Annotated in this window: 116 protein-coding genes, 2 tRNA genes and 1 pseudogene (1 of these 119 running past the window's edge); 20 read left to right on the top strand and 99 right to left on the bottom strand. The window is 69.6% G+C overall.

Annotated elements, in window-relative coordinates; all coding sequences use genetic code 11:
• Positions 1-246: 246 nt before the first annotated feature.
• The 27 genes from VFW66_05835 to gmd all read right to left on the bottom strand — a co-directional run bounded on the left by VFW66_05835 (position 247) and on the right by gmd (position 32,246).
• The gene (locus VFW66_05835; GenBank protein ID HEX5386196.1) at positions 247-1,401 is read right to left on the bottom strand and encodes a LysM peptidoglycan-binding domain-containing protein; all 1,155 of its coding nucleotides are present in this window, start codon (positions 1,399-1,401) and stop codon (positions 247-249) included.
• Positions 1,402-1,622: 221 nt separating this feature from the next.
• The gene (locus tag VFW66_05840; GenBank protein HEX5386197.1) at positions 1,623-2,111 is read right to left on the bottom strand and encodes a single-stranded DNA-binding protein; all 489 of its coding nucleotides are present in this window, start codon (positions 2,109-2,111) and stop codon (positions 1,623-1,625) included.
• A 90-nt stretch (positions 2,112-2,201) separates the two neighbouring features.
• Positions 2,202-2,702, bottom strand: coding sequence for a ribosomal protein S18-alanine N-acetyltransferase (gene rimI / locus VFW66_05845; protein ID HEX5386198.1), 501 nt, complete (start codon positions 2,700-2,702; stop codon positions 2,202-2,204).
• A complete protein-coding gene (gene tsaB / locus VFW66_05850) occupies positions 2,620-3,342 on the bottom strand; it encodes a tRNA (adenosine(37)-N6)-threonylcarbamoyltransferase complex dimerization subunit type 1 TsaB (protein ID HEX5386199.1) in 723 nt (240 codons plus the stop codon). Before tsaB ends, rimI begins: the two co-directional genes overlap by 83 nt.
• Positions 3,339-3,749: a tRNA (adenosine(37)-N6)-threonylcarbamoyltransferase complex ATPase subunit type 1 TsaE gene (gene tsaE / locus VFW66_05855; protein ID HEX5386200.1), complete on the bottom strand. Its 411-nt coding sequence runs from the start codon at positions 3,747-3,749 to the stop codon at positions 3,339-3,341. The genes tsaB and tsaE overlap by 4 nt, the downstream gene beginning before the upstream one ends.
• A gap of 30 nt (positions 3,750-3,779) precedes the next feature.
• The gene (uvrB, locus tag VFW66_05860; GenBank protein HEX5386201.1) at positions 3,780-5,813 is read right to left on the bottom strand and encodes an excinuclease ABC subunit UvrB; all 2,034 of its coding nucleotides are present in this window, start codon (positions 5,811-5,813) and stop codon (positions 3,780-3,782) included.
• Positions 5,814-5,894: 81 nt separating this feature from the next.
• Entirely contained in the window at positions 5,895-6,308 is a 414-nt protein-coding gene (locus VFW66_05865; protein HEX5386202.1) for an EVE domain-containing protein, read from the bottom strand.
• A gap of 13 nt (positions 6,309-6,321) precedes the next feature.
• Positions 6,322-7,752 carry a hypothetical protein gene (locus tag VFW66_05870; protein ID HEX5386203.1) on the bottom strand — a complete coding sequence of 477 codons (1,431 nt, stop codon included), beginning with the start codon at positions 7,750-7,752 and terminating at the stop codon, positions 6,322-6,324.
• A complete protein-coding gene (locus VFW66_05875) occupies positions 7,749-9,920 on the bottom strand; it encodes a bifunctional (p)ppGpp synthetase/guanosine-3',5'-bis(diphosphate) 3'-pyrophosphohydrolase (protein ID HEX5386204.1) in 2,172 nt (723 codons plus the stop codon). The genes VFW66_05870 and VFW66_05875 overlap by 4 nt, the downstream gene beginning before the upstream one ends.
• A gap of 73 nt (positions 9,921-9,993) precedes the next feature.
• Entirely contained in the window at positions 9,994-10,677 is a 684-nt protein-coding gene (gene radC, locus VFW66_05880) for a DNA repair protein RadC (protein ID HEX5386205.1), read from the bottom strand.
• A 93-nt stretch (positions 10,678-10,770) separates the two neighbouring features.
• Positions 10,771-12,594: a hypothetical protein gene (locus VFW66_05885; protein HEX5386206.1), complete on the bottom strand. Its 1,824-nt coding sequence runs from the start codon at positions 12,592-12,594 to the stop codon at positions 10,771-10,773.
• Positions 12,573-15,725, bottom strand: coding sequence for a preprotein translocase subunit SecA (gene secA / locus VFW66_05890; GenBank protein HEX5386207.1), 3,153 nt, complete (start codon positions 15,723-15,725; stop codon positions 12,573-12,575). Before secA ends, VFW66_05885 begins: the two co-directional genes overlap by 22 nt.
• Positions 15,725-16,294, bottom strand: a complete 570-nt coding sequence (gene nadD, locus VFW66_05895; protein HEX5386208.1) for a nicotinate-nucleotide adenylyltransferase — start codon at positions 16,292-16,294, stop codon at positions 15,725-15,727. The genes secA and nadD overlap by 1 nt, the downstream gene beginning before the upstream one ends.
• 7 nt (positions 16,295-16,301) lie before the next feature.
• Positions 16,302-17,087, bottom strand: a complete 786-nt coding sequence (gene bamD / locus VFW66_05900; GenBank protein ID HEX5386209.1) for an outer membrane protein assembly factor BamD — start codon at positions 17,085-17,087, stop codon at positions 16,302-16,304.
• On the bottom strand, positions 17,084-18,052 hold the full coding sequence (locus VFW66_05905; GenBank protein ID HEX5386210.1) for a hypothetical protein: 969 nt from the start codon (positions 18,050-18,052) through the stop codon (positions 17,084-17,086). Before VFW66_05905 ends, bamD begins: the two co-directional genes overlap by 4 nt.
• On the bottom strand, positions 18,049-18,774 hold the full coding sequence (locus tag VFW66_05910) for a tetratricopeptide repeat protein (GenBank protein HEX5386211.1): 726 nt from the start codon (positions 18,772-18,774) through the stop codon (positions 18,049-18,051). The genes VFW66_05905 and VFW66_05910 overlap by 4 nt, the downstream gene beginning before the upstream one ends.
• 28 nt (positions 18,775-18,802) lie before the next feature.
• Positions 18,803-19,804 (bottom strand): NAD-dependent epimerase/dehydratase family protein, encoded by a 1,002-nt coding sequence (locus VFW66_05915; protein HEX5386212.1) that lies wholly within the window; start codon positions 19,802-19,804, stop codon positions 18,803-18,805.
• Entirely contained in the window at positions 19,801-20,733 is a 933-nt protein-coding gene (locus VFW66_05920; protein ID HEX5386213.1) for a UDP-glucuronic acid decarboxylase family protein, read from the bottom strand. The genes VFW66_05915 and VFW66_05920 overlap by 4 nt, the downstream gene beginning before the upstream one ends.
• The gene (locus VFW66_05925; protein ID HEX5386214.1) at positions 20,730-22,037 is read right to left on the bottom strand and encodes a UDP-glucose/GDP-mannose dehydrogenase family protein; all 1,308 of its coding nucleotides are present in this window, start codon (positions 22,035-22,037) and stop codon (positions 20,730-20,732) included. The genes VFW66_05920 and VFW66_05925 overlap by 4 nt, the downstream gene beginning before the upstream one ends.
• 2 nt (positions 22,038-22,039) lie before the next feature.
• Entirely contained in the window at positions 22,040-23,320 is a 1,281-nt protein-coding gene (locus VFW66_05930; GenBank protein HEX5386215.1) for a nucleotide sugar dehydrogenase, read from the bottom strand.
• On the bottom strand, positions 23,317-24,333 hold the full coding sequence (locus tag VFW66_05935; GenBank protein ID HEX5386216.1) for a Gfo/Idh/MocA family oxidoreductase: 1,017 nt from the start codon (positions 24,331-24,333) through the stop codon (positions 23,317-23,319). Before VFW66_05935 ends, VFW66_05930 begins: the two co-directional genes overlap by 4 nt.
• Positions 24,330-25,445 carry a DegT/DnrJ/EryC1/StrS family aminotransferase gene (locus tag VFW66_05940; GenBank protein HEX5386217.1) on the bottom strand — a complete coding sequence of 372 codons (1,116 nt, stop codon included), beginning with the start codon at positions 25,443-25,445 and terminating at the stop codon, positions 24,330-24,332. Before VFW66_05940 ends, VFW66_05935 begins: the two co-directional genes overlap by 4 nt.
• A gap of 60 nt (positions 25,446-25,505) precedes the next feature.
• On the bottom strand, positions 25,506-26,099 hold the full coding sequence (locus VFW66_05945; GenBank protein ID HEX5386218.1) for an acyltransferase: 594 nt from the start codon (positions 26,097-26,099) through the stop codon (positions 25,506-25,508).
• A 13-nt stretch (positions 26,100-26,112) separates the two neighbouring features.
• The gene (murB, locus tag VFW66_05950) at positions 26,113-27,072 is read right to left on the bottom strand and encodes a UDP-N-acetylmuramate dehydrogenase (GenBank protein ID HEX5386219.1); all 960 of its coding nucleotides are present in this window, start codon (positions 27,070-27,072) and stop codon (positions 26,113-26,115) included.
• The gene (gene carB, locus VFW66_05955; protein ID HEX5386220.1) at positions 27,060-30,335 is read right to left on the bottom strand and encodes a carbamoyl-phosphate synthase large subunit; all 3,276 of its coding nucleotides are present in this window, start codon (positions 30,333-30,335) and stop codon (positions 27,060-27,062) included. Before carB ends, murB begins: the two co-directional genes overlap by 13 nt.
• Complete coding sequence (locus tag VFW66_05960; GenBank protein HEX5386221.1) at positions 30,319-31,275, bottom strand: NAD-dependent epimerase/dehydratase family protein; 957 nt, start codon at positions 31,273-31,275, stop codon at positions 30,319-30,321. Before VFW66_05960 ends, carB begins: the two co-directional genes overlap by 17 nt.
• Positions 31,272-32,246, bottom strand: a complete 975-nt coding sequence (gmd, locus tag VFW66_05965) for a GDP-mannose 4,6-dehydratase (protein HEX5386222.1) — start codon at positions 32,244-32,246, stop codon at positions 31,272-31,274. The genes VFW66_05960 and gmd overlap by 4 nt, the downstream gene beginning before the upstream one ends.
• A 112-nt stretch (positions 32,247-32,358) precedes the next feature.
• On the opposite strand from gmd, the gene rpmB reads away from it, so the two are divergent.
• On the top strand, positions 32,359-32,550 hold the full coding sequence (gene rpmB, locus VFW66_05970) for a 50S ribosomal protein L28 (protein ID HEX5386223.1): 192 nt from the start codon (positions 32,359-32,361) through the stop codon (positions 32,548-32,550).
• Positions 32,551-32,629: 79 nt separating this feature from the next.
• On the opposite strand, the gene rplQ is transcribed toward rpmB, so the two are convergent.
• The 10 genes from rplQ to smpB all read right to left on the bottom strand — a co-directional run bounded on the left by rplQ (position 32,630) and on the right by smpB (position 38,824).
• Positions 32,630-32,986, bottom strand: a complete 357-nt coding sequence (gene rplQ / locus VFW66_05975; GenBank protein ID HEX5386224.1) for a 50S ribosomal protein L17 — start codon at positions 32,984-32,986, stop codon at positions 32,630-32,632.
• Positions 32,987-34,036, bottom strand: coding sequence for a DNA-directed RNA polymerase subunit alpha (locus VFW66_05980; GenBank protein ID HEX5386225.1), 1,050 nt, complete (start codon positions 34,034-34,036; stop codon positions 32,987-32,989).
• A 2-nt stretch (positions 34,037-34,038) separates the two neighbouring features.
• A complete protein-coding gene (gene rpsD, locus VFW66_05985) occupies positions 34,039-34,674 on the bottom strand; it encodes a 30S ribosomal protein S4 (protein ID HEX5386226.1) in 636 nt (211 codons plus the stop codon).
• A gap of 3 nt (positions 34,675-34,677) precedes the next feature.
• Positions 34,678-35,088, bottom strand: coding sequence for a 30S ribosomal protein S11 (rpsK, locus tag VFW66_05990; GenBank protein HEX5386227.1), 411 nt, complete (start codon positions 35,086-35,088; stop codon positions 34,678-34,680).
• A 1-nt stretch (position 35,089) separates the two neighbouring features.
• Positions 35,090-35,470 carry a 30S ribosomal protein S13 gene (rpsM, locus tag VFW66_05995; GenBank protein HEX5386228.1) on the bottom strand — a complete coding sequence of 127 codons (381 nt, stop codon included), beginning with the start codon at positions 35,468-35,470 and terminating at the stop codon, positions 35,090-35,092.
• 2 nt (positions 35,471-35,472) lie between these two features.
• Complete coding sequence (gene rpmJ / locus VFW66_06000; protein HEX5386229.1) at positions 35,473-35,589, bottom strand: 50S ribosomal protein L36; 117 nt, start codon at positions 35,587-35,589, stop codon at positions 35,473-35,475.
• 98 nt (positions 35,590-35,687) lie between these two features.
• The gene (locus tag VFW66_06005; protein ID HEX5386230.1) at positions 35,688-36,104 is read right to left on the bottom strand and encodes a hypothetical protein; all 417 of its coding nucleotides are present in this window, start codon (positions 36,102-36,104) and stop codon (positions 35,688-35,690) included.
• A gap of 145 nt (positions 36,105-36,249) precedes the next feature.
• Positions 36,250-37,125, bottom strand: coding sequence for a dihydroorotate dehydrogenase (locus VFW66_06010; GenBank protein HEX5386231.1), 876 nt, complete (start codon positions 37,123-37,125; stop codon positions 36,250-36,252).
• A complete protein-coding gene (locus tag VFW66_06015; GenBank protein ID HEX5386232.1) occupies positions 37,125-38,246 on the bottom strand; it encodes an N-acetylmuramoyl-L-alanine amidase in 1,122 nt (373 codons plus the stop codon). Before VFW66_06015 ends, VFW66_06010 begins: the two co-directional genes overlap by 1 nt.
• Before the next feature lie 92 nt (positions 38,247-38,338).
• Positions 38,339-38,824 carry an SsrA-binding protein SmpB gene (gene smpB / locus VFW66_06020; protein HEX5386233.1) on the bottom strand — a complete coding sequence of 162 codons (486 nt, stop codon included), beginning with the start codon at positions 38,822-38,824 and terminating at the stop codon, positions 38,339-38,341.
• A 97-nt stretch (positions 38,825-38,921) separates the two neighbouring features.
• Here smpB and VFW66_06025 point away from each other — a divergent pair.
• Positions 38,922-39,005 (top strand) — tRNA-Leu (locus VFW66_06025).
• A gap of 94 nt (positions 39,006-39,099) precedes the next feature.
• Here the strand turns inward: VFW66_06025 and moeB are convergent.
• From moeB to VFW66_06040, 3 genes are all read right to left on the bottom strand, one after another.
• Positions 39,100-40,245, bottom strand: coding sequence for a molybdopterin-synthase adenylyltransferase MoeB (moeB, locus tag VFW66_06030; GenBank protein ID HEX5386234.1), 1,146 nt, complete (start codon positions 40,243-40,245; stop codon positions 39,100-39,102).
• Positions 40,246-40,255: 10 nt separating this feature from the next.
• Positions 40,256-40,714, bottom strand: coding sequence for an Rrf2 family transcriptional regulator (locus tag VFW66_06035; protein ID HEX5386235.1), 459 nt, complete (start codon positions 40,712-40,714; stop codon positions 40,256-40,258).
• A 64-nt stretch (positions 40,715-40,778) separates the two neighbouring features.
• On the bottom strand, positions 40,779-41,585 hold the full coding sequence (locus VFW66_06040; protein HEX5386236.1) for a hypothetical protein: 807 nt from the start codon (positions 41,583-41,585) through the stop codon (positions 40,779-40,781).
• Positions 41,586-41,686: 101 nt separating this feature from the next.
• Here VFW66_06040 and VFW66_06045 point away from each other — a divergent pair, with 101 nt between their 5' ends.
• Positions 41,687-42,460 (top strand): metallophosphoesterase, encoded by a 774-nt coding sequence (locus VFW66_06045; GenBank protein ID HEX5386237.1) that lies wholly within the window; start codon positions 41,687-41,689, stop codon positions 42,458-42,460.
• Positions 42,461-42,486: 26 nt separating this feature from the next.
• Here VFW66_06045 and VFW66_06050 read toward each other — a convergent pair whose 3' ends face one another.
• A complete protein-coding gene (locus VFW66_06050; GenBank protein HEX5386238.1) occupies positions 42,487-43,908 on the bottom strand; it encodes an aspartate ammonia-lyase in 1,422 nt (473 codons plus the stop codon).
• 27 nt (positions 43,909-43,935) lie between these two features.
• Between VFW66_06050 and VFW66_06055 the strand changes: the two genes are divergently transcribed.
• On the top strand, positions 43,936-44,259 hold the full coding sequence (locus VFW66_06055) for a cupin domain-containing protein (protein HEX5386239.1): 324 nt from the start codon (positions 43,936-43,938) through the stop codon (positions 44,257-44,259).
• Here the strand turns inward: VFW66_06055 and VFW66_06060 are convergent, their stop codons facing one another.
• The 16 genes from VFW66_06060 to VFW66_06135 all read right to left on the bottom strand — a co-directional run bounded on the left by VFW66_06060 (position 44,260) and on the right by VFW66_06135 (position 60,225).
• The gene (locus VFW66_06060) at positions 44,260-45,702 is read right to left on the bottom strand and encodes a carboxypeptidase regulatory-like domain-containing protein (GenBank protein HEX5386240.1); all 1,443 of its coding nucleotides are present in this window, start codon (positions 45,700-45,702) and stop codon (positions 44,260-44,262) included.
• The gene (locus tag VFW66_06065; protein ID HEX5386241.1) at positions 45,699-46,331 is read right to left on the bottom strand and encodes an MBL fold metallo-hydrolase; all 633 of its coding nucleotides are present in this window, start codon (positions 46,329-46,331) and stop codon (positions 45,699-45,701) included. Before VFW66_06065 ends, VFW66_06060 begins: the two co-directional genes overlap by 4 nt.
• A 5-nt stretch (positions 46,332-46,336) precedes the next feature.
• Entirely contained in the window at positions 46,337-47,305 is a 969-nt protein-coding gene (trxB, locus tag VFW66_06070; GenBank protein ID HEX5386242.1) for a thioredoxin-disulfide reductase, read from the bottom strand.
• A 186-nt stretch (positions 47,306-47,491) separates the two neighbouring features.
• Positions 47,492-48,223 (bottom strand): SDR family oxidoreductase, encoded by a 732-nt coding sequence (locus VFW66_06075; GenBank protein ID HEX5386243.1) that lies wholly within the window; start codon positions 48,221-48,223, stop codon positions 47,492-47,494.
• 2 nt (positions 48,224-48,225) lie between these two features.
• A complete protein-coding gene (locus VFW66_06080; protein HEX5386244.1) occupies positions 48,226-48,954 on the bottom strand; it encodes an SDR family oxidoreductase in 729 nt (242 codons plus the stop codon).
• The gene (locus tag VFW66_06085; GenBank protein ID HEX5386245.1) at positions 48,951-49,808 is read right to left on the bottom strand and encodes a PHP domain-containing protein; all 858 of its coding nucleotides are present in this window, start codon (positions 49,806-49,808) and stop codon (positions 48,951-48,953) included. The genes VFW66_06080 and VFW66_06085 overlap by 4 nt, the downstream gene beginning before the upstream one ends.
• Positions 49,805-50,071 (bottom strand): hypothetical protein, encoded by a 267-nt coding sequence (locus VFW66_06090; protein HEX5386246.1) that lies wholly within the window; start codon positions 50,069-50,071, stop codon positions 49,805-49,807. Before VFW66_06090 ends, VFW66_06085 begins: the two co-directional genes overlap by 4 nt.
• 1 nt (position 50,072) lies before the next feature.
• Complete coding sequence (locus VFW66_06095; protein ID HEX5386247.1) at positions 50,073-50,369, bottom strand: hypothetical protein; 297 nt, start codon at positions 50,367-50,369, stop codon at positions 50,073-50,075.
• Position 50,370: 1 nt separating this feature from the next.
• A complete protein-coding gene (locus VFW66_06100; GenBank protein HEX5386248.1) occupies positions 50,371-51,849 on the bottom strand; it encodes a dihydrolipoamide acetyltransferase family protein in 1,479 nt (492 codons plus the stop codon).
• A 15-nt stretch (positions 51,850-51,864) separates the two neighbouring features.
• Positions 51,865-52,842 (bottom strand): alpha-ketoacid dehydrogenase subunit beta, encoded by a 978-nt coding sequence (locus VFW66_06105; protein ID HEX5386249.1) that lies wholly within the window; start codon positions 52,840-52,842, stop codon positions 51,865-51,867.
• Positions 52,835-53,938, bottom strand: coding sequence for a thiamine pyrophosphate-dependent dehydrogenase E1 component subunit alpha (locus tag VFW66_06110; GenBank protein HEX5386250.1), 1,104 nt, complete (start codon positions 53,936-53,938; stop codon positions 52,835-52,837). The genes VFW66_06105 and VFW66_06110 overlap by 8 nt, the downstream gene beginning before the upstream one ends.
• Before the next feature lie 147 nt (positions 53,939-54,085).
• Positions 54,086-56,524 carry a sodium-translocating pyrophosphatase gene (locus VFW66_06115; protein HEX5386251.1) on the bottom strand — a complete coding sequence of 813 codons (2,439 nt, stop codon included), beginning with the start codon at positions 56,522-56,524 and terminating at the stop codon, positions 54,086-54,088.
• A 21-nt stretch (positions 56,525-56,545) separates the two neighbouring features.
• Positions 56,546-56,836: a hypothetical protein gene (locus tag VFW66_06120; protein ID HEX5386252.1), complete on the bottom strand. Its 291-nt coding sequence runs from the start codon at positions 56,834-56,836 to the stop codon at positions 56,546-56,548.
• The gene (locus tag VFW66_06125) at positions 56,833-58,161 is read right to left on the bottom strand and encodes an inositol-3-phosphate synthase (GenBank protein ID HEX5386253.1); all 1,329 of its coding nucleotides are present in this window, start codon (positions 58,159-58,161) and stop codon (positions 56,833-56,835) included. Before VFW66_06125 ends, VFW66_06120 begins: the two co-directional genes overlap by 4 nt.
• Positions 58,162-58,164: 3 nt before the next feature.
• The gene (locus VFW66_06130) at positions 58,165-58,932 is read right to left on the bottom strand and encodes a CDP-alcohol phosphatidyltransferase family protein (GenBank protein ID HEX5386254.1); all 768 of its coding nucleotides are present in this window, start codon (positions 58,930-58,932) and stop codon (positions 58,165-58,167) included.
• A gap of 54 nt (positions 58,933-58,986) precedes the next feature.
• The gene (locus VFW66_06135) at positions 58,987-60,225 is read right to left on the bottom strand and encodes a DUF1343 domain-containing protein (protein ID HEX5386255.1); all 1,239 of its coding nucleotides are present in this window, start codon (positions 60,223-60,225) and stop codon (positions 58,987-58,989) included.
• A gap of 39 nt (positions 60,226-60,264) precedes the next feature.
• On the opposite strand from VFW66_06135, the gene VFW66_06140 reads away from it, so the two are divergent.
• The 5 genes from VFW66_06140 to VFW66_06160 all read left to right on the top strand — a co-directional run bounded on the left by VFW66_06140 (position 60,265) and on the right by VFW66_06160 (position 66,738).
• Complete coding sequence (locus tag VFW66_06140) at positions 60,265-62,046, top strand: glycoside hydrolase family 3 N-terminal domain-containing protein (protein ID HEX5386256.1); 1,782 nt, start codon at positions 60,265-60,267, stop codon at positions 62,044-62,046.
• The gene (locus VFW66_06145) at positions 62,043-63,821 is read left to right on the top strand and encodes a sodium:solute symporter family protein (protein ID HEX5386257.1); all 1,779 of its coding nucleotides are present in this window, start codon (positions 62,043-62,045) and stop codon (positions 63,819-63,821) included. The genes VFW66_06140 and VFW66_06145 overlap by 4 nt, the downstream gene beginning before the upstream one ends.
• 32 nt (positions 63,822-63,853) lie before the next feature.
• Positions 63,854-64,222 carry an iron-sulfur cluster assembly accessory protein gene (locus tag VFW66_06150; GenBank protein HEX5386258.1) on the top strand — a complete coding sequence of 123 codons (369 nt, stop codon included), beginning with the start codon at positions 63,854-63,856 and terminating at the stop codon, positions 64,220-64,222.
• 105 nt (positions 64,223-64,327) lie between these two features.
• Positions 64,328-65,827, top strand: a complete 1,500-nt coding sequence (locus tag VFW66_06155) for a sodium:solute symporter (protein ID HEX5386259.1) — start codon at positions 64,328-64,330, stop codon at positions 65,825-65,827.
• A complete protein-coding gene (locus VFW66_06160) occupies positions 65,812-66,738 on the top strand; it encodes a BadF/BadG/BcrA/BcrD ATPase family protein (GenBank protein HEX5386260.1) in 927 nt (308 codons plus the stop codon). Before VFW66_06155 ends, VFW66_06160 begins: the two co-directional genes overlap by 16 nt.
• Positions 66,739-66,922: 184 nt before the next feature.
• Here the strand turns inward: VFW66_06160 and VFW66_06165 are convergent, their stop codons facing one another.
• From VFW66_06165 to VFW66_06195, 7 genes are all read right to left on the bottom strand, one after another.
• On the bottom strand, positions 66,923-68,416 hold the full coding sequence (locus tag VFW66_06165; protein HEX5386261.1) for an amino acid permease: 1,494 nt from the start codon (positions 68,414-68,416) through the stop codon (positions 66,923-66,925).
• Positions 68,416-68,649, bottom strand: a complete 234-nt coding sequence (locus VFW66_06170; protein ID HEX5386262.1) for an energy transducer TonB — start codon at positions 68,647-68,649, stop codon at positions 68,416-68,418. The genes VFW66_06165 and VFW66_06170 overlap by 1 nt, the downstream gene beginning before the upstream one ends.
• A gap of 632 nt (positions 68,650-69,281) precedes the next feature.
• Entirely contained in the window at positions 69,282-69,695 is a 414-nt protein-coding gene (locus tag VFW66_06175) for a biopolymer transporter ExbD (GenBank protein HEX5386263.1), read from the bottom strand.
• A 1-nt stretch (position 69,696) separates the two neighbouring features.
• Positions 69,697-70,164: a biopolymer transporter ExbD gene (locus tag VFW66_06180; GenBank protein ID HEX5386264.1), complete on the bottom strand. Its 468-nt coding sequence runs from the start codon at positions 70,162-70,164 to the stop codon at positions 69,697-69,699.
• Positions 70,145-70,894 (bottom strand): MotA/TolQ/ExbB proton channel family protein, encoded by a 750-nt coding sequence (locus VFW66_06185; protein ID HEX5386265.1) that lies wholly within the window; start codon positions 70,892-70,894, stop codon positions 70,145-70,147. Before VFW66_06185 ends, VFW66_06180 begins: the two co-directional genes overlap by 20 nt.
• A gap of 57 nt (positions 70,895-70,951) precedes the next feature.
• On the bottom strand, positions 70,952-71,659 hold the full coding sequence (locus VFW66_06190; protein HEX5386266.1) for a TonB family protein: 708 nt from the start codon (positions 71,657-71,659) through the stop codon (positions 70,952-70,954).
• 96 nt (positions 71,660-71,755) lie between these two features.
• On the bottom strand, positions 71,756-72,265 hold the full coding sequence (locus VFW66_06195; protein ID HEX5386267.1) for a MarR family transcriptional regulator: 510 nt from the start codon (positions 72,263-72,265) through the stop codon (positions 71,756-71,758).
• 54 nt (positions 72,266-72,319) lie between these two features.
• Between VFW66_06195 and VFW66_06200 the strand changes: the two genes are divergently transcribed.
• Positions 72,320-72,706, top strand: coding sequence for a VOC family protein (locus tag VFW66_06200; protein HEX5386268.1), 387 nt, complete (start codon positions 72,320-72,322; stop codon positions 72,704-72,706).
• On the opposite strand, the gene VFW66_06205 is transcribed toward VFW66_06200, so the two are convergent.
• The 7 genes from VFW66_06205 to VFW66_06235 form a co-directional block, all read right to left on the bottom strand.
• Positions 72,684-74,228 (bottom strand): ATP-binding protein, encoded by a 1,545-nt coding sequence (locus VFW66_06205; protein HEX5386269.1) that lies wholly within the window; start codon positions 74,226-74,228, stop codon positions 72,684-72,686. The genes VFW66_06200 and VFW66_06205 overlap by 23 nt on opposite strands.
• Before the next feature lies 1 nt (position 74,229).
• A complete protein-coding gene (locus VFW66_06210; GenBank protein HEX5386270.1) occupies positions 74,230-74,898 on the bottom strand; it encodes a response regulator transcription factor in 669 nt (222 codons plus the stop codon).
• Complete coding sequence (locus tag VFW66_06215) at positions 74,895-76,418, bottom strand: ATP-binding protein (protein HEX5386271.1); 1,524 nt, start codon at positions 76,416-76,418, stop codon at positions 74,895-74,897. Before VFW66_06215 ends, VFW66_06210 begins: the two co-directional genes overlap by 4 nt.
• A 13-nt stretch (positions 76,419-76,431) precedes the next feature.
• Complete coding sequence (locus tag VFW66_06220; GenBank protein HEX5386272.1) at positions 76,432-76,920, bottom strand: nuclear transport factor 2 family protein; 489 nt, start codon at positions 76,918-76,920, stop codon at positions 76,432-76,434.
• A gap of 108 nt (positions 76,921-77,028) precedes the next feature.
• Positions 77,029-77,502 carry a redoxin domain-containing protein gene (locus tag VFW66_06225; protein HEX5386273.1) on the bottom strand — a complete coding sequence of 158 codons (474 nt, stop codon included), beginning with the start codon at positions 77,500-77,502 and terminating at the stop codon, positions 77,029-77,031.
• Positions 77,499-78,113, bottom strand: a complete 615-nt coding sequence (locus VFW66_06230; protein ID HEX5386274.1) for a superoxide dismutase — start codon at positions 78,111-78,113, stop codon at positions 77,499-77,501. Before VFW66_06230 ends, VFW66_06225 begins: the two co-directional genes overlap by 4 nt.
• An 85-nt stretch (positions 78,114-78,198) precedes the next feature.
• A complete protein-coding gene (locus VFW66_06235) occupies positions 78,199-79,323 on the bottom strand; it encodes a hypothetical protein (GenBank protein HEX5386275.1) in 1,125 nt (374 codons plus the stop codon).
• 299 nt (positions 79,324-79,622) lie between these two features.
• On the opposite strand from VFW66_06235, the gene VFW66_06240 reads away from it, so the two are divergent.
• The gene (locus VFW66_06240; GenBank protein ID HEX5386276.1) at positions 79,623-80,675 is read left to right on the top strand and encodes a rod shape-determining protein; all 1,053 of its coding nucleotides are present in this window, start codon (positions 79,623-79,625) and stop codon (positions 80,673-80,675) included.
• Here the strand turns inward: VFW66_06240 and VFW66_06245 are convergent.
• From VFW66_06245 to hemB, 14 genes and pseudogenes are all read right to left on the bottom strand, one after another.
• On the bottom strand, positions 80,665-81,513 hold the full coding sequence (locus VFW66_06245; protein HEX5386277.1) for a glycosyltransferase: 849 nt from the start codon (positions 81,511-81,513) through the stop codon (positions 80,665-80,667). The genes VFW66_06240 and VFW66_06245 overlap by 11 nt on opposite strands.
• A gap of 12 nt (positions 81,514-81,525) precedes the next feature.
• Positions 81,526-81,882, bottom strand: coding sequence for a hypothetical protein (locus VFW66_06250; GenBank protein HEX5386278.1), 357 nt, complete (start codon positions 81,880-81,882; stop codon positions 81,526-81,528).
• Positions 81,883-81,923: 41 nt separating this feature from the next.
• Positions 81,924-82,214 carry a hypothetical protein gene (locus VFW66_06255; GenBank protein ID HEX5386279.1) on the bottom strand — a complete coding sequence of 97 codons (291 nt, stop codon included), beginning with the start codon at positions 82,212-82,214 and terminating at the stop codon, positions 81,924-81,926.
• 34 nt (positions 82,215-82,248) lie between these two features.
• Entirely contained in the window at positions 82,249-82,929 is a 681-nt protein-coding gene (locus VFW66_06260) for a response regulator (protein ID HEX5386280.1), read from the bottom strand.
• 104 nt (positions 82,930-83,033) lie between these two features.
• On the bottom strand, positions 83,034-83,312 hold the full coding sequence (locus tag VFW66_06265; protein ID HEX5386281.1) for a hypothetical protein: 279 nt from the start codon (positions 83,310-83,312) through the stop codon (positions 83,034-83,036).
• A gap of 70 nt (positions 83,313-83,382) precedes the next feature.
• Positions 83,383-83,455: transfer RNA gene (locus VFW66_06270), tRNA-Ala, on the bottom strand.
• A 50-nt stretch (positions 83,456-83,505) separates the two neighbouring features.
• Positions 83,506-83,841, bottom strand: coding sequence for a hypothetical protein (locus VFW66_06275; protein HEX5386282.1), 336 nt, complete (start codon positions 83,839-83,841; stop codon positions 83,506-83,508).
• Positions 83,842-83,888: 47 nt separating this feature from the next.
• Positions 83,889-84,845 (bottom strand): oxygen-dependent coproporphyrinogen oxidase, encoded by a 957-nt coding sequence (hemF, locus tag VFW66_06280; GenBank protein HEX5386283.1) that lies wholly within the window; start codon positions 84,843-84,845, stop codon positions 83,889-83,891.
• Positions 84,833-85,882: a uroporphyrinogen decarboxylase gene (hemE, locus tag VFW66_06285; protein ID HEX5386284.1), complete on the bottom strand. Its 1,050-nt coding sequence runs from the start codon at positions 85,880-85,882 to the stop codon at positions 84,833-84,835. Before hemE ends, hemF begins: the two co-directional genes overlap by 13 nt.
• Entirely contained in the window at positions 85,879-86,649 is a 771-nt protein-coding gene (locus VFW66_06290; GenBank protein HEX5386285.1) for a uroporphyrinogen-III synthase, read from the bottom strand. Before VFW66_06290 ends, hemE begins: the two co-directional genes overlap by 4 nt.
• Positions 86,649-87,617: a hydroxymethylbilane synthase gene (gene hemC / locus VFW66_06295; GenBank protein ID HEX5386286.1), complete on the bottom strand. Its 969-nt coding sequence runs from the start codon at positions 87,615-87,617 to the stop codon at positions 86,649-86,651. Before hemC ends, VFW66_06290 begins: the two co-directional genes overlap by 1 nt.
• Before the next feature lie 94 nt (positions 87,618-87,711).
• A pseudogene (gene hemG, locus VFW66_06300) lies at positions 87,712-89,094 on the bottom strand (protoporphyrinogen oxidase).
• The gene (gene hemL, locus VFW66_06305; protein ID HEX5386287.1) at positions 89,064-90,383 is read right to left on the bottom strand and encodes a glutamate-1-semialdehyde 2,1-aminomutase; all 1,320 of its coding nucleotides are present in this window, start codon (positions 90,381-90,383) and stop codon (positions 89,064-89,066) included. The pseudogene hemG and the gene hemL overlap by 31 nt, the downstream one beginning before the upstream one ends.
• Positions 90,380-91,372, bottom strand: a complete 993-nt coding sequence (gene hemB, locus VFW66_06310) for a porphobilinogen synthase (protein ID HEX5386288.1) — start codon at positions 91,370-91,372, stop codon at positions 90,380-90,382. Before hemB ends, hemL begins: the two co-directional genes overlap by 4 nt.
• A gap of 241 nt (positions 91,373-91,613) precedes the next feature.
• Here hemB and VFW66_06315 point away from each other — a divergent pair, with 241 nt between their 5' ends.
• Positions 91,614-93,086, top strand: coding sequence for an amidohydrolase family protein (locus VFW66_06315; GenBank protein ID HEX5386289.1), 1,473 nt, complete (start codon positions 91,614-91,616; stop codon positions 93,084-93,086).
• A gap of 41 nt (positions 93,087-93,127) precedes the next feature.
• Here VFW66_06315 and VFW66_06320 read toward each other — a convergent pair whose 3' ends face one another.
• The 4 genes from VFW66_06320 to VFW66_06335 form a co-directional block, all read right to left on the bottom strand.
• Complete coding sequence (locus tag VFW66_06320) at positions 93,128-94,063, bottom strand: sulfurtransferase (GenBank protein ID HEX5386290.1); 936 nt, start codon at positions 94,061-94,063, stop codon at positions 93,128-93,130.
• Positions 94,064-94,179: 116 nt separating this feature from the next.
• Positions 94,180-95,235, bottom strand: coding sequence for an MBL fold metallo-hydrolase (locus VFW66_06325; protein ID HEX5386291.1), 1,056 nt, complete (start codon positions 95,233-95,235; stop codon positions 94,180-94,182).
• The gene (gene soxZ / locus VFW66_06330) at positions 95,172-95,513 is read right to left on the bottom strand and encodes a thiosulfate oxidation carrier complex protein SoxZ (GenBank protein ID HEX5386292.1); all 342 of its coding nucleotides are present in this window, start codon (positions 95,511-95,513) and stop codon (positions 95,172-95,174) included. The genes VFW66_06325 and soxZ overlap by 64 nt, the downstream gene beginning before the upstream one ends.
• The gene (locus VFW66_06335) at positions 95,510-96,064 is read right to left on the bottom strand and encodes a thiosulfate oxidation carrier protein SoxY (GenBank protein ID HEX5386293.1); all 555 of its coding nucleotides are present in this window, start codon (positions 96,062-96,064) and stop codon (positions 95,510-95,512) included. Before VFW66_06335 ends, soxZ begins: the two co-directional genes overlap by 4 nt.
• A 39-nt stretch (positions 96,065-96,103) precedes the next feature.
• On the opposite strand from VFW66_06335, the gene VFW66_06340 reads away from it, so the two are divergent.
• The 5 genes from VFW66_06340 (at position 96,104) to VFW66_06360 (ending at position 100,780) form a co-directional block, all read left to right on the top strand.
• Entirely contained in the window at positions 96,104-96,451 is a 348-nt protein-coding gene (locus tag VFW66_06340) for a metalloregulator ArsR/SmtB family transcription factor (GenBank protein ID HEX5386294.1), read from the top strand.
• Positions 96,452-96,619: 168 nt separating this feature from the next.
• A complete protein-coding gene (locus tag VFW66_06345; GenBank protein HEX5386295.1) occupies positions 96,620-97,825 on the top strand; it encodes a pyridoxal phosphate-dependent aminotransferase family protein in 1,206 nt (401 codons plus the stop codon).
• A gap of 116 nt (positions 97,826-97,941) precedes the next feature.
• Positions 97,942-98,952 (top strand): hypothetical protein, encoded by a 1,011-nt coding sequence (locus VFW66_06350; GenBank protein ID HEX5386296.1) that lies wholly within the window; start codon positions 97,942-97,944, stop codon positions 98,950-98,952.
• On the top strand, positions 98,949-99,911 hold the full coding sequence (locus VFW66_06355; protein ID HEX5386297.1) for an NAD(P)-dependent oxidoreductase: 963 nt from the start codon (positions 98,949-98,951) through the stop codon (positions 99,909-99,911). The genes VFW66_06350 and VFW66_06355 overlap by 4 nt, the downstream gene beginning before the upstream one ends.
• Positions 99,902-100,780: a phosphatase PAP2 family protein gene (locus tag VFW66_06360; GenBank protein HEX5386298.1), complete on the top strand. Its 879-nt coding sequence runs from the start codon at positions 99,902-99,904 to the stop codon at positions 100,778-100,780. Before VFW66_06355 ends, VFW66_06360 begins: the two co-directional genes overlap by 10 nt.
• Before the next feature lie 73 nt (positions 100,781-100,853).
• Here the strand turns inward: VFW66_06360 and VFW66_06365 are convergent, their stop codons facing one another.
• Positions 100,854-101,357, bottom strand: coding sequence for a plastocyanin/azurin family copper-binding protein (locus VFW66_06365; protein ID HEX5386299.1), 504 nt, complete (start codon positions 101,355-101,357; stop codon positions 100,854-100,856).
• A 114-nt stretch (positions 101,358-101,471) separates the two neighbouring features.
• Here VFW66_06365 and VFW66_06370 point away from each other — a divergent pair, with 114 nt between their 5' ends.
• The 3 genes from VFW66_06370 (at position 101,472) to VFW66_06380 (ending at position 104,011) form a co-directional block, all read left to right on the top strand.
• Complete coding sequence (locus VFW66_06370) at positions 101,472-102,296, top strand: hypothetical protein (protein HEX5386300.1); 825 nt, start codon at positions 101,472-101,474, stop codon at positions 102,294-102,296.
• 115 nt (positions 102,297-102,411) lie between these two features.
• On the top strand, positions 102,412-102,924 hold the full coding sequence (locus VFW66_06375) for a sigma-70 family RNA polymerase sigma factor (protein HEX5386301.1): 513 nt from the start codon (positions 102,412-102,414) through the stop codon (positions 102,922-102,924).
• Positions 102,908-104,011 (top strand): zf-HC2 domain-containing protein, encoded by a 1,104-nt coding sequence (locus VFW66_06380; protein HEX5386302.1) that lies wholly within the window; start codon positions 102,908-102,910, stop codon positions 104,009-104,011. Before VFW66_06375 ends, VFW66_06380 begins: the two co-directional genes overlap by 17 nt.
• Positions 104,012-104,054: 43 nt before the next feature.
• Here the strand turns inward: VFW66_06380 and VFW66_06385 are convergent, their stop codons facing one another.
• From VFW66_06385 to VFW66_06425, 9 genes are all read right to left on the bottom strand, one after another.
• Positions 104,055-105,395, bottom strand: coding sequence for a hypothetical protein (locus VFW66_06385; GenBank protein ID HEX5386303.1), 1,341 nt, complete (start codon positions 105,393-105,395; stop codon positions 104,055-104,057).
• Positions 105,395-106,063, bottom strand: a complete 669-nt coding sequence (locus VFW66_06390; protein HEX5386304.1) for a cytochrome c — start codon at positions 106,061-106,063, stop codon at positions 105,395-105,397. The genes VFW66_06385 and VFW66_06390 overlap by 1 nt, the downstream gene beginning before the upstream one ends.
• The gene (locus VFW66_06395; GenBank protein HEX5386305.1) at positions 106,050-106,616 is read right to left on the bottom strand and encodes a DUF3341 domain-containing protein; all 567 of its coding nucleotides are present in this window, start codon (positions 106,614-106,616) and stop codon (positions 106,050-106,052) included. The genes VFW66_06390 and VFW66_06395 overlap by 14 nt, the downstream gene beginning before the upstream one ends.
• On the bottom strand, positions 106,616-107,962 hold the full coding sequence (gene nrfD, locus VFW66_06400) for an NrfD/PsrC family molybdoenzyme membrane anchor subunit (protein ID HEX5386306.1): 1,347 nt from the start codon (positions 107,960-107,962) through the stop codon (positions 106,616-106,618). The genes VFW66_06395 and nrfD overlap by 1 nt, the downstream gene beginning before the upstream one ends.
• Before the next feature lie 4 nt (positions 107,963-107,966).
• Positions 107,967-110,984, bottom strand: coding sequence for a molybdopterin-dependent oxidoreductase (locus tag VFW66_06405; protein HEX5386307.1), 3,018 nt, complete (start codon positions 110,982-110,984; stop codon positions 107,967-107,969).
• 27 nt (positions 110,985-111,011) lie between these two features.
• A complete protein-coding gene (locus VFW66_06410; GenBank protein HEX5386308.1) occupies positions 111,012-111,614 on the bottom strand; it encodes a cytochrome c3 family protein in 603 nt (200 codons plus the stop codon).
• 174 nt (positions 111,615-111,788) lie between these two features.
• Complete coding sequence (locus VFW66_06415; protein HEX5386309.1) at positions 111,789-112,274, bottom strand: hypothetical protein; 486 nt, start codon at positions 112,272-112,274, stop codon at positions 111,789-111,791.
• A 3-nt stretch (positions 112,275-112,277) separates the two neighbouring features.
• Positions 112,278-113,048: a TrmH family RNA methyltransferase gene (locus VFW66_06420; GenBank protein ID HEX5386310.1), complete on the bottom strand. Its 771-nt coding sequence runs from the start codon at positions 113,046-113,048 to the stop codon at positions 112,278-112,280.
• Positions 113,049-113,057: 9 nt separating this feature from the next.
• Positions 113,058-113,345, bottom strand: the final stretch of a protein-coding gene (locus VFW66_06425; GenBank protein HEX5386311.1) for a type IV pilus twitching motility protein PilT. It continues 1,152 nt past the right edge of the window; 288 of the gene's 1,440 nt are visible here — the last part of the coding sequence; its start codon lies off the right edge, out of view; it ends in the stop codon at positions 113,058-113,060.

Consider the following 113,345-nt stretch of genomic DNA (forward strand, 5'->3'; position numbering starts at 1 on the left):
ATGTGCGATCCGATGAACCCGGCACCGCCGGTGACGAGAACCCTTCCGCTCATGCTTGCGCATTTCCTCCGGCACGCCGCGCGCGGGGCCGCGCGACTCGAGGCTTTCTAGGGGGCGAACGACCCCGCAATATAGACAGCGTCCCCCGGGAGGGAACCGCGCAAGGGAAGGCGGGACCGCGGAAGACGGCGCGGCGCCGGACCCGATGGTCCGGCGCCGCGCCGATCGCCAATCGAAGCCTTCGGCTCAGCTCGGCAGCTTGGCTACCTGCCAAGCCTGCATGCCCACATCGATCGCGGGCGCAGTCACGTGAACGATGCGCGTCGTCGCCGTCCGGTCGCGCACGTGCACGACCTGGAGAGTCGCCAGCACTTCCGCGACGCGCACCGAGCCATCGCGATCGACGTGCGGCACTCGGCGAATCTCGAAGACGTCTCCGGGCGCGACGCCATCGCGCCGGCCCCGATTGAGGAAGAGGACGTTGCCGGTGCCCTTGAGCTCCTGACGGCCGGGCCATCCAACGACGGCCGCCTCGACGCCCTCAGTCACCGGCACCGGCTGCACCATGCCCGGGCTGGTAAACGCCTCGGCCGGAAGCACGGCGAGCCCGTGCAGCACTTCGCCGAACACGGACGTGAGCGCGAGGATTGGATACTTGCCGGAGATTTCGACGACGCGGCCGAGCGCCCGCGGCGCGACCACGTTGCCATAGCCCTCGATGCGCTTGCTCACGTCGGCCACGAGCAAGGTGTCGCCGACCTGATAGGCGGCGCCGGCGGCCGGCTCGATGGCGATGCGCGTGTACAGCGTCGTCTCGCCGTGCCCCATCTCGGATGCGATCTGGAGCGGTGCGACCGATCCGATCACGCGGCCGAACGGCAGGTTCTGTCCCTCGGTGAGCCAGCCCGACGCGTAGAAGTCGCCGCGGCGCAGCGCCGGCGGCTGGGTGACCTGACCCGCGACGAGTCTGATGTCGATGCTGCCGCGCGAGGGCGGAAAGAGACGCGAATCAGCCGGATCGGCGGGCGCGTTGTCGGGCACCGATATCGCCACGACGCGCGGTGCGGCAGCCGAGGAATCGGGCGGCGGCGTATCGGTGGCGGGCACGGCCGCCGCCGCGTCCGACGGCGCGATCCGCAGAACCTCGCCCGGATAGATCCAGTGCGGGTCCTCCACCACCGCGGTGTTGAGCCGGTAGATGTCGGGCCAGAGGAAGGGATCGCCGAGGTACTGATGGGCAAGATCCCAGAGGGTGTCGCCGGTGCGCACGGTGTGCGAAGCCGGCAACTCCTGCTGCGCGCTGAGCACGGCCGGCGCGCCAAAGGCGAGCACGGCCACGAGCCCCAGGCGGCGCGGGCTGGCCGACCGGGCGATCACGTACGTCCGAGGCGTTCGCGGCATCGAGATCTCCACCGACGTGGGAGGCGCTGGTGTGACGGTCAGAAACCGGCGGACGACGAGCACGATTGCCGGGGCAGCGAGCAAGATCAACGCCAGCCGCCGCCGACCCCCGTTCGGAGGTGCAAGCTCATTCTCAGCTTGCGCTTGCGCAAAGGGCGGGACGCCCGGTTCGGGGCCCCGCCCTAGCGTTCGGCGGGAGCTTTCGCGCTATTGCGGGCCGCTCAGAACGGCAGGTCGTCGTCCTCGCTGTCGAGCGCCTCGGGAAATTCCTCGAGCGACTCGCCCTTGCCCTTGGCCCCGCCGCTCGCGGCAGCCACTTTGGCCGCAGGCGCATAGGCGTCGCTGCCCTCGCCCTTGCCCGAGAGCAGAATCAACTCTTTGCCATTGATCTCGGTGGTGTACCGGGTCTGGCCTTCGCGATCCTGCCACGAGCGGTACTCGATGCTGCCCTCGACGTACACCTTGTCGCCTTTCTTGCAGTACCGCTCGGCGACGTCGGCGAGGTTGCTGAATTTCGTGTTCCACAGCACCACCCGGTGCCATTCGGTCTTTTCCTGCTTTTCACCCGCCTGGTTCTTCCACTGGCGGCTGGTGGCGATGGAAAGGGTCGCCACGCGGGAACCGTTGGACGTGCTCCGCACTTCGGGATCAGCCCCGAGGTTCCCGATCAAGACTGCTCTGTTCAAGCTCCGACTCACACACACCTCCACGGTTCACGGAGTCTCACGGATGGTGGACCCGAGTAGAATATAGACCTTGCAAGTGATTCGACAAAGCAAATTTATGCCGTCCGTACCGAATCAACGAGGAGGCCCGAGCGCGAGCCTCAGAACGAGCGCATCCTCCAGCGGGCTGCGGTAGTAATCGGTCCGCCGCGCCACCTCCGCGAATCCGCAGCCACCGTAAAGCGACTGGCCGGCCGCATTGGACGCGCGCACCTCGAGGAACACCTCGCCCGCGCCTCGACGGCGCAGTGTGTCGAGCCCCGCATCGAGCAGCGCGCGCGCGACGCCGCGCCGGCGGAACGGCGGGTCGACCGCGAGGTTGAGCACTTCGCCGCTCCCCGCGACCTCGCGCGCGATGAGATAGCCGACGATCGACTCGTCCGATTCCAGCACCAATCCGAAGCTCCACGACGCGCGCATGGCCTCGCGAAAGCTCGCCTCGCTCCACGGGTCGTTGAACGAGCGACGCTCGATCGCCGCGATGGCGGGCGCGTCAGCCGGTGCCGCCGCCCTGATCCGCCAGGGCGCGTCCGTGAGCGCGCTCCCATCGTGCCTGCGCTTCCGCGGGTCTGCCATATTCGGGCTCCCAGAGTTCCACGTCGGCCACGCGCCGCGCGCCGCCAGGGCGCGTGACGAGATCGAGCAGCATCGCCGCATGGGGCCCGCCATCCGGGCGGCCGATGCGCCCGGACCAGGCGGCAAGGCGCTCGACTATATCGGGCGGCGCGTCGCCCACGAGCAGGTCGGGGCGCGGTGCGGCCTCGGCCAGCGCGCGGGGCTGCCAGACGGACGGCGCGAGCACCGTGACGACGTCCGCCGGGGTGAAGCGGTACGCCGCCGCGTAAACCTCGCCCCTAAGCGCGTTGGCGAACGCGAGCACGAGAGAATCCCCCGCGTGCCCGTGCGCCGCGCCCGCCGCGCGGACCATGAGCGACGGTGCCGTGAAGAGCGGGATCGCCAGCGCTTTCGCCAACGCCTTTGCCACGCTCGCACCGATGCGCAGTCCGGTGAAGCTGCCCGGACCGTCGCTCACCGCAAGGCCCGTGAGCGCGGAGAGCTTGAGCCCGCGCGCGGCGAGGAGGCCCACCGCCGCCGGGAGCAGCTCGGCCGCGTGGCGGCGGGCGCCGCGCACGGTGGCCTCCGCCGCGTCGGGGAGTGAGTCGCCCACAGCGACCGAGAGCCGATCGGTGGCGGTGTCGAGCGCGAGCCAGGTCACAGCGCTTCGAGCCCGCGTCGATCCGGGTCGGGCAGGTGGTGCAGCCGGAATCGGCAGGTTGGCCGCGGAAGCCACGCGCCCACTCGCTCGGGCCACTCGATCAACACCGCGTCGCCCTCGCGAAGCAGTCCCTCCCAGTCCAGATCCGCCGCTTCGTCCGGCGTGCGGAGCCGATAGCAATCCAGGTGATACACCGGCCCCCGCCGCCCCTCGTAGTGGTGCACCAGTGCGTACGTCGGACTGGTAGCGCGGGCCCCAACGCCGAGCCCGCGGGCAATGGCCTGAATGAAGGTGGTCTTGCCCGCGCCGAGCTCGCCCTCGAGCGCGACGATCGTTCGGGGCGGGAGCGACCGGCCGAAATTTTCGCCCTCGGTGAGAAGCTCGCTGCGCGTGAGGCTACGAATCACGAGAGGGCACCGGGTACCCGTGCGGTCGACCTATGCGCGACGGCGCAGTGGCTCCCGCCGCACGTCGGGAGCCTCCATGGCGCGCAGCTCGGTGAGCTGGTCGCGCAGCATGGCGGCCAGCTCGAATTCCAGGTTGGCCGCGGCCTCGCGCATCTGCCGCTCGAGCGCGGCGATGAGCGCCGCTCGCTTGGCCGGGTCGTGCACGTCCACCTTTTTCTGCACGGCGAGCTTCGCCGCCGGCCGCTCGGTTCGCGCGTCGGCCACGTGGGTCGAGAGCCGGACCTCCTCGAGCGATTTCACCACCGACACCGGCGTGATGCCGTGCTCCGCGTTGTATTCCTGCTGGATGGCGCGACGCCGGTCCATCTCGGCGAGCGCGCGCTCCATGGAGCCGGTCACGCGGTCGGCGTACAGAATTGCGCGGCCGTTCACGTTGCGGGCCGCCCGGCCGATCGTCTGCACCAGGGAGCGGTCGCTGCGGAGGAATCCCTCCTGATCGGCATCGAGAATGGCCACGAGCGACACCTCGGGCAGATCGAGTCCCTCCCGGAGCAGGTTGATCCCGACCAGCACGTCGAAGTCGCCGAGCCGGAGCCCGCGGATGATCTCCATCCGCTCGATCGCGTCGATGTCGCTATGGAGATAGCGCACCCGCACGCCGGCCTGCTGGAGGTAGTCGGTGAGGTCTTCGGCCATGCGCTTGGTGAGCGTCGTGACCAGCACCCGCTCGCGCCGCGCGGCCCGAGCGCGGATCTCATGCAGCAGATCGTCCACCTGCCCGCGCACCGGACGGATGTCCACCTCGGGATCGATGAGTCCGGTGGGGCGGATGATCTGCTCGACCACGGCGCCCTCGGAGAGCTTGAGCTCCAGATCGCCTGGCGTGGCGGAGAGGTTGATCATTTGCGGCACGAGGCCCATGAACTCGTCGAACTGGAGCGGGCGGTTGTCGAGCGCCGACGGCAGCCGGAATCCGTATTCGACCAGCGTGAGTTTGCGGGCCCGGTCGCCGTTGTACATCCCGCCGATCTGCGGCAGCGAAACGTGCGACTCGTCCACCACCACCAGGAAGTCGGACGGGAAATAGTCGAGCAGGCAGGCGGGGCGCTCGCCGGCGCGCCGGCCCGAGATGGGCCGCGAGTAGTTCTCGATGCCCGCGCACGTGCCTACCTCGAGCATCATCTCGATGTCGAACGTCGTGCGCGACTCGAGCCGCTGGGCCTCGAGCAGCTTGCCCGCCGCCCTCAACTCCGCGAGCCGCTCGGCCAGCTCGGCGCGGATGGTCTTCACGGCGCGCTCGATGGTGTGGCGCTGGGTGACGAAATGCTTGGCCGGATAGATGGCGAGCTGGTCGAGCTGGGCGATGGTGTCGCCCGTGAGCGGATTGATCTTGCTGATTCGCTCGACCTCGTCGCCCCACAGCTCCACGCGGACAGCCTGCTCGGCGTATGCCGGATAGATCTCGATCGAGTCGCCGCGGACGCGGAAGGTGCCCGGCTCGAAGGCGACGTCGTTTCGGCCATACTGGATCCGCACCAATTCGCCCAGAATGGCGTCGCGGCCGCGGGTCTCCCCGCGGTGGACGTTGACCATGAGCTTGCGGTACTCGGCCGGATCGCCGAGACCGTAGATGGCGCTCACCGTGGCGACGATGACGACGTCCTCACGCTCCATGAGGCTCGAGGTGGCGCGGAGCCTGAGGCTCTCGATGTCCTGATTGATCGAGGCGTCCTTCTCGATGTAGACGTCGGTCGCCGGGACGTACGCCTCGGGCTGGTAGTAGTCGTAGTAGGAGACGAAATACTCGACGGCATTCCGTGGGAGGAACTGACGCAGCTCGCCGTAGAGCTGGGCGGCGAGCGTCTTGTTGTGGGAGAGGACCAGCGTGGGCTTGCCGTAGTTGGCGATCGTGTGGGCCAGCGTCATCGTCTTGCCGGACCCGGTGACGCCCAGCAGCGTCTGGTACCGGTCGCCGCGACGGAGGCCGGCGGTCAGCTCCTCGATGGCCTTGGGCTGATCGCCGGCGGGGGCGAATGGGGCGATGACCTCGAAGCGGGCGGCCATGCGCGAAATATAGCGTGGGTTCGGGATTTATTCAGGGCGCAGAACTGGCGGATGGAAGCAGCGCAGGAGCGCCGACGGACTCTACGACTTGAGCCCGGCCATCGCGAGCAGCCGCTTCCAGTGCGCGGGCGAGACCGGGATCACCGACAGACGGGAGTTGCGCACGAGGTCGAGATCGGCGAACGCGGGATCGGCCTTGATCGCGGCGAGCGGCACAGGCGTCGGGAGCCGGCGGCCCGCCTCGATCTCCACCACCACGAGCTTCGGATCGTGCCGCTGGGGATCCGGATATGCCGGGGCGACCACGCGCGCGAGCCCGACCAGCGCCTTGTCCGCCCCCGAGTGATAGATGAGCGCCCGGTCGCCCGCCGCCATGGCGCGAAGGTGGATCAAGGCGAGCGGATTGGTGATGCCGTCCCAGACCGAACGCCGCTCCCGCTCGAGCTGATCGAACGCGTACGTCTCGGCGTCGGTCTTGAGGATCCAGAATGCCATCGCTGTCCGGCGCTCAGCCCGGCGAAGCGGACGGCACAGCCGCCTCCGCATGCGTGCCGAGCTCGCTCCGCACGCATCGCCGCTTGCCCGACCGACCCGCCGGAATGCTGCTCACGAACGCGAGCCGCACGTCAATTTCGGGCCCGAGGTGCTGCTTGAAATTGCTCACCACATAGTCCAGGCGCCGCTCGTCGTAGCCGGGCTCCAGCACGAGATTCACGTCGAACCGGTCGTGCGCCCGCTGCACGATCTCGAATTGGCGCACGCCTTCGACCGGCTCCTCGATGTCCTCGTTCCACCCCTGGGCCGGCGCGCGGTACATGAGGTAGAGCATGAAGCAGGGATGGACGACCCGCCCATCGCGAAGGACGATGCGGTCGTTCACCCGGCCCTCGACGCTCTTGAGCAAGGGGAACGGCCGCCCGCACGCGCAGGGGAGATACGTCGCCGTGCCGATGTCGTTGATGCGATATCGGATGAAGGGCATCGCCAGATTGTTGAAGTCGGTGACGAGCAGGTGTCCGCTCTCGCCTTCCCCGACCCAGCGGCCGTTCTCGTCCACCACCTCGACGATCGCGGTATCGCTCGAGATGTGCAGCCCCTGGTGCTGTTCACATTCGTGCACCTCGAGGGCGGTCTCCCGGCTCGCGTATCGATTGAAGACCCGGCACTGGAACGCCCGCTCGATCGCCGCGCGGTGGTGTGGGTGCAGCGTCTCCGCCGTCGTGATGACCGCGCGCACGGACGGCACCGTGGTCCCCCGGGCCAGCATGTGGACCGCGATGGCGTGCATCGCCTGCGCGTACCCATGGATCACCTGCGGCTTGAACCGCGCCAACCGTGCGGCGTGGCTCTCCAGCGTCGCCGGGTCGAGCGTGAACGCGTTGAGGAGCAGCTGCCGTCCGATCCAGCGCTCGAGCCGCGCCGAGAGCCGCTGCAAGCGCTGCACGTCGAAGGTGGAGCCCCAGACCAGCGCGTGTCGCATCCCGAGCTCGAGCCCCGCGTAGCGCCAGAAGCGCAGCTTGGCCGCGTTGTGCCATGCCTTGACGTCGGGCATGATGAGGAACTTGAGCGGCTCCCCGGTGCTGCCCGAGGTGGCGGCCTGCCGTACGCCTTCGACCGGGGCGCGCGCCCGGAGCGCATCGAAGTGCTCGCGGACCAGCTCCTTCGTGAGTGGTGGGATCAGTTGCAGGTCCGCGCTCGTCGCGATCCGGTCGGGCGAGAGTCCCAGGCGGTCGAAGAGCGCGGTGTAGTGCGGAACGTTGCGATAGGCGTACTGGACGATATGCCGGAGCCGGGCGTCGGAAATGGCCTGCAGCTCCTCGCGTGTGCAGCGCTCGTGCTCCATCAGCACGTCGAAGTGCTCGAGGGTGCTGCGGCGTCGGAGCTTGAAGTAGAGCCGCGCGAGGGGCGGCAGGCCGCGCCGCGCGGATTCCACCCTCAAGCGTTGGCCGGCGCCTCGCGGCGCTCGATTCCGGTGACGCCCTTCACCCGTCGTACCGCCTTCAGCACCTTGGCGAGGTGCGGCAGGTTGTCCACTTCGACGAAGATGGTCCCGAACACCGAGCCGTCCTTGGTGTGCAGGTCGGCGCCCTTGATGTTGGTGCCGGTGCCGCTCACCGCTTCCATCAGGTCGGCGTAGAGGCCGCGGCGGTCGTCGGCCGTGACGGCGAGTCGCACGCGGAACGCCTCGCCCTCGGTCTCCTGCCAGTCGATGTCCACCCGGCGCTCGTCGGCCGAGAGCGTGAGCAGGTTGGGGCAATCGGCGCGATGGATCGAGATGCCGCGGCCCTGGGTCACATAGCCCACCACCGAATCACCGGGTACCGGCTGGCAGCACTGCGCGTAGCGCACCATGAGACCGTCGACGCCCTGGATCTTGATGCCGCGCCCGAGCCGGATGCGGTCGATCACGCGGCCGAAGACGTTCGGCTTGGGCTCCTGCAACTCATCCTGCGGCCGGTCGGGGTAGAGCGCGCGGATCACTTGTCCGATCGCGACGTCGCCGCGGCCCACGGCGACTTCGAGCCCGCGCCCGTCGGCGAGGGAGAGCGTGGCCGCGGCGCGCTCCAGCCGCGCATCGTCGGGGAGGTCGAGCCGGCGGCGGCGGAGCTCGCGCGCCAGGATGTCGCGCCCGAGCGCAAGGCTCACCGTTTCTTCCTCGTGCCGCACCCATTGCTTGATCTTGTGGCGCGCCCGCGCGGTACGCACGTGATTCAACCAGTCGCGGCTCGGCTTGGCGCTCGGGCTGGTGAGGACCTCGACCGTCTCGCCGTTCTTGAGCTCGCGGTGGAGCGGCGCGATCCTGCCGTTGATCCGCGCGCCCTGGCACTTGAGCCCCACGTCGGTGTGGACATGGAACGCGAAGTCGATGGGCGTCGAGCCTTTGGGGAGCCGCTTCACGTCCCCCTTCGGCGTGAAGACGAAGATCTCGTCCTGGTAGAGGTCGATCTTGAGGAACTCGAGGAACTCCTCGGGGCTGTGGGTGTCCTGCTGCAGCTCGATCAACTGCCGGAACCAGCCCAGGTGCTGGTCCAGCTCGTCGCGGGTGCCGTCCTTCTTGTAGAGCCAGTGCGCCGCGATGCCGAACTCAGCGGTGCGGTGCATCTCCTGGGTGCGGATCTGCACCTCGAAGAGCTGCCCGCCCGGGCCGAAAATGGTCGTATGGAGCGACTGGTATGCGTTCGACTTGGGGCTGGCGATGTAGTCCTTGATCCGCTCCTGGATGGGCGTCCAATTGTGGTGGATGATGCCGAGCACGTGGTAGCACTCGGGCACCGAGCGGACGATGACCCGCACCGCCATGAGGTCGTAGATCTCGTCGAAGTTCTTGCCCCGCTTCCGCATCTTCTGGTAAATCGACCAGAGGTGCTTGGGCCGGCCGGTCACGTCGGCGCCGTCGATGCCCGCGCGGTGCAGCTCGTGCTCGAGCGGCCCCTTGAGCTTCTGGATCATCTGCTCGCGCACGGCGCGCTTGGCGGCCACCTGGTGCACCAGGTCGCGATACTCGTCCGCCTCGAGGAACTTGAAGGCGAGGTCCTCCAGCTCGGCTTTCATCCCGGCCATGCCGAACCGGTGGGCAAGCGGCGCGTAGATCTCGCGGGTCTCGAGCGCGATGCGCTGGCGGCGCTCGGGCGGCAGGTGCTCGAGCGTCCGCATGTTGTGGAGCCGGTCGCCGAGCTTGATGATGATGACCCGCGCGTCCCGCGCGATCGAGAGCAGCAGCTTGCGGTAGTTCTCGACCTGCTCCTCGGCCGAAGAGCGGAAGGTGAGGCTGGAGATCTTGGTGAGGCCGTCGACGATGCCCGCGACCTCGGGCCCGAACTCGACGGCAATATCCTCGGAGCGGACGTCCGAATCCTCCACCACGTCGTGGAGCAGCGCGGCCGCGATGGAGGTGGTGTCCAGCAGTTGCTCGGCCAGGATGAGCGCGACGGCGATACTGTGCGAGATGAAATCCTCGCCGCTCATTCGCTTCTGGCCGCGGTGGGCGGACGCGCTGAAGCGGAGCGCGCGGTCGATCAGCTCGAGGTCGAGCCGGTCGGCGTGGCGCTCGAGCACCGCCCGGAACTCGGGGGTGGCGTCGGCCAGGAGCGGCGGGCCGACCGTCATGCGGCAGTCCGTTGTGGCGAGCCCATGCTCGTACAATGTGGGTGGCGGCGGGCGGGGTCAACGGGACGGCCGCTCAGAGCAAGCCGGCGGTCGCAAAGCTGGTGAACCGGTCGCCGGCGATGATGACGTGGTCGTAGAGTGGAAGGTCGAGCAGTTGCCCTGCCGCGACGAGCTGACGGGTCACCGCCCGATCCTCCGCGGAAGGCGTCGGATCGCCGCTCGGGTGGTTGTGCACCACGATCACACCGGCCGCGGCCTCGGCGATGGCGGGCCGGAAGACCTCGCGCGGGTGGACCAGCGAGCTATTAAGCAGCCCCCGCGTGACGAGCACCTCGCGCAGCACCTGGCTCTGCGTGTCGAGCGCGAGAAGATGGAACTCTTCGACCGGCAGATCGCGCAAGCGGGATTGGAAGAGGCGGACGACGTCGTCGGGCTCGCGGATGCGCGGGAGCGCGGGGCGCCCTTCGCGCGCGAAGCGGCCCGCCAGCTCGAACGCGGCGAGAAGCCTGGCGGCCTTGCCGCGGCCAAGTCCCGGCACGCGCAGCAGCTCGGCGGCGGGACGTGCGGCAAGGCGGCGGAGGGAGCCGTCGCCGGCTCCGAGGAGGCGGGTTGCGAGCGCGAGCACGTCACCCGTGCCGGTGCCGCTCCCGAGCACCAGCGCGAGCAGCTCGACGACGGTGAGCGCCGAGGGGCCCAGCGTCCAAAGGCGCTCCCGGGGGCGGTCGTCGGGCGGGAGACTCGCGAGGGTGGTGCGCACTCCGGCAAGCTACGGTAGCCGCGGGGGCCGGCGGTATTCTTCCGACGCAAGGCGGCGCTCCGCGCCGCACGTGGAGTGGGGCGAAACCCGGCCTCAGCGGCCGGTGATCTCGAGCTCGCGCGCGGTGCACACCGGCGCCCAACCCGGAACGGACACCGCCACCGTGAGCGTGTACCAGCGGGCCGGGAGGCTCTTCAGGTCGAGCACCACGGACCGGCCGGGCGTGCGCGCGTCGGGCGGTGCCTCCGCCATCCATCGGATGCGCATCGACGACGCACCCTCCCCGGCGCAGCCATGTGTCCCGAGCGCCGCCGGAACATCGCCGTGCGATTTCGCCCGCCGTGCGCGCACTTCGATCGCAAGGGAGTCGGTGGATGCCGCGCCATATACCTCCCAGTAGACGCCGACCAGACCGCCCTCGGGCACCGACGCCGATGCGAGCGGCGCAGGGAGCACAGCGGCGCCATTCCGTGACGCTCCAGCGGAATCCGGGCGGAAGAGCAACAGGTCGGAGAGGGCGAAGGCGCTGCGGGCGCCGGCTCTGGACGCGGAAGCTGCTGCCGTGCCCGGCGATTCGCCGGCCGCTGTGTCGAGGTCGCCCTCCGACGCGAGCGCCCGGGCACGCGCGGCGCGACGATCGCCTGTGTCGCGCGCCTCGAGGCTCACGAGCACGGGCACCCACGGCGAGCGCACCGCGACAGCGCCTGCGGACGCCTCGGAGGGTGCGCCGACCGCGGCGGGCGTTCCGGCGTCGCGCGCGACGGCCAATGCGACGCGCACCGGGCCGGCGCCCACCGTGGTATCCCCGGTGAGGTCGTAGCCGGCCACGGTCAACGCGCCGTCCGCCCTGCGGAACCGTGCGATCTGTGCCCGCCGGATTTCACCGAACGCCCGCGCGTAAGGCGGCGCGTATCGCGCCCGGGGCCGCTCCCGCTCAAGTTCCCAGTGCACCGGCTCGGCCGCCCCCCCGCGCTCCGGCGCGAGCACCGGCGCCGCGAAGAACCAGAAGCTCGGACTTGGCTCCTGGCCCGAGACCGGCGGATCGTCGGTATGGCCGGGCGCCGGAAACGCGCGCGTCCACGACGTTGGCCAACCGTAGCGGACGATCAGCTCGCGCATATCGGGGCCCCAGCCGAGGTCATGCGGCGTATCGGCGTGCTCGAGGGCGCGTGACACGGTCAGGCGGGCGAAGTGCTCGGCGCGGAGATCGTTGCCGGGCAGCGTGAGGAGCGGGCGGGAGAGCCACCAGAGTCGCGCATTGGCCGCCCCACGTTCCGCGCAGGAGAGGCGGCGGTATCGGCCGGCGCCCTCGTCGAGCAGCACCGAGAGGTCGGTCCAGCGGCAGCGTTCATCCTCGGGCATCGCGGCGAGCGCCACGTCATCGACACTGTCGGCCGCCGCATCGTTTCCCGCAGCGTGGAAGGCGTAGCCCGCGAGGAGGCCACACCACCAGCGCGATGCGGCGCAGCCCTGCGCGGCGGATTCCGCCCGGCCGTACTCGCCCTGCTCGACCAGATAGCGAACCCGCTGGCCCGCGATCCAGCCGTCGCCCGGCAGCTTGGCGGCCGCGGCACCGAGCGCGTCGAGCAGCCGCGCCCGCGCCGCGTGGATCGCCGCCGGCTCCGGCGGCGGATCGCCGAACGGCGGCAGGTACCAGTAGCAGAACCGGCCGATGCGCGCGTCGCAGTCGGCCGGGAGGTCGTCGTCGGGGGGGCGCGGAAGATTCGCCAGCCGCGCGCGCTCGAAATCGCGCTGGGCGCGGCGTGCGGCATCGCGCGAACGTACGGAGTCGGCCGCGAGATTGGAATCGGCCGCGCGCGCCCGGACGATGCGTTGGGCATGGGCGGCCGCCGCCACGAAAAGGAAAGTCGTGAGCGCGAGGAACGCCGGCCTGCCTAGTGCCCCGCCCCGTGGCATTTCTTGTACTTCTTGCCCGACCCGCACGGGCAGGGATCGTTGCGCCCCACTTCCGGCACCCCACTCATCTGCCGGCTGACCGGCCCGAGCGACGTGCTCACCGCGGCCGCGGCGGGCGCCACCGCCGCCCCCGCGGGCCCGCGCGCTCGCGGCGCCGGGCCCATGAACAGATCGTCGGCACCGGCCGGGACCGGCGCCGGCGGTGGAGGCGGCGAGGGCTCGCGGGGCGGCTCCGCGCTCACCTGGATCTTGAGGAAGCGCTCGGTGAACGTGGACTCGATGTCCGCCATCAAGTCCTCGAACATGTCGTACGCTTCCTTTTTGTACTCGATCAGCGGGTCCCGCTGACCCCAGCCCCGGTAGTGGATCGCGTTCCGCAGCAGGTCGAGGTCGTAGAGGTGATCCTTCCACTTCTCGTCCAGCACCGAGAGCATGACCTGCGAGAGCACCTGCGCGTCGACGTCGGGAATCGCGATGGCGCGTCCGAAGTCCTCGAGGTACTCGATCTTGCGTGTGAAGGCCCGCTCCCCTTCGGCGATGACCGCCTCCACCAGCTTGTCGAGGTCGGGCGTGGCCTGGGCGTCAAGCACCGGCTCCGCGGTGACGAGGTACTGCAGAGTGAGCAGCTCGCGCAGGCCGCCGCGGTCGTACTCCATCGGGCTCGGCGCATCGGCGAGATACTGCCGCGTGGCCCGCTCCAGCGCCTCCGAGATCATCCGCCGGGCCTCCGCCTTGATCTGCTCGCCGCGCTCGAGCGCGAACAGCCGGAGCGAGTAGATCACCTCGCGCTGCTGATTCATCACGTCGTCGTACTCGAGCAGCCGCTTGCGGGCCTGGAAGTTCTGCAGCTCGACGCGCTGCTGCGCCTGCCCGATGGCGCGGGTTACGAGGCCGCCCGTGATCACCTCGCCCTCCTCGGCCCCGCTCTTGTCCATCCACTTGGCGATGCGGTCCGACCCGAAGAGCCGCATCAGGTCGTCTTCGAGGGAGAGGAAGAAGATTGTCTGGCCGGGGTCGCCCTGGCGGCCGCTGCGGCCCCGGAGCTGGCGGTCGATGCGGCGCGACTCGTGACGCTCGGTGCCAATGATCTGGAGACCCGCCTCCTCGAGTGTGAGCTCGAGCGCCGGATCGAGCTTGATGTCGGTGCCGCGGCCGGCCATGTTCGTCGCGATCGTGACCGAGCCTTGGCGCCCCGCCGCCGCGACGATTTCCGCCTCGCGCTGGTGGTACTTGGCGTTCAGCACCTCGTGCTTGATCCCCCGCCGCTTGAGCATCTTGCTCAGCGTTTCGGAGACATCGACGTTCACCGTCCCGATGAGGATCGGCCACCCCAGCTCGTGCAGCCGCTCCACCTCGTCGAGCACGGCGTTGTACTTCTCACGCCGCGTCTTGTAGATCCGGTCCTGCCGGTCGGCGCGGCACACCGGCCGGTTGGTCGGGATGACGCTCACGTCGAGCCCGTAGATCTGGAAGAACTCGGTCTCCTCGGTCTCGGCCGTGCCGGTCATGCCGGCCAGCTTGTCGTACATGCGGAAGTAGTTCTGGATGGTGATCGTGGCGAAGGTCTGCGTCTCGCCCTTCACCTGCACGCCTTCCTTGGCCTCCACCGCCTGGTGCAGCCCGTCCGACCAGCGCCGGCCGTGCATCACGCGGCCGGTGAACTCATCCACGATCAGCACCTGGCCATCCTGCACCAGGTAGTCCACGTCCTTCTCGTACAGCGAGTGGGCCTGCAGGAGCTTGTGAATGAGGTGCAGCTTCTCGCTCTTGATGGCGTACGCCCCCTCGATCTCGCGGCGTCGCGCCAGCTGCTCCGCCGGCGTGAGGTCGGGGTCCTTCTCGACCTGATGAATTTCTTCCGAGATATCGGGGACGATGAAGAGCCCCGGATCGTTGGGCGACATCGCCGCGGCGCCCCGGTCGGTGAGATGCACCGCGTGCCCCTTCTCGTCGAGGACGAAGAAAAGCGCCTCCTCGAGATCGCGCATCCGCTGCTGCTTCATCGGCAGCTTGCGGTCACCGATCGCGTCGAGCTCCATCCGCTGCACCAGTTGCTTGATGCCGGTCTCGTTCAGGAACTTGAGCAGACGCTTGTTCTTCGGCATGCCCAACTGGGCCTGGTAGAGCTTGAGCGCCGCGTCCTGCCGGGTCTTGGGGTCCTCCAGCAGCTTTTCGATGTCGGCCAGGAGCGCATTCACGACCGCCGTCTGCTGCCGCACCACCTCGGCCACCTGGCGGTTGTACTGGGCGTAGTTGTCGTTCTCGGCGTTGCCGACCGGACCGGAGATGATGAGCGGCGTGCGCGCCTCATCGATGAGGATCGAGTCGACTTCGTCGATGATGGCGTAGACGTGCTCCCGCTGCACCCGTTGGTCCAGTGAGAACACCATGTTGTCGCGCAGGTAGTCGAAGCCGAACTCGTTGTTGGTGCCGTAGGTGATATCCGCGAGATACGCGGCGCGCCGCTCCGGGCTCGACGGCTCGGTGTCGTCCAGGCAGGCGACGCCCACGCCGAGGTAGTTGAACAGGTAGCCCATCCACTGCGAGTCGCGGCGGGCCAGATAGTTGTTGACGGTGACGAGGTGCGCGCCGCGCCCGGTGAGCGCGTTGAGGTAAAGCGGCAGGGTGGCGACCAGCGTCTTGCCTTCGCCCGTCGCCATCTCGGCGATGCGGCCGCGATGGAGCATGAGCCCGCCGACGAGCTGGACGTCGTAGGGTACCATGTCCCAGGTGAGATCGTGGCCGGTCACGGTGAGGGTCGTGCCGACCAGACGGCGGCAGGCCTCGCGCACGGTGGCGAAGGCCTCCGGAAGCATCTCGTCGAGGACGTCGGCCAGGGCCTGCTTCCATCGGGTTTCGAGGTCGTGAAAGCGGTCCTCGAGCCGCTCGCGCTCCTCCGGATCGGCGCAGCCGTGCTTGGCAGCCCGCACCTCCTCGAGCTCCGCGCGCAGCGCGCCGGTCCGCTCCTCGATGCGGGCGCGGAATTTGGCCGTCTGCCCCTTGAGCTCGTCCTCGGTGAGGTCCTTCAGGGCCTCCTCATGGCGCTTGATCTCCGCCACGATCGGCCGGACCTTCTTCATTTCCCGTTCGAACCGGGTGCCGAACACCCCGGTCACCAGTTGCTTTATCATCACGCCCCTAAGTATAGCCGCTCAGCCGCGATATAGTCCGCGACGGCATCGGGAACCCAGTAGCGAACCGGGAGCCCGCCACGCACCCGCGCGCGTACCACGGTGGCCGAGATGTCGATCGCGGGGACCGCGACGGTGCGCCAGATATGCCGGCCCGGCGCTACCTGGGCCCCCGGGCGGGTGAACGCCACGACCCGGGCGAGCGCCGGGATTTCCGCGCCCTCCCGCCACGTTGGCAGCTCGGCCGCCGCATCCGCGCCGACGAGCAGCGCCAGCTCGATATCCGGCTCGCGCGACGCCAGATGTCGAAGGGTATCCACGGTGTACGAGGGCCCCGGCCGGTCGAGCTCGATGCGCTCGAGTTTGAACCGGGGGTCGCCCGCGATGGCGAGCGCAACCATGGCCGCCCGCTGCTCGGCCGTCGCGGCGTGCGCCCCATGCTTGAACGGCTGCTCGCGCGCCGGGACGAATCGGAGTGACTCGAGCCCGAGCGCTTCGAGCACCGCCTGCGCGACGAGCAGATGTCCGTGGTGAATCGGATCGAAGCTTCCGCCGAACAGCCCGACCATGCCCGCGTCAGGAGCTGGCGGTGGAGTCGCCCGGACACGCCTCGCGGATGCCTGGCGCATCGGGGTGGAACCGCCGGATGTAGCCGCAGGTCTCCTTGATGTCTTCCTGGTACCCGAGCTTCCGGTACGCGCCCACGAGCCTGATGAGCGCCTCCGGTGCCACCGCCGCGCGCGGATAGGTGGCGACGAGATCCTTGAGGTAGAGAATGGCCGAGTCGTATGCCTTGTAGCGCAGATAGTAGAGCGCGGCCTTGTACTCCTTCACCGCAAACATCTCCTGCAAGTCCTTGATTCGCTCATCGGCCCGCGTCGCGGCCGGCGTGCCCGGGTAGCGGCTCACCAATTCCTGATACGCGGCGAGCGCCGTCTGGCCATACGTCGGGTCGAGCTCGGGCCCCTTCCAGAGGTCGGCGTAAGCGTCGCCCACTCTGAGCAAGGCGTCGGGGGCGAGCGGGTCGTTGGGGCTCTCGTCCGAGACGCGCCGGAACTCGCGTACGGCATCGAGATTTTCGCTCCGCGCGAGCAGTGCGTTGCCGAGAAAGAAATGCGCCTTCGCGACGCGCGGATCGCCGGGTGGCAGCTCGCGTTGGACGTGCTGGAAGAGCTTGGTCGCGTCGTTCCACTTTCCGTTGCGGAAGGCGGCGACGGCCTGTTCCCAGCGCGCGTCGAGCACCTGCGGAGTCACCGCCTCGCGTGGGGCGGGCGCAAGATCGCCGTGCTCCCGATTGCCGCCGGGTCCGCACGCGAAGGCGAGCGCGGCGAGCGCACCCACGAGAAGGGCGGAGCGCCTCACGGCATCCTCCTGCGCGCGGTGTCGATCGGCGCGCTCGGCGCGAGGAGCGGCTGCGGGGCGCCGAGCGCTCTCAAGCGCGTCGCGGCCAGGCGCGTGAGCGAATCCGTGGGGAGACGCAAGTCGAGGACGGTCTGGAACGCGATGGCCGCGCCCAGAATGTCGCCTTGGCCCACCCGCGCGTCGCCCAGGGCTACGAGCGCGCGCCGTCCGACCCAGCTCGTCGAGTCCACCCGCGCCGCTTGGGAAAGCCAATCGGCGGCCACGCCCATCTGCCCGGCACCGAGTGCCGTGAGCCCGAGCCTGAGCGCGCAGCCGGCGAGGCCGCTGCCGGCGCGCGCCCGCACCGCCGGCTCGCGGGCCCGGCGCAACGCGGCCCGGAATGCGGGGGCCGCCTGGTCGCAGCCGGCCGATTCCTGCAACGCGGCGGCGTATGTGGTGAGCAGCGAATCGAAAATTGCGGCGTCCGGCGCGGCGGCGAGCGCGGCCGGGAGCAGCGAGAGCGCTTCCGTCCCGGGAGCAGAGGCGCCCGCGCTACGCACGAGCACCAGGGCGTAGCGCGCAATCGAGCGCTCGGGCGCGATGGCGCGGAGGCCGAGCACCGCATCGCGAAGCGCCGGCACGTCGCGACGTTGCCCGGCGGCGCGGGCGACAGCGTCGAGACCCTCGGCCGCTTCCTGCGCGCGCGTCGGGTCCTCCGCGGCGAGCCGGCGGTAGGCGTCGCTCGCGGCGCGGAGATCGCGCGCGTGCAGCGCCGCCGCAGCGAGCTTGGCCCAGAGACGGCCGCCGGACGCGTGGGTGGACGCAGCGCGGTAGTCGCGCAGGGCTTCGGCAAAGTGCCGCGTGCCGTACGCGTGATCGCCGGCGAGCTCGGCGTTGTCGGGCGTGCCGCACGCGAGCGCGAGCGGCGTCGCAGCGGCGAGGGCCGCGGCGGCCATCGCCGACCAGCGGGCGCAGATCCGACTCACCGCGGCACCCGCTCCACCATGGCGAGATAGGCATCGATGCGCGGATCGTCGGCGCTGAGCTCACGACAGGCGTGCCACACCGCCTCCGCGCCGGCGACGTCGCCCGAGAGATAGCGGGCGAGGCCCAGCGCCGCGCGCGCATCGAGCATGGCAGGGCAGGCCTCGACCACCTGCTCGAGCTCCTCACGCGCCTCGAGCGGACGCCCCGCATGCAGCAGCGCGCGGCCGAGGCGGTGGCGCAGATCGTGGTAGTCGGGACCGAGCTCGAGCGCGCCCCGGTACTGCTCAACCGCACGATCCGGCGCCCCCGCCGCAGCGTACGCTTCGGCCAGCTCGACGTGCATGGCGGCGAGATGTCCGCGCACTGGGCGCGGCATCGGAGCGTCGCCGCCCTCCGTCTCTTCCGCGGCCGCACGCCGGAAGTCGTCGGCCGCCTCCTCGGTCCGGCCCAGGTCCCCGAGCACGAGCCCGCGGTGCAAAAGCGCCTCGACGTAGTGCGGATTGAGCGCCAGGGCCGCGTCGAAGGCGGCGAGCGCCTGCGTGGGCTGCCCCAGAAGCGCGAGCGCCACGCCGCGCAGCTGGTGGGCGTCGGCGTAGGCGCAGCCGGCCGCGATCAGGTCGTCCAGCAGCAAGACGGCCCCATGGTGATCGCCCACCGCGAAGCGACGGCGGGCCTGCGCCAGCCGCTGGTTGCCGTCGAATCTGCCGTTGGCGTCCATCATCGCATTCCTGCTCGATCGATTCCGTCCATCATCGCTTCCGCCCACCATCGGGCACACCGCGTCGCTCCTCCGCATCCACCATCCGGAACCACGCCGCGAACCGCCGGATGCCGTCGCCGAACTCAGTGCGCGCTTCGAAGCCTAGCGCGGCTCGCGCCTTGGAGGGATCGGCGCACGTGCGCTGGACGTCGCCCGGCTGCATGGGTGCCCACCCCACTTCGGGACGCATCCCCAGCGCCTCCGACAGCTCGGCCACGAGCGTGCCGAGCGGCATCGGCCGGCTGCCACCCAGGTTGAAGACGTCCATGCCGACCCGGGCGGTCGCGGTCCAGTCGACCGCGGCCACGACCCCGTCCACGATGTCGTCGCAGTACGTGTAATCACGCGCCTGCGTGCCGTCGCCGAAAAGCGTGAGCGGCTGGCCGGCCGCCATGCGCCGGGCAAAGGCGTGGATCGCGAGGTCGGGGCGCTGCCGCGGCCCATACACCGTGAAGAAGCGGAGCGCGGCCACGCGAAACCCGTGGATCGGCGCCAGCGCGCTCACCAGCAGCTCGCCCGCCCGCTTGGTCGCCGCGTACGGCGAGACCGGGTCGATAGCGGTGGCATCCTCGCGGAACGGGACCGGCGTGCTGTCGCCATACACCGAGGACGACGAGCCGAATACGATGCGCTCGGTGCCGGCCCGGCGGGCGGCCTCGAGCACCGCGGCGGTGCCCGCGACGTTGGTCCGCGCGTACCCCACCGGATCGGCCAGCGAGGGCCGGACGCCCGCCTTGGCGGCCAGGTGCACGAGCACGGTGTCGGGCGTGAGGTGCGCCGCGACCGCATCGACGTCGAGCATGTCGATCTCGTGCAGGCAGAGCCCCGGCCGGTGTCCCACCTCACGCAGGTTCCGCTCCTTCATCGCGCGGGGGTAGAAAGGATCGAAGTTGTCGATTCCCACAACTTCGTCGCCCCGTGTGGCGAGCGCCGCGATGAGGTGCGAGCCGATGAACCCTGCGGCGCCGGTGACGAGCACCCGTGCGGTCACGCCAGCCGCTCCCGAAAGAACTCGATCGAGCGGCAGAGCCCCTCGTCGAGCTGGATGGAGGGCTCCCAGCCGAGCACCTGGCGCGCGATCGTGATGTCGGGGCGGCGGACCTTGGGATCGTCCGCCGGCAGCGGGCGCGTCTCGATGGGCGAATGGGAGCCGGTGAGACGCAGCACCGCGTCTGCCAGCTCGCGCACCGTGAACTCGTTCGGGTTGCCGATATTGGTCGGCTCGATCCGGTCGCTGTGGAACAGCCGGTAGATGCCCTCGATCAGGTCGGTCGCGTAGCAGAACGAGCGGGTCTGGGACCCGTCGCCGTAGATCGTGAGCGGCTCGCCCTTCAGTGCCTGGACGATGAAATTCGACACCACGCGACCGTCGCGCGCCCGCATGCGCGGGCCGTACGTATTGAAGATGCGCACGATGCGCGTAGGCACCGCATGATATCGGTGGTAGGCCATCGTCATCGCCTCGGCGAAGCGCTTGGCCTCGTCGTAGACGCCGCGCGGACCGACCGGATTCACGTGGCCCCAGTAGCTCTCGGGCTGCGGATGCACCTGCGGATCGCCGTAGACCTCGGACGTCGACGCCAGCAGGAAGCGCGCACCCTTGGCCTTGGCGAGCCCCAGCGCCTTGTGCGTGCCGAGCGACCCCACCTTGAGCGTCTGGATGGGAAGCTCGAGATAGTCGATGGGACTCGCGGGCGAGGCGAAGTGCAGCACGCCGTCGAGCGGCCCCTCGACGTAGATGAAGTTGGTGACGTCGTGCTGAATGAACCGGAACCGCGGATTCCCGAGCAGATGCGCGACGTTGTCGGGCCTCCCGGTCACGAAGTTGTCGACGCCGATCACCTCGTGCCCGTCGCGCAGGAAGCGGTCGGTGAGATGCGAGCCCAGGAACCCGCCGGCCCCGGTGATCAGCACCTTCACGGCGTCCTCCGCCCGATCCCGTGGTACTCGAAGCCGAGCGCGGCCATGCGCTCCGGCTCGTAGAGGTTGCGGCCATCGATGACGAGCGGGCGGCGAAGCAACGCCTTGATCCGGCCGAGATCGGGAGTGCGGTACACCAGCCATTCGGTCACGATGATGAGCCCGTCCGCACCGTCCACGGCGTCGTAGGGGTCGCGCGCGAACGCCACGGCGTCGCCGAAGCAGGCGTGGGCGCCGTCCATGGCCTTCGGATCGTGCGCCTTGACCGCGGCTCCCGCGGCGAGCAGCGACTGGATGACCGGAATCGCCGGGCTCTCGCGCATGTCGTCGGTCTCGGCCTTGAACGCGAGCCCCCAGACGGCGAGCCGGCGGCCACGCAACTCGCCGCCGAATGCGCCCAGCGCCTTCCGGTAGAGCACCAGCTTCTGCCGCTCGTTCACCGACTCGACCGATTCGAGCAGGTCGAACTGCATCCCGGCGCTCTGCGCCGAATGGATGAGCGCCTTCACGTCCTTGGGAAAGCAGGAGCCGCCGTAGCCAGGTCCCGGAAAGAGGAACGCAGGCCCGATCCGCCGGTCGGTGCCGATGCCCTTCCGCACCATGCTCACGTCGGCGCCGACCCGCTCGCAGAACTCGGCCACCTGGTTCATGAACGAGATGCGGGTGGCGAGCATGGCGTTGGCCGCGTACTTGGTGACCTCGGCCGATGCGATATCCATGAAGATGATGGGATTGCCGGTGCGCACGAACGGCGCGTACAGCTCGCCCATGATCGCGCGCGCCTCGTCGGAGTCGACGCCGATCACGACCCGGTCGGGCTTCATGAAGTCGTCGATCGCCGCGCCTTCCTTCAGGAACTCGGGATTGGAGCAGACCGAGAACGGGACGCGGGTTTCGGCCTCGATCGCGGCGCGCACCTTTGCGGCGGTCCCGACCGGCACGGTGCTCTTGGTGACGATGACCTTGGGACCGTTCATGTGCTTGCCGATGGCGTGTGCCACCGCCAGGACGTGCTGCAAATCCGCCGAGCCGTCCTCGCCGGGCGGCGTGCCGACCGCGATGAAGAGGACGCGCGCGCGGCGCACGGCCGCGGCGACGTCGGTGCTGAAGCCGAGCCGGCCCTCCTCCTGGTTGCGGCGCACCATGGGCTCGAGGCCGGGCTCGTAGATCGGGATGTCGCACCGCTGCAAGCGCTCGATCTTGCGCGCGTCCACGTCCACGCAGACGACGTCGTTGCCCGCCTCCGCGAGACAGGCGCCGGCCACGAGGCCCACGTAGCCGCTGCCCACCACCGTCACATGCATGTTCAGTCTCCCCGGGGTAGCGCGTGGCGGGTGTCCACCGCCAGACGCGCGTGCCGTTTGACCATGTTGAAATCGATGGCGGAATGGTCGGTGACCACGACGACGCAGTCGGCCGCTTCGACGGCGGCGGGCGTGAGCGGCACCGAGCGGAAGTGGTGGCCGTCCTCGCTGAACTCGGGCACGTGCGGGTCGTGGTAGCTCACCCGCGCGCCCTGGGCCTCGAGCAGACGGATGATGTCGAGCGCGGGGCTCTCGCGCAGGTCGTCGATGTCGCGCTTGTAGGCGACACCCAGAACGAGCACGCTGGCGCCGCGAAGCGCGCGCCCCTGGCTGTTGAGCGACTCGGCCACCTTGCGCACCCAGAAGAGCGGCATCTCGGTGTTGAGCTCGCCGGCCAGATCGATGAAGCGGGTCTTGTAGTTGAGCCCGCGCATCTTCCAGGCGAGGTAGTGCGGATCGATCGGAATGCAGTGGCCGCCGAGCCCCGGCCCCGGAAGGAATTTCATGAAGCCGAACGGCTTGGTGGCCGCCGCCTCGATCACCTCCCAGACATCCACGCCCAACTTGTCGCAGACGATGGCCATCTCGTTCACGAGGCCGATGTTCACGCTGCGGAAGGTGTTCTCCAGCAGTTTGACCAGTTCGGCCGCTTCGGTGGTGGAGACCGGTACCAGCGTGTCGATCACGCCCTGATAGAGCGCCACCGCCACCCGGCGGCAGTCGGGCGTGATGCCACCCACCACCTTGGGCGTGTTCCGGGTGCCGTACGTCGGGTTGCCAGGATCCACCCGCTCGGGACTGAACGCCAGGAAGAAGTCCTCGCCCACCCGGAGTCCGGTGCTTTCGAGCGCCGGCAGGAGAATCTCGCGGGTGGTGCCCGGATACGTCGTGCTCTCGAGGATGATCGCGTGACCCCGCCGAAGCGTATGCTTCACCGCCTCGGTGGCGGCGACGATGTAGCTCACGTCGGGGTCCTTGAACTTGGAGAGCGGCGTCGGCACGCAGATGGAGATGGCGTCGGCCTCGGCCAGCCGGGCACCATCGGTGGTGGCGCTGAAGCGGTCGCGCACCTCGGCCAGCGCGGTGTCGCTCACGTCCTTGATGTGCGATCGCCCGGCGTTGAGCCCGTCCACCACGCGCTGGTTCACGTCGTAGCCCAGCACACGATAGCCTGCGCGCGCCAGCTCAACCGCGAGCGGCAGTCCAACGTAACCCAGCCCGACAATTCCGAAGATCGCCTCGCGCCGCTCGGCCTTGGCGATCAGCTCTTGAGCGACCGTCATGCTCGGTCCTCGAGCGAAATGGGGGCGCCGCCGCGCGCGAGCGAGCGGCTCGCCGCGTCGAGCACGCGGACTACCCGCACGCCGTCCGCCGCATCGGCCCGCGGCGCCGCCTCGCCCCGCACCACCGCGATGAAATGCCGGAGCTGCTGTGCCAGCGGCTCCGCGTTGGAGATGCGGGGGATGAAGATGTCGCCCTCGCGCACTGCGAGGCTCTCCCCGTACGAGCGATACTCGGGCGGGCGGTCCACGCCCTTGTCGTAGATGCGGAGCTTCTCCCGCGGTTGCATGTCGTCGAACACCGCCATCTGGCGCGAGCCCACGACCGTGAGCCGGCGCTCCTTGTGCGGATCGAGCCACGACATCTGCGCGTGGGCCACCACGCCCGTGGCAAACGTCATCGTGACGAACACCACGTCCTCGATGCCGGGCTGCAAGTACGAGTGGCCCTGCGCGGTCACGGTGCGCGGCGCGGTGCCCAGCAGGAAAAGCGCCACGGAGACGTCGTGCGGACCGAAGCTCCAGAGCGCGTTCTCGTCGGGCCGAACCTGGCCCAGGTTGACCCGCTGGGAGTAGAGGTAGTACACCTCCCCGAGCGTGCCGCCGGCCACGAGACCGCGCAGGTACTCGACGACCGGGTGGTACTCCAGCAGGTGGCCCGCGAGCAGCGGCACGCCCCGCCGCGCCGCCGCCGCCGCCAGCGCCTCGGCGTCGGGCACGGTGAGCGCGAACGGCTTTTCGATCAGCGCCGGCACGCCCGCCTCGATCGCGGCGCAGCCGAGCGCGGCGTGGGTGCGTGCGGTGGACGCGATCACCACCGCCTCCACCTGACCGAGCAGCGCCGGCGCCGAGTCGGTCACGAGCGCGGAGGGATACTGGCGCGAGAGCCGCTCGCGCACTGCTGGATCGAGGTCGCAGACCGCGACCAGCTCCGCCTCGGGCATGCCCGCCAGCGTGCGCACGTGGTTCTGTCCCCACGCGCCGGCGCCGATCACGCCGACCCTGAGCCGGCTCATGCGTAGAAGCCCAGGACGGCCTCGATCACCGCATCCTGCTGCGCGTCGCTCAGCTCCGGGTAGATCGGCAATGAAATCACGCGTGCCGTCGCCGCCTCGGTGGCCGGGAGGCTGCCCGGTCCGTAGCCGAGGTGCGCAAAGCACGGCTGCGCGGGCAGCGCGGTCGGATAGTAGATCGCGTGGCCGATACCATGTGACTTGAGGTGTGCCGCCAGTGCGTCTCGCCGCTCGACCCGCACCGTGTACTGGTGAAAGATGTGCTCGTTGGCCGGATCCACCCGCGGTGGGCACACGGCCGCATGCCCGGTGAACGCCGCGGTGTACCGCGCGGCGCGGCGGCGGCGCGCGTCGCTCCAGTCTGCCAGATGGCGGAGCTTCACCAGGAGGACGGCCGCCTGCAAGGTGTCGAGACGGCTGTTGATGCCGACCTCTTCGTGGTGGTACTGCTTGGCGCCGCCGTGGAGCCTGAGCTTGCGGAGCCGGGCGGCGAGCGCGTCGTCGCTCGTGAGCATCATCCCGCCGTCGCCCCAGGCACCCAGATTCTTGCTGGGGAAGAACGACAGCCCGCCCGCCCGACCGAGGCCGCCGGCCGCATGCCAGACCCCGTCGATCCGGCGGCGCGCGCCGATCGCCTGCGCTGCATCTTCGAGGACCGGGATGCCGTGCCGCCGGCCGATTTCGAGCAGCTGCTCCATCGCCGCCATCTGCCCGTAGAGGTGCACCGCCACGACGGCGCGGGTCCGGGGTGTCACTGCCGCCGCCACCGCGTCGGGCGACAGGTTGAACGTGGCGGGATCGATGTCGACGAACACCGGCGTGCCGCCGGCGTTATGCACCGCGCCCGCGGTTGCGAAGAAGGTGAATGCGGGGACAATCACCTCGTCGCCCGGCCGGAGGCCCAGCGCGCGCAGCGGGAGCAGGAGCGCATCGGTTCCGCTGGCGCATGCGACGCCGTGTGCGGCCCCGCTCAACCGCGCCACCTCGGCTTCGAGCCGGGCCACCTCGGGCCCCATGATGAATTGCTGCCGCTCGATCACCGATTGCATGGCCGGCAGCACCTCGTCCGATATGGTCCGGTACTGCGCCACGAGATCGAGAAGGGGGACGTTCAAGGTCTCACCTGCAGGAAGTCACCAGCGAATGAGAGGGCAAACCCCCGGAAACCGAACAACTTAGCCATGCTGTTGGGGTGGGTCAATCAACCGGAGTCGGCCCGCCTCCTCTCGGTATGCGGCCCCGCAGCGCGCGCAGCGTGCATCGCCGCCGGCGCCCGGCCGAAGCCGCTCGCCACACTGGCACATCCAACCGACCCGCCGGGCCGGAACGCCCACCATGAGCGCAAACGGCGCCACGTCGGACGCAACGACCGCGCCGGCCCCGATGAAGCAGTACTCGCCCAGCGTGACGCCGCAGACGATCGTGGCATTTGCCCCGATCGAGGCGCCCCGCCGCACCAGCGTCGGGCGGTACTCCGCCTTGCGGGAGACGTGGCTCCGCGGATTCGTCACGTTGGTGAAAACGCAGCTTGGCCCGCAGAACACGTCGTCCTCGAGCGTCACGCCTTCGTAGATCGACACGTTGTTCTGCACTTTCACGTTGTCGCCCAGCCGCGTACCCGGCATCACGACCACGTTCTGGCCGAGGTTGCACCGCGCGCCGATCACGGCACCGGGCATGATGTGGCAGAAGTGCCAGATCTTCGTGCCGGCCCCGATCACCGCGCCGGCGTCGACGTAGGCCGACTCGTGGACGAAGTAGTCGCTCATGCGAGCCCGTTGCTCATGCGAGAGACTCTCCCCAGCGGCCGATGAGCTTCACCTCGCGCTCGAGCGTTACGCCGAACCGCTCGGCGACAGCATCCCGCACCCGGGCGATGAGCGCGCGCACGTCGGCCGCGGTGGCACCACCCGTGTTCACGATGTAGTTGGCGTGCATCGGCGACACCTCGGCGCCACCGACGCGGCATCCCTTGAGCCCCGCCGCCTCGATGAGCTGACCCGCCGTGCGCGGACCGCGCTCGCGGCCCCAGCTCGCGCCATGCGGATTCTGAAACACGCTGCCGCAACACGGCTGGTTGAACGGCGTGCCCTGCTGCCGCCAGCGGAACAGCTCGCTCACCTCCTCCGCCAGTCGGGCCGGGTCCTCGGGGCGGAGCTCCACGACCGTCTCCACCACGACGCGCCCGTCGAGTCCGCTGCGGCGGTACGTGAACGGAATCTCGCCCCGTCCGAGCACGCGCGCGCTGCCGTCCGGCTCGACGACGCTTACCCATTCGACCACATTCGCCCACTCGTCGCCGTGGCAGCCGGCGTTCATGTACACGCCACCGCCCACCGAGCCCGGCACGCCCACGAATCGGTGCAGTCCGGCAAAACCCGCCTCCGCCGTGCGGCGCGCTGCGAGTGGCGCCGGCAGCCCCGCCCCAATGCGCCAGCGGGTGCCCTCCCGGACCAGGGCGTCGAGCCCGCGCCCGATCCGGATGACCAGCGCGTCGAGCCCTTCGTCCGGCAACAGCAGGTTGGAGCCGAGGCCGAGCACGAACCATGGCACGCCCGCCCCTGTCGCAAAGCCGAGTGCCGCGGCGACGTCTTCAGGCGCGGCCGGCAGGAGCACCGTCGCGGGGCCGCCGATCCGGTAGGTGGAGGCGCGTGCAAGACTGTCGCCCTCGCGCACCTCGCCGCGGACCCGGCTGCGGAGCCCCGCCGCGAAGCCGGGGTCGCGCGCGCTCAGCCGGTCCACTCGGCTGACATTTCCCGCGCGAGGGCATGCCACTCCTGGAGCGCGCGCACCTCGCCCGCCCGGCTCCGGAGCGCGATGATCGCGTCGCACGCCGCGGAGGCGGCCGAGAGCGTGGTCGTGTACGGTACCCGGTGTTGGAGCGCAGCGCGCCGGATGGCGTAATCGTCCTGCTGGGTCAGCTTACCGAGCGGGGTGTTGATGAGCAGCTGCATTCCGCCGGACACGATGAGGTCGATCGCGTTCGGCCGGCCCTCATACACTTTGAGCACCCGCTCGACGGGAATGCCGCGGGCGCGCAGATGCCGCGCGGTGCCCTCGGTGCCCAGGATGCGAAACCCGAGCGCGTGGAACCGCCGCACGATCGGCACCACGTTGTTCTTGTCGTGGTCGTTCACGGTGACGAACACCGTGCCCGAGAGCGGCAGCGCCCCGTCGGCCGAGATCTGCGCCTTGGCGAACGCCATGCCGAACGAATCGGCGATGCCCATCACCTCGCCGGTCGACCGCATCTCAGGCCCCAGCACCGAGTCCACGCCCGGCAGCTTGGTGAACGGAAAGACGGCCTCCTTCACGGCGACGTAGGGCTGCAGGAGATCGTCGTGGAGCCCCAGCTCCTCGAGCGTCTTGCCTGTCATGACCGAGGCGGCGAGGCTCGCGAGCGGCACGCCGGTGGCCTTGGAGACGAACGGCACCGTCCGCGAGCCGCGCGGGTTCACTTCCAGCACAAACACGACGCCGTTCTTGATGGCGTACTGCACGTTGATGAGCCCCACGACCCCGAGCCGCTCGGCAAAGGCGCGGGTGTGGCGGCGCATCTCCTCGACCTGTTGGTCGGTGATGAGATAGGGCGGCAGCACGCAGGCGGAATCGCCGGAATGGATGCCCGCGTCCTCGATGTGCTGCATCACGCCGCCGATCACGCAGCGCGTGCCGTCCGCGATCGCGTCCACGTCCGCCTCGAACGCATCCTCCAGGAAGCGGTCGATCAGCACCGGGTGCTCGGGCGCGACGCGGGCCGCACGGGTGAAATACGCGCGGAGCGACGGCTCGTCGTACACGATTTCCATCGCGCGGCCGCCCAGCACGTAGGATGGCCGCACCAGCACCGGATACCCCACGCCTGCGGCAACGGCCGCGGCCTCGTCGGCGGACGTGGCCGTGCCGCTCGGCGGCTGCGCTACGCCCAACTCGCGCGCCAGCGCCTCGAAGCGCCGCCGGTCCTCGGCCGCGTCGATCGCGTCCGGTGAGGTGCCGAGGATGGGCACGCCTTCGCGCTCCAGCGCCTTCGCCAGGCGGAGCGGCGTCTGCCCGCCGAGCTGGACGACGACGCCCACCGGCCGCTCGAGCTGCACGATCTCGAGCACGTCTTCCAGGGTGAGCGGCTCGAAGTAGAGCGCGTCCGAAATGTCGAAGTCGGTCGAGACGGTTTCGGGATTGGAGTTCACCATCACCGTTCGGTAGCCCAGCTCACGAAAGGCGAGCGCGGCGCGCACGCAGCAATAGTCGAACTCGACGCCCTGTCCGATCCGGTTGGGGCCGCTGCCGAGGATGACGACCGTGCGGTCGCCGACCGGCGCCGCTTCGTTCTCGTCGTCGTACGACGAGTAGAGATACGGGGTCGAGGAGGGAAATTCGCCGGCGCAGGTGTCAACGGTCTTGTACGCGGGGCGAATCCCGAGCCGGTGCCGCTCGGCTCGAATTTCGCCTTCTTTGATGCCGGCGAGCTCCGCGAGCTGCCGATCGGAAAAGCCGAGCCGCTTCATCCTGCGGAGGCCGGGCGCCCTCGCCCCGTCGCTCGCCGCCTCGCCGCCCAGGCACCCGGCCGCCCACTCCCGCTCCGCCTCCAGCAGCTCCGCCATCTGATGCAGGAACCAGGGGTCGATCCCGCTCCGCTCCGCGATGGCCGCGACGCCGATACCGGCGGCGAGCGCATGCTTGATCTGGAAGATCCGCTCCGGTGTCGGCGTGCGCAGCGCCGCCAGCAGCGACTCGCGATCGGTGCTCTCCACCCGATCGTCAGCGAGCACCGGCGACACCGCCCACCCGGCGCGGTCGGTCTCGAGCCCGCGCAGCCCCTTCTGCAGCGCCTCCTTGAAGGTCCGCCCGATTGCCATCACCTCGCCGACCGACTTCATCTGGGTGGTGAGCCCGGGATCCGCGCTGGGAAACTTCTCGAAGGCGAATCGGGGGATCTTCACGACGACGTAGTCGAGCACCGGCTCGAACGAGGCCGGCGTGACCTTGGTGATGTCGTTGGGCAGCTCGTCGAGCCGGTACCCCACGGCCACTTTGGTGCCGATGCGGGCGATAGGAAAGCCGGTGGCCTTGGAGGCGAGCGCCGACGAGCGCGATACCCGCGGGTTCATCTCGATGACGAGCTGCTCCCCGGTGGTCGGGTTCACCGCGAACTGGATGTTGCACCCGCCGGCCGCGACGCCGACCTCGCGGATCACCGCGATCGCTGCATCCCGCATCCGCTGGTACTCGCGGTCGGTGAGCGTCATGATAGGCGCCACCGTGATCGAATCGCCGGTGTGCACCCCCATCGCGTCGAGGTTTTCGATCGAGCAGACGATCACGACGTTGTCGGCGCCGTCGCGCATCACCTCCAGCTCGAACTCCTTCCAGCCGATGATGCTCCGCTCCACCAGCACCGAGCCCACCGGCGACAGCTCGAGCCCGCGCCGGATCAACTCCTCGAACTCCTCGCGATTGTACGCGATCCCGCCGCCGGTCCCGCCCAGCGTGAACGAGGGGCGGCAGATGGCCGGGTAGCCGGTGTCGGCCACCGCCTCACGCGCCTCCTCCACGCTCCGCACCACGCGCCCCTCCGGCGTGGCCAGGCCGATCCGCCGCATCGCCGTGGCGAACTCCTGCCGGTCCTCCGCGATCCGGATGGCGCGCTCGTTCGCGCCGATCAGCTCGACGCCGTGGCGCGCGAGCGTGCCGTCTCGGCAGAGCGCCATGGCGACGTTGAGCGCGGTCTGGCCGCCCATGGTCGGCAGCAATGCGTCGGGCTCCTCCCGCTCGATCACTTTGGCCACCCACTCCGGCGTCACCGGCTCGATGTAGGTCCGGTCGGCGAGCTCGGGATCGGTCATGATCGTCGCTGGATTCGAGTTCACCAGGACGACGCGGTAACCCTCTTCCTTGAGCGCGCGCACCGCCTGGGTGCCCGAATAGTCGAATTCGGCGCCCTGCCCGATGATGATGGGGCCGGAGCCGATGAGGAGAATCGTCTGGAGGTCAGTCCGCTTGGGCATCCACCACTCCGCGGAGCGTCTGGTCGAGCGTGAAGCGAGGCATCCAGCCGGTGGCCGCCCGGAGCCGCGCGGGGTCGCCGACGAGATGTTGGATGTCGCCGGCGCGCACAAGCGCCGGGTCGGGCTCGGGTACCACGCTCGCGCCGACGAGCTCGGCGAGCCGTGCGAACACGTCGCCGAGGCGCACGCCGATACCGCTCGCGACGTTGTACGCGGCGCCCGGCTCGCCGCGCGCGAGTAGCGCGACGTACGCCGAGACCACGTCGCGCACGTCGAGCAGATCGCGCACCGGCTCGAGATTCCCGGTGCGGACCGTGCGCGCGCCGCTCGTCCGCGCCGCCTTGAGCCGCGTGACGAAGGCCGGCACCACGAACTGCGCCGATTGCCCGGGTCCGGTGTGCTGGAAGGCGCGGGCGATTACCACCCGGAGCGCGCCGGCGCGCCACGACTCCAGCGCGGCCAGCTCGGCGGCCGCCTTGCTCGCCGCATAGTCCGACACGGGAGCCACCGGATCGCTCTCGCGGCGAGGCTGGGGGTCGCCTGCACCCGTACCGTACACCTCACCGGTGGACACGATGAGCACCAGCGGATCGGATCCCGCGCGTCCCGGCGCATCGCGTCCCGCGCTCACCGCGCGCAGCACACGAACGGTGCCGACCGCGTTGACGATCCAGGCACACGCCGGATTGCGCCGGGCATCGGCCCCCGAACTGACCGCCGCGAGGTGCACCACCGCGTCGAGCGGCCGCGCGACCGCCGCCCGCACCGACGCATCATCGCCCAACTCGAGCGGGATGCCGGTGGCGCGGATTGCCGTCCACTCTTCAGGCGCCCGGCCGTCGGCCCGGTGACACGCGGTGACCTCGTTCCCCTCGCCGGCCAGGTGCCGCACGAGGTGGCGCCCCACGAACCCGTCGGCGCCGGTCACGAGCACCCTCACGCGTGCCTCGCGAGCGGTGCGAGCCGCGCAAGATCGGCGTCCACCATCATCCTGACCAGCGCCTCGAACGACACCGACGGCCGCCAGCCGAGCCGCGCGCAGGCCTTGGTCGGGTCAGCCACGAGGAGATCGACCTCCGCGGGTCGAATGAACCGCTGATCCATGACCACGTGGTCCCGCCAGTCGAGTCCCACGTGACCGAACGCAACCTCGACCAGCTCCCGCACGCTGTGCGCGATGCCCGTGCCCACCACATAGTCCTCGGCCGTGGGCTGCTGCAGCATCCGCCACATGGCCTCGACGTAGTCCCCCGCGAATCCCCAGTCGCGGTACGCATCGAGGTTGCCGAGCCGGAGCTCGCGCGCGAGCCCGAGCTTGATCCGCGCGGCACCGTCGGACACTTTGCGGGTGACGAACTCCATGCCACGCCGCGGCGACTCGTGATTGAAGAGAATGCCGCTCACCGCATAGAGGCCGTACGACTCGCGGTAGTTGACCGTGATCCAGTGCCCGTACACCTTGGCCACGCCATAGGGCGAGCGCGGATGAAACCGCGTCGTCTCCCGCTGCGGCGTCTCGACCGCTTTGCCGAACATCTCTGACGAGCTGGCCTGGTAGAACCGGGCCGCGGGGTGCGCCAGGCGAATCGCCTCGAGGATGCGGGTGACGCCGAGGGCCGTAAACTCGCCGGTGAGGACGGGCTGGGTCCAGGAGGTCGGGACGTATGATTGGGCCGCCAGGTTGTAGACCTCGTCCGGGCGCGTCTCCTGCAGCACAATCGTGAGCGAGTGCTGGTCGAGCAGGTCGGCCGCGACGATTTCCAGCCGGTTGAGCAGATGATCGATGCGCTCATGGCTATGATGGCTCGTCCGGCGCACCACGCCGATGACCCCGTAGCCGCGCGCCAGCAGGAACTCCGCGAGATAGGAGCCGTCCTGACCGGTGATGCCGGTGATCAGCGCGCGCGGCACGGGATTCCGGGCGCGCGGAGTTGTGCGGCGTGTACGGGCGGCGTATACTTCACGGCTTCGTGATTTCCTCGTTCAGCACGATCGTAACGGCTGCATCAGTAAAGGGTTGTCCATGGCTCGAGTCTGTTCCATCTGCGCCAAGCGGCCGGTCACCGGTCACAACGTGAGCCACGCGAAGAATCGGACCACCCGCCGGTGGTACCCGAACTTGCAGACGGTCCGGGTGCTCGTGAACGGCGCGCCGCGCCGGATCCGGGTGTGCACGCAGTGCATCAAGAGTAACCGGATCACCAAGGCTAGCTGACTCGTCGTCGATTCGCCGCTCGTGCGCAGAAAAAAAGGGGACCCGAAGGTCCCCTTCTTCACGTGCGGGACAGCCGCCGTCACTCGCCGACCAGCTCGATCCGGGCGACGTCGGCGCCGTCCCCCGGCCGGTGCCCGAGCTTGAGAATGCGGGTGTAGCCGCCCGGCCGTGCGGCGAACCGCGGCCCGATCTCGGCGAACAGCTTGGCCAGCGTCTCGCGGTCCTTGATGCGCCGCTGCACCAGACGTCGCGCGTGGAGGTCGCCGCGGCGCGCAAGCGTGATGAGTCGCTCGGCGAACGGTCTGAGCTCCTTGGCCTTGGCCTCGGTGGTGACCACCCGGCCGTGCTCGAAGAGGCTCGTCGCCATGTTGTTGAGCATGGCGCGCCGGTGCGTGGCCGTGCGGGAGAGCTGGCGCCCCTTGGCCCGATGCCGCACCTACTCCTCCTCGGCGGCCGGAGCCGGTTGCGGTGTGGGCGGGGTGCCGGGGTCGATCACCCGGAGGTCGCCGTCCGCCTCCTCGAACTTCATGCCGAAGTTCAGGTTTTCCTGCTGCAGGAGATCCGAGATTTCCTGAACCGCCTTCTCGCCCACGTTCTTCACCTTGAGCAGATCATCCTCGGACATCTCGACCAGGTCCTTCAGGGTGCGGATGTTCGAGTTCTTGAGCGAATTGAGCGAGCGCACCGTGAGGCCGAATGCCTCGATAGGGCGGCCGAGCCGCTCACGCAATGTTCCGCCCGTTCCGTCGGCCGATCCGGCGTCCCGCTGCATCGGCACCCGTCCGAATTCGACGAAGTAGCGGAAGTGTTCCTGCGCGAGCGCCGCCGCGTAGGCGATGGCGTCTTCGGGCGAAATCGTGCCGTTGGTCTCGAGGGTGACTGAAAGCCGGTCGTAGTCGGTGCGCTGGCCGACGCGGGTTTCGGCGACCGTGAAGTTGGCGCGGCGGACCGGATTGTAGATCGCGTCGATGCGCACGAGATCCACCGGGAGCGAGCGGTCGGCCGGGTGCAGCTCGGCCTCGACGTAGCCGCGGCCCTTGTTCACGTACAGCTCGCCGCTGATTTCACGGTCGTCCTGGAGCGTGAAGAGGAGGTGATCGGGGTTGACGACCCGCACCGACCCGTGCTCCTGAATGTCGCGGGCGTACACCGGACCGGCACCTTCGCGCTTGATGTGGAGCACCGCTTCGTCCACGTCCTCGGCGAGCACGAGCGTGAGGGCCTTCAGGCGCTGGATGATCTGGTGCACGTCCTCCAGCACGCCCGGCACGGTCTGGTGCTCGTGCACCACGCCGTCGAGGCGGAAGCCCCAGACCGCGCTCCCGCGGAGCGAGGAGAGCAGCAGCCGGCGGAGCGAGTTGCCCAGCGTGTAGCCGAAGCCGCGCTCGAGCGGCTGCAGCCGGAACTCGGCGGCGTTCGGATTGTCGTCCCGCTTGCTCATCTCGACCAGGTGCGGACGCACGAGGCCGGTCAGGTCGATGGTCATGGTCACTTCGAGTACAGCTCGACGATGAGCTGCTCCTGCGCGTTGATGGGAATCGTATCGCGGGTCGGCCGCTCGACCAGCCGGCCGGCCGCGTTGGAAGCGTCGACCGAGATCCACGACACCGGGACGCCGCGGGCCGCATGCTCCTGCGCGGCCTGCACCGCCGTGAGCTCGCGGCTTGCCGGAGCCACCCGCACTTCCTCACCGGGCACGACCCGGTAGGACGGAATGTCGACCCGGCGCCCGTTCACCTCCACGTGCCCGTGGCCGATGAGCTGGCGCGCCGCCTTGCGGCTGGCCGCGAAACCCATCCGGTAGACGATGTTGTCGAGCCGCGTCTCCAGCGCCACGAGAAGGTTTGTGCCCTTGACGCCCGGCTCGCGCGTCACGGCGTCGTAGGTGTTGCGGAACTGGCGCTCGGTGAGCCCATACATGCGCTTCACCTTCTGCTTTTCACGCAACTGCCGTGAATACTCCGAGGCCTTGCGCGGGCGGCCGCTGCCCTGCCCGTGCTGGCCCGGTGGATAGGCGCGGCGGTCCACCGGACACTTCTCGGTGAGGCACTTGGTCCCCTTCAGAAACAGCTTGGTGGCCTCGCGGCGGCAGAGGCGGCAGCTCGAACCCACGTGACGGGACATGGCTCAGACCCGCCGCTTCTTGGGCGGGCGGCACCCATTGTGGGGAATCGGGGTGACGTCGCGGATCGACACGACCCGGAGCCCCACCGACGCGAGCGCCTGGATGGCCGACTCGCGCCCGCTGCCGGGGCCCTGCACCCGCACGTGGACCCGGCGGAGCCCGAGGTTCATGGCCTCGCGCGCACAGTTCTCGGCGGCCACCGTGGCGGCGAACGGCGTCGACTTCTTCGACCCCTTGAAGCCCGCCTTGCCGGCGGAGCCCCAGGCGAGCGCGTTGCCCTTCATGTCGGTGATCGTGATCAGCAGATTGTTGAAGGTGGCCGAGATGTGGGCGATGCCCTCGGACTCGACCACCTTCTTGCTGCGCTTCACGGGCGCCTTGGCCGGCGCGGGCGTCGGATTCGGATTGGTCATCTTACTTCTTGGTCACCTTCTTCTTGCCCGCGATGGCCCGCCGCGGCCCCTTCTTGGTCCGCGCGTTGGTGTGCGTGCGCTGTCCGCGCACCGGCAGCCCGCGCCGATGGCGGATGCCGCGATAGCTGCCGATGTCCATCAGCCGTTTGATGTTCATCGCCACTTCGGTGCGAAGGGCGCCTTCGACCTTGACCGAGCGCTCGATGTACTGGCGGAGCCGCGCCACTTCCGCGTCCGACAGGTCCCGCACACGGGTGTCTGCATTGACGCCGGTCTCGGAGAGGATGCGGCCGCTCGTAGGGCGCCCGACCCCGAAGATATAGGTAAGCGCGATCTCGACGCGCTTCTCGCGTGGCAGGTCCACGCCGGCAATGCGCGCCATGCTCAGCCCTGCCGCTGTTTGTGCTTGGGGTTGCGCTTACAGATGACCCGCACGACACCCTGCCGCTTGATAACCTTGCAGTGCTCGCAAATCGGTTTGACGCTCGAGCGTACCTTCACGCGAATCTTCCTTGGCTTCCGGGGCCGGTTCTGGGCTAGCTGCGAACTTTAACCGGCTCAATGACCTGACGCAAGGGAAACCCGCCATCGAGGCGATCTCACCCGCTCGCCCTGATCTCCGTCAGGACCCACCCCTGATCGCCTTTGCGATAGCCGAGGAGCAGAGTCTGGGTGCGAACGTCCTGGGTGCCGGTGACCCGATAGCGGCGGAGCAGCTCGACGTAGCCCCGGCCGGGCTCCACCTCGCGGGCCGAGCGCACCACCGTCTCGACTTCCTGCACCGAGTTGAAATAGTCGCGGAGGAGCGCCGTCGCCTGCGCCTGCCCGAGCGCGCCGGAGGGGTCGGTGCCGGGCAATTGCACCACGATTCGGGGGGAGCCGGCCACGAGGGCCGGTGCGTCATGATTGAACCAGGCCCGCTGGGCCAACTCGGCCGCGCGGTCGAGACTGTCCGTCTGCGGATGCCCCGCACGCGCGAGCGCCACCAACAGCGCTGCCGTCAGCGCTGCGCGCACACGACCTCCACGGTGGACACGCGAAGCGCCCGATCTCGAACTTGGGGACGCTGGCCAGGCGAGCCCGCTCGATAATTCATGGACCTCCCGGGTTGGATCGCGGCTTCGCGGCGCGCCCCTGCACGAACGGGGCCCGACGGATCCCTCACATCACACCGGCTTCAAGATCGCGTACCACCCGCTCGGGCAGGCGCGGGTCCGCGAGCGCCGCCGTGCCGATCTCAACGAGCATCGCTCCCGCGCGCAGGTATTGGCGCACGTCCGTGGCGCTCCGGATGCCACCCACGCCGATTACCGGAATGCCGCCGGTCCGCTCGAGCACGCGCTGAACGGCGAGGAGGCCGATCGGCAGCAGCGCTGGCCCGCTCACGCCGCCGCTTCCGGCGCCGAGTTTCGGCACGGCTCGACCGCCGGAGAGGAAGCCGGGCATGGTGTTCACCACCGTGAGCGCATCGGCACCAGCATCGCGCGCGACCAGCGCCATCCCCCCTATGTCCGGGAGCACGGGTGAGAGCTTGGCGACGAGCGGTAGCCGGGTCCGTGCGCGGCAGCTCGAGACGATGCGCGCCACGCATTCGCGGTCGGCGCCGAACTCGATCCCGCCGGCACTCGTGTTGGGGCAGGAGAGGTTGAGCTCGAAAGCGGTGATGCCAACCATGCCGTCGAGGCCGCCGACGACCTCCGCATACTCGCCGACCCGGAAGCCGACTACGTTGACGAGGATCCGCGCCCGGGCGAGCCGGCGCGTGAGCCACGCCAGCTCGACCTCGCGCACGTGGATGAGCCCCGGATTGGCGAGCCCGACGGAGTTGAGCATGCCACCGCGGAACTCAGCGACCCTGGGCGGCGCGTTGCCCTTCCGCGGTTCGAGCGAGACGGCCTTGGTGACGATCCCGCCGAGTCGATCCAGGTCCATAACTCCATCGAGCTCGCAGCCAAACCCCGCGGTCCCGGAGGCGAGCAGCACGGGATTCTGGAAGCGCTGGCCGAGGACCTCGCGGGCGAGATCGCGCGGCGCCACTAGCGGGCCCGGCCGGAGTCCGCCGTCGCATCGGTCTTGCGCTCGTACTCCAGCAGATATTTCACGATCGAATCCGCGATGGAGCCGGCGATAGCCCGCTGGCCGGCCGTCGAGGTGATGTACCGGCTGTCGTCGCGGTTGGTGCTGTAGCCGATCTCGACCAGGATTGCCGGCCGCCGCGCGGTCGTCAGCACCATGAACCCGGCCTGCTTCACGCCGAGATCGGGCCCCGGATGGACCCGGCCGAGTCCGCCGTCCACCAGCTCGGCCAGGCGGGCCGACTCCCGCAGATGCTCGTTGAGCTGCAAGTCCTTGAGGATGAAGTCGAGGCCGCCGGTGGGCGGCAGCTCCTCCGGCACGCTCTCGAACCGCACCGCGTCGTTCTCCATCCGCGCCACGCGCGCGGCATCTTCGGTCTTGGCCTCGGCAAGGAAGTAGGTCTCGAACCCGCGCACGTCGGTGAAGCCGCGCCGCCGCGGCAACGAGTTCACGTGCACGCTCACGAACAGGTCGCAGCTTTCCGTGCAGTAGCCGCCGCGGTCACCGAGCGCAATGAGCGTGTCGGTCGTGCGGGTCATGCGCACGTTGATACCGCGCTTGCGGAGCTCGTCCCGGAGCAACAGCGATACTCGAAGTGTTACGTCTTTCTCCTTGAGTCCCCCGGGAAAAAACATTCCGGGGTTTCCCGGATCCACTCCGCCGTGCCCCGCATCGACGGTGATGAGGTGGCCCGGCCGCAAGCCGTTCGGCAATCGCGCCTCGCGCGGGGCGGCCGGCGGGTCGGGCGGCGCCTCGATCAGGCGTCCGGCGGCGCGGTCGTATCGGTATCGATCCGCGAGGTACGTGGGAAGTACCTCGGCGACGAACTGGAATGGGAGAAAGACAGTGTCGCGGGTGATGGAGACCGGACCGGCGAGCATCTGAAGCTTCTCGTTGAATCGGTAGAGCGGCGCGCCGAGCAGGAAGCGGAACCCCTGCTGCGCGACGCTCACTTCGGCCCATTCGCCGAGGACGGTGATCGTCCCTCCGAGCGCCGCGATGAGCGGCGGGGCGGCGACGACCGGCGCTCCCCCCCCATCCAGCTGCACGGCGATGCGCCGCTCCCCGCGCGGCGTGCTCACGGTGAGCGCACGCGGCGGCGCGCCAGCGGAGGCTGGATCGGGCAATGAAGCAGGTGCGGAAGCGAGCACGGACGCCAACGCGAGCGCGAGGATCATCGCCGCCCCTTCACCGACATGGCACGCGCCGCCTCGCGCTCGGCGAGGCGGCGCTTCAGGGCTTCGCGTTTGTCGTGTAGCTGTTTGCCTCGGCCGAGCGCCAGCGCGACCTTGGCGTGTCCCTTCTTGAAGTAGAGCTCGAGCGGCACCAGGGTGAGCCCGCGCTGCTCGACCGCGCCCACCATGCGCTCGATCTCGCGGCGGTGCAGGAGAAGCTTCCGGGAGCGCACCGGCTCGTGATTGTACCGGTTGCCCTGTTCGTACGGCGTGATGTTCATCCCCTCCAGCCAGACCTCACCGTTGCGGACCCGGGCGTACGCTTCCTTGATCGACGCTTTCCCGTTCCGGAGCGATTTGACCTCGGTGCCGGTCAGCACGACGCCCGCCTCCCAAGTCTCGAGGACATGGTAGTCGTGGGCTGCTTTCGGATTGCGGGCGACCGACTGCCGGGACTCGGCAGGGGGCGGAGATTTTTGGGCCACGAGCCTCGGAATTTAGCAAATGATAGGCCAGCGGAGGCCGGCTGGTCAACCGCTTACTTGACGCCAACCCTGCGCCGTAACTAGGTTTGCGCGCTTCGCCGAAGTGGTGGAACTGGTAGACGCGCTGCGTTCAGGGCGCAGTGGGCGCAAGCCCGTGCGGGTTCGAGTCCCGCCTTCGGCATGGGCGGTAGAGGCGGTAAGGATGGTGAAGGCGGTAAGGACTCGGCCGGCGCAGTTCTTACCGCCTTTACCATCCTTACCGCCTCTACCGCCTTTCAGTATCGCTTCAGCGATGCATCCACTTGCTGCGCCCATTCATCTATTCCCCCGCTCAGCGTCCTCACCTGCGTGAACCCTGCCGCCTCGAGAAGCTGGCGGGCTTTCTCGGCACGGGCGCCGTGGTGGCAGATGGTGACGAGGTCGGCGCGGGGGTCGATCTCGCGAAGCCGGTCGGGGAGTTGGCCGAGGGGGAGGGGCATTGCGCCCGCGATGTGGGCGATCTCCCACTCCCATGGTTCGCGCACGTCGAGCAGGACGAGCGGCATATCGGTGGCCCGGTTGCCTGCCAACTCCTGCGCGAGCGCGCGCGACGTCACTGCGTCCGCGCCGGCGCGATCCGCGGTGACACCGCAGAATGCCGCGTAGTCAATCGGCTCGGTGATCGTGGGGTGCTCGCCGCACACCGGGCACTCGGGGTCCTTCGATACGCGCAGCTCGCGAAAGCGCACCCGCAGGGCATCGAAGAGCAGCAGTCGACCTACCAGAGATTCTCCGACGCCGGTCACCCACTTGATGGCCTCGAGAGCCTGCAGGCTGCCGACGATGCCGGGCAGCACGCCGAGCACACCGCCCTCGGCGCAGTTCGGCACCAGCTCGGGCGGCGGGGGCTCAGCATACAGGCAGCGGTAGCACGGGCCTTCCGGCGCGTAGAACACCGACGCCTGCCCCTCGAAGCGAAGGATGCTGCCGTAAACGAGCGGCTTGCCGAGCCAGACGCAGATGTCGTTGACGAGGTATCGGGTGGGGAAATTGTCGGTGCCATCCACGACGATGTCGTAGTCACCGAGGATCGCGCGCGCATTGGCCGCCGAGAGCCGCTGCTCGATGGGCACGACGCGAACGCCGGGGTTGAGATCGGCGATGCGCTCGGCCGCGGAGGCGACCTTGGGCCGGCCGATCGCGCTGGTACCGTGGAGAACCTGCCGCTGGAGGTTGGTGAGATCGACGCGATCGAAGTCGATGAGCCCGAGGGTGCCGACGCCGGCGGCGGCCAGATACAGGGCCGCCGGCGACCCGAGTCCGCCGGCCCCGATGAGAAGTACGCGAGCGGCCGCGAGTCGTTCCTGACCTCCGCGGCCGATCTCGGGCAGCATCAGGTGCCGGGCGTACCGGACGAGCTCATCAGCGGATAGCGCACCCACGGGTCGATGCTTACACCGACGAGGTGATGCTCACCAGCTCCTGCACCTGCACCTCATCCTTCATCAGGTCGGCGAGCGAGATGCTGCCGAGCAGCTCGTCGACGCGCTGCTGCAGGGCAATCCATACGGGGCGAATGCTGCACGAGGTAGCCGGACTGCACCGCTCGGCCGCCACCGGGTGAGCCTCGCAGTTGACCTCGAAGGTCTGGTGCTCGGACGCCGTCATGACATCGCGGACCGAAATCGCGACCGGGCTCCGCGCCAGGTAGTACCCGCCCTTGGCGCCTCGCACGCTCTCGACGAGCCCTGCGCGGCGAAGGCGCAGCAGGATCTGCTCGACGTAGTCCGCCGGGAGCCGTTCCGCATCGGCCAGCTCGCGCGCGGCCACGGGGCCGGTGCCGCTCCGGCCTCGGCGGGCGAGATGCAACGAGATGATGAGGCTGTACTCGGTCCAGGTGGTGACCCGCATCCCGCAATATCGCTCCGGGCCGAGGCGGCTACAAGCGCGCGCCCCGATGACCGGCCGTCAGTGGCTATTTCTGCTTGTCGGCCGCGGTCCAGCGAGCGACCTCCTGTGCTGTCATCGTGCCGTAGGGGCGGATCCGGCCATCGCGGTACTCGCCGCCGAGCACGTCACCGAGATACTGCGACCAGGAGAGCAGCGTACCGTTGCAGACGGGCGAGGTCGAATCCGGCGCCGCCGTCTCGGCGAGGAGACGGCTCACCAATTCCTCGACGACCCACGCCGGCACCCGCGAACGGTTGGACGGGTAGATGAACCCGAAGAGCACGAGGTGGCTCAGCAGCACGCGCCAGTACTGCCCGAAGCGCTCGATGAGCCGGCCCCAGTCGAGGCTCTGGCCATGGGCCTGGAGAATGTGCGCGATGTCGGCCCCGTCGTAGCGCTCGCGCTCCATGACGAACGCCTTGGACCAGATGCTTTCCTCGAGCGGCGCAAGCTTGATCGTGAGGCCAAGCAGCTCGATTTCTCGGGCGTGCGCGAACCACCCATCGTCCACCGTGGCGATGCCGTTGCCCGAGCTGAAGATCACGTCGATGAAACCCTCGGCCGAGCGGATCTTTGCGAGCCAGTGGGAGAAGACGAGATCGGCCTCATAGCCGGCCTTGCGGCAGGTCTCGAGCACGCGCGGCACATCGACGGGACGGACGAAGATGTCGAGGTCCTTGGTCGACTTGTCGATCCCGGTCTGATGCACGAATGCGAACGCGCCGCCCAGGAGGAACGGGATGCGGGCCCGGGCCAGCAGGTCGAGTGCGTCCCGGTAGAACGAGTGCGACGGCGTCTCCACACCGGCCTGCGTCGTCGAGGCGAGCGTCATCCGGGCCTCCCTGAGCACCGGAGGACGATACCGGCCACCGGGTTCCGAGGTTGTGCCGGGGATCACCGCCCGCGCGGTCGGGAATCGGCTTCCTTCATCCGATGACCACCCCAGAGCGCCGGAGCCTCCGTCTCGCTGCCGTCGGCGATCTCCACTACGGCCGCGTGGGCGGCGGCCCGCTGCAGATGCTGCTCGACGCCGTCGCGGGCCAGGCAGACGTGCTCGCCATCTGCGGCGACCTCACCGACACCGGGCATCCCGACGAAGCGCGGGCGCTCGCCCGTGAGCTGGCGGGTGCCAAGGTGCCGATTGTCGCCGTGCTCGGGAACCACGACTACGAGTCGGGCCGCACCGGCGAGCTGGTGGAGATCTTCGCGGACTCCGGCGTCACGGTGCTCGATGGGACCGCGAGCGTGCTGCTCGGCGTCGGGTTCGCGGGCGTGAAGGGATTTGCGGGCGGCTTTGGGCGGCGGGCGCTCGGCCCGTGGGGTGAGCCGGCGATCAAGCTCTTCGTGCGCGAGGCGCTCGACGAAGCGCTCAAGCTGGAGACCGCGCTGGCGCGGCTCGACACACCGCGACGCGTGGTGCTGATGCACTACTCACCGATCCAGGCCACCGTCGAGGGCGAGCCGCTGGAGATCTATCCGTATCTCGGGTCGAGCCGGCTGGAGGAGCCCCTCGGGCGCTATCCGGTGGATGCGGTGTTTCACGGCCACGCGCACCACGGCACGCCCGAGGGGCGGACCAGGGCCGGCGTGCCGGTCTACAACGTCTCACTCGCGCTGTTGCAGCGGATCCGGCCGGGCCAGCCGCCGTTCCGCGTTCTCGAGCTGCCGCGCCGAATCGACGGCCCGCCCGACGGGCTTCGCGCGTAGCACCGCGGCGAGGGCGCCGGCGCGGTTCAGCCGCCGGCTGGTACCCGGCCCCCGCCCGGCACGCCGAGCTCGGTCATGGCGCGGAGGTCGAGTACCTGCTCGAGCCTCGCGCCATCGAGCATGTGCTTCTGCATCAGCAACTGCTTCACCGTGAGGCCGGTCGCGAGCGCTTCCTTGGCGAGCTTGGCCGCTTCCGCATAGCCGATCTCGGGCGCGAGCGCGGTGACGAGCGCCGGGCTCCGCTCGAGCCAGTAGGCGCACTGGGCCTCGTCGGCCTGGATCCCCTCGACGCAGCGTTCGGCCAGCACACGCGTCGCGTTGCCCACGATGCTCATCGCGAAGATCAGGTTGTGCGCCATCACCGGCATCATCACGTTGAGCTCGAGCTGCCCCGCGTCGGATGCCATCGCAACGGTGCAATCGAGGCCAAGCGCCTGAAAGCAGACCTGGTTCACCATTTCCGCGATCGACGGGTTCACCTTTCCCGGCATGATGCTCGACCCGGGCTGCACCGCCGGCAGCACGATTTCCGCGAGACCTGTGCGCGGCCCTGAGGCGAGCAGGCGAATGTCGTTGGCGATCCTCTGCAGGTCGAGGACGTAGGCGCGCAGCGCGCCGCTCATGGTGGCGACGTCGCCCATGCTTTGCATCAACTGGATGCGGTCGCGCCCCTCCGTGAGCTCGAGCCCCGAGACCTGCCGCAGATGCTCGACCATGCGGCGCGGGTAGCTCTCCTCCGCGTTGATGCCGGTGCCCACAGCCGTCCCGCCGATCCCGAGTTCGCGGAGCCAGTCGGCCGCCTGCGCGAGCTTCGTTCGGTGGCGGCCAACGGTGTGTCCGTACGCGCGAAACTCCTGACCCAGGCGAATCGGCGTTGCGTCCTGCAGATGGGTGCGGCCCGATTTCACGATGTGGTCGAACTCGTCGCCCTTCTCCGCGAACGCCTGAGCCAGCCGGTCGAGCGCGGCGAGCAGCGCGGGCAGCGTCGCAAGCGCCGCGAGCCGCATGGCCGTGGGAATCACGTCGTTGGTGCTCTGTGCCATGTTGACGTGATCGTTCGGGTGCACCGGCGCATAACTGCCGCGCGTCCCGCCGAGCAGCTCGTTGGCCCGGTTGGCGAGGACTTCATTTACGTTCATGTTGTGGCTGGTGCCGGCGCCCGCCTGATACACGTCGACGACGAACTGATCGCGATGCTTCCCGCCGAGCACTTCGTCGGCGGCGCGCACGATGGCCTCGGCGAGCCGGGGCTCGAGCCGGCCGGTGTCGCGATGCGTGAGCGCGGCCGAGCGCTTGATCCAGACCACCGCGTCGACGAACGCCGGGAGCGGCCGCAGGCCGGAAATCGGAAAATTCTCGACGGCGCGCTGGGTCTGGATGCCGTACAGCGCGTCGGCGGGCACGGCCTTCTCGCCGAGGGGATCGCGTTCGATGCGGGTGGCGGTCATGGACGTTCGCGCTGGAGGCTGAGGGAGATGAGCAACTTCATTCGCGCCGCGGACCGGGCCGTGTTTTCGGCGGCGAGGGCGGCCAAGGCGGATCTTGCGCGGGGCGAGCGGCTGTTCGTCGGCCTCAACTGCTTCGAGCCGGGCCAGTCGCAGGCGCTGCACGCGCACGCCGGGGCCGACAAATTCTATCTCGTCCTCACGGGAAAGGCGAGGATCACGGTGGGCTGCGAGACGCAACTCGCCGAGGCCGGCACGCTCGTCTGGGCGCCGGCCGGCGAGCCGCATGGCGTGGACGAGGCGATCGAGCGCACGGTCATGCTCGTCGCCATCGCGCCGCCGCCGGTCGGGTGATCAGCGGCTCGCCGGCCGCGGCCGCGAGCCGCCGCGCTTGGTCCAGATCACGACGGCGCCGCACCCGCTCATCGCGCGCTGAAACTCGGCGGGCGTGGTCGATGCGCCGGAATACACCTCGATGCCCACGATGTCGCGCGGGTCGACGGGGAACGGGGCGTCGTCGGTCGGGTCAACCGTCATGGGCACGCCATCCACGTAGTACTGCGGGCTGCATTCACCCTGGGCATCAATGGCCCCCCGGCTCGAGAAGAGCCGATAGCCGTTGCCCACCGGCTCGACCTGCACGCCCGGGATGCCGCGGAAGATGTCCTCGAAGATCAGCGGATTGCGCCGCTCGATGTCGTCCTCGGTGATGAACGTGCCGATCCCCCGCTTCATCCGCTCGTCGAACGACGAGATGCCGCTGCCCGAAGGCATCTTGCCGATCACGGCGAGCGACGGGAGTTGCTGAACCGACTTTCCGAGCACGACCTCGGTGCGGGAAACGCCGCCCGGCTTGAGATCGATCGCAAGAGTGCCGGGCTGGTAGCCGAGGGCTGAGGCCTCGACGGTCTGGGTTCCGGCGGGCAGGCCGGCGAGCGAGAACGCGCCCGTGGCGGTGGTGCGCGCGACGGCGCGGCTGCCGCGCACGTACACCCGGGCGTCGGCGATTGGGGCGCCATCGATGTTCTTCACCATGCCGTCGAGGCGGCCGGTGAGCCGCGCGGTGTCGGCGGCCGTGGCCGCCGCGGCCAGCGGCCGGGTGCCAAGGGTGAACTCACGCGCCGCAAGCGGGCGCCCGGCAAGGTCGAGCGTGATCAGGCCGGTCGAGATCCCATTTCTGGCGGCCCAGACAGTGACCTCGCCGTCGTTGGGCACTCGGCAGACGACGAACTGCCCCTGCGCGTTGGTCTGGGCCCGCGCGCTGTGCCGTGACGTGCGAACGCCCTCCGATTTGCTCACCGTGATCTCCGACCAGATCGCGTTCACCACGACCCCCGCGAGCCCGCTGTCCGACGCGGCATCGCGCACGGTGCCGACGAAGTATCCGGTGCCGGGTGTGCGCGGCTCGGCGGCGCAGGCGCGGCCGTAGCGGCTGTCGGCCGACGGTGTCGCGAGGAGGAGATTTGCGAGTCCCACCGCGGGCACGTCGAGCTTCCAACGCGGCGCGGGCACGCCCGCCTCGGTGAAGGCAGGATGGGTGAATCCGAGCGTGTGGGTGCCCGCCGGCACGCTGTCGAGCCTGAAACGACCGTAGCCGTCGGTGCGGACGCGCGTGGGGGTGCCGTCCAGGAGGAGCGTGGCGTTGGCGAGCGGCCCGCCGACGACAAGGCTGTCGCGCAACTGCCCGGAAACGCCCTGTGCGCTCGCGCGTGCCGGAGCAAGGAAGAGTACCGCGAGCACCGCACAGGTGAGGACGGCGGACGCGCGGAGCGGACCGGGAATGCGAGACAGGTTCATGAGCGGAGAAACGGATTGGTCAGGCGCTCCACACCGATCGTCGTGTCGGGGCCGTGCCCGCTGTGAACGACGGTCGAATCGGGAAGCGAAAGAAACTCGTGCCGGATCGTGGCCATCAAGGTCTCGAAGTTGCCACCTGGCAGATCGGTGCGGCCGATCGAGCCGTTGAACAGCACATCGCCGCCGAAGACGCGGTCGTGGCCCACAAAGCTCACTGATCCCGGCGAGTGCCCGGGCGTCGCCCGGACCGCGAACTCGAGGCCGCCCACCCGAAGCGTCGTGCCTGGGACCAGCTCCACGTCCGGCGGCGGCAGCGAGGCCACGCGGAGCCCGAACCAGGAGCCCTGCTCCGGCAACGCGTCGTACAGCGGCCGGTCGAGCGGGTGGAGGTGGATCGGCACGCCGGTGGCCCGCTTGATCGCCGCGACGCCCAGCACATGGTCCACGTGAGCGTGGGTCAGCCAGATGGCTCGGGGCGTCCAGCCGCGGGTGCCAAGCTCGGCCAGAAACATCGCCGGCTCCTCGCCCGGGTCCACGATCACCGCGTCGCCGGTGCCGCGGTCGCCGATCAGGTAACAATTCTGGACGAACTGCCCGTTGGGCAGTTGCACGACCTCGAGCGCGGACACGGCCGTCAAACCTCGACCGCCGCCTTGCGCTCCGCCCGGGCTTTCCGGTCCGTGAGGAATTTCTCGACGGCAATTGCCGCGGTGGTGGCATCGCCCACGGCGGTGGTGATCTGCCGGGTGAGCTGCACCCGAAGGTCGCCCGCGGCGAAGAGGCCGGGAATCGAGCTCATCATCCGCTCGTCGGTGATCATGTAGCCGCTCGGATCGTGGGCGAAGTGCTCGCGCACCAGACCGGTGTTCGGCTGGAATCCGATGAAGATGAAGCAGCCGGTGGCCGCGAGCGATGAGCGCTCCCCGGTCACCGTGTCCTCGAGCGCGATGCTCGTGAGGCCCGCCGAATCGCCGACGAGCTCGAGCACGCGCCTGTTCCAGAGCACCTCGATCTTCGGGTTTGCGGACAGCCGCTCCTGGAGAAGCTTCGATGCGCGAAATTCGCCGCGCCGGTGAATCACGTAGACCTTCTCGGCGTATCGCGTGAGATAGTCGGCCTCCTCCACCGCCGCGTCGCCGCCGCCCACGACGGCGAGCGTTTCACCCTTGAAGAACGCGCCATCGCACACCGCGCAGTAGGAGACGCCGCGCCCTGCATACTCCAGCTCGCCCGGTACGCCGAGCTTGTGCGGCGTACCCCCGGCGGTGAGGATCACGGCGGGCGCTTCGTAGACGTGGCCGCGCGAGGTCGCGACCTCGAATGTGCCGTCGTTGCGCCGCAGGATCGATTCGACGTTGTCCTGCCGGATGTCCGCACCGAACGCCTTCGCGTGGTCGGTCATGAGCTGCGCCAGCTCGCGACCCTTGATTTTGAGGAAGCCGGGATAGTCCTCGATCCATTCGGTGTTGAGCAGCTCGCCGCCGGGCACGCCGCGCTCGATGAGGACGGTGCGCAGCATGCCCCGCCCCGCATACATGGCGGCGCAGAGCCCGGCAGGGCCGCCGCCGACGATGATGACCTCGAACTCGTAGCGTTCCGGCATGACATCCTCGGAGAAATCCGTCGCGGCGGCACGGGCCGCCGCTGACCAAATATAGAACCGGGGGAGGTTCCTCCGCGCCGGCTCAGGGCCCTACCGATTGCGGACCGCCGCGCATCGGCCGCGTGCTCCGCGGGCGCGGCCGCGAGGTACCCGCCCGCGATGACGATATCGCCGAAAGCGGCGGGATCAGCGGACCGCGCGGCCGCCATCGACGACGAGGGTCGTGCCGGTCACGAAATCGCCGGCCTCGAGGAGATAGAGCACGGCACCCACCGCGTCCTCCGGCGTGCCGAGGCGCGCGAGCGGCGTGGTGCGGACGAGCTGCTGGCGGGCCTCGGCGTCGTAGTGTTCCGGGACGAGCACGGCTCCGGGCGCCACGGCGTTCACCGTTACGTCCGGGGCGAGGCTCAGCGCCAGCACCTTTGTGAGCATGACGACACCCGCCTTGCTGATCGAGTGCGCGGCAAAGCCGGGCCAGGGCTCGAGGCCCGCCACATCCGCGAGGTTGACGATGCGGCCACGCTGCGCGCGGAGGTGTGGCGCCGCGCCCTGCGAGCAGAAGAACACCGCGCGCAGGTTGAGGTCGAGAATCTCGTTCCAGCGCTCCACGCTCGTCTCCTCGAAGCGGAGCCGATGCATCACGGCCGCCGAGTTCACCAGCACGTCGAGCCGGCCGAATCGCGCCGCGACCCGATCCGGGAGCGCGCGCGCCGCGGCGGCGTCGGTGAGATCGGCCGCGAAGCAGTCGGCGACGCCGCCGGCGGATTCGATGTCCGATCGAAGTGCGGCCGCACCTGCGGCTGATGCGTGATGATGGAGCGCGAGCTGCATGCCGCGCTCGGCGAGCGCCGCGGCGATGGCGCGGCCGAGGCGGCGCCCGGCGCCGGTCACGAGCGCGACGCGGCCGCGTAGCTCCACGCTCAGGCTCCGCGCGGCCGGATGGGCAGGATCTGGCCGGTGATGCTTGAGGCGGGGTCCGCCAGGCTCAGGACGCCGCGGCAGATGTCGTCCAGCTCGACGTAAGGGCCCTCCGTGCCGACGCTCGCGACGTTGTCGCCGGTGCGTACCATGCCGGGCGCCACCGCGTTCACCCGCACGCCGGCACCGGCGAGCTCCAGCGCGAGGCTCCGGGTGAAACCGGCGACGGCCGCCTTGGCGGCCGAGTACACCGCCATCGGACTCTGCGGCTCGAGCACGGCCATCGACGCGAAGTTGACGATCGAGCCGCGCGCGGCCGAGAGGGCGCCGATGGCGGCTCGCGAGACGAGCACTGTTGTCTTCACGTTGATCGCCATCTCGCGGTCGAAGTCGCGGGGGCCGAGGTTACTGAGCGGGCCGTAGGTGGTGAGCCCGCCTGCGACGTTCACGACCGTGTCGAGCCGGCCGTACGCGCGCATGGCGGTTTCGATGGCCAGCTCGGTGATGTCGGGGATGGTGAGATCACCGGCGGCGGGGCGTGCCTCGATGCCGAGCGCCGCGAATTCGCGCACGCGCTCGGCCACGCCCACGGCGTTGAGGTCGGCGGCCACGAGCCGCGCGCCGGCGCGGCCGAGCGCCAGCGCCACGGCGTGGCCGATCTGGCCCGCGCGGCCAACGCCGGTGACGAGCGCCACGCGGTCGCGGAAGTCGGGTGTGGCCGGCGCCGTCATCGCCGCGCGGGGCGGGCCGCCTCGAGGCGCCCGAGCCATTCGAGCGGCACCTGCTGAGAACCGAGCGCGCCGTGCGTCTCGTCGCCGGCCGGATCGCCATGCCAGTCGCTGCCGCCCGTGCGCAGGAGACCGAGCTCGAGTGCCAAGTCGGTAATGCGCGCGCGCTGCTCGCCATCGTGGCTCGGGTGGCGGGTCTCCACGGCATCGAGGCCCGCCGCCCGGAGCCGCGCCAGGAAGGATCGATTCGCGCGGTCCTTGAGGTGCGCGGCCGAGACGACGCCACCGACCGAATGCACCAGCGTTGCGACCTCGGCAAAGGCCGGTAGCGTCTTCTCGACGAAGGCAGGACGGCCGCGCGCGAGGTAGCGGTCGAAGGCGTCGCCGACCGAAGCGACTTGCCCGCGCCGCACCAGCGCGCGTGCCACATGCGGCCGCCCGACCGCGCCGCCGTCCGCTTCGGCGAGCACGTCGGCCTCGCTCACGACGACGCCGGCGCGGTGCAGCTTGTCCACCATGGCGCGGCCGCGCCGCGCGCGGTCGGCGCGGCAGCGGACGAGAAAGGCCTCGAGCTCCGGCGAGTCGGCTGGCAGGAAGTAGCCGAGGACATGCATCTCGCCCCAGGGCGCCGCAACGGAAAACTCGCACCCACCTACGACGCGCACGCCGAGCCGCGCGCCTTCGGCTTCCGCGACGGGCACGCCGGCCACGGTGTCGTGATCGGTGAGCGCCATCGCCGCGAGGCCGGCGCCGGCCGCGCGCGCCACGACCGCCTGGGGCGTGAGCTCGCCGTCCGACGCGGTGGAGTGGACGTGGAGGTCGACGATGGATCCGGGCAGATCTTGCGGCTCGCTCACGCGCCGTATCCAGTCTCGGGCGCGGTCCACGCCGGCTGGGACCGGCGCCAGAGCGCACGGAGCTCGTCATCGGTGAGTTCGGCGAGCGAACGGTCGCGGCTCTTGGCGCCGCGTGGCGAGTAGCGCGTAACCCGCCGTTCTCGCGCCGGGCCCGCCCCACGCGAGAAGATGAGCCCGAACTCGTCCTTCACGTACTGGGTGGTTCGTCCGCTCACGGCGACTTGCCACTCAGCGCCGTCGACTTCGATGATTCGCCGTGGCATGTCAGACCCGGACCTCGAGCCAGCGCTCGCGCGCGTCGGGGCCGTAGGCCGCGAGGCGGCCGAGTCGGGCTTCGAGCCGCGCCTCATCGTCGGGCAGCGTGGCGACGGCGCGGTGTGTCGCGGCATTGGCGCTCTCGCTGCATTCGAGGAAGAGATCGGGCCGTTCCGCCGAGCGGAAGAGCCAGAGCCGCCGGCCGCGCGGCTCGGCCACTCGGGCCAGCTCGGCGATCGTCCGCAGATACTCGGCCTCGGCCGCGGGGCTCACCGCCGCGCGCGCTACCGTGAGGGTGCGCGCCATCTCAGTCCGCTCCCTCCGGGAACGCCTCGAGCGCGCGCTTCACCTCCGCCATGAAGCGATCGGCGTCGGCGCCGTCCACGATGCGGTGATCGAAGGCGAGCGAAAGGAATCCGCGGAGGCGCACCGCGAGGGTGTCGGTCCCGTCCACCGTGAGCACGGCGGGCTGCTTGCCGATGCTGCCGACGCAAAGGATGGCGGCCTGCGGTTGGTTGATGATCGGCGTGCCGATCACCGAGCCGAACACGCCGGGGTTGGTGATGGTGAAGGTGCCCTTCTGGACTTCATCGGGCGTGAGGCGCTTGGTGCGGGCCCGCTCGCCGAGATCGTTGATGGCGCGGGCGATGCCGGCCAGCGCCAGCTCGTCGGCGTTACGAATGACCGGCACGATGAGGCCCCAGTCGAGCGCTACGGCGATGCCGAGATTGATGTCCCGGCGGAAGATGGTGGCATCGGCGCCGACGGCGGCGTTGATCACGGGGTGCGTGCGGAGACTCGATGCCACCGCCTTCGCGATGAACGCGAGGAACGTAAGATTGACGCCCCGCTCGGCGAACTCCTGCTTCCGGCGCCCGCGAATGTCAGCAACGTGGGTGTAGTCGACCTCGAAGATCGTGTTCACGTGCGGCGACACGCGCCGCGACATCACCATGTGCTCGGCCGTGAGCCGCCGGATGCGCGACCACGGTTCGACCCGATCGCCGGGCCAGGGATCGACGCCGGGGATCGCGGGCGCCGGAGCGGGCGCGGCCGCCGCGGCGGCCGGCGCGGGCCGAGTTGAGGGCGCGGCGGGCGCCCCCGCGGCTGCGGCGGCCGGCGCGCGGCCTTCCGCCGCCTCGAGATAGCCCAGCACATCGTCGCGCGTCACCCGGCCCGCGTGCCCGCTGCCGGGGATGCGCGCGAGATCGACGTTGTGCTCCGCCGCCATCCGGCGGACGAGCGGCGTCGACTTGCGCCGGAGCCGTTCCTCCGCCGTCTCCGCGCCCCCGTTGGGGGAACCGGAGGATGCGGCACCCGAGGCGGCGGCACGCGTAGTAGGCGGAGGCGTTGGCGCGGCGGGTGGCGGCGCCATGGATTTTGGTGTCGGCGTGGGCGGGGTCGATGCCGCGGGCGCCACCGGTGCGGGCGGCGGGCTCGGTGCTGCGGCTGCAGCCAGAGGCGAGGCGGCAGGGGCCGCCGGCGGAACGGGCGGCGCAGCGGCCGGGGCGGCTGCCGGCGCCGCTGTCGCCTGCGCCGCGCCTGCCTCGGTGTCGATCCGCGCCACCAGCGTCTGCACCGCGACCGTCTCGCCTTCCTGCACCAGAATCTCGGCGAGCACGCCGGCGTTCGGCGCCGGGATCTCCGCGTCCACCTTGTCGGTGGAGATCTCGAAGATGGGCTCGTCCCGTTTCACCGGATCGCCCACCTTCTTGAGCCAGCGAGAGAGGGTCCCTTCGGCAATGGATTCGCCCATCTGCGGCATGACGACGTCAATGAGAGCCATGACTGATTTCTCCGCCTAGTATTCCGCCACCCACCGCGCCGCGCGCACGATGTCGCTCGTCTGCGGCAGCACGAAGTCCTCGAGCGCCGGCGCGTACGGCAGCGGCACATCATGCGCCGCGACCCGCCGCACCGGAGCGTCGAGCCACTCGAACGCCTGCTCGCTGATCCGCGCGGTGATCTCGCCGGCGATGCCGCCGGTCAGGGTATCCTCATGGACGATAAGCACCCGGTTGGTCTTCTTCACGGTCGCGACGATCGCCTCGTCGTCGAGCGGTGCCAGCGAGCGCAGGTCGAGCACCTCGACCGAAAGCCCGTCCTCGCGCTCGAGCGCCTCCGCCGCCTCGAGCGCCTTCCACACGGTGGCCGCGTAGGTGACGATCGAGAGGTCGCGCCCCTCGCGCGCCAGCCGCGCGCGCCCGATGGGCACCACATGGTCGCCGTCCGGCAGCGTTTCCTTGATGCGCCGGTACAGATACTTGTGCTCGAAGAAGAGCACGCAATCGTCGTCGCGAATGGCCGACTTGAGCAGACCTTTCGCGTCGCTCGCGGTCGCGGGATAGACCACCTTGAGCCCGGGCGTGTGCAGGAAGGCGGCTTCCGGGTTCTGCGAGTGAAACGGGCCGCCGCGCACGTAGCCGCCGGCCGGGCCGCGCACCACCATGGGGCACGGCAGGAACGCGCGGTACCGCGCCGTGGCGACGTAGTTGGTCAGCATGTCGTAGGCGCAGGAGATGAAGTCGATGAACTGCATTTCGACCACCGGCCGCATCCCCATGTGCGCCGCGCCCGCCGCGGCGCCGACGAAGCCCGCCTCGCTCACCGGCGTGTCGATCATGCGGTCGGGGCCGAAGCGCTCGCGCAGGCCCTCCGTCGCCTTGAATGCGCCACCGTAGGCGCCGATGTCCTCGCCCAGGCAGAAGACGTCCGCGTCGCGCTCCATCTCCTCGCTGAGCGCCTGGCGAATGGCCTCGAGGTAGGTGACCTCAGCCATCGACGGTTCCCCAGCCGCGGGCGCGCTCGTTGTCGTCGACGGCGCGCGCATGGCCGGCGCGGTACCAGAGCACCGGCGCGGACGGCGGCTCCGCGTAGACGCCGCGCAGTGCGTCGCCCGGCTCCGGCATGGGCGCGGCCTCGACTTCGTCGGTGGCGCGATCAATTGCGTCGCGCACGCTCGCGTCCAGCGCCTCGAGCGCCGCCGCGTCCACGCCGTACGTCCCGGTGAGCGCGGCAACGTAGCGGTCCAGCGGATCGTTGGTCGCGGCCCAGCGCTCGATCTCGCCGGGCGGCACGTACGACTGGTTATCGTGCTCCGCGTGGCCCTTGCGCCGGTAGGTCATGAGCTCGACCAGCGATACGCCGCCGCCGGCGCGCGCCCGCTCGACCGCGTCGTGCACCACTCGATAGACCTCGAGCACGTCGTTGCCGTCCGCCGTGGCGCCGGCGACGCCGTAGCCCGCAGCCTTGTCCACCAGCCGCTCGGCCGCGCACTGGCGGTGCGTGGGTGTGGAATACGCGTAGCCATTGTTCTCGACGATCACGACGAGCGGGCAGCGCTGCACCGCGGCGAAGTTGATGCCTTCATGAAACGCGCCCGTGCTGGTGGCGCCGTCGCCCACGTACACGAGCCCCACGCGCTGCTCGCGCCGGAGCTTGAACGCGAGCGTGACGCCGGCCATGACCGGCACCATGTCGCCCAGATGCGAGATCTGGCCGATGAAGTTGCGGTCGACCACGTCGCCGAAGTGGATGTTGAGCTCGCGGCCGCGCGTCGGGCTATCACCGCGGGCCATGTACTGCCGGAGCACCTCCCCCGGCGTGGCGCCCTTCACGAGCATCGAGCCGAGATTCCGGATGAGCGGCGCGAGCATGTCCTCGCGCCGGAGCGCGTAGGCGCCGCCGACAGCGCACGCTTCCTGGCCGAGCGAGCGGAACAGGCCGCCCACGACCTTGGTCTGGCGATAGAGCGCCACCAGCCGCTCCTCGAGCGAGCGGGTGAGCCGCATGTAGTAGTAGAGCTCGAGGAGTTGCTCCCGCGTAAGTTGGCCGAGCGCAGGTGAGGACGGCGTGATCGCGCTGGTGGCAGCCATGCGGGGCCCGGAGGTAGGAAGTCTCGATCCGGGCAGGAAGATCGGCCGGCCTGCGGGGAGAGTCAAGGGAACCGCGCGCGGGCCGCGCGGCCGAATACCGCACGCGGAGTCCGCCGCGGCGCGACTGCCGCGGCGGACTCGCGCGCCTTACGCCTTCTCCGATTCGATGCGCATACCGTAGAACGTGCGGTAGACGAAGTAGAGCGAGACGAGCAGGAACACCGCGGCCAGGAACCGGCTCAATCCGGCGCCCTTATCCGCCGTGAGCGACACGGCCAGCTCGACCGTGAGCAGGCCGAAGAGCGTGGTGAACTTGATGATCGGGTTGAGTGCCACCGACGACGTATCCTTGAACGGATCGCCCACGGTGTCGCCCACCACGGTCGCGGCGTGCAGGGCGGTGCCTTTCTGCTTGAGCTCGACCTCGACGATCTTCTTCGCGTTGTCCCACGCGCCGCCGGCGTTGGCCATGAAGACCGCCTGATACAGCCCGAACAGCGCGATCGAGATGAGATAGCCGATGAAAAAGTACGGCTCGACGAACGCGAACGCGAGTGTCGCGAAGAAGACCATCAGGAAGATGTTGAACATGCCCTTCTGCGCGTAACGGGTGCAGATCTCCACCACCTTCTTGCTGTCCTCCACCGACGCCTTGGTGACGCCCTCGAGCTTGATGTTGGCCTTGATGAACTCCACGGCGCGGTACGCGCCGGTGGTCACCGCCTGGATTGAGGCGCCGGTGAACCAGTAGATCACCGCGCCGCCGGTGATGAGGCCGAGCAGGAACGGCGGATGGAGCAGCGAGAGGTTCTCGACGTTGGCCGTAAGCCCGTTGGTGAGCGCCACGATGATCGAGAAGATCATCGTCGTGGCCCCAACGACGGCGGTGCCGATAAGCACGGGCTTGGCCGTGGCCTTGAACGTGTTCCCCGCCCCGTCATTTTCCTCGAGCAGGTGTTTGGCGTGCTCGAAGTCCGGCTCGAAGCCGTAGTCCCGCTTGAGCTCGGCCTTGATGCCCGGCACCTGTTCGATGAGCGAGAGCTCGAAAATCGACTGGGCGTTGTCGGTGACCGGCCCGTACGAGTCCACCGCGATCGTCACAGGCCCCATGCCGAGGAAGCCGAACGCCACGAGACCGAAGGCGAACACTGCGGGCGCCACCATGAGGGCGCCGAGCCCGTACGTGCTGATCGCGTAGCCGATGGCCATCAGCAGCATGATGGTGAGCCCGAGCCAGAAGGCGCTGAAGTTGCCGGCGACCAGGCCCGACAGAATGTTGAGCGAGGCGCCGCCCTCCCGCGAGCTGATGACCACCTCGCGGGTGTGCCGCGATTCGGTGGAGGTGAACGCCTTGACCAGCTCCGGAATGATGGCGCCCGCGAGCGTGCCGCAGGTGATGACCGTCGAGAGCTTCCACCAGAGCGTGCCGTCGCCCAGGTCCGGGATGAGCAGCCAGGACACCAGGTAGGTGAGCGCCACCGACACGAACGAGGTGAGCCACACGAGGAAGGTGAGCGGCGATTCGAAGTTCATCTGGCCCGCGTCGGCGTAGCGGGCGTGCTGGATCGCCTCGTTCGCGAGGTAAGATACGCCGCTCGTGATGATCATCACGATGCGCATCACGAAGATCCAGACCAGGAGCTGCACCTGCACCGCCGGGTCGTGCACCGCGAGCAGGATGAACGCGATGAGCGCCACGCCCGTCACACCGTAGGTCTCGAACCCGTCGGCGGAGGGGCCCACCGAGTCGCCGGCGTTGTCGCCGGTGCAATCGGCGATGACGCCGGGGTTCCGCGCGTCGTCTTCCTTGATGTTGAAGACGATCTTCATCAGGTCGGAGCCGATGTCGGCGATCTTGGTGAAGATGCCGCCCGCGATGCGGAGCGCCGCCGCGCCCAGCGACTCGCCGATAGCGAAGCCGATGAAGCAGGGACCGGAGTAGTCGCCCGGCACGAACAGCAGGATGATGAGCATCATCACCAGCTCGACGCAGATGAGTAGCATGCCAATGCTCATCCCGGCGCTGAGCGGGATCTGGTAGCAGGGGTACGGCTTGCCCCGGAGGCTCGCGAAGGCCGTCCGCGAGTTGGCGAAGGTATTCACCCGGATGCCGAACCAGGCCACCGAGTAGCTTCCCGCGATGCCGATGAGGCTGAAGAGCAGGATCACGGCCACCTTGACCGGCGGGAACCCGCGCACCATGGCCCCGGTCACCGGGTCGGCCGCCTCGGCGAGCGCCCCGAAGTAGACGGCCGCAATCGCGCCGATAAACACCCAGAGCAGCAGCAGGAACTTGCCCTGGGTCACGAGATAGGTCTTGCACGTCGCGTAGATGAGCTCGGAGACCTCGCGCATCGACTCGTGCACCGGCAGCCGTTTGAGCCGGCTGTAGATCACGAGCCCGAAGAGCAGGCCCAGGGCGCAGATGACGAGCCCGGAGAGCAACAGCCGGTGGCCGCCCACACCCCAGAGGAACTGCACCCGGTCGAGGTCCGGCACGACCAGGTTCGCTTCACCGCCACCGCCATGGCCGCCCGGTGTCTGCAGTGCTGCCGCGTGCGTCAAGAGCACGTTCAACCCATTCATCGTCGAAATTCTCCTCGCATACTAGTAGGCGCCGCGCGGCGCGTGACCCGGTTCAGCCATCGTGTGTACCACGGTGAGAAATTGCTTGGCCAGCTTGTCGGCCTCGCTCTCGCCCACCTGGTCGGTCTCCACCGTCACCCGCGTGTAGTGGCCGCCCTCGGCCTCCACACGCACGGCCACCTGCCCGATCGCCCCGGCGAACCGGCGCAGCCGCGCCCCCTCTTCCACCGGGGCGAGCCGTGCGCCGAAGAACGTCGTGGCGCGCGCGAGCACGGGATCCGGCGCCAGCGTGGTGCGGTGGAAGTACTTCACGCGCCCTGGTAGTACTCCACGCCGAGGTGCGTGATCTGCTCCTCCCCCATGAGCCAGCGCAGCGTGTTCTTGAGCTTGGTCTGCTGGATGAAGAGGTCGTGCTCCGGGTAGAGGCCCGGAGCGCTCTGAGGACTCTTGAAGTAGAACGAAAGCCATTCCTGAATGCCGGTGAGGCCGGCGCGCTGCGCCAGGTCGAAGAAGAGCGCGAGATCGAGCACCAGCGGTGCGGCCAGGATCGAATCGCGGCAGAGGAAGTCCACCTTGATCTGCATCGGATAGCCCAGCCATCCGAAGATGTCGATGTTGTCCCAGCCCTCCTTGTTGTCGCCGCGGGGCGGATAATAGTTGATCCGCACCTTGTGGTAGAGCTGGCCGTACAGCTCGGGATAGAGCTTCGGCTGGAGGATGTACTCCAGGACGCCAAGCTTCGATTCTTCCTTGGTCTTGAAGCTCTCCGGATCGTCGAGCACTTCGCCGTCGCGATTCCCGAGAATGTTGGTGGAGTACCAGCCCGCTACACCGAGCATCCGCGCCTTGAGCATGGGCGAGAGGACGGTCTTCACCATGGTCTGCCCGGTCTTGAAATCCTTGCCGCCGATCGCAATGCCCTGGGACTGGGCCAGCTCGACCATCGCGGGAAAATCGCAGGTGAGGTTCGGCGCGCCGTTGGCAAAGGGCACGCCTTCCATGAGCGCGGCCCAGGCGTAAAGCATCGAGGGTGCGATCGTCGGATCGTCGGCCGCCATGGCGCGCTCGAACGCCTGGAGGCTCTGGTGCGCGGGGCCGGGGCTGATGAAAACCTCGGTCGAGGCGCACCAGACGACCACCAGCCGGTCGCATTTTTCATGGCGCTTGAACTCGCGGATGTCGCTTCGGAGCTGCTCGGCCAGGTCGCGCTTCGACTTGCCGCGCTTCACGTTGGTGCCGGCGAGGCGCTTTACGTACGCCTGATCGAAGGCCGCCGGCATCGGAGCGATGCTCGTGAGGAAGTCAGCGATGGGCTCGATGTGGTCATGGCGGTCGAGCACGCCGCAATGCAGCGCCGACTGATACGCATTGTCGGGAACCGGATCCCAGGCGCCGAATACCAGCGAGTCGAGCGCGGCCAGCGGGATGAAGTCGCGGATGAGCGGCGCGCGCGCCTCGGTGCGCTTGCCCAGGCGGATGGTGCCCATCTGGGTGAGCGAGCCGATGGGGCGCGCGCGGCCGCGCCGAATGTTCTCCACGCCCGCGATGAACGTCGAGGCCACCGCCCCGAGCCCCACGCACAGCACACCAAGCCTTCCCTGGGCCGGCGCAATCGGCCGGGGCTTCGGGTCTGCCACGAATCATGATCCTTTCGCAAAAGAGTCGAGCGGGCGAGCCGGCGTCTCACGCTTGCGCGGACCACCGTCCGCCGCGGTTGCCTCGGGTTCCATCCCGTGCGGGCTCGCGCCTTCCGCCTGCCGGTATACGTACAGGAAGCGCTGCACGACGGTCACGATCGAAAATGCCGCGAGCAGCGTCACGACCGCCTCGAGCACCAGGGCGCGCGGTCCTGCGCCCACGATGAGCGATAACCCACCCAGGCCCACGATCCGCTCGGCGCGCTGGGCGATCCCCACCTTGCACTCGAGGCCGAGCCCCTCGGCGCGCGCCCGCGCGTAGCTCACGAGCAGCGAGCTCAGGATGGCCACCATGCACACGATCGCGGCCGGCACCCGCCACGCCACGTCGGGCGCGAGCAGGAGATAGGCGCCGATGCCGGTGAACGTGGCGCCGTCGCCGATGCGGTCCAGGGTGGAGTCGTAGAAGGCGCCGAACTTCGTCACCATCGCTCCGCCCCGGGCCACCTGGCCGTCGAGCGTATCCAGGAGACCGCTGAGGAGCAGCAACGCGCCGCCGAGCCGCACGGACCCGGCGGCGTAAGCCACCGCGGACACCAGTACGAGGCCCGTTCCCACCGTCGTGATGGCGTTGGGACGCACCCCCCGCCGCACGAGCTCTGCCACCACCGGCCGGAGCGCGGCGTAGTAGGGCCGCTCCAGCGCCTCAAGCGGTTTCAGCGTCGTATCGCTCCTCGCCGAGCCGGGGTGGTGACCGGGCCGATCGGCCAAACGCCGCGAAACAATAATTGGCAGAACCGCTTAGGGCAATCCGAGAGGAGGGGATTATCTCGCCGGGACATCGCCATAGATAAGGTAAGGCCGGCGGCGCTCGAGAAAGCGCCGGCGCGCCGGCTCCCACGAACGAACGATGGCAGCCGGGTCCTCGGCGCGTTCGAGCGCCTGGCGCAGCGCGGGCCCGCCCGCCAGCCGATCGAAGCGGGCCGAGTCGAGCGCGATCCGACCCGGGTGACGGGCGGTGATGGCGCTCAGCAGATACACGGCGGTAGCGGTGGGGTCGTAGCGGGCGCGGTCGGTGACGTGGAGACGGATGCCGTTCAGGCGCTGTCCATCGAACTTGCCGTCGCCCGGGTGATCAGGAGTGAAGCGTACGGCGGAGAAGCGGACGCCGCCCATCGGCGCTTCACCGAGTGCCGCAACCACGCCCGCGGCGTCGAGCCACGGCGCGCCGATCTGCTCGAAGGGCGCGTCCGACCCTCGACCGACCGACAGCGCCGTTCCCTCGAACAGACAGAGCCCCGGGTAATGGAACAGGCTCTCCATGCTGCGTAGATTGAGGCTGGGCGGCACCAAGGGGAGCCCGGTTTGATCCAGCGCCATCGTGCGGCGCCAGCCCGCCACCGGCACCACGGTGAGGTCGGCGCCCAGGCCGAGCACCCCGTTCGCGAGCCGCGCCAGCTCTCCCAAGGTCATGCCGTGCCGCATCGCGACCGGCAGGCGAGCCACCGCCGAAGGCGTCGCCGAGTCGAGTGCGTTGCCCTGCACCAGCCCGCCGATGGGATCGGGCCGGTCAAGCACGACCACGGGGATACGCGCCGTGGCGGCCGACTGCATCACCAGCACCGCCGTGGCCGCATAGGTGTAGTAGCGGGCCCCCGCGTCCTGCAAATCGAGCAGCAGGATGTCGATGTCGGCGAGCATCGCCGGGGTCGGGCCGATGGGGCGAACGCCATCGTGCAGCGCGTAGACCGGGAGGCCGGTGGCGGAATCGCGCTCGACCGCACCCGCCGGCCGGGTGTCGACGTCGAGGCGGCCGTTGAAGCCATGCTCCGGCCCGAAGAGTGCAGTCACCCGCACGCCCGCGGCGAGCAACCGGTCCACATCGCGGCGGCCGCGCGAATCGACGCCGGATTGATTGGTCACGAGTCCGACTCGGCGCCCGCGCACGAGGTGCATGCTGTCGGAGAGCAGCACTTCGATTCCCGGACGCACCGCCTGCTGCCGCGCTGACGCCGGGAGTTGCCCGGGCCCGGCGCCGCATGCCGCGCAGGCGGCGCTCCACATCACGAGCCATCCTCGTATGAATCGTCCGTGCGGTTGTCGGTGCACCTGAGATCCCTCGCGCCGTGGGCGCTCGCTGCCGGCGCACTGGCCTCGTTCGGCGTCGCGCCGGTTCGCGCGGCGCAGGCGGTGGAGGCGCAAGCCCCCGACCCCGCCGTCGATCGAATCCTCGCCACCCTCTCGCTCCACGACCGCGCCGCGCAGCTCGTGATGCCGTGGCTGCCGGGCACCTACGCATCCGCCGACGACCCATCGGGGGCGACGGTGCGGCGCTGGGTGGATTCGCTGCACGTGGGCGGTCTCATTGTCTCGGTTGGTTCGCCGCTCGATATCGCGGCCAGGCTCAACCGATTGCAGCGGCGCTCGCGGTTGCCGCTCCTCATCGCCTCGGACCTCGAGGAGGGAACCGCGCGGCGGCTCGCAGGCGGCACGGCATTCCCCACCAATATGGGCGTGGCCGCCGGCGGCAGGGAATCCGACGCGTACGCCATGGGCCGCGTGACCGCGGAGGAGGGGCGCGCCGTCGGCATCCGGCTCGCCTTCGCGCCGGTGGCCGACGTGAACAGCAATCCCGACAATCCGATCATCAACGTCCGCTCCTTCGGCGCCGACCCGCGGGCAGTGGCGCGGTTCGTCTCGGCCGAGGTGCGCGGCATGCAGGAGCACGGGGTCCTCGCCACCGTCAAGCATTTCCCCGGTCACGGGGACACCGATATCAACTCGCACCTGTCGCTCCCGGTGATCCACGCCGACTGGGCGCGCCTCGATTCGCTCGAGCTGGTCCCGTTCCGCGCAGCGATCGCGGCGGGTGCGGCGGGCGTCATGTCGGCCCACATCGCGGTGCCGGCGCTCGATGGCGGGCGCACCGAGCCCGGCACGATCGACCCCGGCATGCTCACCGGCGTGCTGCGCGATTCGCTCGGGTTCCGCGGCCTCGTCGTGACCGACGCGCTCGACATGGCCGGCCTGGTCCGGGGCTGGGGCGCGGACGACGCGCCGGTGCTCGCCCTCATGGCGGGCGCCGACCTGCTGCTCCAGCCGGCTGATCCCGACGGCGCCGTCGACGCGATCGTGCGCGCGGTGCGCGACGGCCGGATTACCCGTGCGCGCCTCGACCGGTCAGTGCGCAGGGTACTCGCGATGAAGCATCGCGCGGGACTTTTTCGCCATCGCACGGTACCGCTCGACGGCGTCTCCCGCGCCGTGGGGAGCGCGGAACATCTCGCCGTCGCGAGCGGCGTCGCGACCCGCTCGATCGTACTGCTCGACGACGGTGCCGGCGCGCTCGACAGCCTCCGGAGCGCGCCCCGGCGCGTTGCGCTCGTGGCGTACGGTGAGGAGCCGCAGATTCCGGTGGGCCACGCACTCGCCGCAGGTCTTCGCGATGCAGGCGACACGGTGGCGCTATTCCGCCTCTGGCCCGCGAGCGGACCCGCGAGCTACGACTCGGCACGCGCGCTCCTCGGCGGCGCGGGTACCGCGCTCTTTGCCGTCGCCGTCCGAGCGATCGCCGGCAACGCGCGCGTAGCGATCCCCGATGCACTCGCGGCGCTCATCAACGCGACGGCCCGCAGCCGTGCCACCGTGCTGCTGTCCCTCGGCTCGCCCTACATCATTCGGCAGACGCCGGCGGTCGGCACCTATCTCATCGCCTGGTCGGCGAACCCGATCAGCGAGACCGCCGCCGCCCGCGCATTGAGCGGTGCAGCGATCGGCGGCCGGCTGCCGATCTCCATCCCGCCCGCGTTTCCGCTCGGCGCCGGCCTCGATCGGCCCGAGACCCGCCGCGGGGGAACACCCACCCTCACCTCGGAGCGCCGATGACGCTCGCCGCCGGCGACTGGCTCATCATCGCCGCGTACTTCGCCATCTCCGCCGCCATCGGGTTGGCGTACACCCGTACGGCGGGCAAGTCGCTGGCGGAATATTTCGTCTCCGGCCGCTCGCTCCCCTGGTGGCTCGCGGGGACGAGCATGGTCGCCACCACCTTCGCGGCCGACACGCCGCTCGCCGTGGCCGGGCTCGTCGCGCGCTACGGCGTCGCCGGCAACTGGCTCTGGTGGAACGGCGCGATCTCCGGAATCCTCACCGTGTTCTTCTTTGCGCGGCTCTGGCGGCGCGCGGGCGTCATCACCGACGTCGAGTTCGCGGAGCTGCGCTACGGCGGCCGGCCGGCCGCGGTGCTCCGGGGGTTCCGCGCGCTCTACCTGGCGCTGCCGATCAACCTCATCATCATGGGCTGGGTCACCCGAGCGATGGTGACCATCCTCGAAATCACCCTGCACGTGAACCCCTGGGCCGCGGCGCTCGCGCTCTTTGCCCTCACCGCCATCTACAGCACGCTCTCCGGCCTCTGGGGCGTCATCGTGACCGACGCGTTTCAGTTCTGCGTGGCGATGGGGGGAACGATCCTGCTCGCCGTGCTCGCCGTGAACTCGGTGGGCGGCCTCGACGTGCTGGTCACGAAGAGCGCGGAGCACTTCGGCTCGCCCCAGGCCGCGTTCAGCGTGCTGCCGCCGGCGCACCAGGCATGGCTCCCGCTCTCGACGCTGCTCGTCTTTCTGGGAGTGCAGTGGTGGGCGGCCTGGTATCCGGGCGCCGAGCCGGGCGGCGGCGGCTACATCGCGCAGCGAATCTTCTCGGCCAGAGACGAGCGCCAGGGCCTGCTCGCGACGCTCTGGTTCAACATCGCGCACTACGCGCTGCGCCCCTGGCCCTGGATTCTCGTCGGCTTCGTGAGCGTGCTGCGCTACCCCGGGCTCGCCAACCCGGAGGAAGGGTTCGTGCGGGTGATGGTGGACGTATTACCGTCGCCGGCCAAGGGACTGCTGCTCGCCGCATTCGCGGCCGCCTACATGAGCACGATCAGCACCCACCTCAACTGGGGCGCATCGTACCTCGTCAACGACGTCTATCTTCGCTTCATCCGCCCCGGTGCGAGCCCGCGCGCGCAGGTGCTGGCCTCGCGCATCGCCACGGGCCTCATGATGACCCTCTCGCTCGTCGTCATGGCGTTTCTCTCCGACGTCGAGCAGGGCTGGAAGCTCATCCTCGGTCTCGGCGCGGGCACGGGACTCGTGCTCATCCTCCGCTGGTACTGGTGGCGCATCAACGCCTGGTCCGAGATCAGCGCGATGACGGCGTCCTTCGTCACCGCGGTGGCGTTGCAGCTCGCGCGGGTGGACACGGGCAATACGTCGAGCACCGACTACGCGTTCGCGATGCTGGGGACGGTGGCTGTCACCACTGTCGTCTGGCTCGCCGCGACTTTCGCTACCGCGCCCGAGTCGGCCGAGACGCTGGAGCGGTTCTACCGCCGGGTGCGGCCCGGCGGCGCGGGGTGGCGCCGGGTCTCCAAGCGACTGGGTTACGGAGACGATCCGATCCCGGGCGGCGCGCTCTCATGGATGAACTGGGCCGCGGGCGTCGTGGCGGTCTACGCGGCGGTGTTCGGCACCGGCGCGCTCGTGACGGGGAGGCGCGGATCGGGCGTGGTGTATCTCACCATAGCGGTCGCCGCCTTCGTGTTGATCCAGCGTAACTTGCGCGCCGATCCGCAGCTCACCGCCCGCGTTGACACCGCACCGGCCACTCTCTAGCTTTCGCCGAGAATCAGCGGAGGAGTGTCGCAATGAGCAGCATCGAGCAGCAGGCGCCGGCAGCAGGGTTTGCCCTCACGATTACGTCTCGCGCCGCGCAAGAGGTGCTCAAGTTCATCGCCGCCGAGCAGGTGCCGGCCGACACGGCCGGTCTCCGGGTGAGCGTGCTCCCGGGCGGCTGCTCGGGCTTCAAGTACAGCCTCAACATCGAGGAGCGTCCGCTCGAGGACGACCTGACGTTCGAGGCGGGCGGCGTGCGGGTGTTCGTGGACGGGTTCAGCGCGCAGTACCTGAACGGCGTCACCGTAGACTACGTCTCGTCGATGCAGGGCTCCGGCTTCACCTTCAGCAACCCGAACGCCACCGGCGGCTGCGGCTGCGGGAGCAGCTTTACCGCCTGACCGCGGCGAGGGTGCGCGCGCTGCACCGGTCGTGACTCGAGAAACGGGGGCCTCGGATTCGGGGCCCCCGTTTACCGTTCGTGACTTTCCGTGTACGCTTCGGCCTTGTCCTCCCTCGATCTCTTCGTCATTCTCGCCTACTGTGCCACGTCGCTCGGCGTGGGGCTCTGGGTTGCGCGCAACCCGCGCACCGCGGGCGACTACTTCCTCGGCGCGCGCGACCTTCCGGCGTGGGCCATCCTGCTCTCCATTGTCGCCACCGAGACCTCGGCCATCACGGTCATCTCGATCCCGGGCACCGGCGCCCGCGGCGATCTCACCTTTCTCCAGCTCGCGCTCGGCTTCATCATCGGACGGATCGCCGTCGCCGTGTGGCTTCTGCCCGGCTACTTTCGGGGCGAGCAGGAGACCGCGTACGCGCGGCTCGGCTCGCGCTTCGGCACGGGGACCCGGCGCACGATGTCCGGGATCTTTCTCGTAACCCGGTTCCTCGGTGACGGCGTCAGGATCTTCGCCAGCGCGATTCCGCTGGCGCTCGTGACCGGCTGGAGTGCACCGGTCTCGATCCTCGTCATCGGCACGGTGACGATGGTGTACACCTGGTTCGGCGGCTTCAAGGCCGTGGTCTGGGCCGACGTGTTTCAGTTGAGCGTGTACGTCGCGGGCGGGGTCGTGGCGCTCGCCATCGCATGCCACCTCGCCGGCGGCGTCGAAATGGTGCTGGCGCAGGCGGCCGAGATGGGCAAGCTTCGCATGATCGATCCGACGATCAGCTTTACGCGCACCTACACCCTCCTTGGCGGCCTCATCGGCGGCGCGATGCTCTCGGCGGCCTCACATGGCACCGACCACCTCATCGTGCAACGGCTGCTCGCCTCCCGCTCGCTCCGCGACGCGCGCACCGCCCTCGTGGGATCGGGCTTCGCGGTATTCGCGCAGTTCCTGCTTTTCCTGCTCGTCGGCACCGCAATCTGGGCGGCGGCGGCCGTACCGGCCTCGGCGGCGTCGGATCAGATCTTCCCCCGCTTTGTGATCGAGCGCCTGCCGGCAGGACTCGCGGGACTCGTCGTCGCCGGCATCCTGGCCGCCGCCATGGGCACCCACAGCTCGGCCATCAACGCACTGGCTTCGTCGCTCACGCACGATCTCTACGTGGGCTGGACCGGCCGGCGCGACCCGGTGCACCTGCTGCGGGTGGGACGCCTGTTCTCGGCCGCATGGGCCATCCTGCTCATGGCCGGCGCGCTGCTCTTCTATGCGTTCGATTCCGAGGGGCGGACGCCGGTGGTGGTACTCGCGCTCTCGGTTGCCTCGATCGCGTACGGCGGGCTGCTCGGCGCCTACGTGCTCGCCGGCAAGTGGTCGCGCGCGTCCGGCCGCGACGTCATCGCCGGAGTGGTCGTATCGCTCGCCGTGATGCTCGTCGTGTTCTTTGCGAGCGCGCTCGCGCGGCAGCCGGGGTTGGGCTGGCTCACGCCGGCCGCGCGGCTCGCGTGGCCCTGGTACGTGCCGCTCGGCACGCTGCTCACCGTGGGCGTGGCCCTTCTTGCCGGCCGATTCGCGCCGGCGCCGGCGCGGGGAAAGGCGATATGGATCGAGTCCTGATCGGCGTCGACGCGGGCGGCAGCAAAACGAGCGCCGTGGTGGCCGAGGGAGAGACCGTGCTTGCCCGCACCACCGGACCGGGCGCGGCGATGCGGCCGGGCCGCGCGCTCGCGAGCGCCACCACGATCACCGATGTGGCCCGGCACGCGCTGGCCGAGGCGCGCCGTCCGCAGGCGGAGCTGCTCGTGGTCGGTGCGGCCGGTGCGGGCCGCGCGCCGGAACGGGAGGAGCTAGGGGCAGCGCTCCGAAGTGAAGGCGTCGCGCGGCGCGTCGTTGTGACGACCGACATCGAGATTGCGCTCGCGGCCGCGTTCGGCGAGGCGCCGGGGATGGTGGTGAGCGGAGGGACCGGCAGTGTCGCGGCGGGCCGGGGGGCGGATGGCGCGCTCGTCCGCATGGGCGGCTACGGCTGGCAGATGGGCGACGAGGGGAGCGGCTACGCGATCGGCCGCGCCGCGCTTGGCACCGTGAGTCGCGCGCGGGATGGGCGTGGACCCGCGACGGCGTTGAGCGATCGGCTGCTCGCCGCCACCCGGAGCGAAGACTTCGACGCTCTGGTCCGCTGGGCGGCGGGTGCCAATGCGGCCGAGGTCGCCGCACTCGCACCGCATGTGCTGGAGGTGGCGGCACAGGGCGACGTCGTCGCGCAGGGCATTGCAGACTATGCGGCGCGCGAGCTGTCTCAGCTCGCGCTCTGTCTCCGGCCGCTGCTCCAAGGCAACGGCGCGATTCCGGTGGTGCTCGCCGGTGGATTGCTCGAATCGAGCGCCGGCCTCCGGCGCGCGGTGCGGCAGAAGCTCGACGGCGGAGCGGGCGTACGCGTCATGGAGCAGACGGCGGACGCGGCGCTTGGTGCGCTGGCATTGGCCCGCCGGCTCGATGCCGGCGGCGATGAACGTGCGATCCGCTAGGGGGGCTAACCGCCGCGCCGCACACGCGGGTCACTGGTGGAACGACCCAGCCACCACCACCATCCATCCCCACTTCCAGCCCTGACAACCACCAGTGGCCCTGCGCGGCTCGCCTGAGCGTGGAGCGGAGCCCCGGCCGGCGAGCGATGTAGGATAGGAGTCGAGGTGGGGATGCTGACGTGAGCTACGTCACGTTTCCGACGTGCAGTCTGCTGCGCCAGTAGCCGTATCCGAAGTAGAGCACGAGCCCGATCGCGAGCCAGAGCCCAAAGCGCTCCCAAGCCTGGTGGGGCAGTCCCTTCATGACGAAGACGCAGAGCAAGGCCGATATGATCGAGACCGGCCAGACGAACGGCACCCGGAATGGGCGGTGGCGCTCCGGTTCCTTGTAGCGCAGCACGAGCACGCCGATCGAGACCAGCGCGAACGCGAAGAGGGTGCCGATGTTGGTGAGGTCGTAGGTTTCTCCCGCGTCGCCCACCATCGCCGCGAGTGCCACGAGGACGCCGGTGATGAGCGTCGTGACGTAGGGGGTGCGGAAGCGGCCGTGCACCTTGGCGGCCCAGGAGGGGAGCAGTCCGTCGCGCGCCATGGAGAAGAAAATGCGCGGCTGCCCGTACTGGAACACCAGCAGCACGGCGGCCATCGAGACCACCGCGCCGAGCGAGATGATCCAGCCGACCGTGGTGTAGCCGGCGAGGTTGAGCGCCTCCGCCAGCGGATCGGCCACCGCGAGCTTCTGATACTTCACCATGCCGGTAAGCACCGCGCCGATCACGATGTAGATCACCGTGCACACCGCGAGGCCGCCCAGGATGCCAATCGGCAGGTTGCGCTGCGGATTCTTGGTTTCCTCGGCGGCGGTCGAGATCGCGTCGAATCCGATGTAGGCGAAGAAGACGATCGCCGCGCCCTGGTGGATGCCCCGGAAGCCGTTCGGCGCGAATGGGTGGTAGTTGGCCGGATCGATGTGGGTGAGCCCCGCCACCACGAAGAGCGCGAGCACCAGCAGCTTGATGGTCACCATGATGTTGTTCGCGCGCGCGCTCTCACGTACGCCGCGGAGCAGGAGCCAGGTGATCAGCATGACGATGGCGAACGCGGGCACGTTGAGCAGCACCGGCACGCCGGCCACCCGCGGCGCAGAATAAAGGAGACCGTGCACGGCCGGATCCGGGCTCAGCAGGGCCGTCCGGTATCCGGTCGTGAGCCATACCGGCGGTTGCGCGCCGATGGAGCCGAGCAGGTTGCTGAAATACCCGCCCCAGGAGATGGCCACCGCGACGTTGCCGACCGCGTACTCCAGGATCAGGTCCCACCCGATGATCCACGCCACCAGCTCGCCCAGCGTGGCATAGGTGTATGCGTACGCGCTCCCCGCCTGCGGAATCATCGCGGCGAGCTCCGCGTAACAGAGCCCGGCGAGGGCGCAGGCAAATCCCAGCAGCACGAACGAGAGCACGAGCGCCGGTCCGGCGCCGACCCGGACGACGTTGCCCGCCGCGTCCAGCTGCCCCGCCGCCGCCGTGCCGATGGCGCTGAAGATGCCCGCGCCGATCACGGCCCCGATCGCGAGCATGATGAGATCGCCCGCCCCGAGCGCGCGCTTGAGCGCGTTCGGGTTGTCGCCCTCAGCGAGCAGCTGGCTGATCGGCTTTCGCTGGAAGAGTTGGCGCATTAGAAGAAGGACACGGTGATCGTGGTCGAGCCGGGAACCGGCGCGCCCGCCGGAGACCGGGCGGGCCGGAATCGGTAGTTGCGCATCGTCTCCTCGAACTTTCGGGCAAAGCCGCCGTCACGGATGGCCGGCGTGATGGTCACGCGGTCAACGGCGCCATCGGGACCGACGAAGAAGGTGACCTCGACCTGCGTGCCGCGCAACGAGGAGGGTGCATCGGGCGGCGGCAACACGAGTTGTCGCGGCTCCGGCGCCGTGCCCCGACCGCGTTCGCCCCCGAAGGCCGGCCCCGTTCCCGTCCCCCGCCCTGATCCCTCCGCACTGCCATCCGTCACGCCACCAGCACCGCCGCCTTCACCGGGTCTGGTCCCCGACGCGGAGCCCGCCCCGCCGACGCCCGCGACCGGCGGCGCCGTATCGGCCCGCGCGGCCGAATCGACTCGGGAAAATGTGTCGGCCGTCGCATCGGCGACCGGGACCGGTCGGGGCTCGAGTGTCTTGGGACGCGGCTGCGGCGCGGATCGTTTGAGCGTCGGTGCCGGCCGGGCTCGTGGCGCCGGGCCGCGGGCCGGAGATAACGAATGCTCGGACGCCGGCGCGCCGTCCGCGGCCGGCCCGCCAATATACGCCATGACGGAGGCGCGGGCACCGCCCGCGCCCCCGCGCGGCATGCCCGGGATGCCCGGCACACGCGTCCGGACCCATGCGCGCCCCGCGTCTGAGACGAGCACGAGCACAACTGCCGCGTGCAGTGCCACGGAGAGCCAGAGGGCTCCCCGATGGCGTTGGCGCGGCGGAAGCCGCATCGACGGCGGGATCGGCGGACGCATCTCCGGTCGTACGGGCCGCGCCCCGCGCGGCCGCCTTACCGGTTCGCTTCCCTCGGCGTGAAGCCGATGATCTGGACCCCGGCGCCCCGTGCGATGTCCATTGCCTCGATGACGTCCTGATAGATCCGGTTGGGACCGGCCTGGATGAACAGCAGCTTGGCCGGGCGATTGTCGAACACCGCGTGGATCTGCGCCTCGAGCTGACTCTTCGGCACCGGCTGCGAGTTGATGGCGTAGCTACCGTCGTTGGCCAGTTGCAGCACGATCTGGTTGCTCGCCGACGTGCTCGCGGTCGTCGAATTGGGCGGCGGCACCTGGACGTCGATGGCCTTCCGCCCGAGGGGCTGGGTGATCATGAAAATGATCAGCAGCACGAGGAGCACGTCGATCATCGGCGTGACGTTGATGTCCGACTGCACCGCCGCCGACGATCCTGTGGTCATCGCCATGTCACTTCTTCTCCTTGTCGTGCGACAGATCGCCGAACATCCCGCCCTTGACCGGCTCCGTAATGGCCGACATCACGCGCACCCCGGCCTGCCGGGCGGTCTCGACCGCGTCCTGGATCCGGCTGTACTTGAGGTGGTTGTCCGCCTTGAAGTAAAGAATCTTGTCTTCCGACCGGCTGGCATAGATCGACCGGAGCTGGTCGGCGAGAGCAGCGTCCGGCAGCGGCCGCCCATTGAGGAAGTACTGGCCGCTCTCGTCGATGCCGAGCACCACCTCGTTGTCGCCCTCGGGGCGCGAGTCCAGGTTCTTGCCCTTGGGAAGCGTCGCCTTGAAGCCAGCGGCGATAAGGGGCGTCACGATCATGAAGATGATCAGGAGCACCAGCATGACGTCGATCATCGGCGTCACGTTGATGTCCGACTTGACCGACGTGACGCCGGCGCTAGGACTACTGGTGGATATGGCCACTGCCGCTCACCGCCTTCTGCGCCTGGAACTCCTTGGTGAAGATCGAACGCCCGAACTCGCTCCCGACGCTCTTGATGAGGTAGTCGATGAGCTCCTTCGACGTGTAGGTCATCTCGACCGTGAGGTTCTCGATCTTGGTCGTGAAGTAGTTGTAGGCCCAGACCGCCGGGATGGCGACGATGAGGCCGAACGCGGTGGTGATCAGCGCCTCCGCGATACCGGCCGAGATCGCCGCCAGGCCGCCCGACGCGCCCTGCTGTGCCATGCCCACGAACGCGGTCACGATGCCCATGACCGTGCCAAGCAGACCGACGAACGGCGCGGTCGAGCCGACCGTGCCGAGCACCCCGAGACCGCGCTTGAAGTCGGCGAGCGTAATGAGCATCTGGCGCTCCACCGCGCGCTCGGCCGAATTGATGTCGGCCGCGGTGATGGTCGCGCGGTCGCGCAGGAGCGGCTTTACCTCGGCCAGCGCTTCGCCGAGCACCCGGGACACGTGGCTCCGCTTGTTCCGTTCCGCCAGCGTGATCGCCTGATCGAGGTTCTCCTCCTGGATCGCGCGGGAGAACTGTGGTGCAAAGCGGCGCGTCTCTGACTCGCTGCGCTTCACCTGGATCAGCTTCGTGATCACGATGCTGAGCGAGTAGATCGACATGATCGCCATCACGAAGACGATGCCCTTGGCGAAGGGGCCCATCGTGTGCCACAGGTTCAAGAGATCGAGATTCATGTTATGTGCGTCTCCTCGGACGACGTGTGCGCGAGCGTTTACTCGCGGCCTGCGTGACTATTGACCGACCTTGAACGACATCGCCTGCTGCACCAGTTGCCGCACCGGCCTTCCGTGAAACCGGGCCGGCTTGAACACCGATTTCATGATGGCCTCCTTGGCCGGCTCCTCGAAGGCCTTATTGGTGGACGAGACCACCTTGAACGACGGCGGTTCGGCGTGACCCGTCGTGTCCACGATGTACTGTACGACAACCCGACCCGCCACCCCCGCGCTCTGGAGCACGGGCGGATAGCGCGGCAGCGGCTGCGAGATCGGTTGCGCCGGATCATCGAGCTGCGCCTCGGTGAACACTTCGGCCTTCACGTCGACCGGGCCCGTACCGCCCGCCACGCCGGTCGCGATGCCCCCCTCGATGCCCTTGCCGGTGAAATCCTTGGGGTCGAACGCCTTCTGCTTCAGGTCCACCGGCGGGATCACCTTGGGAATCTCGGTCGGCGGCACGACGGTCTGGAATCCCTTCGGCGGGGGATTCACGGTCACGACCTGTTCCGGTGGCGGCTGCTCGGGCGGCGGCGGCGGGGGTGGCGGAGGCTTGAGGAACACCATCGTGGTGTCCACCGGCTTGTCCTTGATGGTCTCGGCCACGCCTTGCGTGGCTTTGACGGCGAGAAAGATCAGCGCGCCATGCACGGCCAGGGAGAGCACCGTCTGGCCGAACGACCGCTGCCTTTTCGCCTTTGACTCGAGCAGGTTTTCGAACACGCAACGACCTCCCTGGGTGGGAACTCGACGGCGAGAAGCTAGCACCGCCCGATGGCGGGGTCGTTGATCGAAGATGACAATTCGGTGACAACGGGATTAGCGCTTACGAATGCGTGCCGTGCGGGCCGGTGCGTGACCGCTGCTGCCGTGCGTCGCGAGGTGGTGCATCACCTGATCGAGCAGATCGACCGCACGCGCCAGCGTGGCACGATCCGGGTCGCCGAGGGTCCGCAGCTCGCCCGCGAGCAACGCGATGCGCCGTGCCCGCCCGCGCTGGAGGAGGCGCCGGCCGCGCGCCGTGGCCCTGAGGCGGATGGCACGCCGGTCGTGCGGGTCGGGCTGCCGCGCCACCAGGCCCTGCTGCTCGAGCGCCTGGACCAGCCGCACCATCGTCGGGGGCCGGACCTGCTCCGCGTCGGCCAGGGCGCGCAAGGTACAGGGACCGCCGAACACGAGCACCGACAGCGCCGAGAGCCGGGGCGCCGAGAGGCCGGTGGCCGCATCCACCCGCCGGAGCCCCCGGAGGAGGTGGACCGCGGCCGAGTGCAGCCGGTCGGCAAGGGGGGCGAGGTCGCGGGGGCCGCGGCTTGCGGGCGGCCGCGTCATCCAGTATGATCGTTAGCACTGCTAACCATCATTCCCATTCCCCTGGAGGACGCCATGACCGCTGCCGCCCCCGGCCTCGAGCGCGTCGTGCAGCTTGCGCTCACCGTCCGCGACCTGCCGCGGGCCGTCGCGTTCTATCGCGACGTGCTGGGCCTGCCTTTCCTCTTCGACGCGCCGCCGCAGATGGCGTTCTTCGAGTGCGGCGGCATCCGGCTCCTGATCGGCGCGGGACACGCGGGACCTCCCGCGCCGAGCGGCTCCGTCGTCTACTTCGCCACGCACGACATCCAGGCGAGCCACGCGGCGCTCGCGGCCGCGGGCGTCGCCTTCGCGCAGCCGCCGCAGCGCATCGCCCGGCTCCCGACCTCCGACGTGTGGTTGGCCGAATTCGACGACCCCGACGGCAATCATCTCGCGCTCATGAGCGAGGTGCCGCGCTAGCTGCGCCATCGGCGGCGCCCTGCGGCACGGCATCGGGCGCGCCGTCTGCGCGTGCGTCGGCGGCCGGGGGCACGGCGGGCGCAGCCGAGCCCGCGGCGGGCAGCCGCACCGTGAAGGTCGTCCCGCGCCCCGGCCGGCTCTGCACCGTAATCGCCCCGCCGTGCGCCTCGGCGATCCACTTCGTGATCGCGAGACCGAGGCCGGTGCCGGCCCGCTCGCCGGTCCGGGAGCGCGCCGGATCGGCCCGCCAGAATCGGTCGAAAATGTGCGGCAGGTCGCCCGGCGCGATCCCGATGCCGGTGTCCTGCACCACGAGCGTCACGACCCCGTCGGCCTCCGTCAGGCTCAACCCGACCTGGCCGCCGGGTGGGGTGTACTTGATCGCGTTGGTCACGAGGTTGAGCAGCATCTCCCGGATGCGGTGCCGGTCCATCGGAAGCCGCACCGGCGCCGGCGGCATCCGGGTCGAGACGACCACCTGCGCGTCTTCGCCCAGCATCCCCGCGGTTTCCGACACGTCGGCCACGACCTCGCGGAGATCGCCTTCCTCCAGGCTGAGCGGTGCGCGGCCCTCGTCGACGCGAGCGAGGGTGAGCAGGTTGTCGACCATCTCCGTCATCTGATTCAACTGCTCGAGTGTCTCGTCCAGCGACTGCATGACCTCGCGCGGGGTCTGGGGATGGGTGAGTCCGCGCTCCACACCGGCGCGGAGCACCATGAGCGGCGTTTTGAGCTCGTGGCTCGCGTCGGCGGTGAAACGGCGGAGGCTCGCGAAGCTCTGCTCCAGCCGCGCGAGCATCCCGTTGATCGTCACCGCGACCCGCGCGACCTCATCGCTTGCCGGCGGCAGCGCCACCCGGCGGTGCAGGCTGCGGCCGTCGGTAATGGCCTCGACCTCCTCCATGATTCCGAGCAGCGGCTGCACGCTGGTCCGTGCGAGCCAGTAGCCCAGCGCAAGCGACGCCGCCAGCACGAGCGGCGCGATGAGCAGCATCGACTCGAGCAGCGCACTCGGCCCATACGACGCTTCGGCCGTCGCGGTCGCGACCAGCAGCGCGCCGATGCCGGGGCCCGCGGAATCCACCCGCACCGCGAGATAGCGAACCGAGCCGAGCGGCGGGTCGAAGTCGATGACTCCGCTCGCGCGCGGGCCGCGGAGCGGCTGCAGCGGCGCCGAGAGCCGCTCGAATTCGCTGGCGGCGAGGGGGCGGGTGACGCCGGAGAGGCCCACGACGTTGCCCGAAGTGTCGGCCACAATGAGGTAGTCGCGGAACGCCTCGAGGTAGGCGCTGATGCCGGGGTCGAGCGCGGGGCTCGGGGCGTCGGTCACGAGCCGCCCAAGTACGCGGTACGATTCGACCAGCCAGCGGGTGGCCACGTCGGCTTCGATCGTGAGCCTGCGGTCCAGCTCGTGCCGGCTCGCCTGCTGGCGCTCGTAGTACAGGGCCGTGCCGAACGCCAGCACGGTGAGCCCGAGCGCCACCGAGTACCACACCGTGAGGCGGCGGCGGATCGAGCTCATGTCACTCCCTCACCACGTATCCCACTCCGCGCACCGTGTGCACCAGCTTCTGCGCGTGTCCCGAATCGACCTTCTTCCTGAGCCGGTTGATCACGACGTCGACGATGTTGGTGCCGGGATCGAAGTGGTAGTCCCAGGCGTATTCGGTGATGAGGGTGCGCGACATGACCCGCCCGGCGTGGCGCATCAGGTACTCGAGCACCGTGTATTCCTTGGGCGTGAGCTCGATCGCATGGCCCGCACGCCGCACGCCGCGGGTGGCGGTGTCGAGCTCGAGGTCGGCCACCTTGAGCACCGGCGCCTGCAGCTCCTTGGGCCGGCGGCCCAGCGCCTCGACCCGCGCCAGCAGCTCCTCGAAGGCGAACGGCTTGGTGACGTAGTCGTCCGCGCCCATGCGGAGCGCCTGCACCTTGAAGTCCACCGTATCCTGGGCCGTGAGCACGAGGATCGGGGTCGTGATGCCGCGGTCGCGCAGCGTGCGCAGCACCTCGAAGCCGGTCATGCCGGGCAACCGGAGGTCGAGCACCAGCAGGTCATAGTGGCTGCCTGACGCGAGGCGGAGCCCCTCCATCCCATCGTCGACCAGATCGGCCTGCATCAGGTGCTCCTCGAGCCCACGCTTCACGTACTGGCCAACCGTGCGGTCGTCCTCGATCACGAGCACCTTCATGCGCCCGCCGCCGGGAGCACCACCCGAAACGTCGACCCCGCCCCCGGCAGGCTTTCCAACTCGATCCGGCCGCCATGCTCGGCGACGATGCCGTAACAGATCGAAAGGCCGAGCCCCGTGCCTTTGCCCGGCGGCTTGGTGGTGTAGAACGGCTCGAAGATCTTCGACTGATCCGCCCGCGCGATGCCGGGACCCGTATCCATCACTTCGACATATACCTCGGCCGCGCTCGCGCCGCACCCGGTTCGCAAGGTGAGCCGGCCGCCCGCGTCCATCGCGTCCACCGCATTCAGCATGAGCGCCATCAGCACCTGCGCGAGCTGCTCGGCGTTCGCGCGGGCGGGTGGAAGCGCCGGGTCGAGCTCGCGCGCCACCTCGAGCTGGCCGAAGCGCGCGTGATGGGTGAGCAGGAAGAGCGTCTCGTCCACCACCGCGTTGAGCACCACCTTCCGCTTCGCACGGCCCTTGGGCCGGCTGAAGTCGAGCAGTCCGTTCACGATCCGGGTGCAGCGGTCCACCTCGCGATCGATCATGCCGAGATAGTCGCGCACCGCGGGCGCGGCCGCGCCGGCGAACTCATCGAGGCGGCCCTCGATTGCGGCGACGCAGGCGCCGATCGTCGCCAGCGGATTGTTGATCTCGTGCATGACGCCCGCGGCGAGCTGACCGATCGCGGCCAGCTTCTCGTGCTGGAGAATGCGCGCCTGCGTGAGGCGTGCGTCGGTCACGTCCTCGCCGATGGTGATGACGTGGGTGATCGCATCGCCGCCAAGCCGCATGGGCGTCTTGCTGATGCGATACCAGTGCGTCGCGCCGTCGCGGCTCACCTCCAGCTCTTCCTGCGTGGCCTCGCCCGTCTCGAACACCCGGTCGAATTCCGCCCGGAGCACGTCGGCCGGCTGGCGGGTAAGCACGTCGAACACCGGCCGGCCCACGACCACGTCGCGCCGGAGTCCCTGGGTGCCTGTTTCCCTGTTGCGGTTCCAGATCTGGATTCGGTACTCGCGGTCCACGACGTAGAGACCCACCGGCAGGCTGTCGATGATGAGGCTGATGAAGCGGCGCTGCTCGTCGATTTCGCGGGACTGGATCGCGACCTCGTGCGCCAGATCGGCCGAGAGCTCGGTGGCCACGAGCCACGGCGTAAGCAGGTCGGCCAGCACGCCGAGGAGCGCGCCGTCGGGCGGCGGGCCGGCAAACCGGGCCTCCAGGATTCCGACTTGCTCGCCATCCTGCGCGAGCGGAACCCGTATCGTCTGCGGACCCGCGGCAGGGAGCCGCGCGAGTGACTCGACGGGGCCATCCGCCAGGCCGGCGTCCAGCGCTTCGGCCGGGCTCCGGGTCGGCGACGCGATCGGCCGGAACCGCGTGCCGCCAGGCTCTCGCACCCACAGCGCGGCCGTGCGCGCGCCAAGGCCGCCCCGCATCCGCTCGGTGAGGGCGCGTGCCGTTGCCTCGAACCCGAGCCCCGCGTTGAGGAGCTTGCCGACGTCCCGCAGCAGCTCGAGCTCGGTGCTCACGGCAGGCGCTGCCTCATGATCGCCGCCGCGCGCCTGTCGCGAGCGCGACGCTGAGGATTCGCCATTCCGTGCCGATGCGGCGCATGACGAGATGCTCCACCCGGTCCGACTCGACCATCCGGTCGGCGCGCGGCACCCGCTCCCGACTCACCAGCCAGACCGCGGCGAGATCCCCCTCCTGTCGCGTGTCCGCGCGCAGGATGCGCACGTCCGACGGCGGCCCCGCGGCCGGGTCCCAGCGCGGGAGCACCGCGCTGCGGGCCGAATCGATTCCCAGGACCTCGGGCCCATCCGCCGTTGCCACCTCGTAGGTGGCGCCTTTCCAGAAGAGGTCCCGGAGCGCGGGCCAGTCCCGCGTCGACAATCCGTGGGTGTACGCGACAAGCAGGTGCTGGATGGCGTCATCATCGCGCCGCGAGCCCGTGGGCGTGTGGTCCTCGATGCGGCATGCGGCGAGGCCGATCAGGCACAGTCCAATTGCCGCCCGGCGGAAGCGGAACATGAAACTCCGTCAACGAGATGATTCGGCCGAAAGATACTCGAAGCCGCCGGTGCCGCGGGCCCGCGACGGATCGGGCCCGCGACGGATCGACGTGCAGCCGTGGCCCTGCTACGCGAGCCCGTGGATCTGCGCCAGCAGCTCGGCGTCCTCCCGCCGCGTGCTCGGGGTGTCCTCCGCGTAGGTCCAGCGCACCATGCCATCGCGGTCGATCAGTACGTACGCGCGGTTGGAGAAGAAGGTGGACTCCATGAGGGTGCCGTAGCGCCGGCTCACCTCGCGCTTGAAGTCGCTCAGCAGCTCCACCGAAAACCGCTCCTTGGCCTTGAACTCCTTCAGCGTGGGGATGGAGTCGACGCTGATCGGCAGCACCTCGGTGCGGGCATCGCGGAATTGCCCGTAATCGGCGGAGAGCTCGCAGACCTCCGCCGTGCAGGTGCTGGTGAACGCGAGGGGAAAGAACGCGAGCAACACGTTCTTGCCACGGAGAGCGGAGAGCGTGACGTTCTGCCCCGACGTGGACGGAAGCGTGAAGTCGGGCGCGGGCGTGCCCACGGCGGGCAGCGTCGAGGGAGACCCGCTCACTTGCGGGCCTGGTCGTAGCGCTTCGCCACCTCGGTCCAGTTGAGCACGTTCCACCACGCCGCGACGTAGTCCGGCCGCCGGTTCTGATACTTGAGGTAGTACGCATGCTCCCAGACGTCGCACCCCATGACCGGCGTCTTGCCATCCATGACGGGGCTGTCCTGGTTCGCAGTGCTCTCGATCGCGAGCGTACCCGATCGGTCCATGGTGAGCCAGCCCCACCCGCTGCCGAACCGCCCGCCGCACGCCTTGGCGAACTGTTCCTTGAACTTGGCGAACCCGCCGAACGTCTTGTCGATTGCCGCCGCGAGCGGACCGCCCGGCTCCTTGGCACCGCCCGGGCGCATGATCTCCCAGAACATCGTGTGGTTGGCGTCGCCGCCGCCGTTGTTGCGTACGGCCGTGCGAATGGATTCCGGCACCGCGCCGAGATTGCCGATCAGCTCCATGAGCGACTTGCCCTGAAGCGAGGGCTGCCCCTCGAGCGCCGCGTTGAGGTTGTTGACGTACGCCGCGTGATGCTTGTCGTGATGGAGCCGCATCGTCTCTTCATCGATGTACGGCTCCAGGGCGTTGTAGGCGTAGGGGAGTGGGGGAAGGGTAAAGGCCATGGCTGCGCTACCTCGAGTGATGGCTCGGCTACCGAGTGAGTAAACCCTTGTCGAGCCGCAAATATGTGACTGGCCATGGATGGGGTCAACGCGCGCGCGCCGTGCGCGCCGTCGGGTCACGCGCGCTCCGCATTGCAGCGCACGCGAGCCCCGCCGCGGCCAGCACCGTGTAGACGACCTGAGTGCGAAGCCCGGCCTCGAGCGCGAGCAGCATGCCCCACCCCGCGGCGAGCGTCACTGCAATGCGTGCCGCGCGAGCGGCGGCACCCGGGTGCGCACGCAGGCCGGCGACTCCGTTGCGGCCGAGGCGCACTCCCCGCTCATCCAATCCCACTGCCGTCGACGCGCCGACGAGTAGCGCGGCCGCGGGCGTGCTGCCGGGCACGAGGCTCGCGAGGGCAAGCAGCGCGAGGCCGGCGAGCGCCTCGCATCGCCGGCGGGTCGCCGCAGCGTGCCAGATGCCGAGCATCGCGAGCGGTGCCGTGAGCGGCTGCCAATGCTCAAGTCCCGCGGGCACGGCGCGCATGCCGACCCGCACCCACACCACGACCGCGGCCGGCGCCACCACGGCGCCGGGCACGAGCTCATGCACCGGCCAGAGGCCCAGCGAAAGCCACACGGCGAGCGCGAGCGGAAGCGCAATCAGCACCTCGGCCGCGTCGCTGAACGGCGCATTGGCAAGTGTCGAGATGCGCAGGCCGACGGGGCCCGCGATGGTCGTCATGAGATGATGGAGGGGACCGAGGAGCACGGTGATGACAAGCGCGGGTGCCAACGCGCGGGCGACGCCGCGGTGTCCGTCAAGCCACCACCCGCCCGCCGCCGCCGCGACGACGAGCCCGGCGAACACGAGACTCACGCGCCCGGCGAACACGGTAGCGAGCGTGCCGAGCAGGGCCGCCGCGAGCGGCGCGAGGCGGACTTGGCCCGCGCCGAGGCCCGCGCTAGCCGCCGTCTCGCCCTTCTTCTCGGAGGCCTCGATTCCGCCGCGCCCCGCGAGCCGGATCGCGGCGATCGCGAGGGCGACACCCACAAGCAACAGCCCGCCATCGACGACCACGCCTGCACGCCCGACCGCGACGCCGCCCGCGCCCGCCGCCACCTTGAACGCCGCCACGCCGAGCGCGAACGGCACCAGCGCGGCGGCCGCCCACCGCCGGGCCGCGCGCGGCTCGAGCAGGGCGGCCTCGACCACGAGGAGCGCGTACATAACGAGAAAGATCTTGATCGACAACGGCTTGACCTCTCCTGCCCCGGCCGGGTGGAGGGGGACTCCCGCGGGGACGACCGCCCGCTGATTATTATGGATCACATTTTGCCAGATGCCCGCGCGAGACGCACTTGGAGCCGAGCCCGCCGGCGGCGGTTCGGGGGTATTCCGCAACCTGCCGGGGAATCTGCAACGAGCGACGCGTCTCGTCGGCCGAACCACCCACCAGCGAAACCAAGGACCCGCGCACCGTGACCGCAGCGCTCGAACCTGCCTCGACGCCGGCTGAGGAGCCGGCCATGCTGCCGGACCTGGGCAGCCGGATCAACGGACGGAAGCGGACCTGGCGCCCCGCCAGCGAGATCGCCGTCGATCTGGGCACCGCCAACACCCTCGTCTTCGTGAAGGGCGAGGGCGTCGTGTTGAACGAGCCCTCGGTGGCCGCCGTCGATCAGGCCACCGGCGAGATCAAGGGCATCGGGCTCGAGGCCAAGCGGATGCTCGGCCGCACACCAGAAGGCATTCTCGCCGTGCGGCCGATGAAGGACGGCGTCATCGCCAACTTCGACGTCGCCGAGAAGATGCTCCGCCACTTTCTCCGCCAGGTGCTCGACCGGCGAATCCTTCGCGTCAAGCCTACCGTCATCGTCTGCGTCCCCTCGGGCATCACCGAAGTCGAGCGCCGCGCGGTGCGCGACTCGGCCCAGTCGGCGGGCGTCAAGCGCCTGCTCATGGTGGCCGAACCGATGGCGGCCGCGATCGGCATTGGGCTCCCGGTGGAAACGCCCACCGGCAATATGGTGATCGACATCGGCGGCGGCACCACCAACATCGCCGTGATCGCGCTCTCAGGAATCGTGTGCGACGCCTCGATTCGCACCGGCGGCGACGAGCTGGATCAGGCCATCGTGCAGTTCATGCGCAAGAACTACAGCCTGCTGGTGGGCGAGCCCACCGCCGAAGCAGTGAAGATCCAGATCGGCTCCGCGGCTCCGCTCGAGCCCGAACGAGAGATGGAGGTCAAGGGCCGCGATCTCATCTCGGGCCTGCCCAAGATCGTGCGGGTGGATTCGGCCGGCATCCGCGATGCGATTCAGGAGCCGATCTCCCGCATCGTGAACGCGGTGCGCCGTGCACTCGAGATGACCCCGCCCGAGCTCGCGAGCGACATCCTCGACCACGGCATCGTGCTCACTGGCGGCGGCGCGCTCATCCGCGGTCTCGACACCCTGCTCGGCGACGAAACCGGGCTCCAGGTGCGGCGCGACCCCGACCCGCTCACCTGCGTCGTGCGCGGCACCGGCCGCATCCTCGACGATTTCGCCCGCTACGAGAGCGTGCTCACCACCTGATCCGATCGACAACCGCGTCCGCTGCACCGGCCCCCGTCTCTCCATCGAGGCGGGGGCTTTGCATTGCGCTCGCGACGTCCCGTCGCGCGCACCGCCGCACGCGCGCGAGCTCGAGGCCGGCTCGCAGCATCGCGAGCGGGCCGAGCTTGGAGCCGCCCATGTGGGTCCACTGCTCGAGCGGTACTTCCGCCACCAGCCGCTCGAGCGGCGGCGCACCGAGCCGCCGGGCCGCCTCGGCAAGGCGTGCCAACAGTTCTACATCAAAGGCCCACCGGAAGCGGAACGGCACCGCGAACGCGAGCCGCACGAGCGGGGTCACGCGGAAGAGTTTTGCGCCGCATTGGGTATCGTAGACCGGCGCGGCCAGCGCCAGGGCGGCGGCCGTCGCGAAGAGGCGGCCGAGATAGTGGCGGGCCCCGGTTCGCTCGATCTTCCGACCGAGCAGCTTCACGCGGGCTCCGGTGACGGCCACGATGGTCGGCCGCGCGTCGAAGACCTCGGCCATGCGCGGGATCTCGTCGAGCGGGGTGGCCAGGTCGGCATCCCAGTAGCCCACGAGCGGCGCGCCGCTGTCGATCGCGGCCAGTACGCCCGCGCGCACTGCGGCCGCCTTGCCCTGATTGGTCGGCAACGCGAGCACGCCGACCCTGTTGGGGCAGCGCGCGACCAGGGCGTCGAGCGCGGCGCGCGTCGCGTCGGTGCTGCCGTCGTCCACCAGTAGCAGCCGCACGCCGTGCGCGCCGCCGGCGAACGCGGCGATCCGCGATGCATCGAGCCGCGCCGCCTCGTTGTAGCAGGGCAGCACGACCGTCGTCGGCTCGGCGCGCTCGGATGCCATGGGCCTCTCCGATCAGTGTTCGGCGTGATGCGCGCCGATGGCCTGGCGCTCGGCGGCAATGACGCGATGGGGAATGCCGACCTCGGTGAGATGCGCCGCGACCTCGAGCGCGCCGGGCGCCGCCCCCGCCTCCGATCGAAGCACCCGCACCACGCTGCCCCGGATCGGCAACGTTTCGCCGCGCGCGAGACACAGGATGCCCTCGAGCTTTCTGCCGACCGCCGGCGCGGGGCCGCGGCCTTGTCGATAGCGGACGCCGCGCTCGGAAAGGTCGACCACTTCGAATTCGTCGTCGTCAAGGATCAGTCGGGGTCGTGCGTCATCGGGATAGCGGAGCCGGACGTGCATCCGGGCATGTTCGGCATGCATGGCGGTGGAGTCTCCCCGCGATGCGGCCGTCCCGCATCACGTCATCGGGGATGCTTGGATTCGCAACCGGCCAGCTCCGGGTGGCCGGCGCAGGCCTCGTCGCTCACTGCGGGGTGCGCCACGGGAGAGGTGCCGGGCGCGGGCGCCACCGCGGGGACGCCGGCCGCCGGGGCGAGTCGATCGCCCATCCGGCCGTATTCGCCCCGGAGCTGGTCGCCGAGCAGCACCAGCGTGAGCAGAAGCCCGCCGGCGACGAACATGAGCAGCAATGCGTACTCGACGAGCGCCTGGCCGGAATCCCGACGTCGCGGCGCGGGGAGTCGTGACCACATGATTCCTCCGCCGGGCTCAGGGTGAGGGCGCAACCTAAAGGTAAGAAGCGCCTGACGATGTGGAAGTGCTGGCGAGCACCGCGTGCTCGATCCCGGCGGCGAGCTGGGGCCAGCGCAGTGGCTCAACGAGCGGAAGCAGCGGCGCCGTAGGGATCGGGCGGCCGCCTGGCGGAAGGCCATCGCGAGCAGGGCAGACGCGCAGTACCGGGAGCGCAGGCCGAGCCACGCGGAGCCGGCGGACGAGCTCCGGGGTAGTGAGGTCGGGCAGCCGTGCCGCAGCGATCACCAAATCGAACGAGCCCCCCCGACTCGCGGCGATCTTGAGCGCATCGAGCGCCATGCGCCCGTCGCCCACCGGAAGCACCGCCATTCGGGCGCGCTGGAGAAGGCGCGTGAGCGCCCGCCGCGTGCGTGCGTCGGGCTCGACCAGCAGAATGTTGAGGCGGCGCCGCCCCGACGGGGCCACCGGCGGAAACCAGGGGCGCGGTTCCGAGTCGGCTTCCTTCGGTGTCACCCTGAGTCGCACCCGGACGGCATCCCGCCAGGGGGACTCGACCCACACGCGCTCCCGCCACCGCGCGGCTTCGCGCATGAGGACTGGCACCTCCGCCAGACAGCGCGCCAGCTGCCGCTGTGTCGCAGCCCAGCCACCCCGAACGTGCTCGGCGGCGCGCTCGGCGCGGGTCAGGCGATGCCGGGTCGGCGGTGGGATCATGATCATCCCCGAAGTCTGCGCATGGAAGGGCCCCGCGGACGTGACCGGAGTCACAGCCGCGTGCGGATTGGAGCGGGGCGCCTGCCGTGCGCCGTCCGTTCAGTCTAGGGGTGTATCGCGCCTGTCGTGGCCGGCGCCACGGTTGGACGACCGGAGTGCAGGGCGTAGACGCCGACCAGAAGCACCACGACCAGGAGGGTTGCGGCGATGACGATGGCGAGCCCATAGGTGCGGGCGGCCACCAGACTCCCGCCGCAGAACTCGCACGCCAGGCGACCGCGTCGAACGGTGAGCCCGCAATGGGGACAGACCTGCTGCTGCATATGCCCTCTGGGCCGCGGCGCGCCGCCGGGCGGCGGAACGACGGAGCCTCGTTGCGTCATTTCCGGGGTACTCGATCCGGCGTCCACAACCTATCGTCGACGCGCGCCGCTGCCAAGATGGACCGGCGAATGGAGCGGACCGGGATCGAACCGGCGACCCCCTGCTTGCAAAGCAGGTGCTCTCCCAGCTGAGCTACCGCCCCGAACGCACCGAAGATAACGTGCCGCGCCCGGCTCCGAAAACCGCGCCAGCTCACTTGGCTCGTCGGAGCCGGCGTGTCGTCCGCCGGATCTGCCCTCGCACCTCCGCGCAGCTCATCGCGCCCGGCTGCTGCTGGGTGGCCGCCCCTTGATCGCTCGCCTCGGTGACCAGCTTGACCAGTCTGCTCCTCTGCGCGCCTTGCATCTGCTTTCGATCCATGAGGTCGCGGAAGGCGTGGAGCACCGGCGTCGGATCGAGCAGGCAGGCCTGCGCCATGCCCGTGGTGAGCCCGCTGAGCTTTGCCGCGGCGCGGAGCGATTCGGATTGCGCGGCGAGAGGCGTGGGGCCGAGCGCGACCCCAAGCATGAGCGACGGCAGCATTGCCATGAATCCATTGAACGGCCCACGCCGCCATCCAGCGGCTCGCGCGCGCATCAGACCCAGTCCCGCGGCTCGAGCATCGCCATCAGCTCCGCCTCGAACGAGCCCGGTGCGAACTGCGGGGCGTACGGCCAGCTCGCGAGCGGCGGGAGGCTCATCAGCACACTCTCGCTCCGCGCGTTGGTCTGCAGCCCAAAGTGCGTACCCCGGTCGTGCACCAGATTGAATTCCACGTAGCGGCCCCGGCGGAAAAGCTGAAATTGCCGCTCGCGCTCGCCCCACGACAGCGCGCGGCGAAGTTGGACGATTGGGGCGTACGCCTCCGGGAGCACGCGGCCCACGTCACCCACGAAGTCGAAGAGCCGGTCGAGGTCGAGCCCCCCGTCGCCCGCATGCAAATTGTCGAAGAAGATCCCGCCGACCCCACGCCGCTCATCCCCGCGGTGCGCGTTCACGAAGTAGTGATCGCACCACTGCTTGAACCGGCGATAGTACGCGGGATGATGCCGAGCGCACGTATCACGCAGCACCCGATGGAAATGAATGGCATCATCGGGGAATGGATACGTCGGCGTGAGGTCGGTGCCGCCGCCGAGCCAGGCGTCGAGCAATTCGCCGCCGGGGCTCGTGATCTCGAAGTAGCGCACGTTGAGGTGCACGGTCGGGACGAGCGGGCTCCGCGGGTGCACGACCAAGCTCATCCCCGTGACGAAAAACTGCGCCTGCACGCCAGCCGCCAATTCGGGCGGCACCCGCGCGCCGAGCCGCTGGGCCAGACCCGGGGGCAGGTCACCATGCACGGCCGATCGATTGATGCCGGCCTTCTCGAACGTGGCTCCCTCGGCCATGACGCGGGCGACGCCGCCGCCTCCGCCGGGCCGCTCCCATCGATCTTCCTGGAACGCGCCACCGCCGTCGAGCTCGGCAAAGTGCGCAGTCGCGCCGTCGTGGAGGCGCGAGATCCACTGGGTGGCCTCCGCGCACCGGCTCCGCTCGGTCACGGGCGCCATTCGCGCACCGCGTCGACGAAGGCCCTGGCGTGGGATACCGGCACGTCCGGCAGGATGCCATGGCCCAGGTTGGCGATGTGGCCGCGCCCGCCGAACGCGCGCAGCATGGCGCGGGTGCGCTCACGGATGATGGACGGAGAGGCATAGAGCCAGCAGGGGTCGAGGTTGCCCTGCAATGCGACGCCGAGTGGGGCGGCCCGCCGCACGGCCCCGGCCGCGTCGGTGTGCCAATCCACTCCCAGCACATCAGCGCCGCTCGCCTCTGCGATCTCCTCGAGTGCCCACCCTGCCCCCGGCGCAAAGGCGATGACCGGTGCCCCCGCGGCGCGCGCGAGCCGCACCGCCTCGGCCAGATACGGCAGCGCGAAGGTACGGAAGTCGTCGGGTGCGAGCGCGCCGGCCCACGAATCGAAGACTTGCACGACCTGCGCACCCGCCGCCACCTGCGCCCGGAGGAACGCACCGACCGTGCGGCCGAGCCGGCCTAGCAGTTCGTGTGCGCGCGCGGGCTCCTCCAGCAGAAAGCGCTTCGCAAGCGCGAAGTTCTTCGAGGCGCCGCCTTCGATCATGTAGCTCGCGAGGGTCCACGGCGCGCCCGCGAATCCGATGAGCGGCACCCGCCCGTCGAGCTCACGGCGCGCGAGCCGAAGCGCCTCGAGCACGTAGTCCAGGTCATCCTCGGGTACCGCATCGCGCAGGCGATCGAAATCCACGGCCGACCTGAGGGGTTGGTGGAACCGTGGCCCCACTCCGTCGTCTACTGACAACTCCATCCCCATTGCCCGGGGCACGACGAGGATGTCGCTGAAGATGATGGCCGCGTCGACGCCGAGCGCGTCCACCGGCTGCAGGGTGATCTCGGCCGCCAGCTCCGGCGTACCGACCATCGTGAGGAAGTCCGCCTGCGCCCGCACCCGCCGGTATTGGGGGAGATAGCGGCCGGCCTGACGCATGAGCCAGACCGGCGGCCGCTCCACCGGTTCGCGGCGGCAGGCGCGGAGGAGCAGATCGTTGGTCGCGGCGGTCGTGGTGGTCATCGAGCTTCGAAAAGCTTGAGAAGCGAACGCACGGCATCGGCCACCGATGCCGCGGTCACGTTCTGCGCGACGGCATCAGCGGGCCAGCCCGCGACTTCGGCCGCGGCGGCCGTGGTCGGGCCGATCGCGACGAGTCGGGGGCGTTCGGTTGCGTCGACCGTTCGCGCGAGCAACTGCGCCACGCGCGGACTCGAGACGACGAGCGCCGACGCGCCGCGCGCCGCGCGCCGTGCCATGCCGGGCTCGGCCAGCAGTGAGCGATAGCACACGATCTCGTCCACCGTGAGTCCCGCGGCGCGGAGGCCAGCCGGCAGCTCGTCGCGTCGCGCATCGCCGCAGAAGTAAAGGACCGGCGGACGCGTGCCCGCGGCCAGCATGGCGCGCGCGAGCGCGGCGCCTGCGGCCGTGTCGCCGCCGGCATCAGCGCCGAACCTTTTCTCCGGCCGACGCACCATGCCGAGCACGCTTCCGAGCGCAACCGCGGTGGCGGCACCGGTGGCCCAGACCGGCACGGTCACGCGGCCCAGGGGCGCGGCCGCGGCACGGCATGCCACGGCGCTCGCCGCGCGCGGGGAGGTGAGGGCCACCGCATGGTATGCCGCGAGCCGTGCGAGCGCACCATCGACGGACCTCCAATCGGGTGGCGGCGCGAAGCGGAGCAGCGGCATCGATCGGACCTCACAACCTTCGGCCTCAAGGAGCTCGCTCAGACCGGCGAAACCATCGGCGGCCAATGTGAGTGCGACTACCGGTCGAGCGGCGCGCATCACGGCTCCGGCACCGGTGCTGACGCGGCGGCGACGCGCACCGCGTCGAGGATGGCGGCGGCACCGTTGGCCAGCAACTCATCGGCGAGCGCGATGCCGAGGGCATCGGCCTCCTCCGGCGAATCGGCCGGGCCGACGCGCCGGCCACTCACCACCGCATCACCGGCGAGGGATGCGACCCGGCCGATGAGCTCGAGACGGTGGCCGCCATTTTCCGTCATGAACCGCGCATGCGCCGCGACCGGCACCTGGCATCCGCCCTCCAGCCGCCGAAGCACCGCGCGCTCGGCGCCGGTTGCGAGCGCGGTCTCGCGGTCGTGGAAGGCTTCGCGCGCGGCCGCATGTGCACCCGCATCGTCACGCCGAACCGTCGCCGCGAGCGCACCCTGCCCGGGCGCCGGCAGCATCAACTCCAGCGGCAGCCGTTCGCTGATGCAGGCCTCGGCGCCCAATCGCGCGAGCCCCGCCACCGCGAGCACGATTGCCGCCCAGCGATCGCTCCGATCGAGCTTGGCGAGCCGGGTATCCACGTTCCCCCGGATGTCGTCGATCGTGAGGTCGGGGCGCGCGGCCAGCAACTGCGCCCGGCGCCGCAGGCTGCTCGTCGCCACCACGGCGCCGTGCGGCAGCGAGTTCCACGGAATTCCGCCCCGCGAGACCAACGCATCGCGCGGATCCTCGCGGAGGCCGACGGCCGCGATCGCGATGCCTTCCGGAAGCGTCGTCGGCAGGTCCTTGAGCGAGTGGACGGCGAGATCGACGCGCCCCTCGAGCAGCGCGTCGTCGAGCTGGCGGGTGAACAGAGCGCGACTCCCGATGCGCGCGAGCGGCACGTCGCTCACTACGTCCCCGGTCGTGCGGATCTCGATCCGCTCGGTCGCGTGCCCCCGCGCGTCGAGGCAGGCGCGGACGCGCTCGGTCTGCCACAGCGCGAGCGCGCTCCCGCGGGTTCCAATTCGGAGCGGCATGGGACGAAAGGTAATACGCCTTCTTGCCGCGTTCCGCGGACTCGCGCTGGGATGATCGGGGGAACGAGCGCCTCCGGCAGCGTCGCCGCGGCGTCTACGGCGTCCGCATAGACGCGACGTCCGCCGCAACGCGCTCCGCCGCTCCGAGACCGGAGCGGAGCGCGTCACCGAACGAGACGCCGTGTCGATAGCTCCCGGCGAGGTGGAATCCCGGATTGGCGCGCTCAACCTCATCCATCATTGCAAGCAGACGGCCGTGGTCCCGGGTGTACTGCGGAATGCCCTGCGGCCAGCGCACATGATGAATGAATCCGGGCGGCGCCGTGATCCCGAGCAGCGCGCGCAACTCCGGCATAAGCAGGCGTTCGAGCGGCTCGGCCTCGAGCGCCGCAAGCCACGGCCGCTGCGCGCCACCGGCGAGAGCCGTCACCAGCACGTGCTCGGAGGGGGCGCGCCCCGGAAAGAGGGTGGACGAGAAGATGACGCCGAGCAGATCACGATCCGCCTTGGGCGTGACGAGCGCGCCGAAGCCATCCAGCGGATGCCCCACATCCTCGCGCCGGAAGCCGAGCGCGAGCACCGCGAGCGGTGCATGGGAGATCGCGGCGAGCTCGCGGAGCCGCGCGCCGCCCGGACACTCGACGTGCATCCGATCGAACGCATGGGCCGGCGTCGCGGCCACCACCGCATCGTGCGCTACCTCGCCCGTGTCCGTCGCTACGCTCCAACCATCCGGCGTGCGCGCGATCGCGCGCACCGGCAGGTGGAGATGCACACGGGCGCCGAGCGCGCCCGCAAGCGCGTCGGGAATTTCCTGCAGGCCGTCCGGCAGAGACCGCACCCGCACGCGGCCGCTGCGAACGCCGCTCCTCCCCTCCGGAGCGCGTGCGCCCGAGAGTCCGCGAAGCACCGAGCCGCGCTTCTGCTCGAGGGCCGCGAGCCGCGGGAACGCGTAGCGCATCGATAGTTGCTCGGGGTCGCCGGCGTACACGCCCGAGACGAGCACCGCCGCCAGGTCAACCGCCTCGGCCCCGAACCGCCGCCGCACGAAGGAGGCGACGCTTTCATCGGCAGCGGCACGGCGCACGAACGGCTCGCCCAGCAGGCGAAGCTTGGCGCGCAGGGAGAGGAGCGGCGTGATGGCCAGCCCAAGCGGCGACCGGGGAACCCGAGCGAGTCGCCGCCCGCGCACTACGTAGCGATGGCGGGCCGAGCGGCGGGCATGAATCCATCGCTTGCCGAGACCGACCTCGGCCAAGAGCTTCTCGACTTCGGGCGGCAGGTAGGTCAGAGCGTTGGGACCCCACTCGGCGAGCCACCCCCGCTGCCGTTCGGTCCGCACCACTCCACCGGTCCGCGCGCTCGCCTCGTAGACGGTGACGTCAACCCCAAGGCGCATGAGCCGGTACGCCGCCGCAAGGCCGGCGGCACCTGCACCGACGACGGCTACCGATGCCACACGGACGCGTCGAACGCTGCGGCGAGCGCGGCCTCGACCGCCGCGAGATCGGCGTCGCCATGCGCCGCCGAGGAGAACGCAGCTTCGAACGGCGAGGGCGGCAGGTACACGCTGGACGCGAGCATGGCGTGAAAGAATCGGGCGTACGCCGCGCGGTCGGCGCGCTTCGCCTCGTCATAGTTCCGCACCCTCGCGGGCGCGAAGAACGGCGTGAACATCGTACCGGCTCGCTGCACGGTGAGTCCCGTGCCCGCGTCCCGAGCGGCCCTGCTCAGCGAGTCTGCGCAACGCGCCGCCCAGCGCTCCGCGGCATCCCAGACGCCGGGACGCGCCAGGATGTCGAGAGTAGTGAGCCCCGCGGCCATCGCCATCGGGTTGCCCGACAGCGTACCCGCCTGGTACATCGGGCCCGCCGGCGCCACGCGTAGCATGAGATCGCGCCGACCGCCGTACGCCGCCGCGGGCAGTCCACCGCCCACCACCTTGCCGAGAATCGTGAGATCCGGCCGCACGTCAAACAACGCCTGCGCGCCCCGCGGATGCACCCGCCAGCCGGTCATCACCTCATCGAACACGAGCAGCGCGCCGTGCCGCGTGCACAGCTCCCGAAGTCCTTCGAGAAATCCGGGCTCTGGCGGCACCACGCCCATGTTACCCGCCACCGGCTCGACCAGCACCGCGGCGATCCCATCTGCTCGGGCACGGAAAAAGTCGGCGACCGCGTCAAGATCGTTGAACGGCGCCACCAGCGTATCGGCTACCGCCGCCGCCGTCACGCCGGGCGAGTCGGGCAGGCCGAGCGTCGCGACGCCCGATCCGGCCGCCGCGAGCAGCGCGTCAGCGTGGCCATGGTAACACCCGTCGAACTTAAGGATGGCTCGGCGCCCCGTCGCCGCCCGCGCGAGCCGCACCGCGCTCATCGCCGCCTCGGTGCCCGAGCTCACGAATCGCACCATCTCGACGGACGGAAACGTCTCGATCACGCGCTCCGCGAGCTGCAGCTCCGCTTCCGTCGGTGCGCCGAAGGTGGTGCCCCCGCGCGCCGCCTCGACCACGGCCGCGACGACGTCCGGATGCGCGTGGCCCAGGATGAGGGGCCCCCAGGAGAGCACCAGATCGACGTAGCGGTTGCCGTCCACGTCAACGACAACGGCGCCCTCGCCGCGCGCGATGAAGCGGGGCACACCGCCCACGCCCTTGAAGGCGCGGACGGGACTATTGACGCCGCCAGGCAGCAACTCGAGCGCCCGCGCAAAGAGCATGGCCGAGCGCTCGGTGCCGGCGCCCATCACCCGGACCTGGGTCATCCGCGGTCGGGCTCCGCGAGCCACGCCGCCGCGTCCGCCGCGTGATAGGTGATGATGGCGTCCGCCCCCGCGCGGCGCATACCGATGAGCGCCTCGAGCACAACGCGCCGCTCGTCTATCCAGCCGGCACGCGCCGCCGCCTTTACCATCGCGTACTCGCCGCTCACGTTGTAGGTCACGAGCGGCAGCGCCGTGCGTTCGCGGACCGCGCGGACCACGTCGAGGTAGGCGAGCGCCGGCTTCACCATCAGCATATCGGCCCCTTCGCCCTCGTCCAGCGCGGCTTCGACGAGCGCCTCGCGCAGATTGGCCGGATCCATCTGGTAGTGCCGCCGGTCGCCGAATGCCGGCGCGCTCTCAGCGGCCTCGCGGAATGGACCGTAGAACGCGCTCGCGTACTTCACCGCGTAGCTCAGAATTCCGCACTCCGCGTAGCCGGCGCCGTCCAATGCCGCGCGGATCGCGCGCACCATTCCGTCCATCATCCCGCTCGGCGCCACGAGGTCGGCACCGGCCGCGGCGTGACTCTTTGCCACGCGACCGAGCACCTCGAGCGTCGCGTCGTTGTCGACAACGCCGGCGCGGACGACCCCGCAGTGGCCATGGGTCGTGTACTCGCAGCAGCAGACATCCGTGACGAGCAGCAACTCCGGGCGCCGGGCCCGGATCCGCCGGAGCGCGCGCTGCACAATGCCATCCGGGTCGAAGTTCTCCGTCCCGATCTCGTCCTTCGCCGCCGGAATGCCGAAGAGCAGCACCGCCCCGATGCCGAGGCGATGGAGCCGGTCCACCTCCCGGTCGAGCACCGCGTCGACCGAGCGGTGATGCACGCCCGGCATCGAGGCCACCTCGCGCTCGATGGCGTCGCCATGCACCACGAAGAGCGGCGCGATGAGATCGCCGGCGTCGAGCGCGTGCTCGCGCACGAGGCGCCGAATCGCGCTGCTGCGGCGCCGCCGCCGGGGACGGTTGTCGGGAAAAACGCTCATGGCCGGGACCCCCGCGCGGGCACCGGTGCGTATGCCCCTTGCGTATCAAGGGGAATAACCGCGGCCTCCGCGCGATCTCCACGCAAAATACACGTCGCTCTCGCGGGGTGCACGGCAACCGCGGGTTGGCCCGTGTTCCGGGTCACGATCGTCTCAGCCGGGCTGTCACCGGGGTTTCCGACGGTCGGTCACCGACAGCCTTGATCCGCCGCAACATGTTTGCTTGGGGAGGATGCGGACCATGGATCGCACGTCACGCATATTCACGCTCGCTGCACTGGTGACTCTCGGTGCGTGCGCCGCACCTGCACCGCGCCCCGCGCGCATCGCTCCGCGCGAGGCTGAACCGGCCATCGCCATCGTGAACGCGACGCTCTGGGACGGCACCGGCCGCGGGCCCGTGCCGAATGCGGTGACGCTCGTCCGCGGCGATCGAATCCTCTGCGCCGGCGCCGCCGCCGAATGCGTCGCGCCCCGCGACGCCCGCATCATCGACGCGCACGGCGGCTGGCTCATCCCGGGCCTCATCGATACCCACGTGCACCTGCTTTTCCTCGAGCGCGGCAGCGCCGGCGAGGAGTTGGCCGCCGATCTCAAGGATCTGCTCGCCCAGGGCATCACGAGCGTGCGCGACATGGGGACGAATCCGGCCGAGCTGCTCTCGCGAACGCACGCGCTCTCCGCCGCGCCGCGGGTGTATGCCATGCAACTCGTCGCGGGTCTCCGCTTCTTCTACGAGCGGGACCAAGTGCAGCTCCCCGACGGCAGTGTGGCGCTGCGGATGCCGCAGGCGCAGGCGATGGAAGCGCGGGGCTGGTCGCCGATGATGTTCACGCACGGCGACAACGCCGATTCCCTTGTCGCGGAAGCCCGGAAGACCGGAGCCATCGGGCTCAAGCTCTACGCGTACTTCGACTCCGCCACGGCGCGCGCGCTGGTCGACGCGGCGCACCGCGCCGGGATATCCGCATGGGGCCACGCGTGGGTGCAGCCAGCGAATCCCGGCGAGCTCGTACGCGCGGGCGAGGACGGCATCGTCCACGCGTCGCTGCTCGTCGGCGACCTGCTCTCCGGTGTGGCGCGCGACAGGCTGCTCGCGTCGAGCGCCATTCTCACCACTGGCGCGAGCCTCGAAACGCCTGAGGCCGCGCACGATCCGCGGATCGGCGCCACTCTCGACACCATGGCGCGGCGGGGCACCTTCCTCGAGCCCACGCTCGATGTGACGCTCCGGAGCCAGGCGCACTTCGACGGTGTGGTCGGGACCTCGCCCTCGCTGCCGGCTGAGTTTGCCCATGCATCGGTCGGCTTCAGCATGGCCGTGACCCGCGAGGCCGTGCGGCGGGGCGTGCGCATCACCGCCGGCACCGACCACGTGGCGTATGGTCCCGCGCGCGATCGCGCCTCGCTTGTAAGCGAGCTCAGGCTGCTGGTGGACTCGATCGGCCTCTCGCCGGCGGCCGCCCTCACCGCTGCCACGCGCGACGCCGCCCGCGCCATCGGCGGCGAACCGGCGCGAACCCTCGGAACCATCGAGGCCGGACGCTATGCCGACCTGGTCCTCCTCGACCGAAACCCGCTAGCTGACATCCGCAACGTCGAGTCGGTCGAATGGGTCATGCAGGGCGGCATGCTGTGGCATCCGTGGCAGCTTCGGAGCGGCATCGCCTCGGCCGAGCCGCCAGCCACCTCCGGCGCGCCCGGCGGCGACTGACCCCCGCGCGCCGGCAGGATCGCACCCCGCAGCCGGCGCGTTCACCCGGACCGCAGGTCTTCCCCCCACTGTGGTCGAGCGGAGTGGCGAGGTGACCTCGCTGCGGCGTAGCGACCGCTCCGGGCCGCGCTCGCCAGCCCCGCCACGACCGGCAGGTCCTCCCGTTCCGCCCACTGCGTCCATGCCCCGGTGTACACCCGCACCCGCGCGTACCCGAGCAGATCGTGCAGGGCGAAGTAGACGTGGGTGGCTTCCGTCATGCTGTTGCAGTAGACGATGATGTCTTTGTCGGGCGTAATCCCCTGGGCCTCGTAGCTTGCCCTGAGCGCCGCCGGCTGTTTCCAGACGTGGCCGAACCCCACCTGCTCCAGATCGTCACTCCAGAAGTGGTTGATGGCGCCCGGAATGTGTCCCCGGCGAAGCTGCGCCCCCGCGAGGCCGGCATATTGTTGCGGATTCCGCGCGTCCACCAGCACCGACGAGCCGGTTTCGACCGCGCGCCGCACGTCCGCGAGGCCCGCAGCGGACGGGCGGAAGCTGCCACCGGGCGGCGTTGACGGGACGATCTTCGGATAGTGCTGTGCGAGCGGCCGCTGCTCGAGCTGCCACTTCGAGTAGCCGCCGTCGAGCAGGTATACCCGCGGATATCCCCACCCCTGCAGCAGCCATGCGAGGAACGTCGCATCGATGTTGTGCGACTCGCCCGCGGAATAGATCACCACCGGCCGGTCCCGGCGAACGCCGAGTCGGCTGAAGAGATCGGCGTACCAGCTCGCCGGCATGAGCTGCATCGGCACGCCGTGATCCGATGCGCGCAGCGTTTCGGTATTCAGGTATTCGGCGCCGGGGATGTGATCCTTGAGATAATCGAACGGATCGGTGCGCACGTCGATCAGGAGAACATCACCGCGCTTCTGCCAGTCGGCGAGCTGGCCGGTGGTCACGAGCCGGGGCAGCGCGGAGGTATCTGCGGCCATGGCCGGCGCCGGAGCTGCACGTCGGCCGCTCGAACCGGCGCCGGCTCCGGCGCAGCCGAGGCAAAGACTCAGGACCAGCGCGGCCCGCATGCGGCTGCGGACAAGCAAGCACGGCGTCATTGCGCCGTATCCGGTCCGAGTCCCATAACGTCCTTTTCCATTTCCAGGTAGACCCGCACGGCGTTGCGCCGCCGGCGGGAGTTGACCGACACCGGACGGGTTTCGTCCGGCGGCGGCAGCGCCGCAAGCGCGCGTTGCATCGGCACGTTCTGCTCGACCGCCTTCCGCATCTCGGCGCGGAGGCCCGTGATGTAGGCCCGCGTTTTCTCGATGAGCGTCAAAGGATTCGCCGGAATGGCGCCGTGACCCGGCACCGACACCTTCGGGTCGAGCGAGTCGATCGTAGCGAGCGCCTGGAGCAATGCGGGCGAGCTGCCGTCGACAATCATCGTGATCCCGTCTTCGATCAGGACGTCGCCCGCGAACAGCACGCGCGCCGCCGGCAGCCAGACCATCAGGTCGCCGGCGGTATGCGGCGCGCCGGGGTGCATGATGACGAACGTCTTGCCGCCTAGCTCAAGCGTGTCGGTGCCCGTCACGGGGACGTCGGGTTTGTCGGCGTATGCAAAGCCGCGCATCGCGTCCCGCCCCGCCACCCGGGTCCAATCCTTCTCCAGCGCGTCGAAGCCGCCGGCCGAGGCGAGCGTCCGCCGGTCGGGATGCGCGATCACCTTCGCGCCCGCCCGGCGAAACACGATCGCGCCGAACATGTGATCCGGGTGGTGGTGGGTGAGAACGAGCCATCGGATCGGCTGCCGGGTGACCGATTGGATGGTTCTGAGCAGCGTTCGCCCGTCACGCGGACTTCCTTCGGCATCGATCACGACGACACCGTCATCGGTGACCATGAATCCCGCGTTCGGCCGCCCCTCCGAACCGCGTCCAGTGTCACCGATGACCGCGTACACGCCCGGTGCAAGTGCCCGAATCGGAAATACGGCCGCCGATGCGGCGCGCGACGGCACGGCACCCAGCAAATCGGCGCCCCAGGCGACGGGCACCGCGCAGAGCGCGAGGAGGACTGCGACAACCGTGGGGCCGTACCGGGTCAGGCGGAGGTGAACGCGATGTTGACGGACTGCTTGAACACGCCCCCCTTGTTGTCCTTCCATGTCATGGCGAGCGGTGCTTCCCGGTCTGCCTTGACCGTGAAGCTGACGAGGGGATCGCGGCTGATTCCCGAGGTCCACTCGAAGTGGGCAATCTCCTCACCACCGTACTCCACGTGCACCTCGTTGATGAAGTACGCGGGAATCGGGTCGCCATCCTTGGTGCGGAAGAACCCCGTGTCCATCGGGTGACTCACGATGGCGTTCACGATGATCACGTCGCCCTTCGTGATACGGTCGGGCACGCGGATCCGGGCCTGTCCGATGTCATGGCGCATCATCCGCAGCCGTTCAACGTGACGAGTACGTGGGCATAGTCCGCCCAGAGCTCGCCCGTATTGGTTTCGAGGATGGCCCGCACCCAAGTGGTGCGCTTCATCTTGATGCGGGTCGACAGGGATACCCGCCCGACCACGGGCGTCAGATAGAAGGCCGCGAGGTCCGGATCAGGGTTGTGATCGACAATCAGGTGCACGCCCTTTACATACCGCTCGGGCATCATCGGGATGTCGCTTTCGATGATCACCGGCACTACGCGTCCGTCCTCGGCCACCGCCGGCATGTCGAGCTGCACATGCGCCCGGGTGATCGGCCGGTTGCCAAAGCGTTCCCGGAAGATGCGGGCGACTTCGTCGTTGGGAATTTCAGGCGTACCGGGGCCCAGCGGCGCACGCGCGGCCGCAAAGAGCCGGCCGGGATCCGTCAGCGCATTCGAGCCGGCGATCGCAAGCGCCCCGAGCACGGCGCGCTGGAGGAACGCACGGCGCGGCAGAGGGGTTGGCGCCGGCCCAAATGGATCATGGTCCGGCGGCGGAGTGGTGCTCGCCGACATGGTTGTATACTCCACGCTTCCCCATGGGGTGTCAAGCTGATGGCCCGGCGTCTCTTGAGCCAGGAATACATCACCACCGCCGCGCGTCTGCTCGGGATATTGAGTCACGAAACCCGGCTCAATCTGGTGCTCGCCCTGGCCCAGGGCGAAGCCAGCGTCACCGAGCTTTGCGAGCACCTCTCGCTCTCACAGAGCAACGCCAGCCACCACCTATCGATCCTCCGGAATACGGGCCTCGTGTGCGATGCGCGCGATGGCCAGTTCGTGATCTATCGCCTGAACCTCGACGCATGGCGCGCCCTCGGGGATGGGTTCTTCGACCAACTGCTCGGCGGTCTCGACGGCGTCAGGCTGCAGCACTTTAGCATCCGTAGAATCTCGGAATGACGATCAACGACCCGGCCCGACACTTGCCACCTTTTGCACCGGCTTGCCTGCCGCGGCCCCCGAACCCCTTGGCCGAGCGCTTGTGGCAGTTCCTATCGCATGGTAGCTTAACTCGTTCAGCCACAAAGTATTCTGGGGCTCCGTCACCCCGATTCGAGCCGAGGCACCGTGGATACACAGACGCTCCAGCAGGTCGCGCTCTTTGAGAAGTGTCGAAACTTCACCAAGGCGAGGGAGGTCCAGGCGGCCGGCCTGTACCCCTACTTCAAGCCGATTTCCGAGTCCGAGGACACGGTTGTCGTCATTGAGGGTCAGAAGCGCATCATGCTGGGCTCCAATAACTACCTCGGGCTGACTCACCATCCCCAGGTATTGGAGGCTGCGCAGCGTGCCCTTTCTCGCTACGGCTCGGGATGCACGGGCAGCCGCTTTCTGAACGGGACGCTCGATCTGCATGAGCAGCTCGAGGGCGCCCTGGCCGAATTCGTCGGCAAGGAGGCGTGCCTCGTCTTCTCCACCGGCTACCAAGCCAATCTGGGCCTCATCTCGGGGCTCGTGGGACGCGGCGACGTGGTCTATCTCGACAAGCTGGACCACGCCTCGATCGTGGATGGCGCCAAGCTCTCCTACGGCGAGACTGAGCGCTTCAACCATGGCGATCTGGCCGCGCTAGACCGCCGGCTCGAGCGCGATCGCTCCAATCGCGCGGCAATGATCATCGTGGACGGCGTCTATTCGATGGAGGGCGACATCGCCGACCTGCCGGGTCTCGTTCCACTCGCCCGGAAGCACGCCGCCGCCCTCGCGGTGGACGACGCGCACTCGCTCGGCGTGCTCGGGCCCAACGGCGACGGTACCGCGGCCCACTTCGGCATGAGCGACGATGTCGACATCATCGCCGGCACATTCTCCAAGTCCCTGGCGTCGATCGGGGGATTTGTCGCGGCACCGGAGAGCGTCATCCACTATCTGCGCCACCACAGCCGTCCGCTCATGTTCACGGCATCCCTCCCGCCCGCCAACACCGCTGGCGTCCTGGCGGCGCTCGAAGTCCTGCAACGGGAGCCGGAACGGCGCGAGCAGCTCTGGAAGAATACCCGCCGCCTGCACAGCGGCTTCCGCGCGCTCGGCTTCGACGTGGGCCCCACCGAGACGCCGATCGTCCCGGTGCTGATCGGCCCCATGGAGCGCACGTTCCTCATGTGGCGGCGCCTGTTCGATGCCGGCGTATTCACGAATCCGGTGGCACCGCCGGCGGTCGCGCCGACCCAGTGCCGGCTTCGTACCAGCCTCATGGCGACGCACACGTTCGATCAGATCGATTACGCCCTCGAGACCTTCGGCCGCATCGGACGGGAGCTGGGCGTCATCTGACGCCTGCGGTCCGCGTGCGGCCGGCGCGATCCTCTCGAGACGTTCGGCGGTTCATCGCACTCCCCTACCGACTCCACGCACGGGACCCACTCTGGGTCCCGCCGTTGCGTCGGGACGTGGCAACGCTTCTTTCCCGCACCAAGAATCCCTTTTTCGAGCACGCCGAGGCGGAGTACTTCCTCGCCGAGCGCGGCGGCGAGGTCGTCGGCCGCATTGCGGCCATCCACAATCGCCTGCATAACGAGACCCACGGCGACAGGGTCGGCTTCTTCGGCTTCTTCGAGTCGGTGAACGATCAGGGCGTCGCCGATGCGCTCTTCCCGGCCGCCGGTGATTGGCTGCGGGCGCGCAGGCTCGACACCATGCGCGGTCCGGCGTCGTTCTCGGTCAACGACGAATGTGGTCTGCTGGTGGAAGGCTTTGACACGCCGCCGACCCTCATGATGCCGCACAATCCGCAATACTACGTCGATCTCGTCGCCAACGCCGGTTTCGCGAAGGCGAAGGACGTGGTCTGCTTCGAGGGGCAGGATCCGGCGGGTGAAGGCGGAGCGCGCCTGATCCGCGCGGGCGAGCTTCTCCAGCGCCGCTACGGCGTGACCATACGTCCCCTCAACATGGCCGACTTTGCCGGAGAAGTTGCCCGCATCAAGCAGCTCTACAACGCCGGCTGGGAAAAGAACTGGGGATTCGTGCCGCTCACCGACCACGAGATCGACCACCTGGCCGAGCAGTTTCGGCCGGTCGTGGTACCGGAGCTCGTGCTGTTCGCCGAACGGAACGGCCAGCCGGTCGGATTCGCCATCGGTCTTCCCGACCTCAACGTGGCGTTCCGGCGCAACCGCTCCGGCGCGTTTGTTCCCGGTCTCGTGCGAGTGCTCTGGATGCTCAAGACACGCCGCATCGGGCGACTCCGCGTCCTGCTCCTCGGCACCGTGCCCGAATTTCGCGGCAAGGGGCTCGACTCGGCACTCTACCTCGCCATCTGGAAGCATGGCAACGCCAAGGGTATTCACTGGGGCGAGGCGGGGTGGATCCTCGAGGACAACGCCCCGATGATCGCGGGCATGGTCAAAATGGGTTGGCGGGTCTACAAGACGTATCGGTTCTACGATCGACCGCTATGAAGGCGCTGGTCACGGGCGCGACCGGGTTCGTGGGGAGCCACCTGGTCGAGGCGCTCCGCGCGCGCGGCGCCGATGTGACGCTGCTGGTGCGCTCGCCGGCGAAGGCCGGCCCACTCGCGACGCTTGGCGTTGAGATCGTAGCCGGCGGTCTCGAGGATGGGACGGCCCTCCGACAGGCGGCCGAGGGTCAGGACGTGATCTTCCATGCCGCGGGGGTCGTGGCGGCCCGGAGCGAGGCGGAATTCCAGCGGGTGAACCGCGACGGCACGGCAGCGGTCGTCGCAGCCGCAGCGGCAGGGAGCGTGGGCCGACTCGTTTTGGTCTCTTCACTCGCGGCAGCCGGTCCGGCCGAGCGAGGCCATCCGCTGACCGGCGAGGAGCCGCCGCGACCGGTGACCGCCTACGGGCGCAGCAAGCTGGCTGGCGAGGCCGTGGTGCGGGAGGGTCGGGTGCCCTGGACCATCGTGCGGCCGCCGATGGTGTACGGCCCGCGCGACCGTGAAGTCCTGAAGCTCTTCCGGCTCGCCCGGATCGGAATAGCGCCGGTCTTCGGCGGAGGCGAGCAGGAGTTGAGCGCGGTGCATGCCGCCGACCTCGGCGCGGCGCTCGTGGCGGCCTCGACGGCGCCGGCTGAGCGACTCTATCATGTGTGCCATCCGGAGACCTTCACCAGCGGTGATTTCGTGAAGTCGGTCGGCGCCACCATGGGGCGGCGAGTCCGAGTCATCGCGCTGCCGCAGCTCGTCGGCCGCGCGCTCCTCGGCGTCACCGGCACCGCGGCACGCATCGCGGGGCAGGCGACGATCCTTACCGCCGATAAGGCCAATGAATTCTTTCAGGCCGCCTGGACCGCCGACCCCGGGCCCCTCACACGCGACACCGGCTGGCGTGCCCGATATGAGCTGGCCTCCGGCCTCGCAGACACGTATCGCTGGTATTGCGCGGCCGGATGGCTGTGATCGCGGACGGCGCGGAGACGGCCCGTGACGTGGCGGCGCGAGCGCACCGGCTCCGGCCGGTCGACGCCGTGGTGCTCGGCTATGCGGCGGCGACGTCGCTCGTTGCGCTTCTCCGGATCGGCGTGCTCCCCCGCTGCGGATGGGTGCTGCTCCTCAACGTCCTCATGGCGCTGCTCGTTCTTCTCCTCACGCGGCGGACGCTCGGTCCCTTCGGTGGCGTCGTACGCGAAATCTATCCGCTGTTGCTGCTGCCATTGCTCTACAGCGCGCTGGGTGTCCTGAACGGCGGGGGTCGCCTGCCAGTGCACGACCTCCTCGTGCAGCGCTGGGAGGCAGCGCTCTTCGGTGGCCAGCCGAGCCGCGACTGGTGGCGCGCCGACCCGAGCCGGCTCTGGTCGACGGTGCTCCACGCCGCGTATTTCAGCTACTACTTCATCATTGCGATACCGGCGGGCCTGCTCCTCGCATGGCGCGACCGCCCGGGACTCAGGCGATTCGTGCTCGCGGTCGTGGCGACGTTCGTGTTCTGCTTTCTCTGCTTCGTGCTCTTCCCGGTGGCGGGACCGTACTACGCGTTTCCACGCCCGGATGCGGCGTTCCTCGACAACCCCGCGGCGCGGCTCGTGTACGCCACGCTCGCACGCGGCAGCTCGTACGGCGCGGCGTTTCCGTCGTCGCACGTGGCGGCGAGCGTCGCGGCCACGTTTTCCGCGTGGGCTGCGTCGCGCCGGCTCGGCGTCCTGGTCGCCGTGCCGGCCGCGCTGCTCACGGTGGGAGTGGTGTACTGCCAGATGCACTATGTGGTCGACGCGCTCGCCGGGCTCGCGGTCGGGAGCGGGTTCGGACTTGCGGTCGCGCGGCGGACCTGATCCGCGGCTGCGCGGAACCGGACGAGGGGGCCCGGCGCCGGGCCCCTCGCGCAGTTCCGATGCTGGCGCGCGGCTATTGGACGGTCAGCACGCCGACCATGCCGAGCGCGTGGTGCGGCCCGCAGAAGAAATGGTAGGTGCCGGTGGGTGCGTCCTTGAGCGACAGCTGGAACGACTCACCCTCGGTCTTGAGCGACTCGTTCACGAGGCTGCCCCCCGCCTCGAGCGGCGCCACGGCGAGCGCCTTGATCTGCGGCGGCACGTTGGCGGGGATGCTGTCAGGATAGAACTGTACGTTGTGTGCGCCGCCGCTCACGCTATGAAACGTGATCACGTCGCCCGGCTTGGCCGTGAGCGTGTTGGGGACGTACTTGTATGTGGTCCCCTCCAGCACCATGTTCACGTCGTGGTTCGCGCCTCCGGGCGCCGGGGCGTCCGAGCCGGCGGCCGCCGGCGCCGGCGCGGCGGGCTGGTCAGCGGGGGGAGTTGTGGTAGTCGACTGATTGGCGGCCTGCTTCTCGCCGCCACATGCCGCGACCACGAAGGCGAGCCCCACCGCGAAGGACGAAATGCGCATCACTCTTGAGCCTCCGAATTGTTGAACGTTGGACGCACCACCTGAGCGAGGGTCGGACGCCGGCCCGAACATGGTTGTGAAGAATTTCACAAGATTGTTTGGGCAGCCGTGAATTTGGCATCGCCCCGATCTCCCCGCAAGGTTGTTGCGCTTGGGGCGCCTCCCTGCCGTGCGCTCGGGAGCCAGTGCCGGCGGCTCAAGGTCACGCTCCGCATCGGCTCGCTGGAGGAAGGACGGACGTCGCTCGACCACGAGGCGACCTGGCTGCTCGGCCACACGGCGCAGATCGCCTTCGGCGACATCTGGGAGGGGGGCGGCGACCTGTACGTCGAGGCGGTTCTGCACGTGCCCTGCCGCCACCTGCAGCTCCGCAGCGAAGGAGCGACGTGCCTGGCGCACGGCTATGCAAGCGCGCCCCATCGGGCAGGGCGGATCGCCGCGCAACCACGCCGCCTGGGAGGCGACCGATTCCGTGTGGTGGACGGCATGCGGCTCGTAGCGCGCGAGCTGCGACGCCCCGCAGCTCCACCGCCGCCGGCCACGCCCCGCGCGCTCCCAGTGATCGTCACCGACAATCCGTGTGTGAGCGCGCCCTGCCGGACAGCCGACAACCGCCGCGGCGCGGCGTGCTGTCGCGACCTCCAGATCGAGATCATGTGCACGCGCAGGCAGAAGGCACTCGAGGCGCTAGTGCGGGCCCGCCGCTCGCCATATATGTGCAAGGTCACCCGGCCGGGCGATTTCTCGATCGAGGCCGAAGTGATCTCGGCGTGCGGGTATCTTGAAGGCGACGGGATCAGCTGTGCGCTGCACGGCCGGGAACGGGTCGACGGACGGCCGGCCAAACCGGATCTCTGCAGCGACTGGCCGCCCAGAAACAAGGGCGTGCACCCCGGCTGCGTGTTCCGGCCGGTGCGCCGCCGGACACAGAGGGAATGATGCCCGAACCGCGGTGTGCAACCCCGTACAGGCCCGGCGTCCACATGGCAGTGCCCGCCAGGCGCCCGCGGAACTCCCCGCAGCGCGCCATCCGAGCCAGCGGCCGTGAGGATACGTGAGCGACGAGTTCGAAGCGCTATACGAATCCACCTACACGGCGGTGGTCCGGTTTCTCTACCGGAAGGTCTGGGACGCCGAGCGGGCAGAGGATCTGGCCCAGGAGGTGTTCGTGCGCATGCTGACGCACCGGCCCGAAAAGCCGAGGGCGTGGCTCTTCGCGGTGGCCGCAAACCTCGCACGGGACGAGGCGCGAGCGGCGGTCCGCCGCCGGCGTCACCTCACGCTGCTCAAGAGCGATCCCGTGGCGATGCCGTCGCGCGCGCCGTCGGCCGATGAGCAGATGGAGCGCGACGAGGAGCTGATGCTGGTGCACGATGCGCTCGAGGTGCTCACGCCGCGAGATCGCGAGATCCTGCTGCTATGGGACGCGGGGCTCAGCTACCCCGAAATCGCCGACCAGACCGGCCTCGCACTCGGCGCGGTCGGCACCACGCTGGCCCGCGCACGGAAGCGGTTGGTGGCCGCGCACGGCCGACAGGGAGCAGGTGGGCATGTTGCACATTCCTGAAGACCGTCTGCACGCCTACCTCGATCAGGGTCTCGAGCGGCTCGAGTGCGTCGAGATCGAGAGTCATCTGGCCGAGTGTACCCGCTGTCAGACCCTGCGTGACAGCATCGCCGCGCTACGCGACCGCACCACGGCGCTCCTCGCCCGCGCGGCGCCGCGCCGACGCCTCCCGCCGCCCAGCGCGGAGATCCGCCGGATCGCCGACGAGCGGCTCGCCCGGCGCCAGCGCCGACTGCATCGCGTGGCATGGGCCGCGAGCGTGGTTGCGGCACTGGGCGTGGGGTGGGGGGCGAGTGTCCTGGTCCGCCCGACCGAACGGCACTCGATCGACCCGAGCGCCCCGCGTATGGCTGACCTTCCGGGTTCCCTCGCCGAGACACCGCGCCTGGCCGACGCACCCTCACCGCCGACCACCGCCCCCATGCTCGCGGCCGAACCTGAGCAGCCGGCCGATACGTCGGCGCGAAGCCCAGCCGAGCGTCACGCGACCTCTTCCACGCGTGCGGCGCCTCATTCGGCACCGGCCCAGCGCCACCGCGCGAGCGGCCACACGCGAAGCAGCACTGACCAACTCGCCGCCCGGAGCTCAGGCGGCGGTGCCGCGCACGCCGGACGCGACATTGATCAGCACACGGCGGCGGAGTTGACCACCATCGGGCAGATTCCGAAGGACGCGCAGCTCGAAGTGGGCCGCATGTGGCGCACGGTGTCATGGGACGGCGCCAAGGACGCGGCGGGCGATGCGCCGCCGCGCATCGATGGACTTCCCGTGGTCGAGGTACAGGTTCAGGGCGGCGATAGCGGCAAGCGGCCGCTCATGGTCGTGGCGCAGCAGCTCAAGTCGGGCGAAGTGATCCGCACAATTGAAGGGCCGGCCGCGGATGTCTCGGTGCTGCTCGGCACACACCCCGCGTCGGTGAGCAGCGAATCCGCGTCGGCCCCGGTGCAGGCGCACTCTGCACCTGAAGGCTTCGGAAGCGCGCTCGCGCTCCGTCGCGGCGACCGCATGGTCGCGGTGACCGGCAGCCTGCCGAAGGATTCGCTTCGGGCAATGATGAACAGGTTGTTGAGGATGGGAAGGCGTTAGCGAAGCCGCCTTCCCCTCCGGTCCTTACCGCCTCTACCGCCCTTTACAAGTCTGCATCATGCACGTAGTCCCGATCCGCATCCTCGTGGTCGAAGACGTCGACCTCGTGGTGACCGAGCTCGCGGCGCAGGGTGATCTCGGCGAGCCGGGGCGACACCATCGGAAACGTCCGACCGAACCAGGCATAGCTCAGGAGATAGAGACCGGTGAAGAGTAGCGTCGGCCCGAGCTCAAACACGCCGAATGCCGGGCCGGGGAGCGTCGTGATGGAGGGCAGGACGAGGATGTAGCTCTGGAGCCAGAGGGCCACGAGACTCACCGCCGCGAAGAAGCCGAGGGTGACCTTCGTCTTCTTCGGTGCCACGCCGAGGAGTCCCATGAACGGCACGACGAACATCCCGAGGAACACCAGCCGGGCGATCGGCACCCACGGTCCCCAGAGTCGGCTGTAGATGAACCCGGTTTCCTCGGGCATGTTGCCGTACCAGATCACGATGAATTGGGCCCAGAGGAGATACATCCAGAACACGGTGAACCCGAAGCACAGCTTGCCTAGGTCATGCCGCTGCTTCGGTGAGATGAGATCGACGATCCCGAGGTGGCGGCCGTTGTGAATGAGGAGGAGCGCGAGCAGCATGTGGCCGCCGAGAAAGCAGGCCATGAAGAACCAGCCGCCGAACAGGTTGGAGTACCAGTGCGGCTGCAGCGCCATGACGCCGTCGAACGCGAGCAAGGTGAACACCGCCGCGAAGAGCACGGCATACGTCGCCGAGCCCTGGCGGATCCGGTGGTCGTTCAGCTCGATCGAGCCTTCGGATCCGTCGTAGCCGGCGGTGAGGCGGAGGAAGCGCGCACGCCGGGCGCCGGTCACGGTCTCGCGGGCGGCAAACGCATCGGGCACGAGGTCGGCGCGCACGAAGCGCCACCCCACGTAGTACAGTGCGCCGAGCGCGATCAGCAGCCGGATGAACATCACCCAACGGGAGAGCCAGACGATCTTGGCCGGCTGCATGGTGGGCAACTGCGCCGCCATTGGTCCGTAGATGTGGGAATATCCCAGCGTGAAGATGACGACGAGCCCGAGGAGCGAAATCGGGAAGAACGCCACCGACGCTTCGGCGAATCGGAGCACGAGGCCCGACCAGCGGGCGTTCGCGATTTTATAGGCCGCCGCAAGAGCGATGCTCCCCCCGGCGAGACCGGTGAAGTAGATCCAGTTGACGTGGAATAGACCCCACGCCCGGTCCGCGCCTGCGCCGCTGATCGAGCTGATGAAGAGAATGAGCCCGAGCACGGCAAGGCCGCCGCCGATGCCAAGGAACAGCTCGTAGCGGCCGGCGAGCGATGCCGACACGAGCCGCTGGCGCAACCGGGCGGGGTCCATCAGCGCGGCCCTCGCGGCGCGGGCGAAGCGGGCGCAGGCGGCGCCGGTGCCGCCGCCTGCAAGGCGCGCACGTGGTCAACAATGGCCCAGCGGTCGTGCGGATCGTAGATCTTGTCGCCGTAGCGCGGCATGAGACCGCGCCCGTAGCGGATCATGCTGTAGATGTAGCCGTCGCTCAGGCCACGGGCGTGCGCGGTGAGGAGCGACGGCGCGCCGATCTTCCGCCCCACCAGCCCATCCCCCGCCCCGCCCTGGCCGTGACAAACCGAGCAATACGTATGGAACAGCGTGTCGCCGCGGGCGGCGAAATCGGCCGGGATCTGCGGGACGCTGGGATTGTACGGCGGCGGCGTGGGCGCCGGCGCGCCGGGTTTCGTCGGGTTCGTGAGCGTATCGGCGGTTGTCGTCTTGCCTCCCGCCCACTCGGCTCCCCAGTCCGGCTCTCCGCCGTTGATCGGCACCGTGCCGGGCACCGTGTAGCGCGGCACGTCGGCGCGGCCGTACGGCGTCACCGACTTCTGATAGATCATGTGGTCGAACCAGGGAATGGCGTGCATAACGTCGTCGGGCGACGGCAGCTTGTTGTAGTACCAGTCGCAACCGGTCGCGGCGATCGACGCCACCGCCAGCGCGAGCGTGAACCCCGCACGACGCTCACGCCGTGGCATGGCGGACCTCCACGGCACCGGCGTTCCGGAAGAGCTGTTCGATGGGGCGGGCATGTGCCGCGTCGGCGGCCACGAAGACGCCGACGCGGTCGTCACTGAAGCGCTCGTCGTAGAGGACGCCTCGCTGGCCCTGTGCCAGCACCAGCAGCAGGACGCCGAGGATCGTGGCGAGCGACCCGATGAGCACCGTCAGCTCGAACCCGATCGCAACGAAGGCGGGCACCGCGGCGACGGCCTTGCCACCGACGAGCGTCGGCCAATCCATGTTCATCCAGATGGTCATCCCGAAGCCGCCGGTGAGCCCGGCCAGACCGCCGAACAGGGTGAACAGGCGCACCGAGCTTACCGGCGCCTCGAGCGCCTCCTCCAACTCGTGGTTGGGGCTCGCGGAGTAGACGGTGAGCCGCCGGTGGCCCTGGGCCCGGAGGGCGTGGATGGCGTCGATGGCCGCGTCGATGTGATCGAACGAAGCCAGGACTCCGGGCGTGAGCGTGCGCGGCCCGCGCATGAGCGCAAACGGGTTGAGCGCCCTCGGCAGGAGCGGGAAGCCCATCAGTGGTGCCCTCCGCGCTTCCGGGGCATCGGGATCATCTCTTTCAGCTCCTGAATCGCCACGATGGGGAAATTCTTGGCGAAGAGGAGGAACCACATACCGAACCACCCGAACGAGCCGGCGAGGATGCCCCAGTCGGCCCAGGTGGGGTTCATGCCATCCCAGGCCCACGGGATAAAGTCGTTGGAGAGCGAGGAGACGATGATCACGAAGCGCTCGAACCACATCCCGAGATTAATGAAGATCGAGATGACGAAGAGCGCGGTGATGTTGACCCGGATCTTCTTGAACCAGAGCAACTGCGAGATGAAGGCGTTGCAGGTGATCATGGTCCAGCCGGCCCACCAATAGGGGCCGAACGGGCGCAGCCAGAAGGTGGTCTGCTCGAACGGATTGCCGCTGTACCACGCGATGAAGTACTCCATACTGTACGAGTAAAACAGGATGGAGCCGGTGAGCAGCGTGAGCTTGGACAGATTGTCGAAGTGATACGCCGTGATGATGTGCTCGAGCTTGAGCACCTTCCGGAGCGGAATGATGAGCGTCATCACCATCCCGAGCCCCGAATAGATGGCGCCGGCCACGAAGTAGGGAGCGAAGATCGTCCCGTGCCACGCGGGGACCAGCGCGGAGGCGAAGTCCCACGATACCACCGAGTGCACCGAGAGCACGAGCGGCGTCGCCAGCGCGGCGAGATAGAGATACGCCCGCGAGTAGTGGCGCCATTGATTGTCGGTGCCCTGCCAACCCACCGAGGTCCAGCGGTAGATGAGCTTGCGCCAGCCCGACATCTTGTCGCGCACGGCGGCGATGTCGGGCATCAGGCCGTAGCAGAGGAACAGCGTCGAGACCGTAAGATAGGTCGAGATCGCGAACACGTCCCACAGCAGCGGCGACTTGAAGTTGGGCCAGAGAAACCGCTCATTGGGGTACGGCAGCAGCCAGTAGAAAACCCACTCGCGGCCGATGTGGATGATCGGGAAGAGACCGGCCGTCATGACGGCGAACACCGTCATTGCCTCGGTGGAGCGGTAGACCGCGGTGCGCCACGGCGAGCGGAAGAGAAACAGGATCGCGGAGATGAGCGTGCCGGCGTGGCCGATGCCGATCCAGAACACGAACGTCGTGATGTAGACGCTCCAGAAGATCGGCGGATTGTATCCCGCGTGGCCGAGGCCGTCCTTCACCAGGATGAGGAAGGTGATGGCGCCGACGAGGAAGAGACCGATCGCGCCGAAGAGCAGCAGGACGTAGCCGCGGTTCGGCCTCTCCAGCGTGGCGACGATGTCGCGGGTGATGTCGCCGTGCGTCGGCGGAATGGCCGGGAGCGGTGCAAGCGTAGCCATCCCGCTATGCCTCCGCCGCGCGGCGGACCTTCGCGAGATACGTGATCGCCGGGCGGGTGTTGAGGGATTCGAGCACGTGATAGCCCCGCCGATCCTGGGACAGCGCGTACACCCGGCTGTCCGGATCGCGGAGATTGCCGAAGACGATGGCATCGGACGGACAGGCCTGCGCGCAGGCGGTGTTCACGTCGCCTTCCTTGAGGGTGCGGCTCTCGAGGCGCACCTCATTCTGCGCGCCGCGGATGCGCTGGACGCAGAAGGTGCACTTTTCCATGACGCCGCGGGCCCGCACGGTGACGTCGGGGTTGAGCTGCAGGTTGAGCGGCGCCGGCCATGCCTCATCGTTGTACTTGTACCAGTTGAAGTAGCGCACCTTGTACGGGCAGTTGTTGGCGCAGTACCGCGTGCCGACGCATCGGTTGTAGACCTGGCCGTTGAGTCCGTCCACCGTGTGATAGGCCGCGTACACCGGGCAGACCGATTCGCACGGCGCGCTGCCGCACTGCTGGCAGAGCATCGGGACGAAGCGCGCCTCGAGGCCGCCCGCCGGGGAGTCGGCGAACGCGCCCTCCCAGTAGCGCTCGAGCCGGAGCCAGGTCATCTCCCGGCCGCGCCAGATCTCGTCCTCGCCCACGGTCGGGATGTTGTTCTCCGCGTAGCAGGCGGTGATGCATGCCGTGCAGCCGGTGCACCGCGAGAGATCGATGGCCATGCCCCACATGGGGTGATCACCCGCGTAGTTGCCGAGGAGCGTGCGGGCGTGGACCTCGGCCGCCCATCCCTTGATGGCACGAAGCTCGCCCTCGGTGTTCGGCTCCGGTTCGGCGCGATGCTCGGCGACGAGCGCCTGGTGGATCGTCTCGCCGCGCTGGGCGGCCGCAAGCGTCATCGCCTCCGCGATACCGCGGCCGAGCTGGCGCGGCGTTCCCTCGGTGGTGGCGAGCTTGCGGTACGCCCTTGTCTTCTCCACCGACACTGTCAGGCCGGCAAAGGTGACGAAGGGATCGTCGGGCGCGGCCGGCACGAGGTCGAGCACGTTGATGCCGCGGCCGCTGGCGTAGGCTCCGTAGGCCGTGTGCCCGAAACCGAACGGCGTCGACAGCACGCGCGGGTGCACGCCCGGATAGAGCAGCACGGGCGCCTCCACGGCGCCCTGCGGCGTACGCAAGCGCAGGAACTCTCCGTTGCGGATGTCGAGCTGCCGGGCCGTGGTCGGATGGATCTCGATCCAGGAGTTCCAGGTGAGCTTCGTGACCGGATCGGGGTTCTCGAGGAGCCACGGCTTGTTGGTGCCCCGGCCGTCGTAGAGCAACGGCGAGACGCCGGGCACGAGATAGAAGTCGCCGGCGCCGGGCGCCGGAAGGCGCGTGTAGGCCGGCGTGACGTTCGCGGCCAGGCGCACCTCGGGCACCGGGGGTGGCTCGAGATAAAGTCCGCCGCGCCGGAGCGACTCGCGCCAGAAGCTCTCGGCATCCCCGGCATGCTGCTCTGCGGCGAGCGTCTGCCAGCGGCTCTTGAGGTGCGCCTCGAAGGTGGGAGCGCCGAATTTCGCAAGCGGGCCGCCCGCCTTGCGCGCTACCGCGAGCAGAACGTCGCCGGTGTGCATCGTCTGGAACACCGGCTCCATGACGGGCTGCATGAGCCCGTACACGGCGGCGCGCGGGTGCGCGTCGTCCCAGCGCTCCAGCGCGTGGTGGTTCGGCAGCAGGAGATCGCACTGCGCCGCCGTTTCGTCGAGGTAGAGGGACGTCGACACCTTGAAGGCGGCCTGCTTGAAGCGGGCCGCGAAGCCGCTCGCTTGCGGAAGCGTGTACAGCGGATTGGTCTCGTGCACCAGCAGCACCGAGACCTGGCCGGCGTCGAGCGCCTGGGCGAGCGAATTGATCGCGGCGTGCCCGTCGGCCGCCTGCAAGTCGGCCCCGAAGCGCACGGTCTCGCCCACGTTGCCGGCGAGATAATTGAGAACGTTGGCGGCGGTGCAGGTCTCGACCGCCGCGCGGTACTGGTTGCCCGCGCCGCCGGCCACGGCGAGACTCGGCCGCGCCGCGGCGAGCTCGCGGCCGACGCGCCGGATTACATCCGCCGACACGCCCGATTCCCTGGCCGCCATCTCCGGCGTGAACTCGGCGATCGTTGCGGCGAGCCCATCGGCACCGGCTGGCGCGCCCTTGCCCTCGGTCGCCACGACGTTGGCGAGCGCCAGCGCGATCGTGGTCTCCGAGCCGGGCGGCACGAGGTACCACTCGTCAGCGTTGAGGCCGGTGAGCGGCGCGCGCGGCCCGAAGAAGACGAGCTTGGACATGCGCCCGTCGCGGAACCCGTGCGCGTCGGCAAAGCCGCGCGAATTCTCGACCGGCGAGAGCCACGTCTCGAGGAAATCAGTGCCGAAGGCGACCACGTATTGCGCCCGCGAAAAGTCGTGCGCCGGCACGTCGTCCCGGCCGAAGACGGCGCGGTTGGCGGCGCGGAGCGGCTCCTCGTCGAACGGCTGATAACGCACGACGCGGCCGCCGAGGGCGGCGGTCCATTCCGCCAGAAGATCGGAAAAGGTGCCCCGGCCAGCGCCCGAGATGACGGCCACCTTCCCCGCGGCGCCGGCGAGCTTTGCGGCCAGCCGGCCGATGGCGTCGTCCCACGTGATCTCGCTGAACCCGCCGGTGGCATTGCGCGCCATGGGCGCCTTCACGCGCCCGGGATTGTACAGTCCCTGGAGCGCGGCCTGGCCGCGGGAGCAGAGCTTGCCGCGATTCACCGGATGCTCGGGGTTGCCCTCGAGCTTGACCGCGCGCCCTTCACGGGTGCGCACGTGAAGGCCGCAGCCGCCGGCGCACTCGGTGCACGTGCTCGCGTAATATGTCGCGATGCCGGGGATCTGGTCCTCGGACTGAACCAGATAGGGGATGAGCTGCTGAACCCGCTCGGTGGAACAGCCGGAGAGGAGCGCCGCGCCGGCACCCGACGCTCCCAGCACCGTGAGGAATCGGCGGCGATTGATGGATGTCTGATCGGTCTCGTCAGCCATTGCGGCTCCGAATGAGTGCGCCGGCCATCAGTAGTGGCAGGCCGAGCAATCGCGCGACACGTTACGCTCCAAGTGGCACGTGATGCAAAAACCCATGTTCGTGATGTTGTTGACCTTGTAGACCTGCGGCATCCGGGCGACCTCGCCGTGGCAGGTGCCGCAGGCGTCGGGACCCAGCGCCTTGATATGGCGGCTGTGGGGGAAGTGCGCGAATCGCGCGAGGTAGTGGACCCGGATCCACGGAATCGGCTGCTTCTTGGCCCACGCGTCGCGCAGCTTTTTGATCTCGACCTTGTGACTGCTGTCGCTCCCCGCGATCACGAGATGGCATCCCATGCAGGTCTGCATCGAGGGGATGCCCGGCTCGGTGGAGACCGCCACGGTATAGTGGCAGTACTGGCACTGGATCTTGTACTGGCCGGCGTGGATGTCGTGACGGAAGAAAATGGGCTGGCGGGGTCCGAGGAGCGCGGCGGTGTCGGAAGGGCCGAGCACCGGCGCTTTCGTCGAATCGGCGACCGCCTTCGGCGCTTGGGCGCGCGACTGTCCGCTGGTGAGCGCCACGGCGCCTGCGAGGGCCGCGACGGCCGCCGCGGCGCCCACCCCCATCAGTCCGAGCTTACGCATCATCCGTTTCCGCACGAGAGAGCCCACTCAACCGCGCGCTCGCACCGTCGGAAATCCGCCGCGAGTGAACGCAACGTTGAGAAATTGTGCGCAAGAAACCTGAGACAGGCGCGCTGCAAAAGCGCGCTAAGTATAGTGGCGTCCGTGCGCCGATCACAACCCGACGATCGGCCCGGCTCACTCGGCCCGTGCGCGCCGCCGCGCGGAGGGCGCCTCACCGAGCCAGACCGCCTTGCGGCGCACGAGTCCGAGGAAAGCGTCGACGTGGCGGCGATCGGCGAACGGAATCCAGCACCACTTCACCGGGCCGGTCCGCTGCCCCTCGCGCACCGCGTCACGCACGATGGCCGTGAGCCGCGCCGCGCCGAGCACCCGGCGCTCCTCGTCGTCGGTGAGGGTGAAGGTGCCGCTCGCGCGGCTCGCGACCGGGTGCAACCAGCAGAGCTTGCGCGCCGCCACCGCGTATTCCCAGGTCCAGCCCCACGGCGAGCCCATGAAGCGCACCTGCTCGCTCACCGGTCCGAGCGCCAGCAGCCCCGCGCGCGCGTGACGAAACCGCTCGGCGACCAGGGCGGGCAGCGCGTCGTACGGCGCCGAGGGCGTCGGCTCGGGGTTCGCGAGGCGGTAGGGGTTCGCGGCCCAGTAGGCGGTCGAGCGGGCCACGCGTCAGGACTTGGCGGCGGACGGCGGACGACCCATCGGCACTCCCATGCGGGTGAGATAGCGCACGACTTCGATGCCCATCGCGCGGACCAGCGATGCCTCGCGGCCGTCGAGCCCGGCGCGGAAGATGATTTCGCGCCACGAACGCAATACGTGCTCGGCCCGGCGCGTCTTGAAGAAGTCGATCGCGGCAAGCGCGCGGACCCAGTCGGCGAAGAGCGTCTCCAGCTCGTCGGACGTAGCCGGCGGCGCGTCCTTGCGCGGCGGCTTGAACGCCGCTTCATCACCGCCCCGGGCGACCCATGTCTCGTACGCCATGATCGCCACCGCCTGCGCCAGGTTGAGCGACGGGTGCGCCGGGTCCGTCGCGATGGTCACCAGCGCCTGGCAGTGGTCGAGCTCTTCGTTGGTGAGCCCCTTATCCTCCCGCCCGGCCACGATCGCGACGGGGCCGTCCGCCGCGTGCGCCACGACCTGGGCCGCTGCCCCGCGGGGGCGGAGCGTGGTGCGCTTCGCGGTGCGCTCGCGTCCGGTGAGCACCGCGGCGTAAATCGTGTCGTGCAGCGCCGCGGGGAGCGAGTCGTAGACGGACATCCGCGCGACCAGATCCGCCGTGTTGTGCGCGATGCCCTCGATTCGCCACGGGTCCAGCTCGACCTCGGGGTTCACCACGCGCAGAGCCGCGATCCCGAAGTTCTTGGCGATCCGCGCCGCGCTCGCGACGTTTACGATGTCCTGGGGCGCCACCAGCACCAGGATCGGCGCGCGGCCCATCGCGGGCCGCTAGGCCTCGGCGAGGAAGGACACGTCGTGCCGCTTGGCCTTGAGTGCCGCAGCGAACCCCACCTTCTCGGCCGCCTTCATGTACGCCTCCTTGGGCTCGACCTGGCCGGCGTCGACCAGCTCGAGGAGGGCGTCGTTGAGCGGCACCATGCCCAGCCTGCGGTTGGTCTGCATGATGGACGCGATCTGGAAGGTCTTGCCTTCCCGGATCAGGTTCGAGATCGCCGGGATCGTGAGCAGCACCTCGCGAGCGGCCGCACGGCCGCCCCCGACCTTGCGGCAGAGCAC

The organism is Gemmatimonadales bacterium (genome assembly GCA_036279355.1).
Lineage (GTDB): Bacteria > Gemmatimonadota > Gemmatimonadetes > Gemmatimonadales > GWC2-71-9 > DASQPE01.

Bases quoted from the DNA above. Each gene is read 5' to 3' on its own strand.
- VFW66_06055 (HEX5386239.1), top strand. From the start codon at position 43,936: ATGAGCAACTTCATTCGCGCCGCGGACCGGGCCGTGTTTTCGGCGGCG.
- VFW66_06240 (HEX5386276.1), top strand. From the start codon at position 79,623: ATGCTGCCGGACCTGGGCAGCCGGATCAACGGACGGAAGCGGACCTGG.
- VFW66_06080 (HEX5386244.1), bottom strand. From the start codon at position 48,954: ATGACGGCGCCGGCCACACCCGACTTCCGCGACCGCGTGGCGCTCGTC.
- nrfD (HEX5386306.1), bottom strand. From the start codon at position 107,962: ATGGCTACGCTTGCACCGCTCCCGGCCATTCCGCCGACGCACGGCGAC.
- hemB (HEX5386288.1), bottom strand. From the start codon at position 91,372: ATGAGCGTTTTTCCCGACAACCGTCCCCGGCGGCGGCGCCGCAGCAGC.
- rpmB (HEX5386223.1), top strand. From the start codon at position 32,359: ATGGCTCGAGTCTGTTCCATCTGCGCCAAGCGGCCGGTCACCGGTCAC.
- VFW66_05835 (HEX5386196.1), bottom strand. From the start codon at position 1,401: ATGCCGCGAACGCCTCGGACGTACGTGATCGCCCGGTCGGCCAGCCCG.
- VFW66_06195 (HEX5386267.1), bottom strand. From the start codon at position 72,265: ATGACGCGGCCGCCCGCAAGCCGCGGCCCCCGCGACCTCGCCCCCCTT.
- VFW66_06390 (HEX5386304.1), bottom strand. From the start codon at position 106,063: ATGCCACGGCGTGAGCGTCGTGCGGGGTTCACGCTCGCGCTGGCGGTG.
- hemL (HEX5386287.1), bottom strand. From the start codon at position 90,383: ATGACCCAGGTCCGGGTGATGGGCGCCGGCACCGAGCGCTCGGCCATG.
- VFW66_06210 (HEX5386270.1), bottom strand. From the start codon at position 74,898: ATGAAGGTGCTCGTGATCGAGGACGACCGCACGGTTGGCCAGTACGTG.
- VFW66_06255 (HEX5386279.1), bottom strand. From the start codon at position 82,214: ATGTGGTCACGACTCCCCGCGCCGCGACGTCGGGATTCCGGCCAGGCG.
- VFW66_06145 (HEX5386257.1), top strand. From the start codon at position 62,043: ATGACGCTCGCCGCCGGCGACTGGCTCATCATCGCCGCGTACTTCGCC.
- secA (HEX5386207.1), bottom strand. From the start codon at position 15,725: ATGATAAAGCAACTGGTGACCGGGGTGTTCGGCACCCGGTTCGAACGG.
- VFW66_05910 (HEX5386211.1), bottom strand. From the start codon at position 18,774: ATGATGGACGCCAACGGCAGATTCGACGGCAACCAGCGGCTGGCGCAG.
- VFW66_05925 (HEX5386214.1), bottom strand. From the start codon at position 22,037: ATGCATGTGACGGTGGTGGGCAGCGGCTACGTGGGCCTCGTGGCCGGC.
- VFW66_06290 (HEX5386285.1), bottom strand. From the start codon at position 86,649: ATGCGCGCCGCTCGACCGGTAGTCGCACTCACATTGGCCGCCGATGGT.
- VFW66_06405 (HEX5386307.1), bottom strand. From the start codon at position 110,984: ATGGCTGACGAGACCGATCAGACATCCATCAATCGCCGCCGATTCCTC.
- VFW66_06315 (HEX5386289.1), top strand. From the start codon at position 91,614: ATGGATCGCACGTCACGCATATTCACGCTCGCTGCACTGGTGACTCTC.
- VFW66_06320 (HEX5386290.1), bottom strand. From the start codon at position 94,063: ATGGCCGCAGATACCTCCGCGCTGCCCCGGCTCGTGACCACCGGCCAG.
- VFW66_06360 (HEX5386298.1), top strand. From the start codon at position 99,902: ATGGCTGTGATCGCGGACGGCGCGGAGACGGCCCGTGACGTGGCGGCG.
- VFW66_06050 (HEX5386238.1), bottom strand. From the start codon at position 43,908: ATGACCGCCACCCGCATCGAACGCGATCCCCTCGGCGAGAAGGCCGTG.
- VFW66_06410 (HEX5386308.1), bottom strand. From the start codon at position 111,614: ATGATGCGTAAGCTCGGACTGATGGGGGTGGGCGCCGCGGCGGCCGTC.
- VFW66_06420 (HEX5386310.1), bottom strand. From the start codon at position 113,048: ATGGGCCGCGCGCCGATCCTGGTGCTGGTGGCGCCCCAGGACATCGTA.
- carB (HEX5386220.1), bottom strand. From the start codon at position 30,335: ATGCCCAAGCGGACTGACCTCCAGACGATTCTCCTCATCGGCTCCGGC.
- VFW66_05945 (HEX5386218.1), bottom strand. From the start codon at position 26,099: ATGAGCGACTACTTCGTCCACGAGTCGGCCTACGTCGACGCCGGCGCG.
- VFW66_06365 (HEX5386299.1), bottom strand. From the start codon at position 101,357: ATGCGCATTTCGTCCTTCGCGGTGGGGCTCGCCTTCGTGGTCGCGGCA.
- trxB (HEX5386242.1), bottom strand. From the start codon at position 47,305: ATGCCGGAACGCTACGAGTTCGAGGTCATCATCGTCGGCGGCGGCCCT.
- VFW66_06335 (HEX5386293.1), bottom strand. From the start codon at position 96,064: ATGTCGGCGAGCACCACTCCGCCGCCGGACCATGATCCATTTGGGCCG.
- VFW66_05885 (HEX5386206.1), bottom strand. From the start codon at position 12,594: ATGCCACGGGGCGGGGCACTAGGCAGGCCGGCGTTCCTCGCGCTCACG.
- VFW66_06045 (HEX5386237.1), top strand. From the start codon at position 41,687: ATGACCACCCCAGAGCGCCGGAGCCTCCGTCTCGCTGCCGTCGGCGAT.
- VFW66_06230 (HEX5386274.1), bottom strand. From the start codon at position 78,113: ATGGCCTTTACCCTTCCCCCACTCCCCTACGCCTACAACGCCCTGGAG.
- VFW66_06220 (HEX5386272.1), bottom strand. From the start codon at position 76,920: ATGTTCCGCTTCCGCCGGGCGGCAATTGGACTGTGCCTGATCGGCCTC.
- VFW66_06355 (HEX5386297.1), top strand. From the start codon at position 98,949: ATGAAGGCGCTGGTCACGGGCGCGACCGGGTTCGTGGGGAGCCACCTG.
- VFW66_06105 (HEX5386249.1), bottom strand. From the start codon at position 52,842: ATGGCTGAGGTCACCTACCTCGAGGCCATTCGCCAGGCGCTCAGCGAG.
- rimI (HEX5386198.1), bottom strand. From the start codon at position 2,702: ATGGCAGACCCGCGGAAGCGCAGGCACGATGGGAGCGCGCTCACGGAC.
- soxZ (HEX5386292.1), bottom strand. From the start codon at position 95,513: ATGATGCGCCATGACATCGGACAGGCCCGGATCCGCGTGCCCGACCGT.
- VFW66_06115 (HEX5386251.1), bottom strand. From the start codon at position 56,524: ATGAATGGGTTGAACGTGCTCTTGACGCACGCGGCAGCACTGCAGACA.
- VFW66_06205 (HEX5386269.1), bottom strand. From the start codon at position 74,228: ATGAGCTCGATCCGCCGCCGCCTCACGGTGTGGTACTCGGTGGCGCTC.
- VFW66_06385 (HEX5386303.1), bottom strand. From the start codon at position 105,395: ATGGACCCCGCCCGGTTGCGCCAGCGGCTCGTGTCGGCATCGCTCGCC.
- VFW66_06380 (HEX5386302.1), top strand. From the start codon at position 102,908: ATGTTGCACATTCCTGAAGACCGTCTGCACGCCTACCTCGATCAGGGT.
- VFW66_05930 (HEX5386215.1), bottom strand. From the start codon at position 23,320: ATGACGGTCGCTCAAGAGCTGATCGCCAAGGCCGAGCGGCGCGAGGCG.
- hemF (HEX5386283.1), bottom strand. From the start codon at position 84,845: ATGGCGCCCGTGACCGAGCGGAGCCGGTGCGCGGAGGCCACCCAGTGG.
- VFW66_05980 (HEX5386225.1), bottom strand. From the start codon at position 34,036: ATGACCATCGACCTGACCGGCCTCGTGCGTCCGCACCTGGTCGAGATG.
- VFW66_06200 (HEX5386268.1), top strand. From the start codon at position 72,320: ATGACCGCTGCCGCCCCCGGCCTCGAGCGCGTCGTGCAGCTTGCGCTC.
- VFW66_05865 (HEX5386202.1), bottom strand. From the start codon at position 6,308: ATGGCATTCTGGATCCTCAAGACCGACGCCGAGACGTACGCGTTCGAT.
- rpsD (HEX5386226.1), bottom strand. From the start codon at position 34,674: ATGTCCCGTCACGTGGGTTCGAGCTGCCGCCTCTGCCGCCGCGAGGCC.
- VFW66_06095 (HEX5386247.1), bottom strand. From the start codon at position 50,369: ATGGCGCGCACCCTCACGGTAGCGCGCGCGGCGGTGAGCCCCGCGGCC.
- hemE (HEX5386284.1), bottom strand. From the start codon at position 85,882: ATGACCACCACGACCGCCGCGACCAACGATCTGCTCCTCCGCGCCTGC.
- VFW66_06160 (HEX5386260.1), top strand. From the start codon at position 65,812: ATGGATCGAGTCCTGATCGGCGTCGACGCGGGCGGCAGCAAAACGAGC.
- rpsM (HEX5386228.1), bottom strand. From the start codon at position 35,470: ATGGCGCGCATTGCCGGCGTGGACCTGCCACGCGAGAAGCGCGTCGAG.
- VFW66_06235 (HEX5386275.1), bottom strand. From the start codon at position 79,323: ATGTACGCGCTCCTCGTGGTCGAGGCCGCCCTGCTCGAGCCGCGCGCG.
- VFW66_06060 (HEX5386240.1), bottom strand. From the start codon at position 45,702: ATGAACCTGTCTCGCATTCCCGGTCCGCTCCGCGCGTCCGCCGTCCTC.
- VFW66_06165 (HEX5386261.1), bottom strand. From the start codon at position 68,416: ATGCGCCAACTCTTCCAGCGAAAGCCGATCAGCCAGCTGCTCGCTGAG.
- VFW66_06275 (HEX5386282.1), bottom strand. From the start codon at position 83,841: ATGGCAATGCTGCCGTCGCTCATGCTTGGGGTCGCGCTCGGCCCCACG.
- VFW66_06135 (HEX5386255.1), bottom strand. From the start codon at position 60,225: ATGTGGAGCGCCGCCTGCGCGGCATGCGGCGCCGGGCCCGGGCAACTC.
- VFW66_06245 (HEX5386277.1), bottom strand. From the start codon at position 81,513: ATGGCATCCGAGCGCGCCGAGCCGACGACGGTCGTGCTGCCCTGCTAC.
- rpsK (HEX5386227.1), bottom strand. From the start codon at position 35,088: ATGACCAATCCGAATCCGACGCCCGCGCCGGCCAAGGCGCCCGTGAAG.
- VFW66_06250 (HEX5386278.1), bottom strand. From the start codon at position 81,882: ATGCATGCCGAACATGCCCGGATGCACGTCCGGCTCCGCTATCCCGAT.
- VFW66_06110 (HEX5386250.1), bottom strand. From the start codon at position 53,938: ATGGCTGCCACCAGCGCGATCACGCCGTCCTCACCTGCGCTCGGCCAA.
- VFW66_06175 (HEX5386263.1), bottom strand. From the start codon at position 69,695: ATGGCGATGACCACAGGATCGTCGGCGGCGGTGCAGTCGGACATCAAC.
- VFW66_06150 (HEX5386258.1), top strand. From the start codon at position 63,854: ATGAGCAGCATCGAGCAGCAGGCGCCGGCAGCAGGGTTTGCCCTCACG.
- VFW66_05875 (HEX5386204.1), bottom strand. From the start codon at position 9,920: ATGACGGTCGGCCCGCCGCTCCTGGCCGACGCCACCCCCGAGTTCCGG.
- nadD (HEX5386208.1), bottom strand. From the start codon at position 16,294: ATGGTCGGGCTGTTCGGCGGAAGCTTCGATCCGATTCACCACGGACAT.
- uvrB (HEX5386201.1), bottom strand. From the start codon at position 5,813: ATGGCCGCCCGCTTCGAGGTCATCGCCCCATTCGCCCCCGCCGGCGAT.
- VFW66_06185 (HEX5386265.1), bottom strand. From the start codon at position 70,894: ATGAATCTCGATCTCTTGAACCTGTGGCACACGATGGGCCCCTTCGCC.
- VFW66_06395 (HEX5386305.1), bottom strand. From the start codon at position 106,616: ATGGGCTTCCCGCTCCTGCCGAGGGCGCTCAACCCGTTTGCGCTCATG.
- VFW66_06325 (HEX5386291.1), bottom strand. From the start codon at position 95,235: ATGGAAGGACAACAAGGGGGGCGTGTTCAAGCAGTCCGTCAACATCGC.
- VFW66_06035 (HEX5386235.1), bottom strand. From the start codon at position 40,714: ATGCGGGTCACCACCTGGACCGAGTACAGCCTCATCATCTCGTTGCAT.
- VFW66_06340 (HEX5386294.1), top strand. From the start codon at position 96,104: ATGGCCCGGCGTCTCTTGAGCCAGGAATACATCACCACCGCCGCGCGT.
- VFW66_06040 (HEX5386236.1), bottom strand. From the start codon at position 41,585: ATGACGCTCGCCTCGACGACGCAGGCCGGTGTGGAGACGCCGTCGCAC.
- hemC (HEX5386286.1), bottom strand. From the start codon at position 87,617: ATGCCGCTCCGAATTGGAACCCGCGGGAGCGCGCTCGCGCTGTGGCAG.
- VFW66_05935 (HEX5386216.1), bottom strand. From the start codon at position 24,333: ATGAGCCGGCTCAGGGTCGGCGTGATCGGCGCCGGCGCGTGGGGACAG.
- VFW66_06260 (HEX5386280.1), bottom strand. From the start codon at position 82,929: ATGATCCCACCGCCGACCCGGCATCGCCTGACCCGCGCCGAGCGCGCC.
- VFW66_06100 (HEX5386248.1), bottom strand. From the start codon at position 51,849: ATGGCTCTCATTGACGTCGTCATGCCGCAGATGGGCGAATCCATTGCC.
- VFW66_06265 (HEX5386281.1), bottom strand. From the start codon at position 83,312: ATGACGCAACGAGGCTCCGTCGTTCCGCCGCCCGGCGGCGCGCCGCGG.
- VFW66_06090 (HEX5386246.1), bottom strand. From the start codon at position 50,071: ATGCCACGGCGAATCATCGAAGTCGACGGCGCTGAGTGGCAAGTCGCC.